The 105,097-nt window shown below is 43.2% G+C and carries 106 protein-coding genes, 2 tRNA genes and 5 pseudogenes; 45 read left to right on the top strand and 68 right to left on the bottom strand.

Going from position 1 to position 105,097, the window contains the following annotated elements; translation table 11 throughout:
- Nucleotides 1–705: 705 nt before the first annotated feature.
- Nucleotides 706–843: a hypothetical protein gene (locus tag C9889_RS10100; RefSeq protein WP_164999305.1), complete on the top strand. Its 138-nt coding sequence runs from the start codon at nt 706–708 to the stop codon at nt 841–843.
- 161 nt (nt 844–1,004) lie between these two features.
- Here C9889_RS10100 and C9889_RS06065 read toward each other — a convergent pair.
- Nucleotides 1,005–1,114, bottom strand: a tRNA-Met gene (locus tag C9889_RS06065).
- 441 nt (nt 1,115–1,555) lie between these two features.
- Between C9889_RS06065 and C9889_RS06060 the strand changes: the two genes are divergently transcribed.
- A complete protein-coding gene (locus C9889_RS06060) occupies nt 1,556–2,533 on the top strand; it encodes a hypothetical protein (RefSeq protein WP_129597979.1) in 978 nt (325 codons plus the stop codon).
- Nucleotides 2,520–2,801 (top strand): type II toxin-antitoxin system HicA family toxin, encoded by a 282-nt coding sequence (locus C9889_RS06055; protein ID WP_129597977.1) that lies wholly within the window; start codon nt 2,520–2,522, stop codon nt 2,799–2,801. The genes C9889_RS06060 and C9889_RS06055 overlap by 14 nt, the downstream gene beginning before the upstream one ends.
- Before the next feature lie 36 nt (nt 2,802–2,837).
- Here C9889_RS06055 and C9889_RS06050 read toward each other — a convergent pair whose 3' ends face one another.
- Nucleotides 2,838–3,125 carry a hypothetical protein gene (locus C9889_RS06050; RefSeq protein ID WP_129597975.1) on the bottom strand — a complete coding sequence of 96 codons (288 nt, stop codon included), beginning with the start codon at nt 3,123–3,125 and terminating at the stop codon, nt 2,838–2,840.
- A 328-nt stretch (nt 3,126–3,453) separates the two neighbouring features.
- Here C9889_RS06050 and C9889_RS06045 point away from each other — a divergent pair, with 328 nt between their 5' ends.
- Together C9889_RS06045 and C9889_RS06040 are read left to right on the top strand one after the other, a co-directional pair.
- Complete coding sequence (locus tag C9889_RS06045) at nt 3,454–3,738, top strand: AbrB/MazE/SpoVT family DNA-binding domain-containing protein (protein ID WP_129597973.1); 285 nt, start codon at nt 3,454–3,456, stop codon at nt 3,736–3,738.
- A gap of 12 nt (nt 3,739–3,750) precedes the next feature.
- Nucleotides 3,751–4,089 carry a type II toxin-antitoxin system PemK/MazF family toxin gene (locus tag C9889_RS06040; protein WP_129597971.1) on the top strand — a complete coding sequence of 113 codons (339 nt, stop codon included), beginning with the start codon at nt 3,751–3,753 and terminating at the stop codon, nt 4,087–4,089.
- A 92-nt stretch (nt 4,090–4,181) separates the two neighbouring features.
- Here the strand turns inward: C9889_RS06040 and C9889_RS06035 are convergent, their stop codons facing one another.
- Together C9889_RS06035 and C9889_RS06030 are read right to left on the bottom strand one after the other, a co-directional pair.
- Nucleotides 4,182–4,736 (bottom strand): hypothetical protein, encoded by a 555-nt coding sequence (locus C9889_RS06035; RefSeq protein WP_129597969.1) that lies wholly within the window; start codon nt 4,734–4,736, stop codon nt 4,182–4,184.
- Nucleotides 4,737–4,888: 152 nt separating this feature from the next.
- Nucleotides 4,889–6,064, bottom strand: coding sequence for an S-layer protein domain-containing protein (locus tag C9889_RS06030; RefSeq protein ID WP_129597967.1), 1,176 nt, complete (start codon nt 6,062–6,064; stop codon nt 4,889–4,891).
- A gap of 616 nt (nt 6,065–6,680) precedes the next feature.
- Here C9889_RS06030 and C9889_RS06025 point away from each other — a divergent pair.
- Nucleotides 6,681–7,454: an ATPase domain-containing protein gene (locus C9889_RS06025; RefSeq protein WP_129597965.1), complete on the top strand. Its 774-nt coding sequence runs from the start codon at nt 6,681–6,683 to the stop codon at nt 7,452–7,454.
- A gap of 207 nt (nt 7,455–7,661) precedes the next feature.
- Here C9889_RS06025 and C9889_RS06020 read toward each other — a convergent pair whose 3' ends face one another.
- The 21 genes and pseudogenes from C9889_RS06020 to C9889_RS05935 form a co-directional block, all read right to left on the bottom strand.
- The gene (locus tag C9889_RS06020; RefSeq protein WP_129597963.1) at nt 7,662–10,292 is read right to left on the bottom strand and encodes a cation-translocating P-type ATPase; all 2,631 of its coding nucleotides are present in this window, start codon (nt 10,290–10,292) and stop codon (nt 7,662–7,664) included.
- A 103-nt stretch (nt 10,293–10,395) separates the two neighbouring features.
- Entirely contained in the window at nt 10,396–11,574 is a 1,179-nt protein-coding gene (locus C9889_RS06015) for a cation:proton antiporter (protein ID WP_318531538.1), read from the bottom strand.
- The gene (locus C9889_RS06010) at nt 11,575–12,072 is read right to left on the bottom strand and encodes a CBS domain-containing protein (protein WP_129597961.1); all 498 of its coding nucleotides are present in this window, start codon (nt 12,070–12,072) and stop codon (nt 11,575–11,577) included. It lies immediately after the preceding gene.
- 56 nt (nt 12,073–12,128) lie between these two features.
- Complete coding sequence (locus C9889_RS06005) at nt 12,129–13,436, bottom strand: energy-coupling factor ABC transporter ATP-binding protein (protein ID WP_129597959.1); 1,308 nt, start codon at nt 13,434–13,436, stop codon at nt 12,129–12,131.
- A 21-nt stretch (nt 13,437–13,457) separates the two neighbouring features.
- A complete protein-coding gene (gene cbiQ, locus C9889_RS06000) occupies nt 13,458–14,222 on the bottom strand; it encodes a cobalt ECF transporter T component CbiQ (RefSeq protein WP_318531537.1) in 765 nt (254 codons plus the stop codon).
- 94 nt (nt 14,223–14,316) lie between these two features.
- On the bottom strand, nt 14,317–14,610 hold the full coding sequence (locus C9889_RS05995) for an energy-coupling factor ABC transporter substrate-binding protein (RefSeq protein WP_129597957.1): 294 nt from the start codon (nt 14,608–14,610) through the stop codon (nt 14,317–14,319).
- On the bottom strand, nt 14,607–15,302 hold the full coding sequence (locus C9889_RS05990; RefSeq protein ID WP_129597955.1) for an energy-coupling factor ABC transporter permease: 696 nt from the start codon (nt 15,300–15,302) through the stop codon (nt 14,607–14,609). The genes C9889_RS05995 and C9889_RS05990 overlap by 4 nt, the downstream gene beginning before the upstream one ends.
- Before the next feature lie 193 nt (nt 15,303–15,495).
- Entirely contained in the window at nt 15,496–16,077 is a 582-nt protein-coding gene (locus C9889_RS05985) for a cobalt-precorrin-7 (C(5))-methyltransferase (protein ID WP_129597953.1), read from the bottom strand.
- On the bottom strand, nt 16,074–17,093 hold the full coding sequence (locus C9889_RS05980; protein WP_129599455.1) for a cobalt-precorrin-5B (C(1))-methyltransferase: 1,020 nt from the start codon (nt 17,091–17,093) through the stop codon (nt 16,074–16,076). Before C9889_RS05980 ends, C9889_RS05985 begins: the two co-directional genes overlap by 4 nt.
- 37 nt (nt 17,094–17,130) lie before the next feature.
- On the bottom strand, nt 17,131–18,351 hold the full coding sequence (gene mutL / locus C9889_RS05975) for a DNA mismatch repair endonuclease MutL (RefSeq protein ID WP_318531536.1): 1,221 nt from the start codon (nt 18,349–18,351) through the stop codon (nt 17,131–17,133).
- Nucleotides 18,345–18,725, bottom strand: a complete 381-nt coding sequence (locus C9889_RS11205; RefSeq protein ID WP_318531591.1) for a DNA mismatch repair MutL family protein — start codon at nt 18,723–18,725, stop codon at nt 18,345–18,347. The genes mutL and C9889_RS11205 overlap by 7 nt, the downstream gene beginning before the upstream one ends.
- 17 nt (nt 18,726–18,742) lie before the next feature.
- Nucleotides 18,743–18,925: a hypothetical protein gene (locus C9889_RS11200; RefSeq protein ID WP_318531535.1), complete on the bottom strand. Its 183-nt coding sequence runs from the start codon at nt 18,923–18,925 to the stop codon at nt 18,743–18,745.
- The gene (gene mutS, locus C9889_RS05970; protein ID WP_129597951.1) at nt 18,925–21,570 is read right to left on the bottom strand and encodes a DNA mismatch repair protein MutS; all 2,646 of its coding nucleotides are present in this window, start codon (nt 21,568–21,570) and stop codon (nt 18,925–18,927) included. Before mutS ends, C9889_RS11200 begins: the two co-directional genes overlap by 1 nt.
- Before the next feature lie 37 nt (nt 21,571–21,607).
- Nucleotides 21,608–22,393: an ABC transporter permease gene (locus C9889_RS05965; protein WP_129597949.1), complete on the bottom strand. Its 786-nt coding sequence runs from the start codon at nt 22,391–22,393 to the stop codon at nt 21,608–21,610.
- Nucleotides 22,390–23,103, bottom strand: coding sequence for an ATP-binding cassette domain-containing protein (locus tag C9889_RS05960; RefSeq protein WP_263853984.1), 714 nt, complete (start codon nt 23,101–23,103; stop codon nt 22,390–22,392). Before C9889_RS05960 ends, C9889_RS05965 begins: the two co-directional genes overlap by 4 nt.
- On the bottom strand, nt 23,094–23,246 hold the full coding sequence (locus tag C9889_RS10785; RefSeq protein ID WP_263853983.1) for an ATP-binding cassette domain-containing protein: 153 nt from the start codon (nt 23,244–23,246) through the stop codon (nt 23,094–23,096). Before C9889_RS10785 ends, C9889_RS05960 begins: the two co-directional genes overlap by 10 nt.
- A gap of 94 nt (nt 23,247–23,340) precedes the next feature.
- Nucleotides 23,341–24,777: pseudogene (locus C9889_RS05955) on the bottom strand (TrkH family potassium uptake protein).
- A 9-nt stretch (nt 24,778–24,786) separates the two neighbouring features.
- Nucleotides 24,787–26,115: a Trk system potassium transporter TrkA gene (gene trkA / locus C9889_RS05950; protein WP_129597947.1), complete on the bottom strand. Its 1,329-nt coding sequence runs from the start codon at nt 26,113–26,115 to the stop codon at nt 24,787–24,789.
- A 186-nt stretch (nt 26,116–26,301) separates the two neighbouring features.
- Nucleotides 26,302–26,379 (bottom strand) — tRNA-Pro (locus C9889_RS05945).
- Nucleotides 26,380–26,413: 34 nt separating this feature from the next.
- Nucleotides 26,414–27,141: pseudogene (ribB, locus tag C9889_RS05940) on the bottom strand (3,4-dihydroxy-2-butanone-4-phosphate synthase).
- Between the two features lie 15 nt (nt 27,142–27,156).
- Nucleotides 27,157–27,819: a winged helix-turn-helix domain-containing protein/riboflavin kinase gene (locus C9889_RS05935; RefSeq protein ID WP_129597945.1), complete on the bottom strand. Its 663-nt coding sequence runs from the start codon at nt 27,817–27,819 to the stop codon at nt 27,157–27,159.
- 397 nt (nt 27,820–28,216) lie between these two features.
- On the opposite strand from C9889_RS05935, the gene C9889_RS05930 reads away from it, so the two are divergent.
- The 6 genes from C9889_RS05930 to C9889_RS05910 all read left to right on the top strand — a co-directional run bounded on the left by C9889_RS05930 (nt 28,217) and on the right by C9889_RS05910 (nt 33,747).
- Nucleotides 28,217–28,840 carry an ion transporter gene (locus tag C9889_RS05930; protein ID WP_225420012.1) on the top strand — a complete coding sequence of 208 codons (624 nt, stop codon included), beginning with the start codon at nt 28,217–28,219 and terminating at the stop codon, nt 28,838–28,840.
- The gene (locus C9889_RS11195) at nt 28,827–29,354 is read left to right on the top strand and encodes a hypothetical protein (RefSeq protein ID WP_318531534.1); all 528 of its coding nucleotides are present in this window, start codon (nt 28,827–28,829) and stop codon (nt 29,352–29,354) included. Before C9889_RS05930 ends, C9889_RS11195 begins: the two co-directional genes overlap by 14 nt.
- An 11-nt stretch (nt 29,355–29,365) precedes the next feature.
- A complete protein-coding gene (locus C9889_RS05925; RefSeq protein ID WP_318531533.1) occupies nt 29,366–30,820 on the top strand; it encodes a heavy metal translocating P-type ATPase in 1,455 nt (484 codons plus the stop codon).
- Between the two features lie 79 nt (nt 30,821–30,899).
- Nucleotides 30,900–31,793, top strand: coding sequence for a formylmethanofuran--tetrahydromethanopterin N-formyltransferase (gene fhcD / locus C9889_RS05920; RefSeq protein WP_129597943.1), 894 nt, complete (start codon nt 30,900–30,902; stop codon nt 31,791–31,793).
- A 36-nt stretch (nt 31,794–31,829) separates the two neighbouring features.
- Complete coding sequence (locus C9889_RS05915) at nt 31,830–32,318, top strand: PH domain-containing protein (RefSeq protein WP_129597941.1); 489 nt, start codon at nt 31,830–31,832, stop codon at nt 32,316–32,318.
- Nucleotides 32,311–33,747: a PH domain-containing protein gene (locus C9889_RS05910; protein WP_225420011.1), complete on the top strand. Its 1,437-nt coding sequence runs from the start codon at nt 32,311–32,313 to the stop codon at nt 33,745–33,747. The genes C9889_RS05915 and C9889_RS05910 overlap by 8 nt, the downstream gene beginning before the upstream one ends.
- Nucleotides 33,748–33,765: 18 nt before the next feature.
- Here the strand turns inward: C9889_RS05910 and C9889_RS05905 are convergent, their stop codons facing one another.
- From C9889_RS05905 to mfnA, 4 genes are all read right to left on the bottom strand, one after another.
- Nucleotides 33,766–35,106, bottom strand: a complete 1,341-nt coding sequence (locus C9889_RS05905) for a TraB/GumN family protein (protein ID WP_129597936.1) — start codon at nt 35,104–35,106, stop codon at nt 33,766–33,768.
- Between the two features lie 13 nt (nt 35,107–35,119).
- On the bottom strand, nt 35,120–35,932 hold the full coding sequence (locus tag C9889_RS05900) for a CBS domain-containing protein (RefSeq protein WP_318531532.1): 813 nt from the start codon (nt 35,930–35,932) through the stop codon (nt 35,120–35,122).
- 38 nt (nt 35,933–35,970) lie between these two features.
- Nucleotides 35,971–36,219 carry a zinc metalloprotease gene (locus C9889_RS11190; protein WP_318531531.1) on the bottom strand — a complete coding sequence of 83 codons (249 nt, stop codon included), beginning with the start codon at nt 36,217–36,219 and terminating at the stop codon, nt 35,971–35,973.
- 224 nt (nt 36,220–36,443) lie between these two features.
- On the bottom strand, nt 36,444–37,457 hold the full coding sequence (gene mfnA / locus C9889_RS05895; protein WP_263853982.1) for a tyrosine decarboxylase MfnA: 1,014 nt from the start codon (nt 37,455–37,457) through the stop codon (nt 36,444–36,446).
- A gap of 678 nt (nt 37,458–38,135) precedes the next feature.
- On the opposite strand from mfnA, the gene C9889_RS05890 reads away from it, so the two are divergent.
- From C9889_RS05890 to C9889_RS10445, 3 genes are all read left to right on the top strand, one after another.
- Complete coding sequence (locus C9889_RS05890; RefSeq protein ID WP_129597935.1) at nt 38,136–39,371, top strand: ORC1-type DNA replication protein; 1,236 nt, start codon at nt 38,136–38,138, stop codon at nt 39,369–39,371.
- Between the two features lie 225 nt (nt 39,372–39,596).
- Nucleotides 39,597–40,262 carry a thiamine pyrophosphate-binding protein gene (locus tag C9889_RS10450; RefSeq protein WP_225420010.1) on the top strand — a complete coding sequence of 222 codons (666 nt, stop codon included), beginning with the start codon at nt 39,597–39,599 and terminating at the stop codon, nt 40,260–40,262.
- Nucleotides 40,263–40,265: 3 nt separating this feature from the next.
- Nucleotides 40,266–41,309: a thiamine pyrophosphate-binding protein gene (locus tag C9889_RS10445; RefSeq protein WP_225420110.1), complete on the top strand. Its 1,044-nt coding sequence runs from the start codon at nt 40,266–40,268 to the stop codon at nt 41,307–41,309.
- 24 nt (nt 41,310–41,333) lie between these two features.
- Here C9889_RS10445 and C9889_RS05880 read toward each other — a convergent pair whose 3' ends face one another.
- Nucleotides 41,334–41,888: a signal peptidase I gene (locus C9889_RS05880; protein WP_129597933.1), complete on the bottom strand. Its 555-nt coding sequence runs from the start codon at nt 41,886–41,888 to the stop codon at nt 41,334–41,336.
- Between the two features lie 141 nt (nt 41,889–42,029).
- Between C9889_RS05880 and C9889_RS05875 the strand changes: the two genes are divergently transcribed.
- The 6 genes from C9889_RS05875 to C9889_RS05850 all read left to right on the top strand — a co-directional run bounded on the left by C9889_RS05875 (nt 42,030) and on the right by C9889_RS05850 (nt 48,862).
- The gene (locus C9889_RS05875) at nt 42,030–43,490 is read left to right on the top strand and encodes a DNA-directed DNA polymerase II small subunit (protein ID WP_129597931.1); all 1,461 of its coding nucleotides are present in this window, start codon (nt 42,030–42,032) and stop codon (nt 43,488–43,490) included.
- A 39-nt stretch (nt 43,491–43,529) separates the two neighbouring features.
- Entirely contained in the window at nt 43,530–44,462 is a 933-nt protein-coding gene (gene twy1 / locus C9889_RS05870; protein ID WP_129597929.1) for a 4-demethylwyosine synthase TYW1, read from the top strand.
- Nucleotides 44,463–44,568: 106 nt separating this feature from the next.
- Entirely contained in the window at nt 44,569–45,816 is a 1,248-nt protein-coding gene (prf1, locus tag C9889_RS05865) for a peptide chain release factor aRF-1 (protein WP_129597927.1), read from the top strand.
- A 9-nt stretch (nt 45,817–45,825) separates the two neighbouring features.
- Nucleotides 45,826–47,529 carry an arginine--tRNA ligase gene (gene argS / locus C9889_RS05860; protein ID WP_129597925.1) on the top strand — a complete coding sequence of 568 codons (1,704 nt, stop codon included), beginning with the start codon at nt 45,826–45,828 and terminating at the stop codon, nt 47,527–47,529.
- Nucleotides 47,530–47,534: 5 nt separating this feature from the next.
- Nucleotides 47,535–47,804 (top strand): DUF1294 domain-containing protein, encoded by a 270-nt coding sequence (locus tag C9889_RS05855; RefSeq protein ID WP_129597923.1) that lies wholly within the window; start codon nt 47,535–47,537, stop codon nt 47,802–47,804.
- Between the two features lie 287 nt (nt 47,805–48,091).
- The gene (locus C9889_RS05850) at nt 48,092–48,862 is read left to right on the top strand and encodes a hypothetical protein (protein WP_129597921.1); all 771 of its coding nucleotides are present in this window, start codon (nt 48,092–48,094) and stop codon (nt 48,860–48,862) included.
- Between the two features lie 365 nt (nt 48,863–49,227).
- Here the strand turns inward: C9889_RS05850 and mtaA are convergent, their stop codons facing one another.
- Entirely contained in the window at nt 49,228–50,247 is a 1,020-nt protein-coding gene (mtaA, locus tag C9889_RS05845) for a methylcobamide:CoM methyltransferase MtaA (protein ID WP_129597919.1), read from the bottom strand.
- Nucleotides 50,248–50,315: 68 nt separating this feature from the next.
- Here mtaA and C9889_RS05840 point away from each other — a divergent pair, with 68 nt between their 5' ends.
- Nucleotides 50,316–51,338, top strand: coding sequence for a methionine synthase (locus C9889_RS05840; protein ID WP_129597917.1), 1,023 nt, complete (start codon nt 50,316–50,318; stop codon nt 51,336–51,338).
- Here the strand turns inward: C9889_RS05840 and C9889_RS05835 are convergent.
- A complete protein-coding gene (locus C9889_RS05835) occupies nt 51,328–52,329 on the bottom strand; it encodes a stage II sporulation protein M (protein WP_164999304.1) in 1,002 nt (333 codons plus the stop codon). The genes C9889_RS05840 and C9889_RS05835 overlap by 11 nt on opposite strands.
- Before the next feature lie 133 nt (nt 52,330–52,462).
- Here C9889_RS05835 and C9889_RS05830 point away from each other — a divergent pair, with 133 nt between their 5' ends.
- Nucleotides 52,463–53,197 (top strand): RAD55 family ATPase, encoded by a 735-nt coding sequence (locus C9889_RS05830; RefSeq protein ID WP_129597913.1) that lies wholly within the window; start codon nt 52,463–52,465, stop codon nt 53,195–53,197.
- Here the strand turns inward: C9889_RS05830 and C9889_RS05825 are convergent, their stop codons facing one another.
- The 15 genes and pseudogenes from C9889_RS05825 to C9889_RS05770 all read right to left on the bottom strand — a co-directional run bounded on the left by C9889_RS05825 (nt 53,198) and on the right by C9889_RS05770 (nt 64,131).
- Nucleotides 53,198–54,238: an EF-Tu/IF-2/RF-3 family GTPase gene (locus tag C9889_RS05825; protein WP_129597911.1), complete on the bottom strand. Its 1,041-nt coding sequence runs from the start codon at nt 54,236–54,238 to the stop codon at nt 53,198–53,200.
- A gap of 47 nt (nt 54,239–54,285) precedes the next feature.
- A pseudogene (locus tag C9889_RS10780) lies at nt 54,286–54,886 on the bottom strand (RNA ligase).
- Nucleotides 54,775–55,449, bottom strand: coding sequence for an RNA ligase (locus tag C9889_RS10775; RefSeq protein ID WP_263853981.1), 675 nt, complete (start codon nt 55,447–55,449; stop codon nt 54,775–54,777). The pseudogene C9889_RS10780 and the gene C9889_RS10775 overlap by 112 nt, the downstream one beginning before the upstream one ends.
- A gap of 9 nt (nt 55,450–55,458) precedes the next feature.
- A complete protein-coding gene (locus tag C9889_RS05815) occupies nt 55,459–56,235 on the bottom strand; it encodes a CBS domain-containing protein (RefSeq protein WP_191985824.1) in 777 nt (258 codons plus the stop codon).
- A 28-nt stretch (nt 56,236–56,263) separates the two neighbouring features.
- Nucleotides 56,264–57,103 carry a CBS domain-containing protein gene (locus C9889_RS05810; RefSeq protein ID WP_129597907.1) on the bottom strand — a complete coding sequence of 280 codons (840 nt, stop codon included), beginning with the start codon at nt 57,101–57,103 and terminating at the stop codon, nt 56,264–56,266.
- Nucleotides 57,104–57,126: 23 nt separating this feature from the next.
- Nucleotides 57,127–58,137 carry a CBS domain-containing protein gene (locus C9889_RS05805; RefSeq protein WP_225420009.1) on the bottom strand — a complete coding sequence of 337 codons (1,011 nt, stop codon included), beginning with the start codon at nt 58,135–58,137 and terminating at the stop codon, nt 57,127–57,129.
- 46 nt (nt 58,138–58,183) lie between these two features.
- Nucleotides 58,184–58,696, bottom strand: a complete 513-nt coding sequence (locus C9889_RS05800) for a CBS domain-containing protein (protein ID WP_225420008.1) — start codon at nt 58,694–58,696, stop codon at nt 58,184–58,186.
- A gap of 12 nt (nt 58,697–58,708) precedes the next feature.
- Nucleotides 58,709–58,936 carry a CBS domain-containing protein gene (locus C9889_RS10440; RefSeq protein ID WP_225420007.1) on the bottom strand — a complete coding sequence of 76 codons (228 nt, stop codon included), beginning with the start codon at nt 58,934–58,936 and terminating at the stop codon, nt 58,709–58,711.
- A gap of 59 nt (nt 58,937–58,995) precedes the next feature.
- Entirely contained in the window at nt 58,996–59,598 is a 603-nt protein-coding gene (locus C9889_RS05795; protein ID WP_129597905.1) for a CBS domain-containing protein, read from the bottom strand.
- Between the two features lie 169 nt (nt 59,599–59,767).
- Nucleotides 59,768–59,881, bottom strand: coding sequence for a HAMP domain-containing histidine kinase (locus C9889_RS11475; protein ID WP_129599450.1), 114 nt, complete (start codon nt 59,879–59,881; stop codon nt 59,768–59,770).
- 58 nt (nt 59,882–59,939) lie between these two features.
- Nucleotides 59,940–61,181, bottom strand: a complete 1,242-nt coding sequence (locus C9889_RS05785) for a sensor histidine kinase (RefSeq protein WP_129597903.1) — start codon at nt 61,179–61,181, stop codon at nt 59,940–59,942.
- A 9-nt stretch (nt 61,182–61,190) separates the two neighbouring features.
- Complete coding sequence (locus tag C9889_RS05780; RefSeq protein WP_394342234.1) at nt 61,191–62,015, bottom strand: uroporphyrinogen decarboxylase family protein; 825 nt, start codon at nt 62,013–62,015, stop codon at nt 61,191–61,193.
- Complete coding sequence (locus C9889_RS11470) at nt 61,969–62,229, bottom strand: uroporphyrinogen decarboxylase family protein (protein WP_394342233.1); 261 nt, start codon at nt 62,227–62,229, stop codon at nt 61,969–61,971. The genes C9889_RS05780 and C9889_RS11470 overlap by 47 nt, the downstream gene beginning before the upstream one ends.
- 28 nt (nt 62,230–62,257) lie before the next feature.
- The gene (locus tag C9889_RS05775; protein WP_129597900.1) at nt 62,258–62,872 is read right to left on the bottom strand and encodes a cobalamin B12-binding domain-containing protein; all 615 of its coding nucleotides are present in this window, start codon (nt 62,870–62,872) and stop codon (nt 62,258–62,260) included.
- A 134-nt stretch (nt 62,873–63,006) separates the two neighbouring features.
- A complete protein-coding gene (locus tag C9889_RS05770; protein ID WP_129597898.1) occupies nt 63,007–64,131 on the bottom strand; it encodes an OB-fold nucleic acid binding domain-containing protein in 1,125 nt (374 codons plus the stop codon).
- 128 nt (nt 64,132–64,259) lie between these two features.
- Here C9889_RS05770 and C9889_RS05765 point away from each other — a divergent pair, with 128 nt between their 5' ends.
- The 3 genes from C9889_RS05765 (at nt 64,260) to C9889_RS05755 (ending at nt 67,307) form a co-directional block, all read left to right on the top strand.
- Complete coding sequence (locus tag C9889_RS05765; protein ID WP_129597896.1) at nt 64,260–64,883, top strand: RNA 2'-phosphotransferase; 624 nt, start codon at nt 64,260–64,262, stop codon at nt 64,881–64,883.
- Nucleotides 64,884–65,464: 581 nt separating this feature from the next.
- A complete protein-coding gene (gene dnaG, locus C9889_RS05760) occupies nt 65,465–66,784 on the top strand; it encodes a DNA primase DnaG (RefSeq protein ID WP_129597894.1) in 1,320 nt (439 codons plus the stop codon).
- Between the two features lie 58 nt (nt 66,785–66,842).
- Complete coding sequence (locus C9889_RS05755; protein ID WP_129597892.1) at nt 66,843–67,307, top strand: hypothetical protein; 465 nt, start codon at nt 66,843–66,845, stop codon at nt 67,305–67,307.
- A 318-nt stretch (nt 67,308–67,625) separates the two neighbouring features.
- Here C9889_RS05755 and C9889_RS05750 read toward each other — a convergent pair whose 3' ends face one another.
- Nucleotides 67,626–68,693, bottom strand: coding sequence for a formate--phosphoribosylaminoimidazolecarboxamide ligase (locus tag C9889_RS05750; RefSeq protein ID WP_129597889.1), 1,068 nt, complete (start codon nt 68,691–68,693; stop codon nt 67,626–67,628).
- A gap of 118 nt (nt 68,694–68,811) precedes the next feature.
- Here C9889_RS05750 and C9889_RS05745 point away from each other — a divergent pair, with 118 nt between their 5' ends.
- The 3 genes from C9889_RS05745 (at nt 68,812) to C9889_RS05735 (ending at nt 70,901) form a co-directional block, all read left to right on the top strand.
- On the top strand, nt 68,812–69,396 hold the full coding sequence (locus tag C9889_RS05745) for an ArsR/SmtB family transcription factor (RefSeq protein WP_129597887.1): 585 nt from the start codon (nt 68,812–68,814) through the stop codon (nt 69,394–69,396).
- A 127-nt stretch (nt 69,397–69,523) separates the two neighbouring features.
- Complete coding sequence (gene truA, locus C9889_RS05740) at nt 69,524–70,345, top strand: tRNA pseudouridine(38-40) synthase TruA (protein WP_129597885.1); 822 nt, start codon at nt 69,524–69,526, stop codon at nt 70,343–70,345.
- Between the two features lie 151 nt (nt 70,346–70,496).
- Nucleotides 70,497–70,901: a M48 metallopeptidase family protein gene (locus C9889_RS05735; RefSeq protein WP_129597883.1), complete on the top strand. Its 405-nt coding sequence runs from the start codon at nt 70,497–70,499 to the stop codon at nt 70,899–70,901.
- Here the strand turns inward: C9889_RS05735 and C9889_RS05730 are convergent.
- The 6 genes from C9889_RS05730 to C9889_RS05710 are packed head-to-tail and all read right to left on the bottom strand — an operon-like array spanning nt 70,895 to nt 74,952.
- Nucleotides 70,895–71,632 carry a TRM11 family SAM-dependent methyltransferase gene (locus C9889_RS05730; protein WP_318531530.1) on the bottom strand — a complete coding sequence of 246 codons (738 nt, stop codon included), beginning with the start codon at nt 71,630–71,632 and terminating at the stop codon, nt 70,895–70,897. The two genes, C9889_RS05735 and C9889_RS05730, sit on opposite strands and share 7 nt — an antisense overlap.
- 32 nt (nt 71,633–71,664) lie before the next feature.
- Nucleotides 71,665–71,931, bottom strand: a complete 267-nt coding sequence (locus C9889_RS11185; protein WP_318531529.1) for a hypothetical protein — start codon at nt 71,929–71,931, stop codon at nt 71,665–71,667.
- Between the two features lies 1 nt (nt 71,932).
- Nucleotides 71,933–72,220: a YunC family protein gene (locus tag C9889_RS05725; protein WP_129597881.1), complete on the bottom strand. Its 288-nt coding sequence runs from the start codon at nt 72,218–72,220 to the stop codon at nt 71,933–71,935.
- 13 nt (nt 72,221–72,233) lie between these two features.
- On the bottom strand, nt 72,234–72,875 hold the full coding sequence (locus tag C9889_RS05720) for a hypothetical protein (RefSeq protein ID WP_129597879.1): 642 nt from the start codon (nt 72,873–72,875) through the stop codon (nt 72,234–72,236).
- Nucleotides 72,856–73,746, bottom strand: coding sequence for a type II methionyl aminopeptidase (gene map, locus C9889_RS05715; RefSeq protein ID WP_129597877.1), 891 nt, complete (start codon nt 73,744–73,746; stop codon nt 72,856–72,858). Before map ends, C9889_RS05720 begins: the two co-directional genes overlap by 20 nt.
- 33 nt (nt 73,747–73,779) lie before the next feature.
- Nucleotides 73,780–74,952, bottom strand: a complete 1,173-nt coding sequence (locus tag C9889_RS05710; protein ID WP_129597875.1) for a M24 family metallopeptidase — start codon at nt 74,950–74,952, stop codon at nt 73,780–73,782.
- A gap of 378 nt (nt 74,953–75,330) precedes the next feature.
- On the opposite strand from C9889_RS05710, the gene C9889_RS05705 reads away from it, so the two are divergent.
- Nucleotides 75,331–79,800, top strand: coding sequence for a PKD domain-containing protein (locus tag C9889_RS05705; protein ID WP_129597872.1), 4,470 nt, complete (start codon nt 75,331–75,333; stop codon nt 79,798–79,800).
- Complete coding sequence (locus C9889_RS05700) at nt 79,722–80,399, top strand: PGF-pre-PGF domain-containing protein (RefSeq protein WP_225420109.1); 678 nt, start codon at nt 79,722–79,724, stop codon at nt 80,397–80,399. Before C9889_RS05705 ends, C9889_RS05700 begins: the two co-directional genes overlap by 79 nt.
- A gap of 200 nt (nt 80,400–80,599) precedes the next feature.
- Here the strand turns inward: C9889_RS05700 and C9889_RS10095 are convergent, their stop codons facing one another.
- The gene (locus C9889_RS10095; RefSeq protein WP_164999302.1) at nt 80,600–80,743 is read right to left on the bottom strand and encodes a hypothetical protein; all 144 of its coding nucleotides are present in this window, start codon (nt 80,741–80,743) and stop codon (nt 80,600–80,602) included.
- Between the two features lie 301 nt (nt 80,744–81,044).
- Here C9889_RS10095 and C9889_RS05695 point away from each other — a divergent pair, with 301 nt between their 5' ends.
- Both C9889_RS05695 and C9889_RS05690 read left to right on the top strand, forming a co-directional pair.
- Entirely contained in the window at nt 81,045–84,143 is a 3,099-nt protein-coding gene (locus tag C9889_RS05695; protein WP_129597869.1) for a NosD domain-containing protein, read from the top strand.
- 199 nt (nt 84,144–84,342) lie between these two features.
- The gene (locus C9889_RS05690; RefSeq protein WP_164999301.1) at nt 84,343–85,185 is read left to right on the top strand and encodes a PAS domain-containing protein; all 843 of its coding nucleotides are present in this window, start codon (nt 84,343–84,345) and stop codon (nt 85,183–85,185) included.
- 78 nt (nt 85,186–85,263) lie between these two features.
- On the opposite strand, the gene C9889_RS05685 is transcribed toward C9889_RS05690, so the two are convergent.
- From C9889_RS05685 to C9889_RS05675, 3 genes are all read right to left on the bottom strand, one after another.
- A complete protein-coding gene (locus C9889_RS05685) occupies nt 85,264–86,415 on the bottom strand; it encodes an RNA-guided endonuclease InsQ/TnpB family protein (RefSeq protein ID WP_129597865.1) in 1,152 nt (383 codons plus the stop codon).
- A gap of 106 nt (nt 86,416–86,521) precedes the next feature.
- Nucleotides 86,522–87,037, bottom strand: coding sequence for a permease (locus tag C9889_RS05680; protein WP_129597863.1), 516 nt, complete (start codon nt 87,035–87,037; stop codon nt 86,522–86,524).
- A gap of 2 nt (nt 87,038–87,039) precedes the next feature.
- Nucleotides 87,040–87,468 carry a hypothetical protein gene (locus C9889_RS05675; protein WP_129597862.1) on the bottom strand — a complete coding sequence of 143 codons (429 nt, stop codon included), beginning with the start codon at nt 87,466–87,468 and terminating at the stop codon, nt 87,040–87,042.
- A 275-nt stretch (nt 87,469–87,743) separates the two neighbouring features.
- Here C9889_RS05675 and hepT point away from each other — a divergent pair, with 275 nt between their 5' ends.
- From hepT to C9889_RS10770, 7 genes are all read left to right on the top strand, one after another.
- A complete protein-coding gene (gene hepT, locus C9889_RS05670; RefSeq protein ID WP_318531590.1) occupies nt 87,744–88,118 on the top strand; it encodes a type VII toxin-antitoxin system HepT family RNase toxin in 375 nt (124 codons plus the stop codon).
- A gap of 285 nt (nt 88,119–88,403) precedes the next feature.
- Nucleotides 88,404–89,624: a bifunctional sugar-1-phosphate nucleotidylyltransferase/acetyltransferase gene (glmU, locus tag C9889_RS05665; RefSeq protein WP_129597860.1), complete on the top strand. Its 1,221-nt coding sequence runs from the start codon at nt 88,404–88,406 to the stop codon at nt 89,622–89,624.
- Between the two features lie 9 nt (nt 89,625–89,633).
- Nucleotides 89,634–91,454 (top strand): glutamine--fructose-6-phosphate transaminase (isomerizing), encoded by a 1,821-nt coding sequence (gene glmS, locus C9889_RS05660; protein ID WP_129597858.1) that lies wholly within the window; start codon nt 89,634–89,636, stop codon nt 91,452–91,454.
- A gap of 13 nt (nt 91,455–91,467) precedes the next feature.
- Nucleotides 91,468–92,763: a phosphoglucosamine mutase gene (gene glmM / locus C9889_RS05655; RefSeq protein ID WP_129597856.1), complete on the top strand. Its 1,296-nt coding sequence runs from the start codon at nt 91,468–91,470 to the stop codon at nt 92,761–92,763.
- Entirely contained in the window at nt 92,760–93,950 is a 1,191-nt protein-coding gene (gene glmU / locus C9889_RS05650; RefSeq protein ID WP_129597854.1) for a bifunctional sugar-1-phosphate nucleotidylyltransferase/acetyltransferase, read from the top strand. Before glmM ends, glmU (C9889_RS05650) begins: the two co-directional genes overlap by 4 nt.
- 151 nt (nt 93,951–94,101) lie before the next feature.
- The gene (locus C9889_RS05645) at nt 94,102–94,314 is read left to right on the top strand and encodes a nucleotidyltransferase family protein (protein WP_129597852.1); all 213 of its coding nucleotides are present in this window, start codon (nt 94,102–94,104) and stop codon (nt 94,312–94,314) included.
- 14 nt (nt 94,315–94,328) lie between these two features.
- Nucleotides 94,329–94,451 (top strand): hypothetical protein, encoded by a 123-nt coding sequence (locus C9889_RS10770; RefSeq protein WP_263853979.1) that lies wholly within the window; start codon nt 94,329–94,331, stop codon nt 94,449–94,451.
- A gap of 126 nt (nt 94,452–94,577) precedes the next feature.
- Here the strand turns inward: C9889_RS10770 and C9889_RS05640 are convergent.
- The 8 genes and pseudogenes from C9889_RS05640 to C9889_RS05605 all read right to left on the bottom strand — a co-directional run bounded on the left by C9889_RS05640 (nt 94,578) and on the right by C9889_RS05605 (nt 100,028).
- A pseudogene (locus C9889_RS05640) lies at nt 94,578–96,022 on the bottom strand (TrkH family potassium uptake protein).
- A 144-nt stretch (nt 96,023–96,166) separates the two neighbouring features.
- Entirely contained in the window at nt 96,167–96,799 is a 633-nt protein-coding gene (locus C9889_RS05635; RefSeq protein ID WP_225420006.1) for a LysE family translocator, read from the bottom strand.
- Between the two features lie 47 nt (nt 96,800–96,846).
- Nucleotides 96,847–97,356, bottom strand: a complete 510-nt coding sequence (locus C9889_RS05630; protein WP_129597850.1) for a hypothetical protein — start codon at nt 97,354–97,356, stop codon at nt 96,847–96,849.
- A gap of 130 nt (nt 97,357–97,486) precedes the next feature.
- Nucleotides 97,487–97,621 (bottom strand): type II toxin-antitoxin system RelE family toxin, encoded by a 135-nt coding sequence (locus C9889_RS05625; RefSeq protein WP_263854017.1) that lies wholly within the window; start codon nt 97,619–97,621, stop codon nt 97,487–97,489.
- A 126-nt stretch (nt 97,622–97,747) separates the two neighbouring features.
- Nucleotides 97,748–97,987 carry a hypothetical protein gene (locus C9889_RS05620; RefSeq protein ID WP_129597848.1) on the bottom strand — a complete coding sequence of 80 codons (240 nt, stop codon included), beginning with the start codon at nt 97,985–97,987 and terminating at the stop codon, nt 97,748–97,750.
- Between the two features lie 393 nt (nt 97,988–98,380).
- The gene (locus C9889_RS05615; RefSeq protein WP_225420005.1) at nt 98,381–98,608 is read right to left on the bottom strand and encodes a type II toxin-antitoxin system HicA family toxin; all 228 of its coding nucleotides are present in this window, start codon (nt 98,606–98,608) and stop codon (nt 98,381–98,383) included.
- Nucleotides 98,592–98,798 carry a type II toxin-antitoxin system HicB family antitoxin gene (locus C9889_RS05610; RefSeq protein ID WP_129597846.1) on the bottom strand — a complete coding sequence of 69 codons (207 nt, stop codon included), beginning with the start codon at nt 98,796–98,798 and terminating at the stop codon, nt 98,592–98,594. The genes C9889_RS05615 and C9889_RS05610 overlap by 17 nt, the downstream gene beginning before the upstream one ends.
- 897 nt (nt 98,799–99,695) lie before the next feature.
- Nucleotides 99,696–100,028: a hypothetical protein gene (locus C9889_RS05605; protein WP_129597844.1), complete on the bottom strand. Its 333-nt coding sequence runs from the start codon at nt 100,026–100,028 to the stop codon at nt 99,696–99,698.
- A 405-nt stretch (nt 100,029–100,433) separates the two neighbouring features.
- Between C9889_RS05605 and tnpB the strand changes: the two are divergent.
- Nucleotides 100,434–101,546, top strand: a pseudogene (gene tnpB / locus C9889_RS05600) (IS200/IS605 family element RNA-guided endonuclease TnpB).
- 183 nt (nt 101,547–101,729) lie between these two features.
- Here tnpB and C9889_RS05595 read toward each other — a convergent pair.
- Nucleotides 101,730–102,023 carry a hypothetical protein gene (locus C9889_RS05595; protein ID WP_129597842.1) on the bottom strand — a complete coding sequence of 98 codons (294 nt, stop codon included), beginning with the start codon at nt 102,021–102,023 and terminating at the stop codon, nt 101,730–101,732.
- A gap of 316 nt (nt 102,024–102,339) precedes the next feature.
- Here C9889_RS05595 and C9889_RS05590 point away from each other — a divergent pair, with 316 nt between their 5' ends.
- The 4 genes from C9889_RS05590 to C9889_RS10090 all read left to right on the top strand — a co-directional run bounded on the left by C9889_RS05590 (nt 102,340) and on the right by C9889_RS10090 (nt 104,689).
- Nucleotides 102,340–103,608: an AAA family ATPase gene (locus C9889_RS05590; protein ID WP_164999300.1), complete on the top strand. Its 1,269-nt coding sequence runs from the start codon at nt 102,340–102,342 to the stop codon at nt 103,606–103,608.
- Nucleotides 103,605–103,958: an RloB family protein gene (locus C9889_RS10765; protein ID WP_129597838.1), complete on the top strand. Its 354-nt coding sequence runs from the start codon at nt 103,605–103,607 to the stop codon at nt 103,956–103,958. Before C9889_RS05590 ends, C9889_RS10765 begins: the two co-directional genes overlap by 4 nt.
- On the top strand, nt 103,930–104,247 hold the full coding sequence (locus C9889_RS10760) for an RloB domain-containing protein (RefSeq protein WP_129597836.1): 318 nt from the start codon (nt 103,930–103,932) through the stop codon (nt 104,245–104,247). Before C9889_RS10765 ends, C9889_RS10760 begins: the two co-directional genes overlap by 29 nt.
- 304 nt (nt 104,248–104,551) lie before the next feature.
- Nucleotides 104,552–104,689: a hypothetical protein gene (locus C9889_RS10090; RefSeq protein ID WP_164999299.1), complete on the top strand. Its 138-nt coding sequence runs from the start codon at nt 104,552–104,554 to the stop codon at nt 104,687–104,689.
- Nucleotides 104,690–104,808: 119 nt separating this feature from the next.
- On the opposite strand, the gene C9889_RS05575 is transcribed toward C9889_RS10090, so the two are convergent.
- A partial coding sequence (locus C9889_RS05575) for a zinc ribbon domain-containing protein (protein WP_164999298.1) occupies nt 104,809–105,097 on the bottom strand: 289 nt, incomplete at its 5' end.

The raw sequence follows: 105,097 nt of genomic DNA, 5'->3' as shown, positions 1-105,097 counted from the left end.
CCCTGCACAGTGAATTCTTAATACTAACGATCAGAATTCACCGAACTGCCATTGCGTGAGTCAGACAGAATTGTTATCTCCTGTCTCCATTGATATGAAGGTGATTATGTTTCCACACACGTATTGTGCGGGAACACATGAATATCGCTTTTGGTATATAAACATTTTGAAAGCAGGATTATTTAGGCATATTAATACCGTTGGATCAATATATTTTTATTAATATGTACAAAATATCAATAGAATATTTTAAAGTACCAGGGCAAACCCTTATATTATGCGACCTAAGGTAGATAGAGTTGTACAAACCCTATTTTTGAGTACTAATATCAATATGTCAAATTTAATTAACCTATTTTTGTATATTTGTTAAAACTATTAAATGTGTAGCAAGCAGGGCGGAAGTAAAAATATCTATCAAAATTTACGAGATTTCTGATTAACTCCTTCTTACCTAAACTAAACAATAAATTGGTGGAGAAGAAATTTCAGGAATCCCGAATTCTGGACACAGAGAAACGTATAGCAGAGGAAGATGTGATTGTAAATTCACATTGAAGTATATAACACCCTCAACGATAATTATTTGTAAAATAATAGGTTAGTTAGCTTTAAAGGCGTCTAAATACCAGATGTATTTGACAACAAAAAGCATTACACATATAATATTTATAGGACTCATAACCTTATAAGGAGAGGTATAACATGAAGCAGAGTGTATCTTATCCATATATGAAATGTAAAAATAAGAAGGAATCTGCTCTTACTACGGAAGAACAAAAACGCTTTGAGCAGAGCATGGAAAGAAATAGAGAACTAATGAGAAGACTTGAAAAATTATAAATCTCTCATATTCTTTTTGATCCATTTTTCTATCTTTTCAGAGATTGTACACAGAGAATTTCATTTGGTCCACTTACTAATTTTGGTTTTTACAAAAAACAGTGAACAAACAAAAATACATCCTGAGCAAACCTAAAATAAGTCTTACTTTTAAGAAAAGATGCCCGGAGCGTGACTCGAACACGCGGCCTCCAGATGTCTCAGGAGACATGGGAGCACCCAATCGTTTACCCTATGAGTCTGGCGCCCCAACCAACTAGGCTATCCGGGCCTGGTAGCACATACAGAAGGTAAAAGTGATATTAAAAAGTATCGATTAAAATCGAGTTGCACTGCAATAAGGGCGCCTATCGGCCATAAGTGTGATCAGGATTAAGGGGAACTTACATCCCGATGCTTCATTTTAAAATGAAACTCTTATTAAATCTGATTTGATGCGATTCAAAAGACACAGAAGTTTTACGCTTAAATTATAAAATTAGATGATTAAACATTTTCTCTGCCCGTCCCAATTTGATATTGCTATAGTTATCCTTTATAATGCAAGTATTTCCCAAAATGTATATTAACTTTAAAGTGTTACACCCAGTACAAGGGTAGAAAATTTAATATACTGATATCATATCCTTCCAAGTGGTACAATGGAAACTCCAAAAGATAAAGGTAAAATTCTCTATCTATAGATGGAGAAAAGAAGATTCCTGTACTGGATGTGGCTAATACAATCCAGAATCTTCAAAATATCATTTACAATCTTGGTGATTATTATTTTGAAAATACTTGTCGTGAAGGCGGAGATTTCCCACAGGATGTGAAAAAATACTGCACATTACTTTTTACTGATATTGAAATGGGTAGTGTACATGCTGACCTCCAAATAAGTAATGAGCAAACAGCTCTTGGAGAATGTGGAACAATCGGTGAAAGGTCTATAGTCGCTACCAACGAATTTCTTGAAGCTCTCTCTAAAAAAGATATTCCAAAAGAAGAATTGTACAATATTGTTAATGATCCTCATCGAGTAAACAAATTACTTAGAGAATTTTATGCAATGTGGCCAGATGAAAATTCCAAACGTACATTATCGATAGGATTCCAGGGCAATTCACAAATACAACTAAAGGGTTTTCGAAAAGAGAGTATAAAGAAACTTTTACACAAACCCATTGGAGATTATGAGAAGGAAATTTTTGGATGGATATCCGGGATAAATATTGGCCAGAGTAAGAAGATAACGGTTGAAAGTAATCAAGGGAAAATAAATTGCTATTTTGATCCTGAAATTAAAGATTGGGTGCAAGAGCATCTTGGAAAATTTGTAGTATTACGTGGAACAATGAAGCCGTTACATAAAGGAAACTTTGGATTGTTCATTGATAGTGAAGATTCGATAGAACAAACCTGTTACTATACTCTTGACAATATTTCTTATCCGGATAGAATTATGGAACTAAAGAATAAAATCCCCATTGAATTTACATTAGAAGATGAACTTTTTATTGGTTCCAACGATGAATTGGGTCTTTTTGCTATGAATGCAAGGATGAAAGATATTTTTAAAGAATTGGAAGAACAACTCTTCATATTATATCAGGAATATGTCCTGACTGATGATGAGTTATCTAAAAGTGGCCAACTACTGAGGGAGAAACTGATTTCAATTGTGGGGAACTCTCGTGGCCTCATATAAAGCAAAAACGATACAAAAAGTATTGTCCAAAAAAGGTTTTGAAGAAAGACGTAAAGGTCATCACATATTTTATGTTTATTATCTGGATGGCAAGAAGACCGGTAATAGAACATTCATAAGCCACGGGAGCAAAATGGAATATAATAGCAATCTTTTGAGTAAAATGGGCAAACAACTAAATCTTTCTAAGGAACAGTTATGTGATCTTATAGATTGTCCTATGACCAAAGAACAACTTCAACAGATTTACATCCAAAAAGAAAGGTAAGTCATTTATTTGGTCCAGCAAATATTCGAATCCGCTTCATAGTTTATACATACGTTTTTTGGGGACAACGAATGCGTTTTCAAGTGTTTTGATCACTTCGATCCTACCATCCGGATATTTCCTGACAATAGCATTACCCTGTTGGATTGTAATAGCCCTGCCATTTTTAAGAGCATCATTTGCTGCACGTGTTGTTGCCTTTCGTGCCATTTGTTCAATGTGTTCAGATTGCCTGTCATCTGACAGGCTATTACTACATGCTGATGTGCCGATTTGTTCACTGACGTTAGATTGAACATTTGGTGGTTCGGTTATTTTTGACATGTAAGTTCCTCATTGCTCTGGTATATTCTAATATATCGTTGAGCGCATAAGTAAGTTTGTTTTATTGAGTTTTCTGAAAAACCCTGTTGTTGACCGAATAAGTTTGTACCATTTCCGCTCCATCCTTAACATGAATCCCAGTGTGATTCTGGATAGACAAATCACAAAGGGGATGTGTTTTTCCAGATTGAAAATCTGGTACCATAAATTTATGTATTATTCCAGAGCAATACAGAGTAAGATAAAATTTTACCAAAGACTTTGTCTTACATAAACTCCAAAGGTAAATGAGAGATATCGTTATAAAAAATAAAAAGGAGAATTTGGAATGGACGCAATTATTGGATTCAAAGAAATGACAGTGTCCTCAAAAGGGCAAATTGTCATACCTAAGAATCTGCGAAACAGCACATTCCCGGAAGGCTCACATGCCGCAATTGTGGCATACTCGGATCATATAGAGATTCGCCCACTCTCATACGTATTGGAAAAATTAGAATGTGCTTTAACATCCGAGCCTTCGTTTGCCAAAGAGTGGGATACACCAGTGGAAGATCAAGCATGGGATAATCTGCTTGAACATGCCCTGGAAAATGAACATACCGAAACATGAGGTATTTTACCAATGGCAGGAACGGTCAGGAAGGGGGATGTGGTGGTTATACCATTTCCCTATACAGATATGTCGAAGTTAAAAACCCGACCAGTACTGGTAGTTGCCTGTCCAACAGGGACTAATGTGATTGTATGTCAAATTACAAGTCAAACGACACGCAATGACGAATATGCAATACAAGTGAACTCAAAGGATTTCGCAAAAGGATCATTACCATCATCCAGTCTTGTAAAAACTAACATGATAATGACTCTGGATGTGGATACAATTCTTGCAAAATCAGGAACACTGAGTTCAGAAAAGATGCGACAAGTCGAAGAGAAATTAGTTGAAGTATTTACTTCCTGACTACCTGTTATCTGCCCGGTAGCAATCATAGCAATAATCGATTAGATATTATTCAAATAAAAAAAAAGAAGATGGGAGAAAAACTCTCCCCATCAGTAACCTGTGGCCTGCGCAAATGTAAGCAGCAGGTTTGGATCAGAAGTAGTACCCCTGACCTGGATTACCATGCTGTCATTGTTCCAGACATAGGCATAGCGCGGCACATCCTCTCCGCCATCGGTCACATGCCAGATGATGCGTGTGGCGAAGTGGTCATTGAGGGAGTGCTCGGTGAACCTCTCTCCCTGTGCCATTGGATTGAATTCGTTTTTGTAGTCGTTGACCAGGGTTTGGGCAGCCTCCGTGTCAGTGCATTCAATGGCACTGACATGGACCTCCACACTATCCCCGTTTTTATAGATTCCCTGCGTGGCTTCAACTACTGTATCTTCACTGCCCACATCGTCCAGCACACTTCCAGAGTCCAGCTGGCGCTCACCTATCATCTCAAAACCTGCTGGCACTTCGTCAAGTGACACTGCATCTGAAACAGACCCGATTTCAGGATTATCGATTTCTTCACCTGTACCGCCTGTATCGGTACATCCCGACACTGCAAGCATTATCATTGTAATGGCCAAAAGCAATGCTACTATTCTCATTTTCATAAAAGATCCCTTTTCCAAAGCGGATGGATTGTAATCGAGATTAATATATTTAAAAGTAATCCGCAACGAGCAGATCAAAAAAGAATAAAACACAAACCAAAAAAAGAAAAGAGAAGTAGAAGGGATTAGTCCCTTCTATCATTCAAGTCTGCTTAGTTTCTCCTTACGAGGTAGGCAACTGCCAGAAGTCCAGCGATTGCGAAGACTGCTTCAAATCCAGGGATTCCTGCAGGTTCTTCTTCATCTTCTTCAGCAGGTTCCTCTTCGGTTACGTTCTCAGCAGGTTCCTCTTCGGTTACGTTCTCAGCAGGTTCCTCTTCGACAGGTTCCTCTTCGGTTACGTTCTCCTCAACAGGTTCCTCTTCGACAGGTTCCTCTTCGACAGGTTCCTCTTCGGCTTCGATGGTCTTTTCAGTGAACAGATACCAGAGGGTGGTCTTTTCAGTGAACAGATACCAGAGGGTTCCACCATCGTTTCCGAGAACCTTGAGTTCATCGGTGATGTCAAGGACTTCATCATCTGGGATATCGAGTTCTTCTGTGTTCTTCATTACGATTGGACCATCGACGGATGTTACAATAAGTTCACCGAATTCATCATCGACTTCGAGTACCAATGGATCTTCGGAAACCTGGAAGACACCTTCGATTACACAGAGACTGTCAACCTGTCCCTGGAATACTTCATCGATGTGGACCATGATGGTTGCAATGTCTTCATAGTCACCAACATCCTGTTCATAGAACCAGGTCTTGTTAGCGGTGGTTGCATCACCGGCAGTGTTTACGATCTTATCATCTACAAACTCACCGTCTTTGGTGAGTTCAAGCCAGACCTTGTTACCATCAACATCGATCTGCTGTGGTGTGATTGCGTAGCCGTTAGCAAGTTCAAGGGACTCACCTGTTCTCATGGTGTAACTGGTGTCATCATCCATGAGAATCTTGGAGAGAGTGTCAACTTCACCATCGACTGCGAAGTATTCCTCTGCAAAGAGACCTACCTTGGAATAGTCATAGAGAGCAGAGGTGGATGCATTTGCTGTGAATGCAAATTCTGGTTCCTGGCCAGTAACTGCTGCTGCTTCGTAAACAAGGTCTTCTTCTTCAGCGATAACTCCAGTGGACTGGTTAATAATCAGTGTTTCAGAAGAGTCATCTTCATCAATGTCATACCAGAAACCGGCAAAGTTCTGGGCATCCCATGTGAAATTATCGGTTGCAACTGCACCACGAATCTCAACAGTATCATCTGCAGCGCTTGCTACGCCAGCAAATACTGTCAAGACCATAAGGGCAGCCATTAAAGTTGCTATTAGTCTTTTCATAATTTTCCTCCGTTAGTTAATTTGTAGATATATGGTCAAGGTAAAGAGTGATTGATAAACAATAAAACGTACACATGTACGTTAAATCAACCTTTCATCGGTGAACATTACGCTCATTGACGAAAGGAAACTCATCACCCTCTTGATCCCGTCATATTGGTTTGCAACCCTCTAATAAGAAAATTGCTTATTAAATCTTTTGTGGTCTCGAGGGTCAAAAACGCCTTTTTTTACTGGTAAATATCGATGTATTTCACGGCATATGCCGAACATTTTTCGTTCGAATTAATAAAGGGACCGTTGAAAATACAACCGGTACTTGGCATATTGTCGACTTCAAACTTTGTGGATTACATTTTAAGTGGAGATTGCCCTGAAAGGGCTCGCCAAAATGGTTGATTTATTCGACAAAATGTGTATGCGATTTGCAGTATACTGCGGTTTCTAAAGACAGTTTCTAACTATACGGCACCTATATATAAATAAAACCACATTAATACATTTGATATACGGAGCATTAATTTCACAATGCCCCAAAATCCAATAGGATGAATAAATCACTATACATAAATTCATTAGGGGTACTACCCGACCTACATGAGGAAGGCGATTATGAATGTTTGATGGCGCAGAGAATATTTCCACTGAAGACGAAGGAAACAGGGTCAAGACCGGCATTCCCGGCTTTGACGAATTGTGCGGGGGAGGACTTGTACGTGACAGGAGTTATCTGGTATCCGGTACCTCAGGTGCCGGGAAAACCATATTCTCAACCCAGTACATCTACAACGGGATTACCCAGTACGGGGAAAACGGGATCATCGTGGCCACAGAGGAGCGCCCCGAACAGATCCGCGAGAATATGATGCGTTTTGGCTGGGACCTGCAGGCCCTGGAAGAAGAGAACAAACTCATAATAATCGATGCCTGTTCGACAAAGATCGGAATCCCCTCCCAGGAAAAATACGTGGATGTGCGCCCCTTCGACATTCGCTCAATGATGGACCAGATCATCGCCACACAGGAAGAGATCGATGCCAAACGGGCCCTGGTCGATTCAACGACATCCATCAGCTTCTATCTGCATGAAGCCTCCCGGATACGCGTGGAATTGCTCAAACTAAGCACAACTCTTGAAATAATCGGCCTGACATCCCTGATGACCTGTGAGGTAATCGACGAGAACCAACCCTCCCGGTTCGGTGTGGAAAACTTCGTCACCGATGGTACATTCTCCCTCTACTACGACATGCATGACAACGTCCGCACCCGCAGTGTCGAGATATACAAGATGCGCGGCTCAGACCACAGTAAAAAGGTCCACCCCTATGAGGTCACAAAAGAAGGCTTCGTAATCCACCCCCACGAAGAAGTCTATACTCACTTCTAAGCCCCGGCCCTTAAAGGTCGGGATACATTTCCACATTAAATACACCTGTAACTACAGGGTTGCCTCCAGACGGTCATGGGGCGCTTAAGGGTTGGATATCTCCACCTGTTCCTTTTGCCTTCACACGGGAAACATCTGTAATCCAGGATTGTTTGCCTACTCTATAAATATATTTACTTTATATTTTATCAACATATCCAGACCTGTTCATCCGTAATTCTTCCTGAACAGTAACCCCTTCAAAACTTCCACAAATCCCAGTGTAACTGCCGCAAAGCCAATGGGCAACAACCAGTCCTGCAAATTCAGGGGCTGCAGGTCAAATACAGCAGCCAGGAAAGGCACATACATAACCACCAGTGTCAGGAGCAGTGTGCTCAAAACGCCTGCAATGATCAATTTATTCCTGAAACCGGTTTTCAGCACAGATATCTCAAGGGAGCGGAAAGCAAACGGCACAAACAATATCATACTCACCACCGTAGCAAACGCGATTGTGCGTGCCTGTTCCAGGTCGGCAGTCGGGTCTGCAAGCAAAAAGGAAGCAAAACAGGCAAGTCCCATCACACCGGCCACAGAACCCACAAGTACAAGTTTCCTGCCGGCCAGAATTCCTTCACCCACAGGCCGGGGTCTGCGATGCATTACCTCCTCCCTTGCCGGATCAAGCCCCAGTGCAATTGAAGGCATGATCTCGCCGAACATATTGATAAAAAGGATCTGCAGGGCAAGCAGGGGAACCAGTTCATAACCCAGCAGGGAAATCCCCAGCATGATCAGTATAATCTCATTGAAATTGCGTGAGACCAGGTAACTTGTAAATTTCTCAATATTATCATAAATGGTCCGACCCCTTTTGACAGCCTCCACAATTGTAGCAAAATTATCATCCTGCAATACCATATCACTGGATTGGCGGGCCACATCTGTGCCCTTAAGTCCCATCGACACACCAATATCAGCCCTTTTAAGCGCAGGGGCATCATTCACCCCGTCCCCGGTCATGGCAACAACATGTCCCTCTGCCTGCAGGGCTTTAACGATCCTCAATTTCTGCTCTGGCATAACCCTGGCATACACATGGATATGCTCCGCGATCTTTGCAAAGGCTTCATCACTCAAGCCCGCCAGTTCGTCCCCCGTGATCGCCCCGTCAGCCAGTATACCATCGGGATCTGAAATACTATCAGGCTGCTCTACAGGGATTCCCAGTTTGTCAGAGATAGCCAGTGCGGTTTTTACATTATCCCCGGTAATCATCACCACTTTGATACCTGCCTGGTGACACAAACCGATAGCCTCGGTAACACCTTCCCTTACCGGATCGGTCATTGCCATCAGGCCCAGGAAGGTCATCCCCTCTTCCAGATCAGTTTCATCCCACTTATCCCCCACATCCTTGCGGGCAATTGCAATCACCCTGTAGGCTCCGGAGGCAAGCCTGCTGTTTTCCTCCAGAATGGTCTTCCTGGTGGTCCGGTCAAGTTGCACCCGCTCATTATCTTTAAGAATGTGATCACAACGCTCAAGCACAACCTCCACAGCCCCTTTGCTAAAGGAGATCGATCCCTGATTTTCCCGGTGAACTGTAGTCATCATTTTTCTATCAGAAGTGAAAAGGATCTCATGCAACCTTTCATGATCATCGGCAAACTTCTCCCTGCGGATACCCGCCTTTGAAGCAGCCGCCAGCAGGGCCAGTTCTGTGGGATCACCCACCACATCCTCTGAATTGCCGTTTTGATTCAGGGATGCATTGTTGCAAAGGGTTACCCCCTTCAACAGCAATTCCAGTGTGGAATCTTTGGGATTGAAATTATTCCCGTCAAGCACAAATTCCCCCTCAGCTCCATAACCCGAACCTGTAACCTCGAACAAGCCTTCCATGGTCCAAATCTTTTCAACCGTCATCTCATTACGCGTCAGGGTCCCGGTCTTATCCGTACATATCACCGAGGTCGAGCCCAGGGTTTCTACCGCAAGCATCTTGCGAATGATGGCGTTTTTGGCAGCCATGCGGCGCATCCCGTAGGCCAGAGTGATTGTCAGGGTCAGAGGAAGGCCTTCAGGCACCGCGGCCACTGCCAGTGCCAGGGCAATGATCAGCATCTCCTCCACAGGAGCACCGGCAAAAATACCCAGCCCCAGGGCCATCCCCGATGCCAGCAAGGCAACGAATGCCAGTTTTTTGGAAAATGCCGAGATCTCCCTTTGCAGGGGAGTTACTTCCTTTTCAGGCTGGATCAGGGAAGCGATCGACCCCAGTTCCGTATCCATACCCGTGGCCATCACCACAGCCCTGCATTTACCCCTGACAACCTGGGTTGCTGCATAAAGAGGCTCGTTCAGGTTTTTCTCCACAGGCAAACTTTCCCCGGTCAATGCGGATTCATCCACCTTAAGTTCCTGCAATTCAAAGACACAGGCATCTGCAGGTATACTGTCACCGGCTTCCAGTACCAGAATATCCCCTGTAACAACTTCCCGTGTCGCAACCTGGCGCAGGGTACCTTCACGTAAAACAGTGGTCTTTGGCCTCACAATCCCCTTGAGGGATTCCATGGCCTTTTCAGCCCGGTATTCCTGCACAAAACCCAGTAAGATTACAAAAATAATAAGCCCTAAAATCACCCAGAAATTTACCACTTCATCTATATACAGGGAAATCAGGGCCGCTGCAGCCAGCACCCATACAATAACATTACCCAGCTGGCCAATGAATATCTTAAGCGGGGTGGTTTTTTCCGTCTCTTCCAGCTCATTATACCCTTGCCTTTGGAGTCTGGCAGAAACTTCAGCTCTTCCAAGCCCTTCAGAATCTGCGATATTCTCGGGCAATTACATACAACCCTGCTCTGATAATTTCATAACCTGCCCAGCTCCCCCTTAACTTTGACACATACCTATTAAATCTTTATTGCAGTAAGATACAATTCAGGTCTCAACTCGCAGGCACAGAGGTGTTCTTCTGCTTGTCCTTTTGTATTGCGAACTTGAGTATAATAGGTGAGATAATAATAGAAACTACCACCATCAGGACCACGGCCGAAAAGATTTCTTCTCCTATAATTCCCATTTCCCTGCCAATGGAGATCACCACAAGTTCCACTCCCGCCCTGGGCATGACCCCTGAGCCAAATATGAAACTTTCATAGGAATCAAAACCAATAGCTCTGGCACCCACAAATCCCCCTATAAGTTTACCCAGCAGGGCCAGGACCACAACCAGAATGGTGAAAGAACCCAGGGTATTCAGGGCTTCCAGTTCCACAGCCATACCTATATGAGCAAAAAAGATAGGCACAAGTATACCATAAGCCAGACCCGATACCTTGCTCTGTATATCATTTATTTTTGCAACCGCTACATTGGAAAGCATCACACCCCCGATAAAGGCCCCAATGACCGCATCAAGCTCCATTATCTCTGCAAAATATGCCGAAAACAGGGCAATCAGGACCACCGCAGCGAATATGGATTCCTTTGAGTGCATCTTCTGCACATAATTGAAAATATAAGGGAAAACCCGGTAACCCAGTATCACCATGATCCCAACGAAAAACACCAGTTTTCCCAGCAGGAGCATAAACTGAGTGGCAGTAGGGAATGCATTGTACTTCCCTACAGTAACTACTATGGATAACAGGAAAATACCGATGATATCATCGAAGATTGCCGAGGTTAGCATCATGGAGCCGGGTTTACTGGACAGGTAACCCATATCAAGCAATGTTTTTACCACAACTCCTATACTGGTAGGACTGAAAGCCACGGCCAGAAAGAGGCTTTCCACAAAATCAAATCCGAAAAACCTGCCCAGTGCAAAACCTGCAATAAAGGCAGCAGCTATCTGGAAAAAAGTTGCCACAATTGCCTTTTTTGATGAAGCTTTCAGGTCTTCAATATGTACTTCCTTATACCCTGCGGTAAACAGAAGGAAAATAGCCCCCAGTTCCGCAACAGAAGCAATTGTTTCGGTTTCTTCCACAATCAACAGGCCAAGCAGCAAACCGGCAAGGATTTCTCCAAGAATACCGGGCATACCCACTCTTTCGGAAACCTCGGACAGCAACCTGGCCGCCAGTAAAATTACAAGGATCTGGAACAGAAACTCCATCATTCAACTCCTTAAACTGTAAATCGCCTGAATGACATCCGATTTACATACAATTCCCACCAGTTTTTTCTCATCAACCACACAAAAGTGCTCTACCTTGTGTTTTACCATTGTTTCTGCTATTTCACACAGGGTCGTGTCGGAAGTTATGGTTATGGGATGGGGTTTCATGATCCCGCGGGCTGATTGACTGAGGGACCTGACAGCCATAAGATGAGTATGGTCAAGCCGTGATACATGTCTTGTAAACAATAATTGGAGAATTATATTCTGATCGATTATCCCCAGTAGATCACCGTTTTCGTCTACAACCGGATAGGTGTGGAAATGTTCTTTATTGAACAGATCGAAGATTTTCTCTATAGGATCCTCACCTTTTATGGTGATCGGATCAGTTATCATTATATCCCTGACAAGAACCTCATTGCATTTCTCTTCAAGGTCTAACCCCTCCTCTTCTGAGAAAGCCTGTCTGCTACTGAACTCCCCTTCTGCGGTCATATACATCCCGTATGCAATATCTTCTTTCTTCCTACAAAAGATATTGCTTTAGAAAATCAATTCCCATTCAGGACCCTGACATTCAGGGCTATGCCACTTCTGTCAATATATTCATTGATCCTTTTCATCGAATGAGGGATCATACCCCCGCTTGTCAATATCATACACCTTTTGCCGCATAATGCCATCAGGATGGTGCGATCGATAACCCCGGTTGATATATCGACACATAACGAGTTTTTCTCAGCCATAAGTTTGCTCTTTTTACCCATGGCACCCACAATATCAATATTCTCTTTTTCCAGGAATCCGTCAAAACCAGCCGGATCGAACCTATCCATATCATAGATCAGAATTCCCCCGGCTTTTATACCATGCCTTGTAAGTTCCACAATCGCCCAGCCACCATCATGGATATGCAAAACACGGGCATTGACCGCTTCATAAGGACAGTGCAGCGCATATTCACCATGCAGTACACCCAGATTCAATATGTCGCCTTCCCGGGTTTCCGGAGGCACTTCCACCCACATCAATTCCGGTGGTTTGAGAGTATCCACGATTTCCGGCACGGTCCTGGGCTGCCTGTTGCCATGGGCAAGCCCGCGCCTTTCAATCTCCTTATATATATCAAAGGTCACCGGCCGTTTCAGGTGGGCCTGTCGCAGCAGTTCATCATCCTGAAATACTTCATCCGGAGTACCTTCCCCGATAACCTCCCCGTCCACCATGAAGAAAACATAATCCGCCCAGCTGTAGGCCAGATCAACATCATGGGTGGAAATGATCAGACTGGTACCCATATGATTGAGTTCGTGCAGTACATCCAGAAGTTCATCGGCCCCTACCGGGTCCAGGCTTGCCAGGGGCTCATCCAGTATGATAGCCTGGGGATCCATAGCCACGATTCCTGCAATAGCAACCCTCTTTTTCTGGCCGCCACTCAAATGATGCGGAGGTTTATCCTTAAGTCCGCTCAGGCCGAAATATTCCAGGGTCCCGTTTACCTTCTTTTCAATCTCTGCCTTGCTGTAGCCAAGATTGACCGGCCCAAACGCCACATCCTGGTAGACGGTAGGTGCAAATACCTGATCATCGGAATTCTGGAAAACAATACCAATGTTTTTTCTTATTTCCCTCAAGGACGCCTGATCGTAGGACAATTCCTTGCCATCATAAAATATCCTGCCCTCAGAAGGCTTGAGAGTACCGTTAAGCAACAAAAATAAGGTGGATTTACCCGATCCGTTTTTTCCTACAAAAGCAATTCTTTTGCCCTTTCTCAATTTGATGTCCACACCCTTGACAGCATGGGTCCCGTCAGGATAGGAATATTTCAGTCCGCGTGTTTCAAGTATTACCATAAACTAGCCTCCAGCATACCATTAGAAACGTACCATACCCCCACGATTGCAACCATGTAACCCAGACTCAATGCAACTTCTGAAAATTTCACCGGTCTTTTTTTCCTCAAAGATCATCATTTTCCCGTCATAACAGCGGGCATTCATTGCCACAAACGTTTTTTCTCCCTGCTCCCAGGACCTCAAAAAAAGAGTCGAACAGAGCATGGCCATGGAATGCAGGGATGTCCTCAGATCATGATAACCCAGCCTTACTGTCTGGGCATGCTTGATGCACCAGGCAACATCCAGAAACACAAAGATGTACCTGTACATCATCATTGACAGTTCAATGAAAGAATCAGGCAATCTCGTTTTTTTAAGTACCGAAAAAAGCTCCACCATGGGGGTTGTCAGTGCCAAAAAGAACAGGCAGCACATTCCCCCCAGGGTCCTGGAAAATACCAAAAAAGCCATTGACAGCCCCCCGGTATTCACACCCAGACGATAGTCCAGCACATTGAAACCAAAAAGTTCAGGTCCACCACCGAAAAAGAAAGCAATAATGATTACACTAAACACAACGAAAACTGCAGGCCCCATCAGGAGCTTCAGGTAGAATTTCGGAGGTACTCTCCCAAAAATAAGCGTTGCCAGCGACATACAGATGGCTATCGAAAAAGGCACAAGCGGAGCTTGTGAAGATATACCCATAAGAATCCCAAAGCCAACCACCCCAATTTTTAGCCAGTTATTGGTATAACGCAGGGGGCTGAGCAGTGCATAATCATCAAGCATCTTGGTCATAATAAAAATTTCCGTATATGAATTGTAGTGCGCAAAATTGATTTTTAGATATTAATATATGTCGTCAAAAAAAGGAAAGGAGGTTAAAGGCTAATCAGTCAGAGCGGCCTTTACCCTTATAGTAACCAAAGAAGTACCCTATCACAACTGCCCCAATGGCTGCCTGCAGTGCGAACAGGAGACTTTCAGTTTCCCCACCCGGAGGCTCAAACCCCAGATTGCCTACCCAGGGCTCATAACCACCCGTTACATCAGTGATCACTCCTTCGGCAGCACCGTCTGCACCCCCGAACTCAGAACCCGGGTTTGCAGCCATTCCGTAGAAAAAGGATGCCATAAAGAGTACAGCGATCACAGCAAATATTATCTCACCTTTGCCGATCTTCATGCAGAAATCCCCCTGAGCTTGTTAACAGTTTCCTGAGAGATTACTTTCAATTCCACAAGGGCATCGCTCTTGACCTGTATAATATACTTGAATATCAATGCAGTCAAAGCACCTTCCATTATAGCCAGTGGTACCTGAGTGGTGGCAAATATCGCCAAAAAGGCTTGGAGAGATCCCACAAACCCGCCGGCTTGCGACGGGAACGCCAGGGCAAGTTGGGTGGATGTTACTACATAGGTAATCCAATCCGCAAAGGTAGCCGCAAAGAAAACCACCACATAGAAATTGATATTGGCCTTCATACCTGCCTTATAGATTAAATATGCAGCTAGCGGACCAATAATACCCATTGAAGCCACATTTGCACCCAGGGTTGTCAAGCCGCCATGTGCCAGGAAAAGGGCCTGGTACAACAGTACGATTACACCCAGTACCGCTGTGACTGCCGGGCCGAACATTATGGCGGCCATTCCCGTTCCCGTGGGGTGGGACGAACTACCCGTTACAGAGGGTAACTTCAGGGAAGACAGGACGAATATGAACGCACCTGCTACTGCAAGTAAAGGCAGGAGATCTCGTCTTTCAGAGACCAGTTTGTTGAGACGATACATACCGAACATTATAACCGGAATAGAGAATACAAACCATAATTGCCACCAGGGGGAGGGCAGAAATCCTTCGAATATGTGCATATTATATCACTCCTAATTGCAACATTTTACAAGTAAACTTAACTAAACAACACGTTAGTTGATAGATTCCATAGAGAATTTATTGTATAAATATCTTGTTACTTAGTAAACCAAACTTGATTACAACACAAAACGAAGGTCTACCAGTTAGTTAATTTTTAAACAATAAAAATAAAACAAAATTGCTGGATTCTTATCTGACAACCAGCAGACAGTGAAGAGCTGATTGAGCCATCGGAGGATTGTCAACTGTGCCCTCAATTATACTTTCCTCAGGATAACCCAGTTTTTCACAGACGTATATTCTGGCCTGCACCCCCATTTCTACTAGAATTTCGGCAACTTCCACGGACCCGAAAGTCTCGGCAGGAAGCAGAAGGACATTCTTCCCCAGTTTGATTTCATTAACAAAAGCCTCTCTTGCAGGACGGGGATCCCTGCCATGAGCGGTAATTACTGCCAGACCGTTCATACTCGTTTTTGTCCTGGCACAGGCAACATGCATCGAGGATATACCCGGAATTATACTGTCCCCTTCTCCGGCAAACTTGCCCAGGCCGGAAAACATGGGATCTCCGGTGGAAAGCACTACAGCATCTTCGCCCAGCAGGTGCAGGTTCTTGTAATCCTTTATTTTCTTTGCCTCTCCCTTTATATAGGGACCGGCGAGCTCAAGAGATCGCGGAGAACCATACACCTCACCTGCATTTTCGATTGTCTCGATAGCCTGCTCTGTGAGCATTCCGGGCCCCACTCCCACACCCACAACTATCATTTCTTTTCCCCGCTATCCATAAGCACAGTACCGTCACGATCAACGATCACAACACGGGCACCCTTTGCCTTTTCCACGGTTTTTTCAAAGGCTCTGCGCAGGTGCTGCCCTTCAGGCTCCATTTCCACCATTTCGGCAACCGTAGCAAAACCCGTCCCTTCAAGTACATCCGGGTCACCCCATTTGATGATAAGGCCGGGCAGACCGCAAATGATGACATCACCTGTAGCAGCCTCGAGTGCTTCGGAAATGCGGCTGCCTGCAAGTACAACCGTGTAATCGGGAAACAGCATTGTGGAATAACGTATACCTATGCGACCGGTTGTGAGAACAACTTTATCAGAACACCGAATCAAATCTCCTTTCATTTCCCCGAGATGGTCATTCCAGGGTTCTACAAACCCCGTGGTACCCAGAATGGAAATGCCTTCCTCCACACCGATAGTAGAGTTTAGGGTCTGTCGTGCTATTTCTTCTCCTCTGGGCAGGGATATTTCCACTTCCGCACCCTTAAGACCCAGTTGTTCAACAGCTTCAAAAACGGCCATCTTAATCTGTTGCAGGGGTTTGGGATTGATAGCAGGATGCCCCTTTTTAGCCTGCAGGCCCCCGCGTGTCACTGTGCCTACACCCTCACCGGCATTAATTATAATTGAATCTGCTTCACGGGCATCCCCTACAAATTCAAGCCCCCGGGTTATATCGGACTCGTGGTCATTATTGACCTTGGTCACCATCGCATAACCCCTGTCCATTTCCTTCACATCAATAGATGCACGCAGGCCCACAGGAGTGGGTATGGAAACGGTCTTAACCTGCTCTTGCAGGGAAAGCACAGCCGCTTTGGCAGCCGCAGCCGCGGTTGTCCCGGTGGTATAACCTCTCTTGAGGACAGAACCATCACTTAAAACTACGAGCCTTCCGTTCTTTATACCCTCCACAAGTTCCTCACGTGGCATGGCTGCCTTGTCAAGCCACTCTTCGGGAATTTTGGATTTATTCACAGGATCAATCATTGTCATTTACTCCATCTGAAAAGTTATAAAATTAGCGTCATACACCCGTGCGCTTGAACAGCTTATCCAGTTCTGCTTTGCCCAGGGTTATCATTGTGGGTCTGCCATGGGGACATGTATAGGGATTCTCGGTCTTTTCAAGCTGATCCAGCAAATTTTGCATCTGTTCCATATTACAGGGTGCTCCTGCCTTAATGGCACTCCTGCAGGCCATTGTCTTGCATAACATATCTTCCATGCCCTTCTTCTCCTTTACCCTGCCCTGGGCAAAGAGGTCAGCCAGTAGATCGTACACAACCGAAGGGTCCTCTATCTTTCCCATCACAGTGGGAACGGTGGTTATCACATAGGTCTGCGTACCGAATTCTGACAGGGAAAATCCCAGGTCTTCCAGATAGGGAATGTATTCTTCGAGTAACACTTTTTCCCTGGTGGTCAGATCAACTGTCACAGGAGAGATCAGTTCCTGCCAGTCGTGTTTTACTTTCCTGGATATCTGTTCATACATTATCCGTTCATGTGCAGCATGCTGGTCTATCAGCAAAAGTCCCTCATCGGTCTCAGCCACTATATAGAGGTCATTGACCTGCCCCAGGATACGTGCATCTGACACACCCGATCCCACTCTTTCAGGTTGAGCTTTTTCTTCTGCCAGGGCCCTTTCTGAGCTTTTGAGCCGGCGCTGGGTATCTCTGGGAGGGGCAGTGTAATTAGAGGTATTTTCCCGGATAACAGGAGATTCAGAAGATATAGGTTCCCTTGATGTTGGTTTTTCAGGAGATGCCAGGGATGACTGCATGGTCATGGTGCGGGGCGGCTTTACCTCGGGTACCAGTTTCTCCTGTTTCAGCGCCTGCTCAACAGCCTCCGTGATGCCATCCATTATTTCATTCTCCCTGCTCAGCCTGACATAACGTTTTGCCGGATGGACATTGACATCCACCTCCTCCAGATTGATCTTCACATTAAGTACCGCGGCAGGATAGCGGCCTTTGGGAAGCATGGTATAATATCCCAGTCTCACGGCATTACTGATAGCAGGGGACGATATATTCCTTCCATTAATGAAAAAATAATTCATCTCACGGTTGCTGCGGTAATAACCCGGTTTTGAGATATAGCCCCACAGAGATAGCAGGTCATCCTTGTATTCCAGGGGTATCAGCTGTCTTGCAACATCTGCTCCCAGCACCTGTACCATCCTGTCGAATAGTCCACCTTGCCCACAACGCAGCACCACCTTGCCTTCATTTAGCAAAGTAAAGGCACCCCCGGGTTACCAAGGGCCTGCCGGGTTACAGTATCAGTTATATGGGAAAGTTCGGTCCTTTTGCTCTTGAGATACTTACGCCTGGCCGGTGTATTATAGAACAGGTCCCGTACCTCTACACGTGTGCCCACCGAAGATCCGGTCTCTGTTGCCTCCCCAACCAGACCTCCTTCAACCCCGATTTTTACAGCCGAAAGGCAATCCGCGGTTCTGCTGATAAGTTCTACTCTGGAAACCGCCGCAATAGAGGAGAGCGCCTCACCCCTGAAACCCAGGGTAATTATCCTGTGGAGGTCATCCTTGCTTTCGATCTTGCTTGTGGAATGCTTGGTAAAGGCCAGCGGAACTTCGTCCCGGCCTATCCCGCTGCCATCATCTATTACGGTGATGCTTTTTGATCCGGCCCCCCTATTTCCACTCGAATATCCGATGCTCCTGCATCCAGAGAGTTGTCTATCAACTCCTTGACAACGGAGGCGGGTCTTTCTATAACCTCTCCTGCAGCGATCTGGTTGATTGTGGCCTCATCAAGTAAATGGATATGCTCCGGCTTTTCCATCATCAACTCTCCTTCAGTTTTTTCTGTATAGCATGTAGCCTGTTCAACGCTTCCATTGGAGTAAGATTATTGATATCCAGGTCCCTTATTTCCTCTGCAACCGGATCAAAATCCTTCTCACCACTATTTTCCGGGTCTACCAGCAAAAGCTGGGTATACTTGGCACTACTCTTGCGTTTTCTGGAACCTTCACTTTCCCTGCTGATCACACTCTCACTTTCAATATCTTCCAGGATCGACTGCGCCCTCTTGGTCACTTTATGAGGAACCCCTGCAAGTCTGGCCACATGGATTCCATAACTTTTGTCAGTGGCACCGGGTACGATCTTGCGCAGGAAGACAAGATCATCTCCGTCCTCCTTGACCGCTATATGATAATTCTTAACCCTCTTGAGCGATTCAGCGATCTCGGTCAGCTGGTGATAATGGGTAGCAAAAAGGGAGCGTACACCCTGGCGGCCCTTGTTATGGATATACTCCACAACAGCCTTGGCTATGCTGTAACCGTCATAGGTACTGGTCCCCCTGCCGATCTCATCCAGCAGCACCAGGCTTTTCGGAGTGGAATTATTCAGGATATTGGCAAGTTCCACCATTTCCACCATGAAAGTACTCTGTCCGCTTGCCAGGTCATCAAAAGCCCCCACACGGGTGAATATCCTGTCCACGATACCCACCGATGCATGGGAAGCAGGTACAAAGGATCCCGCCTGGGCCATTATGACAATCAGGGCGACCTGTCTCATGTATGTGGATTTACCCGCCATATTGGGGCCCGTTATAAGGAGGAACTGCTCATCAGAACAATCCATTTCCACGTCATTGGGAACAAATCCTCCATCAACCGAATTTTCCACAACAGGATGCCTGCCTTCCCGTATCAGTACCCTACAGTCATCGGTAATGGAAGGACGCACATAATTATTGTTCACCGCAACCTCTGCCAGGGAGGCCAAAACGTCCAGCTCTCCCAGCAATACTGCCATCTCCTGCAACTGTTTCGAATGATTTGCTACCACCGAGATTACTTCATTGAACAGTTCATATTCCAGTGCCACCCTTTTCTCATCGGCAGACAGGATTTTGCCTTCCCAGTCCTTGAGCTGGGGGGTGTAAAATCGCTCGGCATTGGTCATTGTCTGTTTGCGAATGTAATCATCAGGCACATGGGGAATATTGGGTTTGGTGACCTCCAGATAGTAACCTATCACCTTGTTGTAGCCTACCTTAAGGGATTTGATCCCGGTCCTGTCCCTCTCCTTCTGCTGGAATGAGGCAATCCAGGATTTGGCATTACTGGAGGTTTCCTTCAGTTCATCCAGCTCCTCGCTGTAGCCGGGTTTGATCAGCCCGCCTTCCCGTACAGAAAGAGGTGGCTCCTCCACGATAGCCCGGTCAATCAGTTCGGTAAGAGTATCGATTTCCCTGAAATCTTCCATTCCCTGTACTATCCGGGCAAGCATTGTCTTATGCTCCCCCTCCAGGGTTTCCAGGAGAGAGGGCACAGATTGCAGGGATTTTTTGAGAGCAACAAGGTCCCTGGCATTGGAATTACCATAAACAACCCTGCCCACAAGCCTCTCCACATCCTTTACATAAGAGAGATGGGAGCGCACATCAAATCTCAACAGGGTGTTATCAGACAATTCCTCCACGGCATCCAGCCGTTTATTTATATGGGAGACATCAAGCAGGGGCTTGAGGATCCATTTCTGAAGCAGACGGCTTCCCATGGGCGTTTTGGTCTCATCCAGTACCTGGAGAATAGTAGTATCCCTTCCCTCCCCCCGGACATTTCTCACAACTTCCAGATTACGCAGTGTAATGGAATCCAGTATCATGAATTCGGAGGATGAATAGGTATGAAGGGACTGGACATGGTTTAATTCCCGCATCTGGGTTTCCAGGGCATATTCCAGGGCACAGCTGGCCGCCATTTTTGCAAAGGCAAGCCCGGCACAACCCATGCCTTCCAGGGTGGAGACACCCAGATGTTCACATAGATGCCTGTTTGCATAGTCCGGGTCTGTGGAAGCAGCATCAAATTCATTGGTGGAAAGCTTCAATTCTGCCAACCTGCTTTGCAATTCCTCATTTTCCCTTAACTGGGGAAGGACAATACATTCGGCAGGTCGCATTCGGGCCACCTCTCCCGCAATTCCGTCAAAGGGAGGTTGATCGTTGATCTGGGTAGTCAGGAATTCTCCTGTGGATACATCCAAAAAGGCCACACCAAAATCCTGACCCCTGCCGGCAATTGCCATCAGGTAATTGTTCGAGGGATCAGAAAGCATGGAAGGATCGATAACAGTCCCGGGGGTTACCACACGCACCACTCCCCGTTTGACAACTCCTTTAGCCTTTTTGGGATCTTCCAGCTGCTCACATACTGCTACCTTGTAGCCTTTCCTGACCAATCTGGGAAGATAATTATCCACCGCATGATAGGGAAATCCTGCCAGGGGCATTTTTTCCCCTTCTTTTCCCTTACCGCGGGTGGTGAGAGTTATATCAAGTTCCTGTGCGATGGTCTTTGCATCCTCCCCGAAGGATTCATAGAAATCCCCCATACGGAAGAATATCAGGGAATCGGGATGTTGCTCCTTGGCAGCATAATACTGTTGCATCGCAGGTGTAATCTTGCTCATTGGTAATCTATCCGGCAAACGTGTAATTCTTGGTCTATTACACTATAAGCCTCTTTTTCATAAGGTTTATTGACAGCAGGAAAACCAGCAGGGTTGCTCCAAGCATCCAGGCAATGTTCAGTAGCAGGGAAGCCTCTATTATACCACTCATCAAGGACCTGACAACGATCACTATATGTGCCAGGGGCAGGATTGCAAGGGCGATGGTTTGTACCGTCTCCGGGAGCAGGGATAGCGGGAAAAAGGTACCGCTGAACAGGAACATGGGGGTTATCAGCAGGATGGAAGGGTAGGTCAGGGAATTGATATTGGGAGTGATTGCCGTAAAACACATGGCAATACAGGAAAACATCAATCCTGCCAGAAAGGCAAAGGGGATTACCAGCAGGGAATGCGGATAGACAGCCAGGCCAAAAATTGACAGGATCGGCAGGATAATACTGGCATTGATCACACCCCGCGTCGCTCCCCAGAGTAGTTCCCCAGCTATGACTTCATCTATGTTCAGGGGAGTTGCAATAATGGCATCAAAGGTTTTCTGGTAATACATCCGCACATAGGAGCCGAAGGTACATTCATAAAAACCGGCAAACATCATGGAAACCGATATCAGGGCAGGGGCAATGAACTTTGTATAGGGTACACCTTCGATTTCATTGATGTAGTTACCCAATCCAAATCCCAGGGCAAACAGGTACAGGATAGGTTCCACCAGGGGCGGGAGGAAGTTCACCGTCAAGGTGGTCATGAATACATCCCGGTTGCGCATCCAGACTTTCAGGACACGCGGGGTAATATCAGGCAGGGCAAAATACGACATCATTCCCGCAACTTCCTCCCTGTAAGTTTAAGGAACACGTCCTCCAGTGTTGCAGCCCTTGCGGTAATCTTACCCAGCCTGCATTCACTAAAAAGATGTTCAGTAATGTCGTGAGGATCATTGGTATAAATCTGGACCATATCCCCTGCCTGTTCATACATTGCATTGCTTTTTTCAAGACAGGCTATCACTTCAGGGGTATTTTCAGCTTCTACTATATCCGTACCGATATACTCCTTTATTATCGATGACGGACTGCCTTCCACAAGAATATTGCCATAATCCATTATAACCAGCCTGTCACACAGCTGGGCGGCCTCTTCCAGGTAATGGGTGGTCATTACAATAGTAACTCCCTGTTTTTTGAGACTGCGCAGTTTATCCCACATTACATGCCTGGACTGTGGATCCAGGCCCACTGTGGGTTCATCCAGGATCAGTAACCGGGGTTCATTCACAAGCGCCCTGGCAAGAATAAGTCTCCTTTTCATGCCACCGGAGAGAAGATCGGTCATTGTATCCTTTTTTTCATTGAGCTGCACAAAATCCAGTAATTCATTAATCCTTTTTTCGGCTTTTCTTTTGGGTATATCAAAGTAACGTGAATATACATAGAGATTCTTGTAAACGGAAAAATCGATGTCCAGATTGTTTTCCTGAGGTACAACTCCCATTAAATTTTTGATTTTGCGCTGGTCACGTGTTACATCCATATCGAAGACTTTGAGACTGCTCCGCCGGGAGGAGACACACATTGTATAATCCGCATTGCAGTAGTCTTGCCGGCTCCGTTGGGTCCCAGAAAACCGAACAGTTCACCTTTATTTACTTCAAAACTGACATCATCAACAGCCACAAAGTTTCCAAAATTCTTGTGTAAATTTTTCGCAACGATTACAGGTTCAATAGGCCATCACCACATCATCCATAATAAAATGAAATAGGGTTTATTATATTTCATTTTTCCAGAAAGCAGAAGTTAGCATTACCATCACTGTAAATACTTCCAATCTGCCAATCCACATATTCAAAACAAGCAATAATTTACCCATAAAAGGCAACAAATCATAATTTGCCATCGGTCCGAAAAGATTGAAAGCCGGCCCAATGTTACCCAATGTTGCTATGGATGCACTCAATGAACTAAAAACATCCATTCCCATCATCGAAAGCAGACTTGAGCTTACGAAAAAAAGGATGAAATAAATTATAACAAAAGATACAATGGAATGCATTACATCGTCAGGTACTGCTTTTCCATTGAAACGAATAATACGCACAGCTTTCGGGTGAACAGCTTTGAAAAGTTCCCTGTTTGCATACCTTAAAAGAATAAGGATACGTACAATCTTAATTCCGCCCCCAGTCGAGCCGGCACATCCGCCAAAAAACATCACTATAAATAAAAGCATCCTGCCTGAATCTGGCCTTGATTAAAATCAACAGTTGCATAGCCGGTAGTTGTCAGAAGAGATAGTACCTGAAACACAGAATACCTGAAAGAAGTACCCAGATCATAAACCTGGTCTTTGAAAAGAAGAAGGGTAAGAATTGAAGTTGCAATTGCAACAATTAAAGTATAGAATTTGAATTCGTCATCTTTTAAAAGACTACCTTTATCCACATAGAACATTCTGTAATGCAGTGCAAAATTGCACCTGCAAGGAACATAAAGAAACATATTATACCTTCCACAACCGGACTGTTAAAAGCAGCTATGCTATCTCCATAAGGTGAAAAACCCCCACATGCCATGGTCGTAAAAGTGTGAGTGACAGCGTCATACAGGTTTAGTCCGGCAAGGTAGAGTGCTACACATTCTACAACGGAAATAGCCACATATACCATCCATAGGATCTTTGCGGTCTCTCTAATGCGAGGACGCAATTTGTCCTCCTGGGGACCAGGTACTTCAGCCCTGAACATTGCCGCCGCACACCCAATTTGGGCAGAATAGCTATAAAAAGCATAATTATACCCATTCCACCAAGCCACTGAATCATAGACCTCCATAATAAAAGACCCTTACTATAACTTTCAATATCCACCATCACTGTAGCTCCGGTAGTAGTAAAACCGGACATGGATTCAAAAAAAGCATTGATTGGAGTCATTCCTTCAAGAACAAAGGGTATTGCACCGAAAATTGCTGCTGCCAGCCACCCAAAAGCAACAATCATGAAACCTTCCTTAAGCTCCCAGTCTTCTTTTGCAGGCTCTATCCTGAAAGCAAAAACCGTACCTGCTATCATTGTTATCGTAAAAGCTATAGCGAATGTCTGGGGGGATTCACCATAATACATATCTACAAAAAGAGGGATGAGCATCAGTAATCCAAGAAGCCATAGTAAAGTGCCCAGAACACCCATTACAACTTTGAATTTCATGCAAATACCTCATTTGAACAGTTTTTCTACATCTGGAAGTACAGAAGGTATAGAAAATGCAAGAATATGATCTCCTTCTTTTACCTTGTAATTTCCACGGGGAACAATAGTTGAGTCGTCATTGATAACCATACTTGCAATTGAACCCTCCGGAAAGTTCACATTTTTGAGAAACTTGCCGTTTATTTTTGATTTTTTAGAAACTGTGTACTCCACAATTTCAGCCTTATCTCCTTCAATAGTTGTCAGGGCCTCTATTCCTGTACCCATCGTGAGTTTGAGTACTTCATTAATCGTTGCTTCCCTGGGACTTACAGCACGATCTACACCAACCATTTCAAATAAAGGTACATAATCAAAATGATCTGCTCTTACTATCACCTTCTTTGTACCCATTTGTTTGGCCAAAAGAGAGCAGAGCAAATTTTTTTCATCACTGTCTGTAACAGATATTACCACATCCATTTCCCCCACACCTTCCTCTTTGAGGAGACTAAGATCAGAACCATCCCCCCGAAGCACAAGAGTTTTTTTGAGGTGATCAGCTACCATTTCAGATCGCTGTCTGTCTTTTTCTATAATCTTTATTTTCATATCAGTCGTTTCAAGCAACTGTGCCAGATAAAGTCCAACGATTCCGCCACCAATAATCATAGCAGTATTTTTTTTGATCTTTCCAAAAAAAGAAGATATATTTTTCATTGCAGATTTTTCACCGATAATGACAATGTGATCTTCTGCACGGATAAGATCGTCACCATGGGGGATAATAATTTGTGAACCCCTGAAAAGGGCGCTTACAATACAGCAGTCAAATAAGCCTATATCACGGATGTGTTTATCTACAAGATGGCTGTCTTCTTTGACAACAAATTCCATCATTTTTATTTTTCCATCGGCAAATGACTCCGAATCAATCGCAGAAGGTATAGAAAGAATATCAGCAATCTCCGATGCAAGCGCGAGTTCAGGACATATCATTACATCGATACCAACCTGGGTACGTTTGGCTACCGGCCTGTCTATATAATCAGGATTACTGACCCGTGCCATGGTTTTAAAGGTCTTACTGGATTGCTTTATCAATTTAGTTGCCATACAGGCGACAATATTTATCTCATCATCACCTGTTAAAGCCAGAAGAAGATCGGCACCGATCAAAACTTTTTCAAGAATTGTAGCGTTTGCACCATTGCCCTTGATTACCTGAACGTCAAGTTCATCCGCTCTCTGGCAGGCATCTTCATCATCATCGATGACAACAATATCATTTTCCAGATACAATGATTTTGCTATATGATAGCCAACTTCCCCTGCACCTATAATGACAATTTTCATCCATATTCCCCATAAAATTATACTATATAAAACAAATTCATAATCCTACTATTAAGATCACTCTATTAATCTTTGTTAGTTTACCATCCTTCCTGTGTGGGTTTGGAACTCTGTAAGGATTAATATAGGGAAAAATGGACAAAGCCACAGAAATATCATTTAATATTTAAAAAAGGAGTTGATGTATGGTGGGACCGCGGAGATTTGAACTCCAGTCGCAAGACCCCCAGCCTTGCAGGATGGACCAGGCTACCCTACGGTCCCACGGGGACTGGTTCTAATAGGAACTTTCCCTATATCACTTTTTCTGCCGGGCTACCCATTCCTTATAGACTTTTGTGATCTGGGCACCTTCCAGGAAAACACATCCATGCAACTGGGCATAGGTCCTGGCATCCTCTTTTGAAAGGGCTTTACCGTTGGTATCATCCAGCATTTCACAGACTACCATGACAGGGGTTATACCGGCCATCTGTGCAAGAGCAACCGACAACTCGGTCTGACCCCGGCGGTTTCCACAAGCCCTTCAGCTGCCCGTAGCAATGCAACATGGCCCGGCGCACGGAACTCGTCTCCAAAAACAACGGCTTCACCGTTTCTGCCCTTTTCAGAAATTTCAGCCAGCTTGTTTATGGTCAGGGCCCGATCATTATCAGGAATGCCGGTACGGGTGCCTCTGTGATTGACCCAGATGGAAAAGGATGAACGACTATCATATGCCAGGTCACCGGCCTGCTCCACGGTATTACCAATCGCAGGCCATCTGCCTGCCCCTTCTGCCAGCAAATCCGCCATGAAGGGCAGACCCAGTGTTGTACAGACCTCATCGGCCAGTGCAGTGCATATCAACCCTCCACCATCGCGACGCATCCAGCGTACATCATCAGGAGTGATAGCTGAGGCGGCAATTACAAAATCCGTCTCCCCTTCCCGGCTGTCCGAATCAAATATAAATACCATTTCTCCCCTCTCAACTGCCTCAACACCCTTTTTCACTTCGGGATCTGAAAATTTTAAATTATCCATACTAGATACCTCCAATCAATAGTCAACGGTAACCTCAACCTCATCTCCGTCTTTCAGTTCCAGCTCCTCACGCAGCTTCACAGGGGATATTATTTCCAGCAGCTCATCCGGGTAATGGGTCCTGTCGGGAACGATAACCGCTGCCTTAATACCTTCAATTTTCACAGGGAAACAATGGCAGGCACCGAAGGTACGCTCCCCGCTGGTAAAACCGGAGATAGGGATGACAGCAGATTCTGCCAGTTTTTCCCTGATTTTCAGGCTAAGCTCATCCAGATGCACATTGAGAGTCCCTAGATAAGGAGCAAATCCGAGTTTGTCGCCGAACTGGCGCTGGTAGCCCTCCTGGCCGATATAGTAGTGACCTTCACCAAGCCCGCTTACAATATGCCCCCGCAGCTGAATCGGGTTTTTCTCAACGATATCGGTGAATATATGCCTGTAATCCTCGTATTCCTTTTTCAGCAATTGCCGGCCAGTCTCCGAGAGCAGCACTTCCTGGCCACCAGGCACAATACGCCTCTCAATATAACCTTCATCTTCCAGGGATTTGAGAATCCTGGCTGAAGTCTTGGAACTGGTTGCCATGTATTCGGCAAACTCAGCTGAGGATAGTTTAACCGGCTGGTTCAGTCCTCCCAGTAGGCCCAGTTCTTTCAGTGCTGGAATTAAATGCATATGAGATACACCTTCTCAAAATTGAGATGCATCTCATATCTGGCTGATCGTTAATAAATGTTCGGCCGACATCGGAGTAAATTATAACCATCGGGAAAACCATGAGAAGTTAGGGAGAGGAACATCCAGAGGATAGCCATGAAAAAATACAACCCATATGATAACAGGCCTTCTCATGCAGGCTGGAGAAGAGACCTGTATGATATAATCTTCGAGGCAGATACACCTACGGGAAAGGCCTTCGATATAGGATTAATATTAGCCATCCTCGGCAGTATAATCGTGGTAATGTTGGACAGTGTGCAATCCATAAGCACCGTCCATCACTATAGCCTTTACATGCTGGAATGGAATTTCACCATTCTGTTCACCATCGAATATATCCTGCGGCTTATTTGTGTCAGAGACAAAAAAAAGGTATGCTACCAGTTTTTTTGGTATAATAGATTTGCTGGCAATACTGCCTACTTACCTTATAGTGATCCTGCCCGGCGGACAATACCTTCTTGTGATACGTATCCTGAGACTGTTGCGGATATTCAGGATACTTAAGCTCGTGCAATATCTCTCGGAAACCGAACTTTTGCTCAGGGCCCTTAAGGAGAGTCAGCGCAAGATTACGATATTTTTGTTTACAATCCTGAATCTGGTCGTGATACTGGGTTCTGTGATGTATGTTGTTGAAAGCTCCAATCCACAATTTTCCAGTATACCCGAGAGTATTTTCTGGGGCATCGTTACCATAACAACAGTAGGTTACGGGGATATTATACCTGCAACATTCCTGGGAAAAACAATAGCTTCACTAATCATGATTATAGGCTATTCTATTATCGCAGTACCTACAGGTATTATCACACAATCCATAATCCAGGTTTCCAGAGAAGAAGATAATAAAAAAGTAATTGAACAAACTAAAGAAAATATGTTTTCAAAAAAATGTCCGGGTTGTGCTTTTCAGGGACATGACCTAGATGCTGCCTACTGTAAACGTTGCGGGGAGAGACTTGAGGAGGAGTAAAAATGAAGCAGGGGGTAATAATGGCCATTCGCATCACGCAATGATGCTGGAAGATTTCAGGAAACGCTTTTTCGTATCTGTAGTTTTTACCATACCGGTTTTATTTCTGTCACCTATAATTCGGCAGGGATTGGAAAGTGCAGGAGTGAGCCTGCCGACAATTGCAGGTGCCTCTTATCTGCTTTTTGCCTTTTCCACACTGATCTTCTTCTATGGCGGCAAACCCTTCCTTACAGAGCTGGTGAGTGAACTCAGATCCCGCCAGCCTGGCATGATGACACTGATTGCTGTTGCCATCAGCGTGACCTATATCTACAGCAGCCTTGTGGTTTTCGGACTTGCAGGCAAGTTCTTTTTCTGGGAACTGGCGACCCTTCTCGACATCATGCTCCTGGGCCACTGGATCGAGATGAGGTCTGTAATGGGAGCCTCCATGGCCCTTGAGGAACTGGCAAAACTCATGCCTTCAAAAGAGCCCATCGTCTGGGAAAGAATGGTGAGGGCGAGGATGTAGCCCTGAACGATTTGCAAAAAGGGGACAGGTTGCTGGTCAAACCGGGAGAAAAAATTCCTGCTGATGGCAGGGTGGCAAAGGGGCAATCTTCGGTCAATGAAGCAATGCTGTCCGGGGAAACCACACCGGTATCCAAAGAAAAAGATGATGAAGTGATTGGTGGTTCCATCAACGGGGAAGGGTCCCTGGAGATCATTATCGAAAAGACCGGTTCCGATTCCTTCCTCTCCCAGGTAATCGAACTTGTAAAACAGGCCCAGGAAAGTCGCTCCCGTGCACAGGACCTGGCCAACAGGGCCGCCCTGTGGCTGACTATCATAGCCTTAAGTGCAGGTGCTATAACACTGTTTGCCTGGGTTAATCTGGCAGGCTATGATTTTGCCTTTTCCCTGGAAAGAGCGGTTACAGTAATGGTAATCACATGTCCCCATGCCCTTGGCCTGGCAATTCCCCTTGTGATTGCAGTATCCTCTGCACTGGCCGCCAACAACGGGCTGCTAATCAAGGACAGGGCTGCCTTTGAGAAGGCACATGAGGTCGATGCGGTGGTTTTTGACAAGACCGGAACCCTGACAGAAGGAAAATTCGGTGTCACCGACATAATTCCCTTTGAGAATATATCAGAAGAAGAAATCCTGAAACTGGCTGCTTCAGTAGAAGCTGAATCGGAACATTCTATAGCCCGGGGGATTGTGGAATCAGCAAAGGAAAAATATCCTATAAAGGATTTCAACAGCATCCCCGGCAAGGGAGCGTACGCAACAGTTGAGGACAGGCAAATCACGGTTGCCAGTGGCTCCTATATAGCTGACCTGGGGTTCGAACCTGACGCAGCTGAAACCGAGGGGTTGACAACACAGGGTAAAACCGTTGTTTTCGTGGTTGAGGAGGATAGGTTAATCGGTGCCATAGCTCTCGCTGATATCATACGTCCTGAATCTAAACAGGCTATTGCAACCTTAAAGGAGAGAGGCATACGCTGCATGATGCTTACTGGAGATAATGGTAATGTAGCCCGCTGGGTTTCGGAAAGTATAGGCCTTGACGAATATTTTGCCGAAGTGCTCCCACAGGAAAAAGAAGGGAAGATCAGGGAAATCCAAGATAGAGGACTGCGTGTGGCAATGACTGGTGATGGTGTGAATGATGCGCCTGCCCTGGCCCGCGCCGACCTCGGTGTAGCCATCGGGGCCGGAACGGATGTGGCAGTGGAGACGGCGGATATTGTGCTTGTACGCAGCAACCCTCTTGATATGATAACTGTCCTGGACCTCTCGGCAAAGACCTATGGGAAAATGAAGCAGAACCTGTTCTGGGCCACAGGTTACAATGCCATTGCCATCCCACTTGCAGCAGGGGTGCTGGCAGGACAGGGAATCCTGCTGTCCCCGGCTGTGGGAGCGGTGCTTATGTCGCTGAGTACGGTTATAGTTGCAGTCAATGCAAAATTCCTCTCCCTTGAATGAGACAAAAAGCAATGTCGAAGATTATTTGTACTGCAAACAGTATCTCCCTTGTACCCTTAATTAAAGAGCAGGTGTCATTATGGAAATTAACGGAGTAGAAATCGAAGATACTTTTGCAGAAGCATTCCCGATAAAGATCGGAAGAGTACTGATCACAGCCGTGAACGAAAAATGGGCAAGGGTAGCTGCACAGGAAGCCACAGGTTTTGGTACCTCTGTCATTATGTGTCCCGCAGAAGGCGGTATCGAAAGAGTTGCCAGTCCTGATGAAACCCCGGATGGAAGACCTGGTGTTTACATCCAGCTCTGCACCTTTGGCTACAAGTCCCTGGAAGAACAGCTCCTGGAAAGACTGGGCCAGTGTGTATTGACCGCTCCCACAACAGCAATGTACAACGGTCTCCCGGATGCTGAAAAACAGTTTGACACCGGTTTCAAGCTCAAATTCTTCGCAGACGGTACAGAATCCGAAACAGAAGTTGGTGGCAGGAAAGCCTACAAGATCCCAATGATGGAAGGCGACTTCATCACCGAGCACTCCATGGGTGGAGTAAAAGGTGTAGCAGGTGGTAATTTCATTATCTTCGGAGACTGCCAGATGAGCGCCCTCAATGCCGCAGAGGCAGCAGTTGAAGCCATAGAAAAGGTCGAAGGCTCCATTACTCCATTCCCCGGTGGTATAGTGGCCAGCGGCTCCAAACCAGGTGCCAACAAGTACACTTTCCTCAAGGCAACAGCAAACGAGAAGTTCTGCCCCTCCATCAGGGACCAGATCGAGGATACCCAGATTCCCGAAGGTGTGGGAGCAGTTTACGAGATCGTTATCAACGGTGTCAGCGAAGAAGCAATTTCCAGCGCAATGTCAGCCGGTATAAAGGCATCCGTAAAGGTTCCGGGTATCAAAAAGATCTCTGCAGGCAACTATGGCGGAAACCTTGGCCCCTACAAATTCAATCTCCATGACCTCGTATGAGCCGGGGTCCTCTTTTTTTCTTTTTCGGATTCGGTAATGATGCTTGAAAGTGAACCCTCTGAGCGTATCGATTCACGTGCATTGAAATCCTGGTTTGTAAGCGGATTCTTGCTGGGTATTGTCGCCTTTTCAATTCCATTAGCATACATTTTTCTGATAGGTCCTGCATGGGATTTGCCACGGGATTGGGGCTGGATAGGTATAGCACTGGTGACAGTATTCACATTATGGTCGGCAATAATTGCACCACAACTCAGGATACGTTTCTGGCGCTATGAAATAAGAGAAAATGAAGTAGATATCCAGAACGGTATTTTCATTATCAGAAGAACTCTTATCCCTATGGTCAGGATACAGCATGTTGATACTGAACACGGCCCTGTGATGAGATTCTTCGGGCTGGCAACATTAAGGATCTCCACAGCTGCTACAGATCATTACATTCCCGCTTTATCAAGGGAAAAAGCTGCAGAGCTCATGGGAGAAATAGCAGCTCTTGCAAGAGTAAGTGATGAAGATGTCTGAATTTAAGCATCAGCATCCCTTCATGATAATCCTGGAGACGGTCAAAAGCATAATATATGCAATACCACCGGTGTTCTTCTTTGCATTATCAATAAGGGATGAATTGAGCAGTGTGGACATTCCTTTTCTGGCTGCTATCGCTTTGATCGCCACCCTCACGTATTCTACAGCAAAATGGTATCTTTTCACCTATCAGTATGAAAACGGCTACCTGCACATAAGAAAGGGATTGCTGTTTAAAAAGGAAAGATCAATCAAGAGAGAAAGAGTCCAGACGGTTAATGTAATCACAAATTTTATACAAAAACTTCTGGGTGTCACGAGTTTACATGTAAAAACAGCCGGCAGTACAGAAGCAGAACTATCACTCACTGCTGTAACCCTGCAGGAAAGCCAGAATATAAAGACCTATTTAGAAAATCATGCAACAAGCGGGTCCGGCAAAAATAATACAGAAGAATCAGAAACCGGAAATTCAAAAGTAGATACTGTAAATACTTACAATATCCCCCTATGGAACCTGCTTCTGGCAGGAGCCACTTCAGGAAGGTTCATGTTACTTTTTTCCCTTATAGCGGCTGGATTATCCCAGCTTTATCCATATATTCCTGAAAGTTATCTGGGATTCGTTCTTGAGCGGGTAATTCCTCAGAACAATATCAATATCAGTCTACTCCTGATACTAATATTTGGATTATTGCTGCTTTCATGGATTATATCAACCCTGGTATTTGCAGTCCAATACGCCAATTTTACCCTGCAACGCCGGGAAGATGATATCCGGATATCCTACGGCCTTATTGAACAGAAGGAATATAACCTGAATATGAAACGAATCCAGGCCCTGTCTGTAAAGGATAGTTTGCTGCGACAACCCCTTAGCCTGTGTTCGATCTATGCAGACGTTGCGGGGGGCAGCTCTGAAAAACAGGATTACGTGACTACATTATGTCCCCTGCTGAATTTAAGGGATTTGTCAAAATTCATGAACAACATGTTCCCCGAATACACTATTCCTGAAAATATGCAACCCCTGCCATTAAGGTCAAGGAAACGTTATATTATACGTTTACTGGTTCCATCTATTGTGATTGTTTTATTACTCCAGCTGGTTCCCTACGGATGGGTCTCCTTGCTGGCCCTCCCCCCTGTCTTCTTATTGGGACTTTCCCGCTACAATACAGGAGGAACTGCCATCCTGGAAAAACAATTAACACTCAGATTCCGCAATATCCACCGCTATCATGTATTCGTATTGAGAGACCATATCCAGACTATGCAGATAAGTTCCAACCCTTTCCAGCGCATGAGTGACCTGGACACAATCGGGATTTCCGTACTGTCATCAAGAGGCGGAAACCGGTTTGCACTCGCTGATGTTGACAGGGAGGAAAGTGGGAAAATCTGGAATTGGTTTTCCCGCAACTAAAGTTACCTATAATTTATTTTAAAGACCCAGCATGGCCAATCCTGACGAGAGGGAGCTACTTATAAGCTCCAGCGGATCCACCCCTGTAACCTGTATCATAACCCAGGCTCCTAGGAAAGTCCCTACCACACTTCCGATATTTGCCAGGGCTGCCACCAGAACTACTTTGAAAAACCTGTTTTGACGTGCCTCTGCAAAAGATTCTGTATCCATCATGGCTTTGAAATCATCGGTCGTGGGGTGGCGCTGTTTTGCTTCCACAAGACCTGCAAACCAGCCTGCAGCCATCATGGGATTCAAGGAAGTCAGCCAGGCTACACCAAAAGATGTCGCTATAGAATAGGGGTGTCCCCCTGCAATGGTTGCTCCTATAGCACTCAGGGTACCGTTTATGATAAACCACCAGCCAAAGGCTATCAACAGAAGTTCAATGGAAGTGCCTGAAAGGATTATCAACAGGAATGTTGCAAGTGCCAGAGCCACGATAGCGATACCAAAGACCTTCATCAAACTAAAACGTTTTTTGGGCAGGGTTACCAGCGAGGATAACGGTGGTATGGTCCTGGGGTTGGAGAGATATTTCTCGATACCACTCCTGTGACCCGCACCTACAACAGCCACTATATTCTTACCGCCACCTGCAGCAGTTCTTGCCAGACTGCCTGCAATGTAGGCATCCCTTTCATCGATAAGTACTTCTGCAGCATTGGGGGAGGTATGACGTAATTCCTCGATCAGGACTGTAACTGTATCCTGCTCGGTGATATTATCGATATCTAGCTCATCGCCGCCTCCAATTCCCAGAGCTGCGGCTATCAGGGTTCCTATCATTTTTGTTTTTTCGATCAAACCCATTTTTCCCCAGAAACGCTGGAGAGTTACCTGGATATCACGGTCTACAAGGGCAACAGCAGCCCCTATTTCCTCTGCTGCTTCAATAGCAGCTAACATTTCAGCACCGGGCTGTACTCCCATATCCTTGCCTATCCTTTTCTGGACATGGGCCAGTAGCATATGAACGAGGAAAAAATAGATCTTACCCTCTGCGAGCAGTTCCTTAACAGATATATCCGAGGTTTGGGTCTTACCCTTAAGGGCATCATAGCGGCCCTTGCACAGTTCAACAGCAACGACATCAGGTTGCTGGTTGTGAATAGTCTCCTTTACTTCACGGATACTTTTTTCCGAAACATGGGCCGTTCCCACCAGGCTTATCCTGGAAGGAACAGAAGCCACATTTTCAGAAGTGGAATCTGTTGAAAAGTCGTGTTCCCGAACTTCTGAAGAGCTGTTGGTGCTTTCATAGTTATAGCTCATGGTGTCCTGTCGGGAATCGGTAATATACGGGTCATTAGCCATTAAAATCCCTGTTTTACTCACTTAAAAGTGTCATTGTATGCATAAGGTCTGTTCTTGAAAGGATGCCGATAATCTCTCCATCTTCCATTACCACAAGACGGCCTACGTTATTATTGTTCAGGACCTTGAAGGCTTCAGATGCATTATCGGCAGGCGAGATAGTAACCACATCCCTTGTCATCACATCGGAAACAAGGGTACTTATCCTATCCACTTGCGCTACCTTATGTACATCCGTAAACGTAACAATGCCTTTTAAAACATTGTGCTGGATCACCGGATAACCCATGTGTTTGTGTTCAAACATGAATTGTACAAGTTCTTCCAGGTTCATCTCAGGGGATACTGAAATAACATCACTGCTCATCACGTCCTTTACCATGATATTCTCAAGGGTACGGGTAACAGCAGTGGAACGCTCCTCTCCTGAAGCTCCCATATAAATAAATACCGCAATCAACAAAAGCCAGGGATTCCAGGGATTGGAAAGAATACCCAACAGTGCCAGCAAAAAAGCAAAAAATTTCCCGACATTCGCTGCGTTACGGGTTGCCTGTATATAATTCATATGCCGGGCAAAAAATGCACGCAAAATCCGACCACCGTCCATAGGGAAAGCAGGAATCAAGTTGAATGCTCCCAATACAATATTGATGGAAGCAAGGATATAAACAATACGATAAAGTATGGTGGTAGAATAACCTGTAACCATCATATCTATCACAAAATTCAATCCAAACAGGATGCCACCTATCAAAAAACTTACAAATGGCCCTGCAAAAGCCATTTTTGCTTCCTGGTCGGGTTCACGGGGCATCTCTTCCATGGAAGATACACCACCTATCAAAAAAAGAGTGATGTTATCTATCTTAACCCCATACTTTTTGCAAAATAGGAATGGCCCAGCTCATGCAGGAGTACACAGGTAAAAAGGAGGATTGTTATCAAAAGGGACAGGCCGTAACCTAATAGAGCAGGCTGGACATCTGCAAATCCAACGGGTTCGGGTACACTTGAAAAAACAAATGCAAAGAGAAACAGTACAATAAGAAAAGTGATATGGATCAATATAGGGATACCCATTACACTACCGATTTTGAAAGAAGTTTTCATAACTGAACCTTTTTAAGTTCCTATTATTTAGTTATTTAGTTTTAGTGATGTGAATGAGTATCTGACGAATAATACTTTCACACCGCTTGGTTTTAAAATATATACCCCTGAAGACCTATTAGGAAATAGTCACGGATTCGATGGGCACACGTCTTTACAAGTTTCAAGGCTAGGTGCCATCGATCATCCCCTCAACCGTGATACCAGGCACCCTTTTATTTTTTTCAAGATTGGTTTACAACAGTATCCAGATCCGCAAGAAACATATCTATAATCTCATTATCCAGATGGGGCATAATAACCAATCTTAGTGCCTGTGGATTTTTCGTAAGAGAAACACGCCATCCAAAATCCTCGTAAAGTCTGTTTTGGATTTCAACTGGTGACTCTACATCCAGAGCCACGATATTCATAACAGGTTCTATCACCGGCCGGATTCCTATATTCCTGGCTCCTGCAACAAGCCTGTCAGTCATATCCATACATCGTTGTACGATGGTACCATAACCTTTTCTTCCAAGATGGCGCATAACTGCGTAAGTTGATACGACAGCTGCTCCACTACGGGTACCTGTCAGGGAATACTGACTGCTTATAGTAAGATAAGGTGTCTTTACAGCCAGATTGTCAAGATCAAGACTGTGGCGCAAAAGCAATCCTCCTGAAGGAATGGTACTTAGACCCATTTTATGGGGATCTATTGTAACAGAAGATACACCTGCAATTTCAAAATCAAATTTATATTTAGTTTTGAGAAAAGGCAGTACAAAACCCCCGAAAGCCGCATCTACATGGAAAGGTAAACCCTTTTCAATAGCTATACCAGAAAGAGTTTCAAGAGGATCTACCTGCCCAAACTCAGTAGTACCGGCTATACCCACCAATCCTACAGTATTGTTATCTATCAGGCAATTAACTGCATCCGTATCCACCTGCAAATTGTCAGAAAGAGTTGCTCTGCGTATCTCTATACCTGAAAGATCACCAACTTTATCAAAAGAAAAATGAGCTGAATCAGGAACAACAATGTTAGGATTTACAATTGATCTATTACGATTACGCATAGCTCTTACGGCCTGGATATTTGATTCAGTGCCTCCTGTACTGATATAACCACAGGCATCCGGAAGATGCAACATGGTACCCAGCATTTCCATGACCTGTTCTTCCAGTTCAAATGTTCCCTGAAAAAAGACCGGGGTCTCCCATATTAGCTTCGATGAAAGTGCAATGGGCATGCTATGCTATTTCATGAGGATAGGTACACATGGAACTCAGAACTTTCCTGTAATCACTATCCCTGTTTTTTTTTTGAGATAATTCCTTTAGAACTGAATCTCTTGTGATGCCATTGCTATACATGGGAATCCTTTTCCTAGAAGAGCTTTTTAATTATAATCGTTTTGAGTTATTTGATTTTCAGATTTTTAAATTTCAGGAATTACTAGAGGGGGACCCCATAGTTTCTATTGGAAACATAGTTCAATTTGAAAAAAGGAATTTTTGTTAAACAAAGTTTTATATACTAAAACCTCTCTACTTACACTGCTATATTTTTTCAACATATTAAAAATATGTATTTCATATTTTTTCCTTATCTCCAGTTGAAACCATAGGGTCTCTCCCCTTTATAAATGTTCCAAACGAAACAAAGGGGTCTACCTTTTTTGTCGATTTCAACATTTATAATATAAACCCTTTATATTTAATTAATTTCGTAAGTGCAGTTGAAACAAAGGGGTCTTTACCATAACTGTTAAGAATAGATACCTATATTTCCATTAGAGTACTAACAGAGGAAAATTACGTCCTTTTGCATATACTAAATATTGCTAAGAGGAGGTACCCGCTTTGGTTTCAATCTACTAAAAAAACGATTATACGGTATTGTCATATTACAAATAAAAGGTGTTTGGATGGATAATGGTTCACTTGATGGGTTATTTGAAGAGTTATTGGAGACAGAATCCCTTTTTAAGAATAAGGAAGTGTTGAGACCTGCGTATACACCGGAAAATCTTCCTCATCGTAGTAACCAGATAAATAATATTGCTACGGTACTGGTATCAGCTTTGAGGGGTGATACACCTTCTAACGTTCTTATTTATGGAAAAACAGGTACAGGTAAAACTGCTGTTGCTAGATATGTGGGTATTGAACTTGAAAGGAAAAGTGATCATCTCAATGTACAATGTAATGTGCTGTACATAAATTGCGAAGTAATAGATACACAGTACAGGTTACTGGCCAATCTTGCAAAACAATTCGGTGAAGATGTCCCTATGACAGGATGGCCTACAGATCAGGTCTTTTTCCGATTTAAAGAGGCAGTGGATTCCCGCAAACAGGTAATCATAATAATTCTTGATGAAATTGATAAATTGATAAAAAAAGGGGATGATGTCCTCTATAATCTTTCCCGGATGAATACGGATCTTAAAAATGCCCGGGTAAGCATGATAGGTATTTCCAATGATCTGAAATTCACTGAATTTCTGGATCCACGTGTGAAAAGTTCTCTGGGAGAGGAGGAAATTATCTTTCCCCCCTATGATGCTGAACAGATAAGTGATATTCTCAAGCAGCGTGCTGCTATTGCTTATAAGGAAAACAGTATGGATGATATGGTAATTCCTCTATGTTCTGCTTTTGCGGCACAGGAACACGGGGACGCACGGCGTGCTCTTGACCTGATGAGGGTTGCCGGGGAAATAGCCGAACGTGAGAAGAAGAATATTATCGAGGAAGAACACGTCAGGCAGGCCCAGGAAAAGATCGAAGTGGATCGTATAGTGGAAGTTATACGTACCCTTCCTACCCAATCCAAACTTGCGCTTTATAGTGTGATGTTGCTGCGCAATAATGGCCACCGTAATGTGACAACAGGTGAAGTGTATAATGTTTACAGGCAGTTATGTCGCAATGTTGATACCGATATCCTGACCCAGAGAAGGGTAACAGATCTCATATCAGAACTTGATATGCTGGGCATCCTTAATGCTATAGTCGTGAGCAAAGGCAGATATGGGCGTACCAAGGAAATCGTATTGAGTGTGCCTGTGGAAAGCACCAAGAAAGTATTGCTTGAAGATTATCGCCTCAATATGCTGGCCGATTTTAAACCGGTATTGACAGCCCAGATGCATCTTTAAACCGGAATAATTAAATATTAATTAAACTTCATTTCTATTAATGTTAACTACCACCACTAACTATGATTTTGGTGCAAAATGTGTAGTAATAGTGGTAGTGTCGTCAGCTTGAGCGAGAAGTGAAGAAATTATTCTGGCTCAAGTGCGCTGTTTTTTGGATTATATTATTCATGAATATATTTTGTATCTTGTGCCGGTTTAATTTCTTTTTAGGAAGTGTTGAAAATGAAAGAAATAAACGGGGCAGAGGTTTTAGTCAAAAGCCTAGAAGATCTTGGAATCAAACATATCTTTGGTTATACAGGTGCAGCCATTCTTCCGGTATTCCACGCCCTCCGGAAAAGTAGTATTGAGATTGTTATTAATTCAAACGAACAATCCGCAGCTTTCAGTGCGGCTGGTTATTCAAGGTCGGGAGAAGGTATCGGTGTAGCCATGGTTACTTCAGGTCCAGCTATCACAAATACTCTCACCAGTGTTGCAGATGCCTATGGTGATAGTATCCCTTTGCTTGTGTTTGCCGGCCAGGTACCGGAACATAAGATAGGCACAGATTCTTTCCAGCATATTAACGTAAAGGGTATTTTTGGAGATGCTGCTAAAAAAGTAATCCAGCTTTCAAATGATGATGATGTCGAATCAATAGTCAAGGATGCCTATTACTTTGCAAAATATGGAAAACCCGGTCCAGTGGTCATAGACTTCCCCCTTGACAAGCAGCAGAAAATGCATGAATACCGGGCAATAGATGTCACTATATTCGATCAAAGTTATCTTGATGATAGACATTTGAATGAAGCACAATGCAAGGCATTTTTCCAGCTGCTGGCAAATTCTAAGAAACCTTTGCTTTATCTGGGAGGAGGGCTGAATTCCAGAAAAGCAAGTTAGGCAATAAGGCAATTCAATGAGTATTTCAATATACCTTCGGTTAATACTTTGATGGCAAAAGGGGTTGTGGATGAAAGAAATCCCATAAATCTGGGAATGCTGGGGATGTTCGGTACACCTTATGCAAATATGATCATCCAGGAAAATGATTTTTTCTTTGCTATCGGGGTCAGGTGGGATGACAGGATTGCAGAAAAGGTAGGTTTTGGGATAGAAGCTGATATAGCCTATATAGATATAAATCCGGAAAAAATGCATCAGATAAAGATTGAACGTTTCCCGAAATTTACATTTATAGGGGATGGTGCTACAGCTCTTATGGATCTGCTGGATTATGCAAAAAAACACAATATAAAATTAGGGATTGCTCAGTGGAGACAACATGCCAGAGAACTTAAAAAATCCTGGCCACTGGATTATAACAGGACATCTGACCGGATACAATCTGCAGAAGTATTGGATATACTATCTGACTGTATCGATGAAAATGTTAAAATAACAACTGGTGTAGGCAACCATCAGATGCTTGCTGCACAATATCTGTCCATGCAGGTGCCAAACTCTTTCATGACTTCGGGCTCATTTGGCACAATGGGATTTGCTATACCTACTGCTATTGGGGTACACTATGCAAATCCCGATCATAAGATTATTGCAATAGATGGTGATGGTAGTTTCAGAATGAATATGGGGGAATTGCACACTATTGCATCTTTTGGTTTACCTATCAAGATATTGTTACTAAACAACAGAAGTGACGGTATGGTATTGAATCTGCAGGATATTGCATATGCAGGCATACGGACGGGAACTGAAAGACAGAAAGATGTAAATTTTGCAGCAATTGCACAATCTTTTGGTTTCAATTATACGGCACGGATAACTGAAAGAGAAGTACTGGAAGAGACAATAAATACCTTTTTAGAAGCAAAGGGCCCCTGTTTTTTGGAAATTCTCACAGACAGGGAAGAAGTACTCTATCCAAAGGTTCCTGCCGGAAGTGATTATAAAGATATGATCCTGGGGCTATATATTAAGCAGGTGTAACCTGTCTTTCTTTTTAGAAATATATCAGGACAATAGTAACCTTATATGTCCAATATAAGGAATCTTGTAACGGGCAACACCGATGATCCATTCTTCTTTTACAGGAGTAAGATAACTGATCTGGCCCTGCTGGTCATAGTAGCTATTTGTTTTCGTATTATCCCCTTTGGTTATGTAACCTTCATGTGGAGCTTCAGGTCCCCCTTCCCACATTTGTTCGCCTTCTTCAACAAAATACATGGCCCTGTGGATTACCGGGGTCACCCCTTTCTGCCCGTAGGGTCGGTATAAGATAACGTCTCCCTTTTTTTCAAATGAGATATAGTCCGCAGGTGCATTCCGGAGTGTTTCTATCTGCGTCCTGTCCAGATCTTCAATAAAGATTATGTCTCCCCTGTACATGTGGGGTTCCATACTTCCCGACTCCACCGCAACCATTGGGGTCCACATGCCAAAGAATAGCTGGGATAGGATGCCGATAACTGCAAGAATAGCCAGTACCGATAACCCGTCACGTGCGATTCCTACCCAAAAATTATCGCTGTTTTTAAAAGTATGAATTATTTCCCCGATTTCCATGAATATTTCTCCGAATTAACAAACCAAATTTGTCTGTAAGAACTTTAAACTTATTGGTTTATTCTTGATAAAAGAATGTTTACCAAAGTATTGTTATACAGGAAAATTCTTGTAACTACATTATCAATATAGAGGTCTGTAATGCAAGAAATGTCTCTTCTTTCCGATTTGCTTGAAGCAGGCTACCAGGTAAGTCCCCAAGCAGCCGAGCTTATAACTTCTCACAACAATCCCCGTGCCCTTATAAATCACATATTGGGGAGTGTGGATGATTCGGTATTTGTTATAGACGTTGAGGATATTGATTTCACGGGATTTGAAGAAGTAAGAGAAGCAGAGATTCCATGCAAAAAGGAACCTGTTGCAAATACAACTTCTGCAAATCCTATTTCTGTGCTTTGCGATATAACCGATTGTTCCACCTGTGTGGGGGAATACATGGAATTTGTACAGTATTTCCGCAACCGTTACAGCCGGCTGAGTGAGATGATCCGCGGCAGGGTCAATGCCAGACCCATGGAAAGCCTGAAAGGCAAAAGACGTGTTCCCGGGGATGAGATTTCCATAATCGGTATGGTATCTGAGATTAAAAATACATCCAATGGTCATCGTCTGGTACGTTTTGAAGACCCTACGGGTTCCTTCCAGGTCCTTTTCAGTATGAATGATAAGGATATTTATGAGGAATCTAACAAACTTGTCCTGGATGATGTGGTGGGGGTAAGTGGCAATCTCACCAATGACGGCAAACTCCTGATAGCCAAAAAACTTGTGTTTCCGGATCTGCCCAATATGGGTTTATCCAAAACCGGTAGCCAGGGGAAAGCCCTTTTCATTTCAGATGTGCATATAGGCAGCAATACCTTCCTGCAGGAGCAATGGGACGATTTCATGACTTTTGTCAAGAGGGAATCTGAAAACCCCGAGCTTAACAAAATAGCACAGCAATTACGCTATATTGTGGTTGCCGGTGATATTGTAGATGGGGTGGGTATTTATCCAGGACAGGAAAATGAGCTTACCATACCGGATATTTATGACCAGTATGAGGAAATTGCCCACTATTTCAACCAGATACCTTCTGATATTACAGTAGTTATCGGTCCTGGTAACCACGATGCTGTACGCCAGGCTGAACCCCAGCCCACATTCCCGGAGCGTATCAGGAAAATGTTTGATCCCAGGATAAAATTCGTGGGCAATCCTGCTCTGGTGGATCTGGATGGTGTGCTTGTGCTGATGTACCACGGCCGCTCTATAGATGATTTTGTGGCGAGTATACAGGGAATTTCCTACAGTGAACCTGAAAAAGCAATGCTGGAAATGGTAAAGCGTCGCCATCTATCCCCTACCTATGGCAGCAGGGTTTCTATAGCCCCGGAGAAGACTGACCATTTTGTTATCGATCACATCCCCGATATACTGCATTGTGGACATGTCCATACCGTAGGGGTGAAGCAGTACAGGGGCACCCTGCTCATTAATTCAGGAACATGGCAGGACCAGACCGAATTCCAGAAGCGGGTGAATGTGGTACCCGAACCTGCAAGGGTTCCGGTGGTTGATCTTGCCACTTTCCAGCCGACCATGCTGCAGTTTTGAACGTGCATTTTATATAATGCCAGTTAAGAGTTAGTCCGGATGGCTTCAGATTTATTACCTGATATTGATACATTAATAAAAAAACAGGGATACAGACTTGCAGGATCCCATTCAGCTGTCAAAACATGTCTGTGGATGAGAAGGGCTGTGCGTGAGGAAGGAGAATGTTATAAAGCCCGTTTTTATGGGATAGCTTCCCACAGATGTTTGCAGATGACTCCTACCCTGTGCTGTAACCAGCGCTGCCTGCACTGCTGGAGGCCGGTTGAGCTTGATGTCCCAACTCCCTCAAAATGGGATTCTCCAGTGGAAATAATGGGGTCTTCAATAGAGTGTCAGCGCAACCTCATTTCGGGTTTTGGAGGTTCGGCCTCAAGAGAATTGTGGCAACAGGCCAATGAACCCGCACATGTGGCTATCTCCCTATCCGGTGAACCTACCCTTTATCCTTATCTGGATGAACTGATCGAAGAATTTCGCAGCAGAGGCGTGAGTACCTTTGTGGTAACCAACGGCACTGTTGTCGAAATGATCAAACGCATTGAACCTTCCCAGCTCTACATGAGCCTGGATGCTCCTGACAGGCAGACCTACATGAAGGTTTGTTCTCCAAAGGATCCGTGTTTATGGGATAACATAAATGAATCCCTCAGTGTCCTTAAAGATAAAGAATGCAGGACTGCTATTCGTATTACTCTAATCAAGGGTGTGAATATGTTTGATGTGAAAGGTTATGCGGACCTTATCAGAAAGGCACAGCCTGATATTATTGAGGTAAAAGCCTATATGCATCTGGGTTTTTCCAGAAACCGGCTTGAAAGGGATGCCATGCCAGGCCATGAAGAAGTTCTTGATTTTGCAAATCAGCTTGGTTGTGAATTGGGCTATGAAGTTGGCGATCAGGTTGAAATAAGTCGTGTTGTCATGCTCTGTCGTGATGGAAAGTTTGTCGCTTCTAAATTGCCCGTTTGACGCACTGTCATAACTTATATTTATAATAATGGCTTATATGGTAAGCCTAGAGCATAGCGAATATCCCGACATTTTGATTAATTTCTGATTATGGAGTATCCTTACAATGGCCGAACAATCTGCTCATGAAAAATATGAATTCAAGAAAAAACTTGAATCCCTCCGAAATAAAAAGGGAAGGGGTACTGAACTCATATCCCTTTACATACCGCCTGACAAACAGCTGTCCGATGTGACCTCACAGCTTAAGACCGAACACAGTCAGGCTTCTAACATAAAATCCAAGGTCACAAAGACCAATGTACAGTCTGCAATTGATTCTCTACTTTCCCGTCTTAAATATCTTGAGATCCCGGAAAACGGTATCGTTTATTTTACTGGAGCTGTGGATGTAGGTGCGGACAAAACGAATATGGAAACCACGACCATAATCCCTCCCCAACCTCTTACCATCTACAAGTATCACTGCGACTCTGACTTTTTCCTCGAACCTCTTGAAGGAATGCTCAAGGAAGCCAAGACCTACGGTTTGCTTGTGCTTGACAGAAGGGAAGCTACAATTGGTTTACTTACAGGTAAACATATAGAACCCTATCGTAACCTTACCTCAACAGTGCCGGGTAAACAGAGAAAAGGTGGTCAGAGTGCACAGCGTTTCCAGCAGCTGAGGCTTATAGCGATACACGATTTCTACAAGCGTATAGGAAATGCGGCCAGTGAAATCTTCATGGCGGTTGACATGAAGGATTTTGAGGGAATATTGCTGGGTGGGCCTTCCCCGACCAAGGAAGAATTCCAATCAGGAGATTTCCTGCATCATGAGTTGCGAAGGAAAATACTGGGCCTCTTTGATGTGGCCTACACCGATGAATCAGGATTACAGGAACTTGTCAATGCTGCAAGTGACCGTCTGCAGGATCTGGACCTGATGGTGGAAAAGAACCTGATGCAAAAGTTTTTCAAGGAACTGGTATCCGATTCCGGAAAGGCTGCCTATGGTGAGGAAGTAGTGCGTCAGAACCTGATGATAGGGGCTGTGGAGACACTGCTGATATCCGAGGACCTGAGGTCTGAAAGAATAAAGATCAGGTGTACCACCGGGGATTATGAAGATAATATAACCCGGGAAAACCAACCGGACCAGGAAAATGTGGATGACTTTGGCAACTGTCCTAAATGCGGATCTTCCCTGGAAGTTGTTGAAAGGGTAGATATCGTGGATGAACTCTCGGAACTGAGTGATCAGATGGGAAGTGATGTGGCTTTCATATCAACTGATTTTGAGGAAGGCGGCCAGCTTCTCAATGCTTTTGGTGGCATTGTTGCGATTTTGCGGTATAATACAGGTATGTAAGGTGATTGTTTGTATCTTGAATTTGTTAACCAGGTAGTATCGGTACTGGAAAATGCCGTACAAAGAGCGGGTTTTGAACCGGTGGAGATAGTCCCCGAACCTTCCCAGCACGCAGATCTCTCTTCCAGGGTTGCTTTCAAGCTGGCCGCAGTTGCCAGGAAAAGTCCGGTGGAAGTAGCAAACCAGATCGTGGAAAATGTCCAGCTTCGGGAAAATTGTCTGATCGAAAGTATTGGGACTACCGGCCCCTACATCAATATCAAGGCCAGTAGAACCTATATTGACCGTACCTTTGAGACAGTCAGGAGCAAAAAGGAAGCTTTTGGCGGAGATTTTTATTCAGGAAAAATATTACTGGAACACACCTCGGCCAATCCCAATGGTCCCCTGCATGTGGGCCACATACGCAATTCCATAATAGGTGACACCCTGACCAAGATTCTGAGAAAAACCGGGTATGAGGTGGATGCCCAGTATTACGTCAATGATATGGGCAGGCAGATTGCCATAGTTTCCTGGGCCCTGGAACATTTCGAAATGGATCCCAGTCTCAAATCGGATCATGCAATTGCCAATGTATATATCAAGGCAAATGCCCGGCTTGAAGATGATCCCCAGAAGGTTGAACACATCGATAAATTGATGCAGCTGGTGGAATCCGGGGACGAGGAAGTCATAAAACGCTTTGATGATGCCGTGGACCTTGCTGTAAAAGGTATCCGCAGTACCTTGCTTCGTATGAATGTCCATCATGATTCTTTTGTTAATGAATCCGGTTTTGTCCGCTCGGGGGAAGTGTCGGATATCGTGGATAAAATCCGAAAAACCGGTCGCACCGATGTGGATGATGGAGCCCTTGTGGTGGATCTTTCCGATTACGGATTTGAAAAAACCCTTGTTGTGCAGCGCAGTGATGGCACTTCCCTTTATACTACAAGGGATCTTGCCTATCATGAATGGAAAGCCAGGCAGGCAGATCGGATAATTGATATTCTGGGAGCGGATCACAAACTTATCTCCGGCCAGCTCAAAGCCACCCTTAATGCTGTCGGGTTAAAGGAACCTGAGATTGTAATCTTTGAATTTGTATCCCTGCCCGAGGGTTCCATGAGTACCCGAAGGGGCCAGTTCATCACCGCTGATGAATTGCTGGACAAGGTTCAGGCAAGAGCCTTCGAGGAAGTTGAAAAACGCCGCCCAGAAATGTCACCTGAATTTATGAAAGAGGTTGCTGGTATGGTCGGTATCGGTGCTGTCAGGTATGATATAATCAAGGTTTCCCCGGAAAAATCCACGGTGTTTGACTGGAAAGCGGCCCTTGATTTTGAAAAACAGGGTGGGCCCTTTATACAATATTCCCATGCCCGTGCAAGCAGTATCCTCAAAAAGGCTGGTGAGGAAGGAATATGGGATCCCGCGTCAAAACCCAATGCTTCAGTACTGACCGATGAGTCCGAGGTTACCCTGATAAAACAAATTGCTTTGTTTGATAAAGTATTGAAACAGGCTGCAGACGATCTCAAACCTCACATAATCGCTATTTATGGCAGAGATCTGGCCGATGCTTTCAACCAGTTCTACCGGTTCTCCCCTGTGCTGGGTGCCGAGACTGAAGAACTCAGGGATGCCAGATTGGGTCTTGTGGACTGTGCCCGGATAGCGCTGGCCAATGTACTGGATACCCTGGGTATGGGCGCTCCAGAATCAATGTGACACCCATGTTTGTCCTCGAACAGCTGGTAGTGGCCTATATTGGCCTTGCCAGTCTTTTTTCATTTGGAATAATGGGAATTGATAAGAGAAAAGCTGTAAAGGGTACCTACCGCATATCGGAGAACTTCCTTTTCACCTGCGCCTTTGCAGGGGGCAGCGCGGGTATCCTGGCAGGCATGTACATCTTTAAGCATAAGGTTCGCCGCTGGAAGTTCAAACTGGGTATTCCTGCCATCCTTATTCTGGAGATATATCTTTATTTTATGTTTGCTTAATATTTTAAAAACTGAAATTTCTATCCGATTCAAAGTTACTGTCAATTTGTTTTCTAAGCATTCAAATTTTGATATCTGAAATTTTATGTTATTCAAACGGATAACATATATTAACCTTTTACTAGAGCATATATAACAGTAGTATTATTTTATAATGTGGGGTTCAGCTGTTCTCTGGAAGATTGAGTTGAACCCCAATTCGCCCATAGGCAAAACTATTGTTGATTTTAATAATTTTTAAAATTTACGTGATTTTGCCTCATGAGCACTAAATATGAGGTGAATATATGGAAACTAAAGGAACAAGAATTGCAGCAATTTTTGTGGCGATGCTGCTTATGAGTATATTTGCAGTTGTGCCTGCTATGGCTGATACAGACCAGAAAGTAAGGATGTCTATTGAATCTTCTTTCGAATTGGAACAAGGTTTAATAGATGCACTAAATTCTAATACTAAAGGAATATCAACGGAAGAGGTAATAGCAAATTATGTTGAAGCAAACAAGGACCAAATATCAATAAATCATCTTAAAAGGAAAACTAGTGTTTCAGATAATTCTAATTTCAAGACATATCAGCTAGAAGACGGATCATATATAACTTTTACAGATGGAGATTATTTTTTCATTAGTGGTATTGAAAAAAAATCAAATAATAAAGCATTAACTGAAAGTGCTACTTCAACAAAAAGTGTCTCATATACTCCTACTATTACAGGGTACAAGACACTCTATTCTTGGCTTGGCGTTAAAGTCTATACAATCTACACAAAAGGGTATTTTAGTTATGATGGTCAGACTGTAGATGCTCATTATATAGATTCGTGGTATGTAAGAGCTGCAGGTGCCACATCATTTTGGAAAGTCACTGATTGGGAAGAAGGTGGATATGAGTATAGCTCAGGCACTCGTTCAGATATTTACGGTAGAGGAAATTTCCAGTATGGAATATTCGTAAGTGATTATGGCATAGTTTTAAAAGAATTCTATGACAATCTTTACATAAAATGTGATCAAACTGGGGATTATTCAGTTATTTTTGAAGAAACCGCTCTTTAATAAAAAGAACCATTCAAGATGTATTTAGCGGCGCTTTTTGCAGCGCCGTGAAATCATTTTTAGTTAAATTTTTTATATGTTATTAAGGTATTTTAAGAAATATTTGCATATTGGGTTTGAATAAAGATCAAAAGGACTGGTTGATATGGAAAAAACATACAAAATTGTTACGGGCTTTATATTATTGCTTCTTGTAGTTTATACTTTCTTTTTGATATTGAATTATAGATAATGCGTATGGTGACAATAATTTATTATATCTTTGAAATGCGCATTCTATAATTAGCACTTGCTAAAAACAAAACCGTCTTTTTATATATTAAAAATTTTTCTATGACACAGATTGTAAATCTTGAAATTATAATTTATTCAAAATCATTCAGGTATTTGTCCCTTACCTGTTCCATTGCCCTTATGTTCACAACCGGGGTTTCAGGTGCAAGACCGCAACCCGGAGCCAGTATATCCACTCCCTCCTCCAGGCATTTGAATGCTTCCTCCTCAACCTCTTCTGGTGTGCTGTAAAGCAGGGTATTTGTCGTTGATATGTTCCCTATAAGGATGGTTCGTGAGCCGATCTGGGATTTTGCTTCAGCTACACTGACACTTTCTTCAATACCTATTCCTTCAAAACCACAGTTTGCCAGTGAGGAGAGGATGGATGTTGTATTACCGCACATATGCATAACAACCGGTCCTTCAATGGAATGGGTAAAATGCTGGTATGATGGTTTGATGAGGGTCTCGAATAACAGACAATCGAGCGTTTCCGGTCCGGCAACCGTATCATTCAGGCAGATTACATCAGCTCCGGCTTCAAAAAGTAATTCTGCATACCCTTCACAAATGCAGGTTGCTTCCCTGATATACATCTTGAAGGTTTCAGGTTTGAAAAGAGCCCATTTCAGGTAATTCTGTGCTCCTATGAGATGGTAGACCAATGTAGCCGGCCCTTCCATTCCTGCAATCAGTGGTACATCCGGTGCAAGTTTTTTCAATCTGCGGGTGGCTTCCAGTACCACCGGTATTCTTGCCCTTTCATAAAGGTCGGCAGGAACATCGGGTTTTTCCACTTTTTCGGCAAAGGGATGGGACATCACTTCGGGAGGCTTATTTATGGTTCCCAGGTCAACTTCACATCCAAGCGCTTCAGCAAGCACCGTCAGGCAGAAGGGGTAGCGTATTGCTTCCAGTCCCCCTATAGTATGTGCTGCCAGGGAGAGTTCTGCCATCTGAAATGCGCTGGAGTGAGCCTGTGGCCAGAATGCTCCGGTAGTTTCCATCAGACCGTTTGTGGCTGTCTGGGTCACCGATATTACAGGTATTAGTTCTTCTTCCTTTCCGGCTAGAACATTGAGTAAATTTTCTCTGAGTCCATATTGCATTTTGCTTCCCATTCTCCTACATTGAATATTGCGCAATTGTTATTAATGAAGCTTGCTCATTGGAAAGCATGACAGAACTGATTTTCGATGATATCGGCAGTTTCCCTCTTCAGGGAGGAATAAGTGCAGAGTGGTTAAGAGAAGCAATACCCGCACATGAACCTGCGGCTTTTGATGTCATCAAATCCACATTCCGGCAAAAACTGGATGCCGGTGTGGACGTTGCAACCTATCCTCAGTTTCAGGATATGAATAAGCAATTCCTTTCAATCCTCAATGATCCTGAATGCATAGAGGGTCCCTTTGACGTAAAGGCAAGTTGTGCGAAGATTATTGAACTTGAAGCGATTGAAAAAGCTGCAGAAGAATATCGAGCGGAAACCGGTACAAAACCCGATGTCCGTGTGTGTGTGACAGGGCCTCTGGAATTATACTTGCAGGAATTCGGTGGAACTTCCTATGATGATATACTGGAACTCCTTGGACAAAGCATTGACAAGTTTGTAACCAATGCAATAGATAACGCTTCCAATTTCAATGTGCGTACCGTGTCCATTGATGAGCCCAGTATTGGTATCAACCCGCAGGTTATGTTTGATGATGATGAGATCATAAATGCACTGGAAAAAGCCTCTGCAACCGCTTCCCGCAAGGGAGTGGACGTAGAGATCCACCTGCATTCCCCGCTGTACTACGAGCTTCCCTGTCGTACATCAGGTATCAATGTAATTGGTGTGGAATCAGCAGCCAGTCCCACCTATCTGGAACTTATTGATAAAAAAGTTCTCGAGGAAACAGATTCTTTCCTCAGGGCCGGTGTGGCACGAACGGATATTTTCAATCTTGTCGCCATTCTCAATGAAAAATATTCAACCAATGCCTGGCAGAAGCCTGCAATGCTCCAGGAACTGGTAACTGACATGGAAACTCCCTCTACAATCCTCAAGCGTCTGGAACATGCTTATGGAATATTCGGGGATCGGGTCAAATATGTCGGGCCGGATTGTGGTCTGGGCTCCTGGCCGACTCCGGAAATAGCTTCTACCCTGCTTGGTAATGTAGCAGAGGCTCTTGATACTTTCAGGAATTGAGTAGTGAGGATACAAAGGGTTCCACTATTGAAAGGGCCCGGGTAATTATGTCGGGTGTAACCTCTGTCTCTATGAAAGCAGTTATTAGAAGCAATAGTACAAACAATAAGTAAATCTTCCAGAATAAGGGGGAAAACAGGATTGTACCTGTATTCCTTTCTTCTGTTGCTATATCTGCCTCCAGGTCTGCTATATTATCGGAAACGAAAAGATGTTTGTCCCTTACAAGCCGGCAATTGGAATCTGCAATTACATACCCGATGGAAGTACTGACAAGGATGACTGGAATTTCGATTATCCCATGGGGCAGGATTGCGGATATGAAAAAAGTAACATTATAGACAACCCCACCCACAATTCCATTGATTCCGGCCAGATGGTAACCCGAAAAAGCTCCATTGAATAAGTGGAAAGCAAAAAGCATTCCCAGAATGGCCCCGTTGGCGGCTGCTACGAGGAGGGGAACTGAAAATGGCACTATTGCTGTAAGCAGCTGGAAATGATACCTGCTGTAGCCTGTATAATTCCACACTGAATTTTCTGCTGTTTGGGTATTAATGGACCGGAATCCAAAGAAACGCTCGGCAGGCCACTCCAGTACCCTGTAGATTGGATAGAGTCCTCTTTCCATTGCAATGGAGATTTTTGCATAATTGTGATGCTGCCTGCGGGATGTGATATCTTTCAGCAGGTAACGGTTTAAATAGACAAAAAGTGCAGTCCCTGCCGAAGCGGTAAGGGCAGCGAGGCTGTTAAACAGGAAGACCGACCAGGTAATACCCACATATACTGCACCCCGCTGGACTTTTGAAGTTGCTGCGGATGCGGCTCTATCAATAGTCTCATTTATAGTTACAGGTTCTGCCAGCATCGTCATGATTGCATAAGATGCCAGTGCCAGTAAAGCTGTTAATATGGCTGAATAGGTAAATATTTTCAGACACCACAGAAAAGCAGGCCATTTTATCAGGAAATTTGGTTTGGATGACATGTTGTGACCATTTTTGGGAATATTAACTATAACTTTAATATACCTCTGAAGTATAATATTCATTTAGTTTAATATAACCTGATGTTTGCATTAAATGCCTAGAAGGTTTTGCATATATTATTTGAGGGTAGTGATGAAGGCAGAGACTGGAATTGAAGGGCTTGATGAACTGATAGGAGGAGGTTTGCCACAGGGGCGGGTCTATCTATTGAATGGCTCGCCTGGAAGTGGTAAAACTACCTTTGGTATGCAGTATCTGACACACGGGGCGTCTTTTGGTGCTGCAGGTCTCTATGTCACATTGATGCAGAATTCCGAGCATATAGTAGCCGATATTTCTACTTACTCCCTCAACCTGCCGGCCCTGTTGAAAATGAAAAAAATATTCTTTGCAGACCTGGGTCCGGAAATGGAATATGGGTATATGGATGAACTAAAGGAAGTCATAACTCCAAAATCCGACATGAATCCCTATCCTGTGGAAGGAGAACCTCCCTCTGCCTCAACTGTTTTCAAGAAAATAGCTGCACATGTAGCGGCCAATGATATCAAAAGGGTTGTAGTGGATCCTCTCTCATCCATACGTTCCAATCAGGACGAATGTCTGGAAAAAATGGAAATGGCACGATTTGTGCGCAATCTACAGGCGCTGGGTTGCACAACCCTTCTTATAGACGATCATCCAACTCCGGTACGTGTATCTTCCGAGCATTTCGCTGCCGATGGTGTGATATTATTCCATAACCCGGCTTCAGATGATGAAGATCGCTCTCTCCAGATCATAAAAATGAGGGGTGTGCCTCATCCCATATCCAGACAGGCTTTCCGGTTCGGGGAAAAAGGCATCGAGGTACTCGGCAGAAGATAATTATTCTTTGATGAAGCCGTAACCTGTAAAACGCTGTTTTGCATCCAGGTTTGTGATTATGAATCTGTCCTGCTGTCTGTAGGCTATTTCATGGGAGCCGTTTAAATGAAGTGTGCATTGCTGACTGGCATTAACCTGCTCGGCTTCCGTTCCATCAATCTCGATTTTCTCAATACGCATGGGCGATGATTGCAGGCCTGTGAAAATATGGGGTACATCGGATATCCTGAGAGGAGAAGCAAAAGAGGAAAGGGTACATTCCAGTACGAGGGATTCAGCAACCTCTTCCTTTTCAGAAATAATGAAACCCCTTTCAATATCCTTTGACTGGACACCTTTAAGGGCAAGGCCGACCCTGGCGCCCGCAGGAGCACTTTTTACATCTTCATCATGCATCTGGATAGACCTTACTTCCAGAGGCTTGTCCGCAGGGTAGGCTGTCAATTTATCTTTTGCATTCACAGTACCCTGTTCCACAATTCCCAGTACCACACAGCCAATTCCCGTGACATTGAAGGACTGGTCAACAGTTATACGGACAGGTTTATCGTTGAGTTTTTCATATTCGGAATTGACCTGCCCGTCAAGCTCAAAGATCTTTTCCTTGATCTCATCCAGACCTTCGAAGGACTGGGTGGACAGGTTTACAAATTCCCAGCTTGCCAGAGTGGTCGGGGACAGGATTTTCTGTAAATTTTTCTGGAGTTCTTCCTGGGCGTAGGGGTATGAGGTATCCGCTTTGGTGAGCACGACAATCCCGTGCTTGTACTGCATGAGGTCCAGAGCCATGATACATTCCCCGGCAAAGGCATCAGGGCCTTGTGGTGGAATGCAGAGCAGGGCTATGTCGGAAAGTTGCAGGGCAGTGACAAGGGGTTTGACGGATTTGGGATAGCCGTTGGCATCGATTGTTGTCATCACCACATCGTTCTTGGCATAATCATACATGGTGATATCTGCAGCTGTGCTCTTTTTACCCAGTTTTGCCGCCAGGGAAGTCCTGCCGCTTCCCTCACTTCCGATAATTGCGATTTTAGTCATTGTTACACCTATGCACTAACAGGTGCTTGGTGCATAAATGTGTTACTTTACCAGAGGTTGCCTTCCCACATTGATTTGGTCTTGTCGGTGGTACTCTGGTTGAGTTTTTGCAGGTTAACCATAAGTTCTCCCCCTGAATACCCCACCCGGTCAAAAATAGCATCAATACCAAGCCGGCGGAAATATTCCTCAAATTCCTGCAGGGTTTGTGGATTCTGAAACCGCAGGGTAACCTCATCATAGAGTTTTTCACCGTTGCCAACCCTTCGGACAGATCGGCCATAGGAGAGATGATGCTTCTGCCAGTCTTAAGCATCGTTGATCCATTGTCTCTTCGTCCTCATCCCATTCCACGGTCTGGAAACCTTCCCTGACTACTCTGGAATACAGGTAATCCCGTCCCACCTCGTTGTAGAACTTGAAAGCATGTTCGAGATCGGCGCAATTACTCTGAGAACATGTATATTTGATAGGTGCCATGTCCATATCCAAATCCTTGATGACCACCCCTTCATGTCCCATCTCACCCAGTTTTTTTATAATTTGCATGATCTTTTCAGCAGCCTCTTTCCTTTCAAACTCTCCCAGGAAAGGAACCTGCTTAAAACCAAAGGAAGTGGCCAATTCTCTTCTTTGTCTGACAGGCAGGGGTTCACCAGTCTTTTTGTGGCGTATATCGAAAACAAAAAATCCAGTGTCTGTGTATCGTAGACCTTTTTGGAGACATAAGGATTTTCGGGTCCTGCCATTTCCCCGTGCACTACCAGGTCAGGGTATTGTCTGAAAAAAGAGGGGTCTAAAAGATAATTGACTTTTTCTGTGGAATAGGGACAGATATGCCCGCTGCGGGTGAAAGCGATAAGTTTCCCTGCGTTTTCAATTACACGGACATTATAGCCGTTCATTTTTTCTTCGACTATGAGTTTATCAATTTCTGAAAACTGGTTATTTATGGAAGGCTCAAGCAGCATCGCACGCTGTATTTTCGGGAAACCCAGGATTAAGTCCAGTTTTCCATCGCCCTTTTGCAGGAGCACACTTCCTCTTTCTATACCTGAGACGGAAGTTTCGAACCTGAAAAAATTCGTGTACTTTCCCCAGTTTCTTGATAGGAGTCTTTTTTCAAGCAGCCTTTCCAGTCTGGAGACTGACAGCCCTAAAAAGCGGGCTGTCTTTTCCATATCAAGTTCTGGTTTCTGCGAACCTTTCATCCTTTTCCTTCATTTTGCCAGGGTATCTACAAGGGTACGCCGGGTGATAAAGCCCGCGAAATCCTCCTCCAGGTTGAGTACCGGTACTCCACCGATATTGTTCTTGAGCATCATATCAACCACCTCGGCAACTGGTGTGTTGGTGTAGGCGGTCTTGGTACCCATTTTCATTATATCTTCGACAATCAGATTTTTGATCCTGGAATCCTGCTGGTTTCCGGATACAAGTTCCCGGAAGGCTTTCATCGCTTTGGCAATATCCTGTTCGGTAATTATGCCCAGCAGTTCACCGCTATCCATTACAGGGAACCTGCCCATATTGTTCTCGAGTATTATGTGCCTTACATGACTTACCCTGTCGGCCGGGTTGACGACTACAGGTTCCTTTATCATCATTTCACCGGCAAAACCATCGAAATACAGGTTTTGAAGAATTTCCTGAGGAGTAACCCAGCCCATTATATCCTCATTATCGGTGACTATCAGAACCCCGCCTTTCTTTTTCATCAGGGTAATGGCATCATCAAGATCGGTGTCTGGCAGAACTTTCACGAAATTATCCGATACAGCAGTGGCCACATGAAGGGAAGAGGCAGGTTTGGCCCCCTTCTTGCGGGTTCCCAGTTCTTTGGTAAGGTTCCTCATAGTCAGGACACCTACAAGCTGACCACTGTGAGTCACCAGCAGCCTTCTTGTATCGTTCTTTTCCATTATGTCCAGTGCATGAGAAATAGTGTCTGCTTTATCTACGCCTATTGGTTGTACCATTATGTCCTTTACCTGCATAATAAACATCTCCCGGGAATTTACCTGCTTAAGCAGCCCTTATTATATCGATTCTGCTCAAGATTCCTGTTATCTTTCCTTCCTTTTCGACAGGAAGGCCTGTACGATTGTTTTCTACCATTACTTTGGCTGCATCTGAGAGGTTATCTTCGATATTTACAACCCCGTCAAGTTCGACCATTATATCCTCTGCTACCAGAGGTACATCTTTTACATACCTGTATGTTCTTTCACCCGCGGGAGTGGATTTACGTGCCATTTTGATATTCTTTGACTGCATCTTACCTTCATTATCCTCCATGGCACTAAGAGCAATATCCCTGGTGGAGATCATACCGACAGTGTCCCCAACATCGTTTATCACTATTACTTTACTGACTCTGTGCTTTTCCATTTCATCTATTACATGGTTGATTGTATGATGGCGGTGCACCTCCACAGCGTCATCGGTAAGCACTTCGGAAATTTTAGTTGTTATGGCTTTATCTGCTACATAACGGACTACATCCCCGATTGTTACGATTCCCTGTAGCTTGTTCTTGAACACCGGCAGGTTGTTGATCTGATTTTCCAGCATCAGGTTAATGGCCTGGGATACGGATGCATCGGGATAAATAGTGATAACCGGTTCAGCAGTCATCACCATTTTTGCCGGGATCTTGTCAATGGGGCGCCGTCTCCACATTGGTTCTGCCTGTGCAAGGCGGCTGCTGATATCACTTTTTGTGATAATTCCCTTTATTTCATCCTCTTCAACAACTATCAAAGTACTGATCTTGTGACGAAACATCAGGTTCCTTGCGTGTGATACAGGTTCCTCTGTTCCAATCACATAGACCGGAGTACTCATTATATCCGATACATTCATTTTCCTATCCTCCGTAAGAAATTTTATTGTTTGTCTGCCAGTGCAAGCAGGATATCCCTTTCTGTCAGGATTCCCTCTAGATTACCATCTTTTATTACAGGAAGGCATCCGATTCCTTTTTCAAGCATAATTTCTGCTGCTTCGCCGAGATCAGCATCCGGTATTGTCCAGATAAGCTCATTATGCAAGAGGGAGCTAATCGGGCTGTCGAAAGCCTCATGGATGTTACCTGTGGTTAGTTTTTCAAAAGCTTCCCCGGTTCCCAGATAACTGAGTATGTCGGAAGATGTAACGACTCCGACAAGTATATTGTCCCTGACAATAGGAACTCTTTTGAACTCATTTTCAACCATTGTCCTGGCAACATCCCAAATCGAGGTAGCTGCATCCGCAGTTTTGACATTTCTGGTCTGCCATTTTTCGACCTTTTTCCCGGTCAGCACTCCTTCTATAAAGGTAAGGAAATCCCTTTCTGTACAGATTGCTTCCAGATGACCATCATTGTCCACTAAGGGCACGCATCCAATATGTTTGTCTATCATCAACTCAAAGGCCTTTTCAATATGCGCATCGTTCCTCAAACTGTGGACATTATGCTCCATTATGTAGCGCACCTGTGCATTTATAGCTGAAAGCAGGTTACCTTTGAATTTTTTCTCCACGAAAAGGCTTCTTTCTCCTCCCCCCAGCAGGTCCATTATATCCACTGAAGTGATTATTCCTTCAAGTTTTGATGTCCCTGCATTGACAATAGGCATATGCTTGAAATGCATCTTGCTCATTTTTTTAATGATATCTATTATGGAAGTAGTGGGATTTGCGGAAATTACATCTTTTGTTGCAACGGCCAGCATACTTCCCTCATGCTGGGCTATATGAGCCTTGAAGTTGACATTCCCCCTATCCATTGTACTCTCCATACTGTAGGCCTTTGGATCCTTGCTGATATCTGTCCCTCCTGGATTACCGGCATTTTTTTGTCTGGAACTCATTTTATCCTCTTTTTGAATACGTGTTTTATCCTTTGAATTCACCTATACCACCCGGTATAATGTGTTATATCATCTATACAAAGCCTACTTATTCGGTATAGGCCCTGAGCAGGTCGCTTCTGTCTACAATGCCTACAGGTTTGTCTTCAACAGCCACTGTTAATCTGCCGATATCATAATGCAGGATTTTTTCTGTACATTCTTTAACGGATGTATCCTGTTTGATGCTGTAGGCAGGTGTTGACATTACTTTCTCAACTGGCTGATTATGTATGCTGCCGTCTTTTTCCCTGACTCCTATACGTGCAAACCCCGATTTTATCAGGTCTCTCCTGGTAACCATGCCCATCAGTTTATTTTTCTTTGAGACCACCGGAAGGCCTGTATAATCATTTTCAAGCATAGCAGACCAGATTTCCCCGATGTTATCTTTCGGTGTGCATGTGGTGACAGGAGAGGTCATGATCTCCCTGACTGATTTTGATAAATCCCGCTTCACCATTTTGCCAAGAAGATCGGTATTGCTTACAATTCCTGCCAGGTTTTGTTCAATGGAACTTTTAACCACGGGACATCTTTCAAGTTTTGCTTCCAGTAGCAAGGAAGCGGCCCTCTAAATATCAGTCTCAGGTGTTATCTGTGGGACCGGGTTCACAAAACCGGCAACAGTGACATTTGATTTTGTGGATGCCACTTTTAAAATATCCTGATCAGTGATCATTCCCGAAACCTTCCCATTGTCGTTCACAACAGGAATTCCCCTTAGAAAATGATCTCTCATCAACTGGCGAGCATGGGTCACAGTGTCACTTTCGTGTAGATATACTGCGTCCCCTGACATAGTTTCATTTATCTGCGTGCAAAAATCCCCCTTATTTGCGGCGTTGGTTTGATGGTTTTTTAGTCGTAGTATCCTTCTTCTTCCTTGCAGTCTTCACAAAGGGCCAGCCCGTTTATGTTTGTGAGTTCATCTACATACGAACCACAACGCTGGCATATTCCTCTTTCCAGATAGCTCTCTTCAGGAATCCCTGTTTCCCGGTTCATTTCAATGAGGTTCTCTAAAATAGTATTGAGACCCGGAGAAATTGTAAGGATGTCTCTATCTGTAATAATACCAACAATATCTTCCCCCTTATTGACTGCAAGTCTACGTATATTCGACTTTACCATCAGCCTGGATGCTTCTATAACGTTAGTAGAAGCCTCTACCATTATAATCGGAGATGACATGATCTCTGTTGCCGGGACAGAGCTGGGTGTTTGGTCCTGTTTTACCACCTTGCCAACAATATCACGCTCTGTGATTATGCCAATAGGTTTATTTTCCCTGCTTATTATGACGCTGCCGGTACCTTTAGCCATCATTTCCCTGGCAACCTCAAAAATGTTCCAGGTAGCATCTAAGCTCACAACATTGTGGGACATAAGATCCCCCACAGGTATTTGACTCTCGATTCCCCCATAAGACGAGTCTTCGCTGTTATGCTCCTGCACGACCATTGCATCACACTCCTATATAGAATATTTCTGTTTATGCCTTATATAGATGTTCATTTTGCATTGAAAAGAAATTTTCTGGGAAAATGATGGAGTACTAGTTATGAAAAATAAGCATGCATGAAGGTGAATATCACCAAATATTATTTATATTAGGTTTGTTGAGGAAAAATCATTTTGTAGAGGGTATATCAAGGATGAACTTTGCTCCATGTGGTGTGTTATCCTTTACTTCAATTTGGCCTCCATATCTTTCTATAACCTTTTTTGAAATATACAGACCCAGTCCAGAATTGCTATCCCCTCCCTAAGTAAATCCTTCCTTGAAGATTTTGGTCTTTATTTCATCGGGGATTCCTGTGCCGTTTATCCTCTATGGAAATATGACAATACTTCCCGGAAGGTGCCATTTTTATCCTCATTTTATTGGCTTTACCATGAGCAATTGCATTTTTTATTATATTTTCAAAAACGGAAGATAAGGCGTTATCTGCCAGAACCTTGCAATGGCCATCAATGGAAATATCCATTTCAATATCTGTACCTGCAATTTTTTCTATTATTTCCTTCACTTCATAACAGTCAAGGTCTTTCCCGGTACCAATAAGGTTTTCAAGTCCTTTCATGTCATTGATTTTTTCAAAACTGCGGTCAACAGCTTTTTTGGAAATCTGGATGTATTTTGGATTAGGCCTGGCTTCATTCATCTCCAGGGACATTTTAATAGCGCCCAGGTTATTAGCCAGGTCATGACGCAAGATCTTGTTAATTACTTGCAGCATATCGTTTGCATCGGCAAGCAAATTATGTGACTTCACCAGTTCATTCTGCCTGGCAATATTCTCCAGCATTAGTGTAAGTACAGTGCGAATGCTCAATGTTAAATTCAGGAATTCATGTAAGCGACTCGGGTAGGCTATATTTTCCAGAACAAATATCCCTTCATCCCCGTCCTTTAAACTTAACCTGAAACAGAAACTCTTTTTTGAGGGGGCTATTTTGTAATATTCTTTGCTTTTAAGAAAAGCTACAATTTCCTTTTTCTGGAAATCAGTAAGATGTATGCCACTTTGTGCTTTTGTGTTATGTGCCTCAAAATAACACAGGTTTTCGGGCAGGCACATCATTGCAAAGAATTCTTTTGTATGATTTATAATATCCTCTTTCCGTTCATATGAGGATAAAGTATAAACTGAATCCATTGCTATTAAGTAAGAGGCAAGCTGTTCTTCGAGCTTCTGATTTTCTGTTTCTTTTTGCTTAAGCATTAATTCCATAAGTTTTGCATTGAGGATATGCAAATAAGCGGATTTATCGCCGTCCTGACATTCTTCAGCCTTTATGTGGTATATTTCATTATTACATATGTCCAGTACTTGGGGCAAAGATCCTTCATTGGCAGATGTAATTATATACAGAGTACCATGGCTTTCTAGCAGTTCTTGCTGTGATTCAGGGGCTAAGTTCCTGAAATCCTGCATATTAAGTATGGATGCGTCTTTTACCATCTTTTTATTGGAAGTGAGCCACTCACCATGGACATAGAGGTCATTTGAAAGCAACAGTATAGGGGTTTTCAATTCCATATTTCTCAGTTATTTTTCCAGTGGGTAATTACCATATTTTTTCACAGCATTTGTGATGCTGAGAAGTGTTTCATGCGAGACATCCCATACCATTTCCCCGTGATTATCTGAAAGAATATATCCGCCACCGTCACCTGCTTTCTGTATGGCTTCCCTCACTTTATTTTCTGTTTGTTCAGCTGTCCAGTGCCTCATTTCAATAGCATTGAGATTGCCCAGCAGGGAGGTTTTTCCCCTGCACCTGTCTTTTAGCTCGGCCAGGTCCTCCATTGCACTTACACCCAGTGCAGCAGCCCCTGTATCCTGAAGGTCTTCAAGGATTGGCATACTGCGTCCGGAAGCCAGATGTGTGGCCACAGCACCATTGATATTGCTGATTGTATCTTTTGCAACCTTATATCCTGTTTCGAGGAATGTTTCCCTGGGCACTATGGTTGGGGATGAAACCGGATCAAAGTAACAAATTGCCGTAGCACCGGCTTCAAGCTGTGAGTTGGCCCATTCTGTACAGAACTGCTTGTTCACTTCCATTAATTCCCAGAACTTTTCTCTGTCCTCATACATCAGGTCAAAATACCTGTCAAAACCCATTTGCATGACAGGTAAAGAAAACGGGGACATCACAACCCCTATAATAGGGATCTCTTCGCCTTTTTCCCTGTAGAGAATATTGATGGCCTTACGTACCTCATCAAATCCTTTGTATCCCATTACATCAGGAACTTCCAGCTCATCGATTTGTTCGAATGATTCGATTATGGGTTTGCCTGCATTGGGTGGCCCATCATCATAGAATACGGTTGAACCGCCCAGCCTGGGTTTCAAGAGAGGCATAAAAGAAAGGATAGAAGCAGTCATGCCCATAGGTTTCCTGCATTTTAAGCTGTGCCCGGGCAACGTTTTCCCCATTTGAAAAGTATTCCTCTGGATGCATATTCAATAACTGTGCACCATGTCCCGTAAGCAGAAGGAAATAAGGAACCCTGTCAGGTTCTTCGTGACCAAGAGTTGTAAGTACACGTTCCATAGGTGTCATTGCGTTTTTCATTGGTGCACCTTCTCTTTATACTGGTCAATCAGTTTGTATACGTCAGAGGAAGTCCTTGCCATGTGATCAGCCCCAACTTCCCTGTACAACATATCGTCAAACAAAAAGGGGCACCCCCGGCAATAACCTTCGTTTTCAGTCCCCTTTTATCCATACGTTTTTTGAGTTCCCTGATCTTCAGGGCAATATTAAGCATCAGGGTTGATGTGAGGAGCAGATCGATACCATCCTCATTGAGTTTCTCAACGAGCTGGTCGGGGTCCATGTTATCGTATTCTTTAATTGAATGTCCCGTTGATCGCAGCATTGAAGTAACAACCTTTTTACCCAGCATGTGATAATCACCAAGTGTAGTTATGGCTATTTTCGGGTAATCAATTCTTTCAGGACTTGCGGCAGGCAAAATCTCGTTGATAAGTTGTTCTGCAATCCTGCCTGCCATGTAATTCTGGGAAAGGGCAATTTCCCCTGTATCCCAGGCGGTTCCGATTCTTGTAAGGGCAGGAGACACAATTTCATCGATTACCTGAAAAGTATCATTTTCCGAAAGGGCGCCTTCAAGTATCTGTTTAGCATGCACTCGATCAAATTTAAGTAATGCATTTTCAAAATCAAGAGATTTATCTTTGTGTAAATAACTCATTATAACTGCCCTGATATATTATAATCAATATTTTATAATAGATGTATTAAAAGTTGTCGTATAACAGTGTGCATGAGTAAAAAAAAGTCCACAGCCTTAAGCCGTGGAAAAATTGGAAGACAAAACTCACTTTTTCAGTCAACAATCACTTTACTTCGTCCTCCGGCATTGAGCTCCACTTCCTCATTGAAACCGGATTTAGCAAAAGCATCGATTATCTTAATCGGTGTATCTATATCGACTTTGTCCACAAGCTCGGCCTTTTCATCCCAGAGAGCAATCCTGATCCTGCCCGTTTCATCGGAGACATATATATTGGAAACCTTCCCTTCACTGCCGTTGCTGCGGGTAAATTCCTTGAGGTCTCCCATACCGGAAACTGCTCCTTTGATTGAATAGGGCTGGCCGGGGATTATGTCGGCAATTGGGGTATAATCTTCTTCGAACTCCACTTCCCTGTCGGTTTTGCGCAGACTGCTGTGGTTGCCCACCTGTATCTCTACTTCCTGGCTGTAGTTGTTAAGCCGGGCATAACCATTGATTATTTCCACGCTATCCCCTGTTTCAAGCTTATCTGCAAGTTCGGTACGCCCATCCCACAGGGTAATCCGGATCTTGCCGGTTTCATCCCCTATTGTAATGTTGCGTACCCGTCCTTCAGAACCATCGCGTTTCTGGAAAGTGCGCACATCCGATACATCCAGGACCATTCCAACGACATTTACATCAGAATCCCCGTCCTTTATGTCCGAGATACCTGAGAGGTTTATATTTGCCTCGACATTTTCCTCACTTTCAGAAATGCCTCCACCTCTGCCGATATTAACTTCAATTCCTGAATAACCTTCTTTGGCGTAGCCACTGATATTGTAACTCTTACCGGCACTGATATCACCGGTCTTTAAAAGGTCTGCAAGATCATCCCAGAGGGTTACCCTGATCGAACCGGTTTCATCCGCCACTATAATATTTCCAACCCTGCCTGTGGTGCCGTCGTCACGGCTGAATTCCTTTGGTTCAAAAACAGAAACGGCCTTTCCTGTGAAATTCACGTTGGATGATGCCTCATTTATGTCTGCAATCTTGATCGTCTCAACGCCCGCCTCCGTAGCACCGAGGTTATGTGCTACCAGCAGGGCGGCTGTCTGGACATCACAGAGGTTATGCATCTCCTCTATTTTTTCCTCTACCTTTGCTTCAAATTCTTCCCTGGAAATTATGCCTTCCAGTTTTTCATATACTGTATCGATATCGTCCATCAGCACACCTGCAATCTTTGATAATAATGAATAGTTAGTCTTCATTGCAGGGCGAATGTGATAAACCTAACGAAACCTGTCATTCCGATAATATAATTAACCATAAGTTCCATCCTTTTCCTGATATCATGATCCGAAAGTGTGGAGAACACGGCTATTTCCGTGGTGAGGAATGCCCCCAATGCGGGGAAAGAGGTAAATTTATGCTCGATGATGAGCATGAGATGAGACTGGGGCGTTTCGTTTCCGGTGTCCTCAGGCATTTTCCGGATGATGTAGGGCTTGATATGGATGCCCAGGGGTGGATCGAGCTTGATGCTTTTTGTGAGGCAATGAAAAAACGGTATAAGTGGGCAGGCAAGCTGCGTCTGGTGTCCCTTGTGGAATCTGATCCAAAACAGAGATATGAAATTGATGACTCTTTCATACGTGCCCGCTATGGTCATTCTATAGATGTGGATCTTGATTATCCCCTGTATGATTCTGATGTACTCTATTATGGGGTCAGTCAGGAAGAGGTTGATATGCTTCTGGAAAATGGTATCAAACCTTACAGGCAGACCTATATTCATCTGAGTAATACCAGCCAGCGTGCAAGGCAGGCGGCTTCGGTGCATACCGATAATCCGGTGATACTTGAGATAGATGCAGCCAGTGCTGCAAAAGATGGATACGAGTTCCTCTGTGCCAACGACGAGATAGTACTCAGCAAAGAAGTTTTACCTGAATATATAGAAGTTGTAGATGAATAAACGATCCCTCGTTAAATGGCAAAAGACCAACAGCAGACCCCCATATTTCCACTGGAGACACATCTACATTTTTCTTTTAGTCTGATCTTTTTGTTCTTTGGTAAGTACCATAAAGTTCTTAAAGGACAAAATCCAACTAGAATTGGTCATTAAAAATATATGATCATTATTAACATTATCAAATTTCATTAGGTGTTATGATCTAATGAATAATCAGCCAATGCAGATAAATTTGGATCATTACGATTGGCTACCAACATGGGTGGCCAATGATCAATAAAACGGAAGCATTATCAGATTTCATCACTCATAGAAGCATATATTTCCGATAGGGTCGGTTATATAACATTGGATAATTTAGATTAGATCCAATCACACAAGCAAAATTGAACTTAAACAAGTTAGTTCACAGTCTTATGTGTTCATTCGGACTGTTGGTACAACATTGTCCGTGGGGGACAAAAGCATAGAGCCGGCATTATCCGGGCTTGATGTGGTGACTTCTGGAAATATTGATTCTGTTTTTCTTTGTTCTGATCGCGATTTTACTGCATTCTCTAAGAATAAGGAGTGAATCAACAATGCAAAGTACTGATACAACAAAGTATATCATTCATTCAAAAATCAATGCTGACGGGGTGATAGAACGCCCTGATATCGTAGGAGCTATCTTCGGACAGACCGAAGGTTTGCTGGGGTCTGATCTTGATCTGCGTGATCTCCAGAAGACCGGCAGGATCGGCAGGATCGAGGTCGTTGTAAGCACCAAGGGTGGAAAGACCAAGGGCAACATACACATTCCTTCCAGTCTGGACAGGATCGAGACATCAATCCTCGCAGCATCCCTGGAAACCATTGACAGGGTAGGTCCCTGTTCTGCGAATATCGAAGTTAGCAATATAGAGGATGTGCGTGCGACCAAACGCAAACACATAGTTGAAAGGGCCAAGTTCATTCTCACAGGTATGTTCGATGCCAACCTGCCCGAATCCCAGGAAATCGCTGACGAAGTACGTCAATCCGTACGTGTCGAAGAGATGCAGTTCTTTGGCAAGAATAAGAATATCCCCTGCGGTCCCAATGTACTTGATTCCGATGCCATTGTAGTTGTAGAAGGACGTGCCGATGTCCTGAACCTGCTGCGTTATGGTATCAAGAATGCCATCTGTGTGGGTGGTACGAATGTGCCTCCTGAGGTTGCAGAACTTACCCGGAAAAAGACCGTAACCGCATTTACCGATGGTGACAGGGGAGGCAAGCTTATTATCAAGGAACTGCTGCAGGTAGCAGATATCGATTATGTGGCCCGTGCCCCGGATGGTAAAACGGTTGAGGACCTTGTACAGCGGGAAATCATACGTGCCCTCCGCCAGAAAGTACCGGTAGAACAGGCCATGGAAGCCTATTCTATCGATCAACCTGCTGAAAAAGCCAAACCCTCCACCCCGTCAGGTCCTAAAAAGGGTGGCCGTATCGCCAGGGTTCCAAAACGTGAGAAAAGGGTCAAACCTGATCGTGCCAGGAATCCCGCTGCCAAAATGAAAAAGATTTCAGAGCCACCTATTAAAAAAGAAAAGCCTAAACCTTCCAAGTCAAAGCCTGCAACATCGCAAAATCCCGTTCTGAAACGTTTAAGTCCTCATTCGGAATCGCTTGCAGGTACCCTTGGAGCACGCCTGCTTGACCAGGATGATAAGGTTGTCAATGAAACACCTGTACGTGACCTTGTGAATACGTTGAAGAATTCAGAAGAGAATGTGAAAAGTGTGGTATTTGACGGTGTTGTTACCCAGCGTATACTGGACATAGCATCCAACAAAGGGATCGATACCCTGATGGGTGTGAAAAAGGGCAATATAACCAAAAGTCCTGCAAACGTAAAGGTTTACACGTCTGCCTGATCCATGTGCCGTAAATTATATCAATATTTCATACCTCTCCTTTGCAGGAGGAAATATCGTGCAGAGGAGAGGCCTGCTTTTTTTGTTATTGATTTTAGTACTGTTTACCTCTGGCTGTTCTGACATAGGGGACACGGTGAATGATGTTAATGAAACCATGGCTCAGGGCAAGGAAGATGTTGAGTACCTGAAATGGATGAAGGGTTCACTCGATGTCATTCATTCCGATTATGCCGATATCAAACAGTCTCTTGAAGTCCAGGACATGGTAACACTGGAAAGAGCTGCTGGCAATCTTACTACTCACTGCAGGGAATCCAAAGAAACAATGCAATCTTTCAGTCCATCTCCAAGCCTGCAACCTGTGACAGAGAGGTACAGTCAAATTCTCAATCAATCCTGCAGTCTGGGTACTTTTCTGGAAGAAAATGCAGCCACTCTTAATTTTACAAATGAAACAACCCTGCAGAGAGTTGAGAAAAATATGGCTTTTGTAAATGATTCGTTAATTCTCAACAATTGAAAGTCAAACTTGATTGTAATATGGAGTAGTTGCCATCTTTGGACATTCAAAAACATAACGAAAAATAAGAAACTATATATATTATAGATTATTTGAGGGGAATAGTTGAGGAATACTGCGAAAATACCCCCAAACTCCCCCAATTGAGTATTGCAGTACTGATCCTCCAAAACTCATCCCCCCATCATCGAGTATTCCTCAACAACCCCCTCCTTTTTGGTCTTCTTTTTTCTTTTTCAAAGCTTAGCATGGCTATTGGTACATAATTAATAAAAAATCAAAAAAAAGAAAGACTGGATTATTGTCTTCCTGAGTTTTTCAGGAAAGGATTACTTCCAGATTCTCCTGCTCTGCTGCAAGTTTGACTTCCTGGGAAATACGTTTGCCCGTGGATAATCCTTCTTCTATGAAATCGGAATATGGTGAACCATTGGTGTATATATTGGTCCCTGCTACTATCCTGGCTGAAATCTCGAAGACCTTGATCTCAAGCTGGTCTGTAAAAACCGTTTCCAGACAGAAGGATCCGATCATGCCGCCAAACAGTTCGAGGGATTCTTCTACAACCTGTTCCCCGAGGGAAAATATCTTGGGCATCAGGGATTCTCTGGCTACCAGGGGGATATTGCCGGTAACAACATAGGTCGGCTGCACACTTGCTTTTTCCAGTTCTTTAGGAGAACCCAGGCGGAATATCTCATCGGCATTGGATTCGACACGCCTGTCCATGCTCAGCAGTTCAAGTGTTCCTTTACTGAGGTTGTATCCTTCTTGCTTGAGGGGTGAATAGAAATAGTGTAGATAATAGCGTGTGCCTACAATGAACTCCTGGACAGTGTACTTCTCACTTTCATCGATATTTTCCAGAAATTCCTCATAGTTCTTGGCAATGAAGAAACCACGTCCTCCTTTGGCGCCGTGATATTTTACCATTACAGGACCGTGGATGTCCTCGGGTTCTACAAGCCGGGGCATGTGGATCCCTGCTCCCTCCAGCCATTCCCGCTCTTTTGTGCGGTCTGATTCCCAATTGAGTACAGCACGGTTACCAAAGCTGGGCACTTCAAGATCAAGGAATTTATCGGCACCCATGTATTCCACAAAGGAGCCATGTGGTATTATTATGGCGTTTTTCTGCCTCAAAAGGGGGGCGATATCGGGAATATTCTTGTAACTGTCAACGGAAATGAACTCATCGGGTTTGGCCAAGGGAAAGGCATCATAAAAGCGCGGAGGCTCACCTATGCAAATTCCGATTGTTTTTAACCCCTCTTTCCTGGCTCCATGGAATATCTGAAGGCTGGAATGAGAACATACCGTTGCAATCGCCAGGTCATCGGTATTGTAGTCTTTCAGGATGTCGGAAATTTGCTTTTTCGTGATCATGATATCGCCTTAAAAGTTACATCACATTGTCGGAAGTAATATTTAAATTTAAGGATTACTACAAAACGTTCCGCACATTACACTAAATTTATTAGTTTATTGATTGATACTCCTTTGTATGGAAAACGATGACAATACGGAAAAAGTATTGGTTTTACCTTTAAATGAAGATTCACGTAAAATCACCCAGACCCTTTCCAATGAGAAATCCCTGAAGATCCTGGAATTACTCGCAAGACAGCCCATGTCTGCAACTTCGATAGCCGAAGAGCTTGATATGCCCCTTACCACTATCAAGTATAATCTGGATGGCTTGCTGGAAAGCGAACTCATACAGGTAAAGGAGACCAAATGGAGTCGCAAGGGCAGGGAGATCAAGATATATGAACCCATGCAAAAAATGATCGTGGTGGTCCCGGGTAGCAGCAAAACCGATCGCTCCAGTATCCTCGGTATGCTGCGCAAATATGTGGCAATGGCAGGAGCGGCTCTATTTGCAGCACTGGGTATTGAATATCTCAGGGATTTTGAACCTCTGGGCCAGACCACGCCACCGGTTGCCCCTGCGGTGATGTCTGAGATGCGGCTGGCAATACCAGCAATGATACGGCCCTTTTTGCTGGCGGAGCTCCCACAAACGCAACCACAGAAGCTGCCAGGGCAGCCGGTGAATCGGCAGGTGCAGCAGATGCCAGCAGTCTGATATCTGTGGATTTCCTCTCCCATATAGGCGTGTGGTTCTTCTTCGGATGCCTGTTTATAATAGCAGTACTTGCGTTGTGGGAAATTTATAATAGGAGAAAGGTGTAATTGGGCACAAGTGATCCTTTATGAGAGTTGCTCTCAAAATCGCTTATATTGGCTCTTCATATCGTGGTTCTCAGGTCCAACCCGGAGTATCCACCGTGGAAGGGACACTTTTTGAAGCCCTGCAGTCCCTTGAGATTATCGAGGATCCTTCCTCTGCCAGGTTTGTAAGTGCCGGGCGTACGGATACCGGAGTGCATGCCATGGGACAGGTGGTGGCTTTTGATACTGATAAACCCAACCTGGCCATTCCCAGGGTGATAAATTCCAAACTACCGGGGGATATATGGGCGTGGTCCCGTGCTGAAGTTGACAGTGATTTTCATCCCAGAAGATATGCCAGAAATCGTACCTATCGCTACATAACACCTGCAATGGATGCCGATATTTCAAAAATAAGAGCCGCTTGCAGTATCCTTGAAGGCAGTCATGATTTTGCTAATTTTTGTTTCAGGGATAACGGGCGCAGTACCATTCGCAGCATCGAAAAGATCGATGTGAGACTTGCCGGGAACCTGCTCAGAATCGACATCACGGCCAACAGTTTCCTGTGGAAAATGATTCGCAAGATTGTAACTGTCCTGTTGCTTGTGGGCAGTGGTGCCAGGGATCTGGAATGGCTGGAAAACATGCTGGATCCTGTTTCCTATGAAGAGGGTATCAAACCTGCAAAACCCTATGGGCTAATCCTGACAGATGTGAATTATGGCGATTCAGTCCAGTGGTTTGATGACGGTTACTCCATGCGTCGCTCCCGTGAAAGAATAGAGGAATATCTTGTTTATCATCAGGTGCTAGCCGAGGTAATGGACCAGTTTTTGCCAAAAGAACAAAAGGCTGAATGATGCAGTTACATATCAGGGATGCTGTAATAGATTATGAGATAGTTCACCGTCCCGTCAAATACGGGAGGCTGGAGTTTAGGGACGGAATGTTGCGGGTAATAGTTCCCGAGGGATATGGTAATACTGCAGCCTTTATCGAGAAAAATACAGACTGGATTTACAACAAACATTTGCATTTGCAGCGGGTGATTGCTCTAGCCGGGGAAAAGAGACTGGAAAAAAGCGCGTTGAGCCTCACTTTCATAGTTTGGTGGAAAATATTGTACAAAGGCTGCAACGTGAACTGGAAGTAGAGGTAAGGGATTTAACTTTCAGGAAAATGAAGAGGAAATGGGCCAGCTGCAGCAGTAACAAAAAACTTGTTTTCAACCGGCACATGATGTATCTGCCGGATAATCTGATAGAATTTATTGTGTATCACGAGCTACTTCATCTTATCGAGTTTAAGCACAATAAGAGATTCTGGAACCTGGTAGAAGCCAGATATCCTCAACGACAAAAGTATGACCTGGAACTTGCAGCATACTGGCATCTAATTAAAAGGACATTTCACTGATTATTTTTTTGCAAAATTGTGATATTGCGGGTCAGGCTTCTGTGTATTTTCTGGCTGTACTGTTTTAATATGGTGAATCCCACATCCAGTGCGATTCTGTTAATCTCCATCTCCGAGACGATCACTGCTTTACTGGCGGGTTTGAGGACCCTGTACATTTCTGCGAAAGATTCTTCGTATAAATGCCGGATGGATTCTGCCTTGATCATGGCAGACCTGCCATAGGGTGGATCGGTGATCACTGAATCAATACAGCTGTTTTTGAGGGGTAATTTACAGGCATCTCCCTGCAGCAGGTTATAACCCCCGCCGAAATATTCCAGATTTAGTTTTGCTCCCTGTATGATCTCATTGCGTGCTTCCAGACCGATTACCTCTGAACCCAGCATGGCCGCTTCCACAAGTATGCCGCCGGTACCGCAGAACGGATCCAGCAGTCTGGTATCCTTGTTTACCCCTGCAAGGTTTACCAGCGCCCGGGCTGTAATGGGCATGAGTACTCCGGGATAGAAAAAGGGTTTCTTGTGGGGTGCACGTGCATGGAAGGCCTTGCGGTCTATGGATGCAATGACAGAGCCACACACGCATTTTTCAGTCAGTATGAGCCTCAGGGTAACATCGGGTTGGTTGAGATTGGCCCTGTATCCCTTCCTGAAAACAGCTCCGCCTACCCTCTGTTCCAGGTAGGAGCCTTCCTCGCTGGTATGGTGATTGACCTTCCGGACACGCACTACAAAGGTCTGGCCTGCAGAAAGATGGGGTTTTATGTCGCAGTTTTCTGCACTGGAATGATGGTTTCGGGTTCATTATTGCAGATGAAAGCAACCCGCAGGATATGATGGCCCATGGCCAGTTTGCCGGCGATTTTTTCCAACCTGATTTCGGCATCCGGCTCTTCAAGTTCCACCACAAGACAGTGATCATAATGCTGCGTGTATACCGGATTGAGACCTTCGGTAGCCAGACAGGCCAGAGCCTCGTCTGCAGCGATTTCTTCATGGTCTCCGGAAAGCTCAAAAGCGTAGCGCATATCAGAACATCTTTTCAAGGGCCTGTCTGCCGGTCATACCTTCCTCAATTCCAATGTCAAGGGCCTTTTTGCTCACAGATTTCAGAGATGCCTGCAGTACATCTTCAAAACTGTCCACACCGCTTACCACAGCAGCCAAATCTCCCAGCTTGTCTGCAGTTTCCATATTGAGATAGCCACACATTACATAACCCATGTCGGCTTTGATCAGGAGCAAGGAAGCGTTTTCAAATTCCCATTTGAGACCCTGTGCTGTACCATTTTCCAGTTCGATCTGTTCTATTATCATTTTGCTCACCCGGTTATTCAAGATAAAGGGAAAAATATGATGTATTCCCTATATTGCCCCTCACAAAAGTAGTATTTTTGCCTTCTGAAACAGTAACATTCTCCATTCCTGCTGTGGAATTTATCTCCACTGTATCGGCAAGTTCGATTACCACTTCAGACTGATTCTGTCCCCTGAAGGTAAAGTTCGTGCCGGAATTGAGAACTGGAGTATCAAAAATATAGTCGACACTGTAACTGTTTTCTATCCTGTCTGTTTTGTTGATGTCACCCAGTGTTTCAAATCCCATTTGTGCTGCGATATCGGTCACCTGGATATTCTCGGAGGAACCATTGATCTGTACATCCATCTCCTCTTCCAGTTCTCCTTTGAGGTAATTGCGCACTTTGACATCCATTTTCAATACTTCCCAGGCGTTGACAAGCCCGCTGCCGTCTCCCAGCTGTGAATCAATGTAATCTCTGTAAAGAATGGCGGAGGAATTTGTGTAACTTTCGTTGTAATTCCATTCCATGCTGTCGTTTTTGAGTATTATGTGATTGCTCCAGGTCATCTGGGCGGATGCGGGCATAATCAGGATAAATAGTACAAGCAGGATATGTATTGCAACCACAAGTTTACGCAAAACGGACACCTCAGCGAGTAGTGATCTCACACCCATCTTCAGTGACAATCAAAGTGTGTTCGGCCTGGGATACCATTCCTCCGCCCACCTCTTTCAGTACAGGGAAGGAAGTGATGATTTCAGCCTTTTCAAGTTGCATCAGGGCAAGTTCGATCTTGGGAGAGGTCAGCCATCTTTTGGCAAAGGGTAAGGTGCTGTACTCTTTCAGTTCCTTGAGAAGTTTGCGGGCTGCAGGCATGCGTATGGGCTTTTTCTGTATGAACTGGTAAATTTCCGTGAAGCTGCCATCTGAGATCTTACCCACACCATCTGTCGCAAAGGGCTCGATGGCTATGATATCGCCTGCCTGAAGTTGCGTTCCCTCTCCGATATGGCGATTGGGAATGCTTGGCGGGGTATGTGCCTGATAACGTGCAAGGCCGTGGCCCGTGAGATTTGCAACCGGTTTGAATCCCTTGTCACGGATTGTGTCCTCGATAACCGCTCCGATTTCTGCAGTATTCACACCGTTTTTGACAGTATCTATGGCTGCATCCAGTGCTTCTCTGGAAGCATCTGCCAGATCCTTATTTCCTGAAAGGTCAACGGTCAGGGCGGCATCGGCAATATAGCCATCCACATGTACTCCCATATCCAGTTTGACTATGTCCTTGCCAAAAACTTCCGTATCTCCTGCCATCGGGGTCGCATGGGCGGCTTCGTCATTACGTGAAAGATTGCAGGGGAAAGCGGGTTTGCCTCCAAGTTCCATTGTACGTTGTTCCACAAACTCGGCTACATCCAGCAGCTTTGCTCCTACCTTGATTTTATCCGCGGCTTCCCCGCGTACCTGTGACAGAATCTTACCGGCGGTTAGATACTTATCGAGAATATCCTCGATTTCCTGAACTTTATCCTGCATGCTCATCACCTGTTATGATTCTGGAGATAATAGTTATAGTACAAATTCCTTTTCAAAAGTGTTCAGGTTCTCATAACCATGTTCTGTTATCAGGACCAGGTCTTCCAGGCGTATCCCGCCGATCTGTGGGTAGTAGAGCCCCGGTTCAATGGTAATGATATTACCCGCCTGCAGGGGTATCTCCCTTAGACCGATGGAAGGTGCTTCATGCACTTCCAGTCCGACACCGTGCCCTGTGGAATGGATGTATCCTTCTCCCTTCTCAGCATCTGTGGAATATCCTCTTTCTTCGAACACGTCACAGACCGCCTGATGCACATCATTTGCTGCAACACCGGGTTTAAGCATTCCCAAAGCCTTTTCCTGGGCTGCAAGTACTGCATCGTACATCTGCTGTAATTGTTCTGTAGTTTCTCCCCTGGTTACGGTACGGGTCATGTCGCCGCAGTAGTGATGCAGTTTATGCTGCGGGAAGATGTCGATCACAATGGGCTCGTTTGCCAGCAGCTGTCCATCACCATGCCAGTGCGGATCGGCTGCACCCTTGCCACAGGCCACAATGGTTCCATGGGCCCGGCAATCATGATCAAGCAGGCAGTATTCAATAATCCTGCGTACCCTGGACGCTGTCAGGGGCTGGTCTTCAAGGAAGAGCTTATTGTCATCGATCTCAGCGGTCCTGATGGCTTCAATGGCTGCCTGCATTGCCTCTTCGTTGGCCTGCTGGACCTGCCTGATGAGATTGACCTCTCCCTTTTCCTTGACCTCACGCAATTTTCTTAAGGGGCTCTGGATTGGATTGACGGTAAAGCCCATCTCCTTGAGCACCTGGGCTGTATAAACGGGAAAATCCCGGGGTACTGCCACATGTCTTACTCCTTCCTTCTGCAGTAACTGCCCGATACATTCTCCGTAGGCCCTGCCCGGGTCGGCTGTTTCCTTGAGACGTTTTTTGTAATCGCAGAAACTCAAAGGCACGATCTCCTCTATCCTGCTTTCCTTCTGAGCCCTGCCCTTTTCCATATCCGATATCAGCATAATGTCCCTGGCATTGCGGGTCTGGATATAACAGAAAGGGTCTCCTGCCAGGAATTTCGTGGCAAAATACATATCGGCATTGGAAGAATCGGCAACAAGGAGGTAGGCTTCACATCGATTTTTTGCAAGGGCTGCAGTAACGTCCGGGAAATTGTTTGTCTGCTTCATGTACTGAAATTTGTACTGATGTTACATAAGGGTATCAGCGGTGAATAATTAAATCGTTATAGAAGTTGTATTTGAACAAGAATTGCTCATTATTTATTAAAATCATCATATTACTTATTTAATTTTCATAAATTGTACAAACGCAAATACAGTTATTATATACAAGATTTCTTAATGTACTATTAATGGTTATTTTTATATATTATTATACTTAATTTTATTATACAAATAAATCAAAAAACGTAGGGCAACTTGGATTCTCATAAGAATTTACCTGTGATGAAAATGAAATATAATCAAAATCAAATAAGAAAAAGTGGTTCACTATCAATTTTAGTAACAATATCAATATTAGTAAGTATTTCATTTTTTTCTGGAATGGCCATGGCTGACAGCGGAGAAGACACTTCTATAGGAGGTGTAAGAGCTGTTGAGAAAGATGGATGCATGTTCCTGGGCAGTGATTTTATAGAAGTTGGTATTTTGCCTAATGGTGGCTTTGGAGCAGATGTCACGCCTCCAGCTAATTTTTTTGGAGTGAGTCGTGGTGAAATTGGTTTATATTCAGATGTAGATGGCTTTTACAATGACACTTACGACTACCGTTATGATTATTTCCTTCCCGGGACTCCAGAAGAACGTTGGTCCGTGGGATTTGTGAATGATGGAAGTGTGAATCAGGCTTCTAATGGTCGTTCTGCAGGTACTGCAATTTCAACAACAATTACGAATATTACCGATAGCGAGGCAGGGAGAGTGGCAGTAGATAGTATTTTCAAGGACAAACTGGTCATCAACCAAACTTATGAACTCAAGCCCACGGAAAGATTCCTGAAAGTAAATGTTACCCTAACAAATGCTGGCTCCGATATGATGGAAAATGTACGCTATCAGCGCTCATTCGATCCGGATAATGGACATGATGTAATCGGTGTTTACATTACTAATAATACGATAGTCAACCAGCAGGGTACAAGTAATAAGGCAATCGTAAAAGCTGAACTCCGAGATGCTGACCTCAGTACAGAATTAGGTCAGATATCGAGCATACCCATATTCTATTACACTCAGGATGAGGATGCTAGGGTTTCCAGCGGTAATAGTAGTAGTGGCTTAACACCAATCAATCCTCCTTATGGAGAACTTGATTGGGATTCCGCACCATCGGAAGGTTATAGTGTAGAGGCTGACACCTACATTGCAGTGACATTTAACAAAAGTGCTCTTGCACCTGGTGAATCGGTGAATTATACATTTTACATCGGCCTGACCACAGACATTGACGAAACAATTTCAGATGTTGAAGAAGATGCAGGCAATCCTGATCCCGCTCCTCCTAAATTCAATTCTACACCAGAGGCCTTTTTCATTAATAATGATGGAACCAGTCGGGATGTAAATACGAATTTCACTTTTGGCTATAGCGGGGCAAACATCAGTCTCAGTACACAACTGGATAACAGTTCAGTAACAGCAGTAACTGCGAACTTTTCGAATATACCGGGTGAATCTGCCGGACAAGTTCCTTTCGAATATCAGGGTGAGGGCGTTTTCACTCTTCTCAATTATACGCTTCCTGATTCAGAACCGGGAATATATTACATCACCATTCTGGCAAATTCTTCCGGCCAGATGAATTCTACAACATGCCCTATAATGTTAGACTTCAACCCGAAAACAGACATTGCTGGGCTGGGAAATCCAAACACGACTGACTGGACCATAACCAATGATCTTACCAATGTAAGCAATCTGACTTTTGAAGCAAATGATAGTAATGGTAACGTAATTGGAAGTCTGGAATTCACGGAAAACGTAAATTTATGTGATATTGGATTTGCACAGAAATTGCAGCAATTCGGGGAATATATAAATTTCGCCACAGCGCAAACAACCCTGGATTCTGCCAACCTGGGCAGATTGAATGTTTCCAGTAACCTTACAATGCGAGGTCTTGAATCCTTTGACAACCAACCTGGAATATTGCTCAATGGTCAGCCGATCCTACAAACAGGGCAAGTAGCCAGTGATACTGTATCAGGTCTTCAATGGGATGCAGATAATGGTGTGCTAACTTTCAGTACAGAACACTGGTCCACTTATACCGCGGACGGTGAAGTGCCAGAAGTAATTCCTAACTCACCTATTGAAGGAGTAGTTGGACCCGGAGATTTGCTTGAACTGAATGTTTCTGTAAGCGACACATCTAGTGTATCTTCTGTAGTTGTCAATGTCTCCAGCATAAATAACACAATAGATGAAGCCATTTTAAGCAATAACAATGGCTATTGGACTAACAATTCTGTTGTTGCTGATGCTGCAATTGATGGTCAGTATTATCTGAACATCAATGCAACAGATGCTGTCGGAAATTCCAACAGTAGCGTGAACTGTTCAGTAATTATGGATTCTGTCCCTCCTGAAATAGAAATCTCTGGCAATTTCACTCAATGGCAGAATTCCAGTGCACTCATTGATGTGAATCTCAATGATGACAACGAAATTGCAAAAGTAAGATGGGATAGCGGAAATCATGAAGCAAGTCATTTTGAAACAAGTGGTAATGAGCTTTCTTCTCCCTACGATTTCACAGTAACAAGCAATGGGTCATACACAGTATATGCACAAGATGCTGCAGGTAATGAGAACATAAGTTTGGTTCAGGTTTCCAAAATAGATACTACTGATGCAATCATTAATTTTGGAACCAACGGCAACAGTACTTATTCTGCAAATCACAGCACCACAGTAAGTGCAAGTGATTCGCTTTCAGGTATCGAAAAACTCGAGTATTCCTGGACCCAAACAGAAGAATCTGCAGGTAGCTGGTATGAGTTTACTAATGGTGATACTTTAAGTAAGGAAGGAGTCGATGGAGACTGGTATTTGCACATCAGAGCTACCGACATCGCCGGTAACATCAACCACTCGGTATCCAATGTATTCAATTTTGATAGTAATCCTCCTGTGATCAATGCTGTTGAATTTCCTGTAAACACCAATACAGGCGAGATTGTTGGTATTGGATTCAATGTGACTGATCACATTGGAATTACCAGTACCGATTTCAACATTTCAACTAACGATACTGCTGAACTTACAGAGAATGGTAACTGGTACAACTATACTCTTAATGTCCCGGTTGATTCAGTTATCGACATTGACTTTAATGCCACTTTCTCTGACGCTGCAGGCAATTTCAATGCAACTGATGACATTTCCGTAAATGTCACAGATAATATCGATCCTGTAATTCAAACTACGGTTTATGAAGAAAATGTCAATACAGGTCAGACTGTCGTTATTGGATTCAATGTAAATGATAACATTGGAATTACCAGTACTGGTTTCAACATTTCAACTAACGATACTGCTGAACTTACAAAAGACGGTAACTGGTACAACTATACTCTGACTGTACCTGAAGATTCAGTTGTCGACATTGACTTTAATGCCACTTTCTCTGACGCTGCAGGCAATTCCAATGCAAGCAGTGACAAGACAATAAATGTCACAGATAATATTGCTCCAGTAATTCAGGATATCGTTTATGAAGAAAATGTCAATACAGGTGACGTTGTTGGTATTGGATTCAATGTAAATGATAACATTGGAATTACCAGTACCAGTTTCAACATTTCAACTAACGATACTGCCGAACTCGCAAAAGACGGTAACTGGTACAACTATACTCTGACTGTACCTGAAGATTCAGTAGATGACATTGTGTTCAATGCCACTTTCTCTGACGCTGCAGGCAATTTCAATGCAACTGATGACATTTCCGTAAATGTCTCTGACAACATCAAACCATCCTACAACTGGTTTAATAAGGTGGAATCTGCCAACACTGGAGACAACATAACCATTAAACTCAATGCCACAGATAACATTGGAGTTGAAACACACATCATCACTGTAGACGGTGAAGAATACCAGATGGTCAATGAGTCTGGAAATTATACACACAACATCTCCATCCCAGCAAGTGATTCTGGTACACTTGTAAGTTCGATAACATACAATTGTACCTTTGTTGATGGTGAAGGCAACATGAACAGTACTGGAAACACTGTGGTCGATGTCTCCATCCTGCCGATTGCCGATTTCTCGGCCAACGTGACAAGGGGTAATACACCATTGAGTGTGGAATTTACCGATAATTCTTCAGGTCTTGTTGAGGAATGGAACTGGGACTTTGGCGATGGCAATACTTCCACCGACCAGAACACTTCACATGTATTTGGTTCGGGCAACTTCAATGTAAATCTTACCGTGAATAATAGTAACGGGACTTCCAGCAAAGAACTCAATATCAGGGCTGCCGAGGAACCGGTTTATGTAGTGTCTCCGAAAGAAACAGAACTTTTATCAACATATGGAGACGAGAAGAATTTCAGTATCAACAGTACACTGTCTTCCAGTTATGAATGGTTCATTGATGGTACACCACTAAATGGTTCAGGAGTAACATTGCACAATAACAATACCAATGATTCTGTCCACCTGTCTTATTGCAATGTGAATACCAGCCAGTACATCGATCAGGATGACTTTTTCATGGATGTGTACAATATCTCGGCACACGTCAGCAATGAGAGTATTGGCAGAACTGACGTAATTTCCTGGCAGTGGACTGTAACAAATTCATCAGCAAACAAAGGAGATGAAATTGATCATCTGATCAATACAACACCTGAGGTAAATACATCTGGTAATGAATCACATGTACGTTCAATACCAGTAATGAGACATCCGAGAAGACTGGAATTGAATGTAGCATCAACACGGTTTCGTTCAATACAAGCAATGAAACCGATGGTATTCAGATCAAGATTGAGGTGCTAAATACGTCTGCACTCAATGAATCTGAGATTGATTTCGCAAAAGAATCAATATATCAGTATATGGATATCAGTTTCAACAATGAGAGCCTGGTAAATGAGGGTAGTAATAACAGAAGTATCGAGTTTAAGGTTCACAATGAAGTAAATGGCGGATCCCTGCTGATAGATACTGTTTGGTTGAGACATAAGGAAACTTCAGAATGGAAAGCTTACAAACCCGAATTTGTAAAAGATGATGACACCTATTCGTATTTCATAGTAAGGGATATACCGGGATTCTCACCCTATGCTGTGTCAGCTGACTATAAGTATGATTCAGCAACCGAATCAGATGATGGTCTTCCTGCATATCTTAAATTGAAGATGTTTAAAGAGCAAATGGAAGATTCCACTGAAGATGATGAAGTTGTGGATGTTGAAAAACCACAATCAGAAGATACGGTTTCTTCACAACAACCAGATAGCACAGACATAACAGAAGATACCAATAAGGAGGATACAACTACTGCAGATGGAGACAATAATCTGGCAGTAATGGGTATCGGGCTATTAGGATTGATAGTCATATTACTCATAATCTTCAAAAGGAAGGAAAAATAAAACCATTGGGATTTGGCTGTTGGCCCTGATTATTTTCAGGGTCATTTCTATTTTTTAAATATATTAAGAAGTAACTATTTTTTGAAATACAGTCAATTTAAAGTTGTAGGATATTTTAAAAAAGAGCTCCCTTTACAGGGAGCTTTAACAATCCAAAACACAGGAAGGAGGTTGTAGAAAGGCCATTTTAGATTTTTCCCTCACCCCCGGTTGTACCCGTGGCCCGAATAGAGCCGATACATCCTGTTGCGACGTACTTTACCGTTATTGTCCAAAATGGCTGAAAAGACAATTGCCGGATCAATATTTTTTCCATGTTTGTATAGCAGCACTTTTTCTATCATTTATTTATCCCCACTTCTTGAGGTTTTAACCCTGAAGAGTAGATTGGCGGGGAGATATTTATACTGCTGGAATTGGGCTACATATGTTAGGGGTTGGGTAAGGATGGTTGCAGATTTCCCCATCATTACAGGCATCCATGAATGCCGATATAGAATTTTTGTGTGATTTCTAGACAAAGCATGTTTTGCATAGGATAGATATTATTATATAATTTAAGTCTTAAATATTAATAATATGAACTATTAGCCCCTCTTTAATCCCGGGCTTGCATAATTCAAATCAAAACAGCAAGGTGTTCAGATGAAAATCCCCCTAATTCTTCTGATTTTAACCATTTTGATGGTTGGTACAGCAGGTGCGAGTACAATAAATGTGACTGATGTAGACGGAGAGAATAATTATACAACAATTCAATATGCAGTAAATAATGCAAGTAGTGGTGACACAATTCTTGTTTATCCGGGTACATACGGAGAGAATGAGGACGATACTTCGTTTTTTGAGACGGGTTTCGAAGTTGATAAAAAATTGAATATAACTTCGGTAGGCGGTGCTTCTGTTACCAATATCACTTCAGATTTTAAGTATGTTTTAGTTATAAATTATGATGATGTGACAATTAATGGTTTCAATGTGAGTGGTACTGTGGGTGGTAATACTGCGGGAATTTATTTGCACGCAGCAAACCATTGCAATTTAACCAACAATACTGTTTCAAATATTATGACCAGCGCGGGGATTTATCTGGATAATTCTGAAAACAACACTATAAGTAATAATATTGCTTTTGGTAATAACATTGGTATTTGGTTAAGAGGTAGTTCCAACAATAACAATTTGACAGGAAACGATGTATCAGACAATCCCGGATTTGGAATTTATTTGCAATATTCAAGTAATGAAAATAAATTGATTGATAACACCATTTCATACAACAGAGATAATGGAATATATATGAGTGGAGATTGTGACAATAACACTATTGTAGGGAACACTATAGAAAACAATGGTAATCCATATGATGGTACAGATTATTATGGAATCCATCTGAATGATTGCAACAATACCAATTTAACTAGTAACACAATTTCAGACAATCATAGGGGTATTTTATTAGATGCTTGCATCAATACCAACTTGACTAGTAACACAATTTCAGACAATGATGAATATGGTATCTGGGCTACTAATATCGGCAATACCAATTTAATTAGTAACAATACTATCGCCGGTAACGGTTATTCTGGTGTGTATTTGCAGGATTGTTATTATCTATCTTTAGCTGGTAATACAATTTCAGGCAATGGTGAGGATAGTGGTAATGGCTATGGAATTGATTTGGAGGATTCCAATTATAACCAAATCTTCAACAATTATTTAAACAATTCTGAAAACGTTGATATTGACTACCCATATCTTAATGATTTTGATAATGAATGGAACACCACAAAAACCACCGGTCCCAATATAATAGGTGGTCCTTATATAGGAGGTAACTTCTGGGCAACCCCGGATGGCACCGGTTTCAGTCAGTTAAACACAGATTCTGATGGGGATGGATTCTGTGACTCTACTAAAACCATAAATACGAATAATAATGACTCTCTCCCTCTTGTAATGCCGCCTCCCCTTAATTTCACAGAATCCCCGGCTGTCTTTTTCATCAATAATGATGGCAATAACAGGTCTGTGAATACAAATTTTACCTTTGCTTACAGTGGAAAGAATATCAGTTTGTGGACGAAACTGGATAATGAGTCTGATGCCAGCGTAGTTGCAGATTTTTCTGAAATAAACGAAAGCTTTGATGATATTCCATTTGAATATCAGGGCGATGGTGTATTCGTTCTTCTGAACCATTCGATACCGGATGCTGATGCTGGTGTTTATAATATTTTCATTACTGCTACAAAGGGTATAATGACAAACAATACCGTCTGTCCTGTAATGCTGAATTTCAACCCACAATCAAGCATAGATGTTCTTAATTCAAATACTACAGATTGGACTACTATCGAAGATCCTACCAATGTCAGTAACCTGACCTTTGGGGCAAGTGACAGCAATGGTAATGTACTTGGAAGTCTGGAATTCACAGAAACTGTAAATCTCTGTGACATTGAATTTGCCCAGCGGCTGCAACAATTCGGGGAATATATAAATTTCACCACAGCACAGACCTCCCTGGATTCTGCAAACCTGAGCAGGTTGAATAATTCAACCAGTCTTACAATGTATGGCCTTGGATCCTTCGACAACCAGCCGGGCATACTGCTCGATGGCCAGCCAATCCTGGAAGCAGGAAATACCTCCAGTGACTCGGTTTCAGGGCTTGAATGGGATGCAGAAAATGGTACACTGACTTTCAGTGTGAATCACTGGTCAACATATATTGCTGATGGTGAAGTTCCCGAAGTCACTGCTATTTCTCCAAAGGAGAAAAGTGTAAAAGTTGGAGATACTCTTGAACTGAACGTTTCGGTAAAAGACGCCTCTGGCATTTCCTCTGTGGTGGTCAATGTCTCCAGTATAAATGATACAGTAGATGAAGCGGTTCTTACCAATGTCAGTGGCTACTGGGTAAACAATTCCATTATGGTTGATACAGATGCTGAAGACACATATTACCTGAATATAAACGCCACTGATGTTCTGGGTAATTATAACAACACAGTCAACCTGTCCGTGATCATGGATGATACTGTCAAAGCAGATGACGATGAAGAGAGCAGTTCCGGTGGACGCTCTTCAGTAGGTCCAAGTATGCCCCCTGAAGATGTCGAAGGTACAGATTCCGGAATTAAACGTGTGCTTGCTGGATCGAATGTGAAATATGATTTCTCAGATGGAGAAGGACCTGTACTTGGAATCAGTTTTGATGCAAAGGATGACAAAGGCACAGTTGTAGCAAAGGTGCAGGTACTGAAAGATAAACTCGATGATGTGGATGATCCAACCGGCAATCCCTACAAGGTCATGAGTATCACTGTAGGTAGTGAAGGTACTATCTCAGATGAAAATGCCGACAATATCCTGATTGAATTTAAGGTTAGCAAAGAATGGATTGAGGAGAACAATATCGATCCTTCCACAATCCGTATGACCAGATTCCATGACGGAGAATGGCAGGACCTTCCGAGCGATTCAGTTGGAGAAGATGACGAATACTTCTACTTCAACGCTGAAACACCCGGGTTTTCTATATTCAGCATTGTTGGCGATAAGGTGAAAGAAGAGGCAGTTGAGGAAGAACCTGCTACCGAACAACAGCCTCCTGCCGAAGAAGTAGAAGAACCTGCATCTGAAACCGAAGACGAAAGTGCTCAGACACCCGGATTTACCGCCATGTTTGCAGTGGCACTGATTGCAGGTGCAGCACTGATAATGAGGAGGGACTAAAAGTCTTGAAAATGAGCGGAATCACTCGCCCAGAATCTTTTTTTTAAGTTGGTGGTTTTTCTGCAAACCCAGCAACTTTATAAATCACAATAATCATAAAAAAATCATCACCGATTAAAAAGGATATAAATGCAGTTCTAACAACCACATTATTATATGTTATTTTTTGAGCCTTTGTATCCTTTTTTCAGATATGGTATTGGGCTGGTTTGTTTCTGATATTAGGCTATATAGCCTGCTGCAAACCTATAAAGGATGGTTCTTTGTTCTTGTAACTGGCCTTTCATTTTTATTTTACGTAATACCCCAGATCAATGAGATAAACAACTCCTACGAACAGGCCTTGAAAGCCAAAGAGGACTACAGGTCCATCTTTGATACCGCTGCAAATCTGATTACCTCTGTCGATGCGGAGGGCATAATTGTTGACTGCAACAATCAGGTCCAAAATTTCCTAGGCTACAAAAGAGAGGAAATCATAGGTTACTCAATGGCAAAGATAATTCATCCTGATTATCTGGATAAAGCTTCCCAATCCCTTCAGCAAATCCTTGAAACCGGTTATTCCTACGATAAAGAATACAAGATGGTCAGAAAGGATGGCACTTTTATTGATGTCATAATAAATTCCTCTGGTATGAATAAAACCAATGGAAATTATGAAAGAACGATATGTATTATCAATGATATCACCGAACGTAAAACGAGTGAAAAAAGGATTGAGTACCTGACTTCGGTGTTAAAATCCATACGCAATGTAAACCAGCTTATCGTAACAGAAAACGACAAATTTAAACTTGTACAGGGTATCTGTGCTAGTCTTACAGAATCCCATAGTTTTTACAGTGTATGGATCTGCCTGATGGACCACAATCAAAATCCAATCATGATTGAGGATTGTGGCGGGGATAGTAAATTTTCAATCCTTTCATCAAAAATGAAAAATGGTGAGATCCCTGATTACATCAGGACAGTTTTAGAAACAAATGAGCTGCTTTTTGTAGACGACCCCTATCAGGGCAATATACCAATCATGCACTAGCAAAGGAAAATACAAAATCAGTACACCTGCTTTCTAAACGTCAACTACCCCCCTTACGACAAGGCGCTTGAATGTCAATTAAGCATTCGTCTGGGTGGCTGACAAGCACCCCTGAGATTCCAGGATATACCTGTAATCCCGTGTTTTGTGTTCAATATTCATTGCACCGATTAGGTCTGCATTATTCTCATAACCACATTTTTCACATCTGAATGATAATCTGTTACGATTATTCTTAGATATGTGCTTACACCGAATACATGTTTGAGAAGTATAAGAGGGATCAACATAATGTGTAATTATGCCTGCTTCTCTTGCTTTGTATTCAATGAACGCTTGTAATTGGCGAAAAGCCCAACTACTGTGGTTATGTCTTCTCTTTTTAGAAACTTTGGAATGCGTGGTTTCACGTATTCCTGTTAAGTCTTCCAGACCTATTACAGATACACCTTTTTCAGTTGCGAACTTCACAATTTCTTTTGAGATTGTATGGTTTACATCTCGCATAAGACGTTTCTCTTTACCTGCAATATGTTTCAACATACGTTTTGCAGATGAAGTTCCCTTCGATTGTAAACGTGCTCGCATTGACTTGTACTGGTTGCGAAGATTCTTAATTTCACCACCAGCAAAAAAACTACATTTCTTGTCAGTGGTGGAAGCAACAGCAAGATAGTTCATACCAACATCAATTCCCATAAAGGTAGATGCATCTGTCAATTCTTTATCAGGGATTTCTTTCTCTACACACAGATGGAAATAATAATCTCCATCCCTGTGTTTTACGACTTTGGATGCCTGATATTTCCATAAACCATCAAAATACTGTTTTGCGTGATCATAATTCAAAATGGAATAAGATTTTCTTCCATTAATAGTGGTTATTTTGACTGTGTCTTCACTAACAGTAAAATCCCTTTTGTAAGAAAAGGTCATCGAAGACGGTGAAAATCGTACCTTTTGCCATTTCGACTTTTTCAGTTTATACAATGTTTTGTAACACCCTGTAACCTGTCTTGGAATGTTGCAACTCATCTGGGATTTTAATTTTAATGTTTCACGAAGATAGGAGTAAACTTCCTTCTGTAATTTCATTGCTGGAATTGGTTTACCTTTGTCAAAAACGATTTCAGAAGCATAGTTCATTCCATCTGAATATTTCTTCATAGTTTCCACTAAATCGTTATCAGGATTTGCTATTTTCAGGATAACTGTTTTAGTGAGAAACATACAATAGTATGTTCACTTACTTATTATAAAAAATTGCTTTTGTGAAATATCAGGCGCATTCCTCTCCTACCTTACGGAAGGAGACTGCTGCTCTAAAAGTTGAAAATCAATTGTCTTTTCTTTTGTATAAGTTAGATTTGGATTCATCATCCACTACCAGTTCTGTAAGATAGCCTACAATAACCGATGTCAGAATAATGTATACTGTAAGTATTAGAGTGTAGATAAACCCGAAATAATATATCATTATAGGAAGTAGAGGAAGTTTTACAGAACGATTGTAAAGGAAAGTGCCCATGAAAGATGTTCTCATTCCCTTTTCTCTGAGATCTGAAAGCAGAGGATACCATACATAAATGGGGCCGCTACTTAAGATTCCCGCTACGATCGAAAATACCCATCCTTTCATTCCGGCCTCCTTGCCCAGATGTTTCTTGATCTTATCAGGCTTGAGAAAGAGGTTAAAAAAGAATATGAAGACAAATACCAGTGCAAGGATTGGAATTACTTGTAAAAGGATTGAGTAGTTTTCCAGCATGGAATCGTGGAAAAGGACGGGAGATGTAAAATAAACCACCAGGTAGATTGCAATCATAAATCCAACAAAATAATATTGTCTCACGGTTACAGTTCTCCTACTATTCCTAAAGTAATTACTGTTAATATGGCTACAAGAAAAGATACAATAAAGCAGATGATGTTCCTGGCGAGGGCAAATTTCTTTCCAAGAATATCCATCTCAGCTGGCAAACTAATAATTCCTACAGTAACCCAGCTCAACAGGAAGGCTGTAACAGCAAAAAGAGATACCCCTTGTTTGATAAGTTCGCCCCCAATTATATAACTTGTAATCGGATTCCCTGCAGCAATACTGCCGATGAGACTACCTATAAAAGGATCAATCAGAATATTGCCGGTAAAGATTGTAGAATAAAGGGATTCAGGAACTGCAGTTTTGAGAAGACTAATCGCCATTATGACTCCCACAACCACAGGCAAACTTTGATTTAAAGCATTGAGGGTCTTTTTTGCACTTTTTCCAATATGGTTCATGGATACCTCATCTTTTTATGGCCTTTATTTTGAATTAATGACCAATGTGTTCATCATTTTTTTATAGTTAAAGTGTGCACAATCTATCGGAAATATCAATCCCAGTCTGATTAATTGGGATGGTTTGCTGACACAGATACGAACTCTTTTTTAATAAACCAATCTCCCTCTTTTGATTTATCATGTAATACCTAGAATAGCACAAGTAAAACTTACAGGGGCAGTGGAAAATGAATGAGGTTATGTATTCGAAACTGGAATTACTGGCAGAATAGATCGAAATCCTCAAAGGCTATCAGGATTGCAGTCTCGATGACATCAATCAGGACCACACCCTTAGAGGAGCAGTGGAAAGGTATCTTGAGGTATCTCTTGAATGCATGATAGATGTAGGGGAGATGATAATTTCCCGACAATCACTGAAAAAACCCGAATCCTATAAAGAAATTCTTATCATTCTGGGTGACAATGGAATTTTGCCCCAGGATTTTTCCAGGAAAATCTCTCCTGCTGCAGATTTTAGAGGCGAACTTCTGCACATGTATGCCGACATTGATATGGATAAAGTGTATCTTTCTTTGCAAAACCATCCAGGTGATCTGGAGAAGTTTGCACGCTATATTACCCTTTATCTTGAAAAAACGGATTGAATTCTTGGGCCATCCACTCATTATGTCAGATAGTTTATTCATTTGATTAGCAGGCAAATATGTGTTAATTACTTTCTCTTTTACTGAGACGATGTCCATATCCCCTATTATTCCTCATAATATACCATTCAGTAATATACTACCCAGTAATATACTGTATAGTATACTTTTCAATTGGAAAGACTCACTTTCATGACAAATTAGAACGAAGTCCATGATTTCCTTCAGGGACAATCCACTTCCCAAAGATAACCTATAAATTCTTTCACGTTTCATGTTAGTTCCATGAAAGCCATCGTTCTTGCCGCAGGGGAAGGTGTCAGATGTACACCTCTCACAAACACCCGTTCAAAGGTCATGTTACCGGTAGCCAATCGTCCGATTCTGGAATACGTTATATCCGCGCTTGTGGATAACGGGATCGAGGAGGTAGTGCTGGTTGTGGGTTATGAGAAGGAGAAGGTGATGGACTATTTTGGAGACGGGAATGATTTCGGGGCAAGGATTACTTATGTGGCCCAGACTTCACAATTGGGTACGGCTCATGCGATAAGTCAGGCCATCCCTGCACTGGGGGAGGATAATGGATATTTCCTGGTACTCAATGGGGATAACATCATCGAAAAAGAGACTATCAGTAAACTGATCGCAGATCATGCAGGGGATGCCACCGTACTAACCACTCCCCGGGAGAAGGTATGTGGATATGGAGTGGTCATGAGTGCTGCGGGAAAGGTAAAAGGCATTTTTGAAAAACCCAAACGCCAGATAAGTCATATGATAAATACCGGTATCTATGCTTTTAACCGGGATATTATTGCAGAGATAGAGAATACCGAGATCTCCGGGAGAGGGGAATATGAAATTACCCATACCCTGCAGAATATGGTGAAAGGAGACAGGGATGTCAGGGTCACTGTAACTAAGAACCTGTGGATGGATTCGGTGTATGCCTGGGATCTGCTTGATACCAATGCCAGGTTACTGGCAAGTTGTGAATCTGCTATCGAGGATACTTCCATAATTGATGATACCGCTACCCTGATAGGGAATGTGGAGATCGGGGGAAATACGGTCATCAGGGCCGGGTCCTATATCGTAGGACCGGTAAAGATCGGGGATAACTGTGATATCGGGCCCCAGGTGACGGTTCTGCCTTCCACCAGTATAGGGAATAATGTATCGCTGGGCCCCTATACCTATATCCAGAACAGTATCCTGATGGATAATGTACGTGTGGATTCCCACAGCCATGTCTCTGAAAGTATTTTAGGGTTTAACTGTAATTTAGGTCCCTACTCCATCTGTGAAGTGGACAATGATGTGAATATCGAGATCGAGAATGAGCTTGTGCCTGTGGAAAAGAGCGGCGTGGTTATCGGGGACGGCTGTAAATTTGGTTCAAGGACCCTTACTGAAGCAGGCACCCTTGTGGGCAATAACTGTACCGTGAGATCAGGTACAACTGTGAATAGACATCTGCCTGCAAATTCCACAGTACTGTGAGGGGATATTATGTGCGGGATTGTAGGATATGTGGGAAAGACCGATGCATCATCGGTGATTATGGATTGCCTGCGCCGGCTGGAGTACAGGGGTTATGATTCTGCCGGGTTGAGTATCTTAAACGGTGATCTGCAGACGTACAAGACTGCCGGCAGAATCGGTGAACTGGATAAAGTGCTGCCTGCAGAGATCGAAGGTAATATTGGGATCGGGCATACACGCTGGGCCACACACGGGATACCCAATGATGTCAATGCTCATCCGCACCGTTCTTCGGATATCGTGGTCGTACACAACGGGATTATTGAGAATTACCTCAAATTGCAGGAATGGCTGGAAGCTGAAGGTTATGAATTTGTATCCGATACCGATACCGAGGTAATTGCCCATCTGGTGCATTTTTACAGTAATTCCCTGGACCTGTTCGAGGCGGTACGCAAAAGCATGACAGTGCTGGAAGGCTCCTATGCGATCGTGGTCATGAGTAAGAATAATCCGGATCTCCTTATCGCTGCCAGGAAGGACAGTCCCCTGATAGTGGGTCTGGGGGAGAATGAATTTTTCACATCCTCTGACGCGACGGCTTTTGTGGCTCATACCCGCAATGTGGTATTTGTGGATGACCGGGAGCTCGTGAAACTGACTCCTGAGAAGGTGGAGTTCTATGATATGGAAGGCCAATTGCTGGAAAAGCAGGTTTCCACGATCGACTGGGATGTGGAGGCGGCAGAAAAGAGTGGGTATGCACATTTCATGCTCAAAGAGATCCATGAGCAGACCCGTTCCCTCCAGAAGACCTTTGCCGGCAAGTTATCAGAACTGGAAGGCAATGTTCAATTACCTGAACTCAACCTTACAGATGAACAGATCAGAAATATTGGCAGGGTGGAGATAATTGCCTGTGGCACGTCCTGGAATGCCGGGTTGTTTGGCAAATACCTGCTTGAAGGACTGGCCGGCATACATACCGATGTCAGTGCAGCCTCGGAGTTTCGATACCGGGACCCGGTGATGGATTGCAATACCCTTACAATTGCAATCACTCAGTCCGGAGAGACGGCCGATACGCTGGCTGCAATCAGGAATGTGGCACAGTATGAATCAAGTACCATCGCGATAACCAATGTGGTGGGCAGCACCATTACCCGGGAGGCCGAAAATGTAGTGTATACCCATGCCGGCCCTGAGATCGGAGTGGCTGCGACCAAGACGTTTACGGCTCAATTAATAGCGCTGTATCTGCTGGCTGTACATCTGGGCAGGCGCAGGAATTATCTTTTGCCGGATGAAGCAAAGGCTATCATCAAAAATCTCAAGGAACTACCCGGTAATGTGCAGCAGGTATTGAACCAGAGGGATGTTATACGCAGGCATGCAGCAAAGTATGCGGCCAACCGGGATTATTATTTCATTGGCAGGGGACTTAATTATCCGGCGGCACTGGAAGCGGCTTTGAAACTCAAGGAAATATCCTATATCCATGCGGAAGGGTATGCTGCCGGAGAACTGAAACACGGACCCCTGGCCCTGCTGGAAAACGGCATGCCCGTGGTGGCGATCGTCACAAAGGGGCGAACCTATGAAAAAATGCTGAGTAATATCAAGGAAGTCAAGGCACGTGGAGCTGAAGTGATTGCAGTGGCCGATGCCGGGGATCGGGAGATAGGCAAGTATGCCGATATTGTAATCCCGGTACCTGCTACCAATCCCCTGCTATCACCTGTCCTGTCCTCGGTGGCTTTGCAGCTGCTTGCCTATTATACCGCCCTGGAAAAGGGTTGTGAGATCGATAAACCGCGCAACCTGGCCAAAAGTGTGACTGTGGAATGAAGGAGTGTGTATTTTGAAACTTTTCGGATCATCGGGAATCAGGGGGCCGGCCAATAAGGTAATCGGTCCCGAACTGGCATTGAATGTGGGCATGGCCGTGGGTACAGTTGCCGATTCGATTGTGATCGGTAAGGATCCCCGTATCGCTGCGGATATGATCGAGCAGGCATTGATTGCAGGGCTGTCTGCCACCGGCTGTGAAGTGACCCTGGGAGGATTGATGAGTACGCCCACTCTGGCTTTTGCCACCGCGGATTATGATTGCGGGATTATGATAACGGCTTCACATAACCCTGCAGAAGATGTGGGGATCAAGTTATGGAATCCCGATGGTATGGCTTTTGATTCGCAGCAGCAAGAACGGATTGAACATATTATTGAGAATAACGAGTATGCAACCGTTATCTGGAATGAAGTGGGGGCTGTGAAGTACGGGGAAGGTTTTGTTGAGCGGCATTGCAATAAGATCTTGAGCAAGATGCAATCTTCTAACAAACGTGTGGTTGTGGATTGTGGGTGCGGGGCCGGGAGTACGATTACTCCTTATCTACTCCGGAAACTGGGTTGCGAGGTTATTACATTGAACTGCCAGCCGGACGGTTATTTCCCGGCACGCAGTCCCGAACCCGTGGAAAAAAACCTGGGTCAACTTATCAAGGCGGTGGTGGCGTTTGAGGCGGATATCGGGATTGCGCATGACGGGGATGCGGATCGGATGATGGTTGTGGATGAGCAGGGTAATTTTGTCTCGGGAGATGAATTGCTAGCCCTGTTTGCCCTGCAGGACAAACAGGAAAAAGTAGTGGTGCCTGTGGATACTTCCATGATAGTGGATGATGCGCTAGGGGATACCGAGGTGCTGCGCTGCAGGGTTGGGGATGTATACGTGGCAGAACAGATCAAGGCTTCAGGGGCTTATTTTGGAGGCGAGCCTTCAGGCAGCTGGATTTTCCCGGACGTATCGTATTGTCCCGACGGTATCTATGCAGCAGCCCGGATTGTGAATTTGATCGCAGACAGCCCGTTATCAAAGATGGTTGCGGATCTGCCTCATTATCCCACCCGCAGGGGTACGATCGAATGTCCTGAGGACAGGAAGGAAGAGGCGATGCAGCAGATCAAGCAATCTCTGGAAATGATGGGAGATGTTACTACCATTGATGGAATTCGGGTGGATCTGGAGGATGGCTGGGTGCTTGTGCGGCCGTCTGGTACCGAATCCAAGATCCGGATCACTGCTGAGGCCAGGAAGGATGTGGATGAGTTGTTTGATAGAGTTGGAAGTATTGCAAGGGGTGCAATACAGTGAAAGCGGTTATTCTGGCAGCGGGGCAGGGTACAAGAATGCGTCCTTTAACGGACAGGCGACCCAAGGTAATGCTGCCCATCGGGAACAAACCCATACTGGAACATATCATTGATGAGGCTGTGGCTGCCGGTATCCGGGAATTTGTGATAGTTACCGGTTATATGGAAAATTCTATCCGGGACTATTTCGGGGACGGTTCGCAGAAAAATGTGAGTATCGATTACGTTCTCCAGGAAGAACAGAACGGGACGGGACATGCAATCGGCTGTGCTGAAGAGTATGTGGATGACAGTTTCCTTGTGCTTAACGGGGATATGCTGATAAGTTCTGTCCAGATTAAAAATTTGATCGACAGGGATGAAGATGCGGTATTGACAGTTAAGGAAGTGGAAGATCCCTGTAATTTTGGAGTTATTTGTACTGCCGGGGAAAAAGTGACCCGGATTGTGGAAAAACCCGAAAAGCCTCCGACCAATCTGGCCAATGCGGGAATCTATCTGTTCCCACAGGCAATCTTTGATTATATCCGTAAAACTCCTGAATCACCTCGCGGGGAGATCGAGATCACGGATTCCATACAGATGCTGATCGATGCAGGGGCCAGTGTGGGTTATGAAGTGTTCAGGGACGAATGGATAGATATCGGCAGACCCTGGGATCTGCTTGCTGCCAACAAGCATGTGTTGGACGGGCTTACCGGCAATATTGAGGCAGAAGTGGAACCCAATGCTACCTTAAAGGGTGAAGTGGTTGTGGGGGAAGGTACGGTTATCCGCAACGGTGCCTACATCATCGGGCCGGTGGTTATTGGAAAGAACTGCGATATAGGACCGAACTGTTTTATCCGGCCGTCCACTGCCATAGGGGATAATGTGCGTATCGGCAATGCAGTGGAGATCAAGAATTGCGTGGTAATGGATGGAACCAATATCGGACACCTGAGTTATGTGGGCGATAGCGTGATTGGCCGGGATTGTAATTTTGGAGCCGGGACCAAGGTTGCCAATCTCCGACATGACGGGCGCACTATCCGGGTCATGGTCAAGGGGAAAAAGGTTGATTCAGGTAGGCGTAAACTCGGAGTGATCATGGGGGATGATGTGCATACCGGCATCAATACCTGTATCAATGTGGGTTGTGTGCTTAAAACGGGCAGGTGTACGGGACTGGGAGAAGTGGTGAAGTAAGCGATCAAAAAGTAGTTGAATCTGACTACTTTTTTTGAGATATGTAGGCTTTCTCAAGGCTGTGAGAACTATAGATCAAAATACCTTTCCGTGATGAAGAAAAGTAGTTGACAAAATATATCTATTATAGTAACTTAAATATTGAGTGAACATGGAAGTCAAAGAAAATTCTCATGGAATAAACGATCCATTTGAACTTGCACAAGCTCTGGACCTTGAAAGGAATGTGGGTGAACAACTCATAACATTTTGTCGACGTAACGATATTGCTTTTCTGGGTATTTTTGGCTCCTTTTCCAGGGGAGAACAAATCAAAGGTAGCGATATTGACTTTCTTGTTAGATTTTCTGAAAAGAAAGTTTGATTGATCACATAAGAATGGAAGAAGAACTGGAATATTTGTTCGGGATAAAAGTTGATTTGGTTACTGAAAGATCATTGAGTGCTTATATTATTCCTCATGTTCAGGAAAATTTGCAGAAATTGTATCTTGAAGGATAATTCCATTGTTTCTGCATTTTTTGAAGAGTACCCTCAATCTCCTCCATCATCGTCTCCCAGATAGTAACCACCATGCAGGTCTGGCTGATGATACTTATCTGAAGTGAGCTTTCTTCCCCGCTTTTTTTAGTGTCTCCAGAAAGCAGGCGTTAAAAGCACTATTACTGTAAACACTTCCAGCCTCCCGATCCACATATTTGCAGTAAGGATCAGCATCCCGGGGTCCGGAAGATTTCCGAAATTCGCCATGGGTCCCACAAGCCCAAGTCCCGGTCCCACATTCCCCAGGGTTGCGATCGAAGACGTGAGAGTGGTGACAAAATCCACTCCCATCAGGGAAAGGAGTGTTGCACTTGTGATAAAGATCATGAAATATATGATCAAAAAAGAAACAATGGCATGCATGATATTTTCGGGGACTCTTCTATTATTGAACCGTATGGGTTTGATCGCTTTTGTATGAACTGTTCTGAAAAGTACATTGTCTGCATATTTCATCATAAGCAAAACACGTACTACTTTAATTCCGCCTGATGTAGAACCTGCACATCCTCCAATAAACATCAGTAAAAACAGGATAAAACGGGAGGAGTCCGGCCACATGTTAAAATCCACAGTAGCATAACCCGTGGTTGTCAGTATGGATACAACATGGAAGATGCTGTATCTGAAAGAATCTGTAAATGCGTATACTTCACCTCTGGTGAGGGTATATGCCAGTACCACGGTTGCAAGCAAAATGATTAAAAGGTAGAACCTGAACTCTTCATCTTTAATCAGACTTGTCCTGTCAGAAAAGATAGTTTTGTAATGCAGGGCAATGTTGGCTCCGCCAAGAATCATGAAAATTAAGAAGATACCTTCTACCATGGGGCTATTAAAAGCTGCTATACTGTCTGAATATGTCGAAAACCCTGCACATGATATGGAGGTGAAGGTATGGGTTATGGCATCATAAGCGTTCAATCCTGCGAAATACAGCAAGATAAATTCGAGAATTGACAACCCAATATAAACAAACCAGAGCAGAGTTGCCGTTTCCCTGATCCTGGGGCGCAGTTGTTCTTCTTTCAAACCGGGTACTTCTGCACGAAACATCTGCCTGCCCGCAACCCCGAGTTTTGGCAGGATCACTATGAATAGAACAATGATACCCATTCCACCCACCCACTGGGTCATTGCCCTCCAGAACAGGAGCTTTTACTATAACTTTCAATATCTGCAAGAGCGGTAGCACCGGTTGCAGTTACTCCTGACATGGCTTCAAAAAGGGCATTGATCGGGGGTGTACCTTCAAATATATAGGGCATTGAAGAAAAGATGGCAGCGGTAAGCCAGCCCAGGGCTACGATCATGAAACCTTCTCTCATGTTCCATTCGCCCTTTTCCTCTGTGAGCAACAGCGAAAAAATGAATGCAATCAGGAGGGTGATTGTCAGGGAAAGGGAAAATGGAAAAAGATGTTCGCCGTAGTAAACGGCTACCATGAATGGGATTATCATTAAAATACCAATGATCCACAGGATTGAACCGATGGCGCCAAGAACTACATTAATCCTTAATCCACTCATGTTTGACAGTACACCTTAAATTTAGTCTTCCTCTATGCTAATAATTATTTGCCTATATAATAAACGCTGTAATGGTTGTTTTGGTGGAATCTATAATATAGAGCAGCAGTCCCGAATTTATGGAAGGGATAAAATTTTAGCGATTCAGATATGCAATCCCAGCAGTTCCATTCCCTGTTGTATGAAAAACAAGGCAAAGAGGAGATACAGGATTCCCAGACTTCGAAACAGCTGAAGATAATACTTGCTTTTCAAAAAATTCCTGCTTTTGCCTACAAACAGGGCAATCACAATTTTTGAACCTACAAGCAATGCATAGAATCCGATAACAAACATTATCTGTGCGAGCCTGTCAACCTCAACAGCCCTGAAGAGAATGGGCCCTCCGATTGCAATCCAGAACAGGTAGGGATGGGGATTCAGGAAATTTGCCAGTATGCCTTTTTTCAGGGATTCCTTCTTCAGGTTACTTACTTCGATATTGATATTTTTGGTCTTCAGGGAAGCAATGCCCAGCTGCATCAGGTAGAGTGCTCCTGCCAGGCTGATAAGGGCGATCACCGAATTTTGCTGCTGGAAATGCATTAGTATGTAAATTACAGCTGATACTATCAGCAAGTCTGTTATGAGGGGAGAAACAGCAACCTTGAAACCTTCTTTTGACCCGTGTTGCAGGCTTTCGGATATTGTTATGGCCATCAGCGGACCCGGAGAAATACCTGCAGCAAAACCGAGAAGGATCCCTGTTACCAGGAATTCTGCAATTTCATACATCATTCTCTCTTCTTAGCTTTGGGAGGAGTCCATTTACCGGCGTGAAAATTTCAGTGCAGTTTGATAGTTTCAGTCTGTTCTGCGACTGTTACTTCAAATTCATCTGCGGGAATGGCCCTGGTAGGAAAGGTTTCTTCAAACCTGCCGTTCTCAACCTTTATGGTCCGGCTGGCAGCGACCGTGAGATCCACCTGAGACTGGCCTTCTGCGGCATTACCTTCGATGCGGATATCATATTTGCCTGAAGGTACATCGGATTCGCGGATTTGCGCCACACCGTCTGAAGCCCTTGCACGTCTGGTCATCCAGAACAATATCTTAACCCTGACCTTCAGGTTCTTCACGTTTTCGGCTCTCACCGTTAAACGATTGGGCCTTTCTGGTACTTCTGTGTCGGGCATACGACATTTGTATTTTCCACCTTTCACCGGCACGGTCCTGGTAAAGGTCATTGCTATATCCACTGATTCTGCAGAGGATGTGCCGCGTATAGTAACGTCATCTCCTGGCCTGGGTTCTGAGGGTATGATCTCGAAATCCCTGTTCTCTGGATTATTCATCGTACTAAAAAATGGCTGGTAGTCCTTTATGTGTCTTTCTGATTGCCGGTTACATTATCTTATAATCATTATTTTTGTAACCATTATTTTTCCAGGTGTGTGATGCAGGTCGTGTGTTCTATTTGGAAATTCACCTGTCGTAGGCATCGTCATGATGAGAGAATCGTACCAGTGTTACTGTTTCTTCTACTGTATCCACTCCAAAAATCAATACAAAACTGCTCATGACATGAACCCTATAATATCCGGTAAGATCGTTACGCAGTGGCTTGTATCGAGTAGGGTTATCAAGAATTTCTGTAATTTTCTTTTCGAGAATGATCTTTCCTGGTCAGTTTTTTTATATCTTTCTGGCAGGCGGGTAATATGTATAGGGAGTGGCCCACTTTCATCACCTGAATATGTCGGCTACATCATTGACCTTTACACGGGAACTTTTATCTTCGGATTTAATCCTATCAACGACCTCTTCCTTGACGGGCAATTCGTCAACGGGATGCCAGTCGATAGATTCACAAAAGGAGGCATCAGATTTGGAGATGGTATTGTTTCTGATATAGGTTTCAAAGATCTTGCGTTTGCGTATCTCCTTTTTGAGGTCGTCCGGTAGGGCTACGGTGTACCGCTTCATGAAATCACCATTGCATATTTATTGAGATGATATATATCAACATCTCCATTATTGTGAGCAAAAAACCACTTCCAATCTATCCCACAAAACCTTTTCAGACGTGAAAAGAACGCTTATTTTGAAATATTTGTCAGGAACGGCTGTAAACAATCGTTTGCTGCAAAAATCATCTCAAATTTGCAATATATGAAAGAGATTATTCGCAATAATTCTACATGATACAATCTTCAACAAGCATTTTCGACTCTGCGTTTTCCCCTTTACAGGCATATCCATGCCTTCCATACTCTACTATCATCTACGATGCGTAGCATCCGTATGCATGTACACATAGCAGTAAAAATATTATGTTTTTAGGAAAAAACAAGTACTGTATCTATGTGAGATGATTTGTTACTTAAGGCTCATAACAAATAATTCGAGAGAAACATCCGATTGTTTGAGGATGCTTTTCAGAGTTCCTTTTTTAAGTGGATTGTGCAAAGGTACTGTTACAGTATTCTCTCCACGTTGTAAAAATACATGGCTGGCCCTTTGCCTGACAACCACAAATCCCATCTTAACCAAAGTTTTGATTACCTTCTGGCCGGAAATAACCGGTAATTCAGACACTTGCAACATCAACCTTTGTGATTTCACCAAGTACTCTGGCCTGCTCTTCGGTGACCTCAAGCACAAGCTGGATTGCCTCCTTTATATTCTCGAGGGCTGCTTTTCGAGTATCGCCTTCACTGATAGCAGCAGGAAGTTCGAGGCAATGTGCTGTGTATCCGCCTTCTTCTGCATCTGTAAGTACGACTGTGTATTGCATATCTGTTAATTTTGTCGTGCTTGTATATTAAGTTTCATTTCGTTGGAGCGGCTAACACTAAAAAACAGAAAGAAATTCAGGATAAATAGTCGACACTTTCCGGTAGTGTCGGGGGTGCATGTACTCTCATCTTTTCTTTTTTTGCTGTCATTATCCGGCTATATCCAACAACTTTTCACATCTGCGTACAGGTACTGTCTTCTGTATTCTGCCCGACATTACGGATATCTGCGACCCTGCAATGTCGCACATCTCATGTCAGGAGGCGGATTTGTTAAACGGGCCGCATCAACTTTTCCGGTACTTTTGGCTCAGGATTATTTCACAGGCAAGAGTTCTATTCTGTATATACACAAAATATTATAATATACGGCTAAATTTAACTGCGTTTAATCGAGAAAATCTGCCCGGTATGCGGGAATACGTTTGAAGTGGACGAAAAACTGGCTGACAGGAAATTGTACTGTACTCTGAGGTGTTGTTTGCAGGGCTGATGGGGATCGGGGCCGGAGAAGGTTGGTGTGCAGGCTTTATTTAATTCTGGGGAGTTGTAGTATTACTTAAGTGGGTCTTGTCTGATATTTTTTCTGAAATTTTGAATCCAAATAATTATATTACATATGGATTTAGTCCAATCAGGCCTGATCAAACCATGAATACAAACACAATAATTCACCCATCTTCCAGAATATACGGCTCCTCCACAGTGGGCAGAGGTCCCTATTTACTGTAAAATACAACCTCCGGCTCCCGGAAGTGCAATCCTGGTGAAGATCAGGGGTGAACTACTATTTTGTCCGAAAAATCGATTTGACCGATAATTCACATCGCTGACCGAAAAATAATTCAAAATGATATTTTCATATCATCAGTATCAATTTTATGAAACAGGATAAATTAAGATTCAAGTTTCGAAAAAAGATATGTAACAACCCAGCGTGGTAACTGATTTTCAGTTTTTATCAGAATAGTTCCATCAATATCTTTTTCTGCAATTAAGACAGCTGAACCTTCAGTTGAATTGTCGAATACATATGCTCTTCTGCATAGCTTTGATGCGTCATATAAAAAATTATTAGATTTTATATATCGATCTATTATTTTCTGGTCAGGAACACTATGCTCTCCTTTCTCAGTACGTTCTTTCACTCGATCTTGATTAATTGTAATATCTGATGTACTTACAAAATAAAGATATAGGCTCCAACCTTTTTGCTTAGCTCGTTCCATGAATTCAAGTTTAGATTCATGTGAAAATACTGTTTCAAATGAAAATAAATTGATATCTGACTCAACTAGCTGATCTCTAATGAAATCTGCTACCAGTGAACCAACATATGGATTGTTTAGATCATTGATAAGACAATTGTTTCCAAATTTGATATCTTCAATGTCAATATTACTTTTTGGAAATAGGGTTGATCTTAAAAGATGGTCTTTGAATTCGGATATATTTGTTTGTATCCCAAATTTTCCAAAATCAATAGTGTCTGTGATATTGAGTTTGTCAGGATCAATATGGAATTGTTTATCTTAAACAGCAGAAGACTCCTTCCGCAAGGTAGGAGATGAATGCGTCTTTTTTGTTGTTTTGACGCAAAGCATAAATAATGTTAAATACATAAGTGGATATACATGTTAAAAGCCTACAAATATAGAATGTATCCTACAAAACAACAAGAAGAAATGTTCAGCAAACATTTCGGATGTGTGAGGGTAATCTATAATTGGGCGTTAGAACAGAAAATTAAAACTTATGAACAAGATGGAAAATCGGTATCCAGATTCACATTAAATAAAATGATTCCAACATTGTATGATGAAATGGAATGGTTGAAAGAGGTGAATTCACAATCTTTACGAGGGGCTACTCTTAATCTGGATAATGCATTTACCAGATTTTTTAGGGAAAAAAAAGGGTTTTCCTAAATTTAAATCAAAAAAAAATCCAGTACAATCATTTTCTGTTCCACAACATTATGAAGTAGATTTTGATAATGATAAAGTGAAATTACCTAAAATCGGTTGGATAAAAACAAAGTGCATCGATGTTTTGAAGGTAACTTGAAAACTGCAACAATATCGAAAATACCATCTGGTAAATATTTCATTAGTATTCTTGTAGATGATGGTAAAGATTTACCTGCCAAACAAAAGTTTGATGTAAATAGTACGGTTGGTATTGATGTTGGAATTAAGGATTTTGCCATCATGTCTAACGGTGAAAAAATAGATAATCCCAAGCATCTTAATAATTCAATAAAACGTTTGAAAGTATTACAAAAGCGTCTCTCACGAAAACAAAGAGGTTCAAACAATAGAGATAAAGCAAGACAGCAGATAGCAAAACTTCATGAGAAAATAGCAAATCAGAGAAATGATTTTCAGCATAAATTAACTTCCAGATTAATTAGCGAAAACCAAGCGATTGCACTGGAAACATTAAACGTATCTGGAATGTTGAAAAATCATAAACTTGCACAATCCATTAGTGATGTATCATGGAGTTCTTTTGTAACCAAATTGGAATATAAAGCAGAATGGTACGGCAAAAGCATATTGAGAATTGGACAATTTGAACCATCTACTAAAATATGCAATGTATGTGGGTATCATAACAAAAGCATTACACTTGCAAACCGTAAATGGCAATGTCCTGATTGTGGTATGTCCCATGACAGAGATGTCAATGCTGCAATCAACATTAAGAAGTTTGCCTTAAATAAACAGAATTTGATAGGTATTTGAAGCACCGTAGGAACTACGGGAAGAGCCTGTGGACTTGTTTCCGTTGGGAAAAAGAATGAAGCAGGAAGCACCATGCGTAAGCGTGGTGTGGTTCACTCAGTAACCAGGGCTTATCTTCAGTAAATTGTTTGACCAGAGTAGATTTGCCTGATCCATTTGGACCCGCGATTATTCGAATCCGTTTCATATCTTATAAACACGTTTTTTTGGGGTTACAAATGCATTTTCAAGTGTTTTTAGCACTTCAATCCTACCATCTGGATGTTTCCTGACAATAGCATTACCCTGTTGGATTGTAATAGATCTGCCATTTTCGAGAGCATCCTTTGCTGCACGGGTTGTTGCCTTCCGTGCCATTTCTTCAAGGCGTTTAGATTGTTCATCCCGTGGCAAATCTGCGAAGTCTTTACATGTTGGTGCACCGATTTGTCCATCAAAGATAGAATGAACAGTTGGTAGTTTGCTTGTTTTTGACATGTAATTTCCTCATTGCTTTGGTATACTCAAATATGTCGTTAGGCGTATAAATAAATTGGTTTTTACGTGTGTCGACTTTCTTCTGCAGTCTCGGGGGTGGCTGTGAATTGTATAATTATTAATTCTGTTGTGTTTTTGTATTAAGTTCCATTCTCATACATTATTGCACGCAATACATTTATAAGATTGCACGCAAATTTCAGTTTATATTTGCACATAAAATGCAAAATATCCTCTAAAATCAATCAGATCGCCTTTTTCTCATTAATAGGATGGAAAAATGTTAATAGATTTCAGTATAGAAAATTTCCTGTCTATGAAAGATGAAGTATTATTCAGTATGCTTGCTTCGAGTGACAATTCCCATGAATATAATTTAATATCAGATAAGAAGACACTGAAAAAAGACAGGTTACTAAGATCAGCTGTTATTTACGGGGCAAATGCTTCAGGAAAAAGTAATGTGATTCATGCTCTGAATTATACCCGTAACCTGATTCTTAATTCTTCTAAAAATGTACCCGGGGAAAAGATTCCTTTTTACCCCTTTAAACTTGACAGTGAACAGTTTTCAAAACCCTGTAAAATAAAAGTTGATTTCATAGAGGATGGGGTCCGATATAATTACGGAGTCTCGTTAAATGCTGAAAAAGTAATTGATGAATATTTGTATTATTATCCAAAGGGTACTAAATCAATTATTTTTGAAAGAAGTAATACAAACGACTACAAATTTACAAAAGATAAAGGAAAACAGAGGTCAATAGCGGATCGTACGCTTGAAAATGTACTTTATTTTTCTAATTCTGCCCAGCAGAATTATGAGAAAACAAAAATACCTTTCATGTGGTTTTCAAGAAAGTTACAAATGATAAGTTCTGAGAGAATGCCACGTGAAATAACAGTTGAAATTATGCAGGAAAATGAAGGTATAGAGGATTGGGTTATAGATCTGCTCTATTTGGCAGATTTCGGTATAAGTAATTTAGATGCAACGATAAAAAAAGTGGATGTCGATGAATTACCAGACCATCTTAAATCCTTTATTAAATATGAAACTGCAAAAGAACAAGAAGAAGGCAGCAAAAAAGAAGAAAAGAATAGTATTCCTGAGATAAAGAAGGCAGATGTTAAGTTTTACCATAATGGCAGGGATAAAACAGGAAATCCTATAACTGTGCCATTTGAATACGATGATGAATCAGAAGGTACGAAAAGATTTTTTTCATTAATCGGGCCATTTACAGAATCCTTAAAGAAAGGATATGTTCTGTTGGTGGATGAGTTAGAGAGTAAATTACATCCATTACTTTGTGAAGCTTTACTATCTTTATTTAATAACCCGGAGATTAACAGGAATGGTGCACAACTAATTTTTACCAGTCATAATACTCATTTCTTAGATGTTGATCTACTTAGAAGAGACCAGATATGGTTTACGGAAAAGAATGAAGGCGGTGTTACAGACCTGTATTCACTTCTCGAATATAATCCGAGGAAAAATGCAAATATTGATAAAGGTTATCTTAATGGTAAGTATGGAGCACTTCCATTCATAGGTAATCTTGAGGGTCTGTTAAAATGAGTCCCAGAAATCGTAAAAAAGGAAACAGAAAAACAAACTCTATTATGTTGCTTGTCTGTGAGGGTGAAAAAACAGAACGTCTGTATTTTGAAAATTTCAGGGAAAAGGGTGCCTACCTGACAATTAAAACGATGTCTTCACAGGACAAAGATGCAAAAGGTGTTGTTGAATACGCTATAGAGAGAATGAGGCATGACGGGTATAATCCCCAAAATGACGGAGAATATGTCTATTGTGTGTTTGATTGTGATAATCAGGACAAAACAGTAACCAATAAAGAGTTGCGTGAAGCAATAGAAAAAGCAAACAAAAATGGCATAAATATATGTTTTTCAAATCCTTTTTTTTAAACTCTGGTTCCTATTACATTTTGAAAGAGTTACCGAAAGACAGGTGAAAGAAAGAATATATCAGAGACTGGATAAATATATGACAAAATATTCCAAAAGTAAAAATTACTATGAATTGCTCTGTGAAAATATGGAAGATGCAATTCAAAACTCCAAAAAACTGGTCAAAATGCACAATGACAATGGAATAAACATTGTCAGCACAGAAAGTAATCCCTGTACGCAGGTACACGAAGTAATCGATAGAATTGACAAAATAAAAAAAGAAAACCGCAAAAAGCGCTGGTAATTATCTTTTTTGCAGTCCCGGGGTTTTCATAACCTATGCATGTGATGCTGTGGGGATAGATCCCACCACCTATTATGACTGGATGAGAAGGTCAATGTGAACCAGGAGGTATCCCGCACGCAGGTAAATCCTGCCAAAATCGCCAATTCGCCGGAGGTGCTGGAGAAGGCCAACGCGCTGTCCGGAGAACTGAATACGTTATGCGAGGAGGACAAGGACTGATCTTCTTGCAGGAGGTGGCTTTCTGAGGACGATAATCCATACCACCGTGGACAGGAATACTCTTTTGGTAATCCACAGGGTGATGAAGGAGAGGGAGTGCAGGAAAAGTGCAGCGGTTGACCATATTGTTGGAGAGTATGAGAAACGCAAACGCAAAGGTCAGGTCGATGAGGTTGCGGAGAGGGTGGTTGGGAAACTTGCGGATATGGGAGGGGGATGAGTTAGTCAGACAAGAGCATTAGACATTTGTATTCTATTTGCACAAGTGAACTACCCCTCCCTAATTAGCGTGTCAAAGACACGTTAATTTGAGGAAGCGGCTTCCGGCGAGTGTTTACTTCATCTCGATATCATTCCGTTAGGAATAATTCCGATCAATAAACCTGTTTGTCGCAGATTATCAACTGTTTGTTGATAGCTCGTCCACAGAGCATTATGTTTGAGATACCTCAATAAAATGTTTACTGAACTATTTGAATCTCTATCCAGAATATTTCCACATACACTACATTCATATGTTCGATCCCCGAGTGGTATATTCTTGATAGTTCCGCAAACACAACATTTTTTTGAAGTATATGATTCATCAATTCTTATTGTTCTCTTACCCGACTTTTCAGCCTTATAG

The sequence above is a fragment of the Methanohalophilus profundi genome (assembly GCF_004137855.1).
In the GTDB taxonomy this organism is placed as follows: domain Archaea; phylum Halobacteriota; class Methanosarcinia; order Methanosarcinales; family Methanosarcinaceae; genus Methanohalophilus; species Methanohalophilus profundi.
This window is presented reverse-complemented; position numbering and strand designations above follow the sequence as displayed.

Coding starts and splice junctions, on each gene's coding strand:
- C9889_RS10100 (WP_164999305.1), top strand. CDS start 706: ATGAAGCAGAGTGTATCTTATCCATATATGAAATGTAAAAATAAGAAG.
- C9889_RS06050 (WP_129597975.1), bottom strand. CDS start 3,125: ATGTCAAAAATAACCGAACCACCAAATGTTCAATCTAACGTCAGTGAA.
- C9889_RS06045 (WP_129597973.1), top strand. CDS start 3,454: ATGGACGCAATTATTGGATTCAAAGAAATGACAGTGTCCTCAAAAGGG.
- C9889_RS06040 (WP_129597971.1), top strand. CDS start 3,751: ATGGCAGGAACGGTCAGGAAGGGGGATGTGGTGGTTATACCATTTCCC.
- C9889_RS06035 (WP_129597969.1), bottom strand. CDS start 4,736: ATGAAAATGAGAATAGTAGCATTGCTTTTGGCCATTACAATGATAATG.
- C9889_RS06030 (WP_129597967.1), bottom strand. CDS start 6,064: ATGAAAAGACTAATAGCAACTTTAATGGCTGCCCTTATGGTCTTGACA.
- C9889_RS06025 (WP_129597965.1), top strand. CDS start 6,681: ATGTTTGATGGCGCAGAGAATATTTCCACTGAAGACGAAGGAAACAGG.
- C9889_RS06015 (WP_318531538.1), bottom strand. CDS start 11,574: ATGATGGAGTTTCTGTTCCAGATCCTTGTAATTTTACTGGCGGCCAGG.
- C9889_RS06010 (WP_129597961.1), bottom strand. CDS start 12,072: ATGACCGCAGAAGGGGAGTTCAGTAGCAGACAGGCTTTCTCAGAAGAG.
- C9889_RS06005 (WP_129597959.1), bottom strand. CDS start 13,436: ATGGTAATACTTGAAACACGCGGACTGAAATATTCCTATCCTGACGGG.
- cbiQ (WP_318531537.1), bottom strand. CDS start 14,222: ATGACCAAGATGCTTGATGATTATGCACTGCTCAGCCCCCTGCGTTAT.
- C9889_RS05995 (WP_129597957.1), bottom strand. CDS start 14,610: ATGAAGATCGGCAAAGGTGAGATAATATTTGCTGTGATCGCTGTACTC.
- C9889_RS05990 (WP_129597955.1), bottom strand. CDS start 15,302: ATGCACATATTCGAAGGATTTCTGCCCTCCCCCTGGTGGCAATTATGG.
- C9889_RS05985 (WP_129597953.1), bottom strand. CDS start 16,077: ATGATAGTTGTGGGTGTGGGAGTGGGGCCCGGAATGCTCACAGAGCAG.
- C9889_RS05980 (WP_129599455.1), bottom strand. CDS start 17,093: ATGATTGATCCTGTGAATAAATCCAAAATTCCCGAAGAGTGGCTTGAC.
- C9889_RS11200 (WP_318531535.1), bottom strand. CDS start 18,925: ATGATGGAAAAGCCGGAGCATATCCATTTACTTGATGAGGCCACAATC.
- mutS (WP_129597951.1), bottom strand. CDS start 21,570: ATGAGCAAGATTACACCTGCGATGCAACAGTATTATGCTGCCAAGGAG.
- C9889_RS05965 (WP_129597949.1), bottom strand. CDS start 22,393: ATGATGTCGTATTTTGCCCTGCCTGATATTACCCCGCGTGTCCTGAAA.
- C9889_RS05960 (WP_263853984.1), bottom strand. CDS start 23,103: ATGGATGTAACACGTGACCAGCGCAAAATCAAAAATTTAATGGGAGTT.
- trkA (WP_129597947.1), bottom strand. CDS start 26,115: ATGAAAATTGTCATTATAGGTGCAGGGGAAGTTGGCTATCATATAGCA.
- C9889_RS05935 (WP_129597945.1), bottom strand. CDS start 27,819: ATGCATTTAATTCCAGCACTGAAAGAACTGGGCCTACTGGGAGGACTG.
- fhcD (WP_129597943.1), top strand. CDS start 30,900: ATGGAAATTAACGGAGTAGAAATCGAAGATACTTTTGCAGAAGCATTC.
- C9889_RS05915 (WP_129597941.1), top strand. CDS start 31,830: ATGATGCTTGAAAGTGAACCCTCTGAGCGTATCGATTCACGTGCATTG.
- C9889_RS05910 (WP_225420011.1), top strand. CDS start 32,311: ATGTCTGAATTTAAGCATCAGCATCCCTTCATGATAATCCTGGAGACG.
- C9889_RS05905 (WP_129597936.1), bottom strand. CDS start 35,106: ATGGCTAATGACCCGTATATTACCGATTCCCGACAGGACACCATGAGC.
- C9889_RS05900 (WP_318531532.1), bottom strand. CDS start 35,932: ATGGAAGAGATGCCCCGTGAACCCGACCAGGAAGCAAAAATGGCTTTT.
- C9889_RS11190 (WP_318531531.1), bottom strand. CDS start 36,219: ATGAAAACTTCTTTCAAAATCGGTAGTGTAATGGGTATCCCTATATTG.
- mfnA (WP_263853982.1), bottom strand. CDS start 37,457: ATGCCCATTGCACTTTCATCGAAGCTAATATGGGAGACCCCGGTCTTT.
- C9889_RS05890 (WP_129597935.1), top strand. CDS start 38,136: ATGGATAATGGTTCACTTGATGGGTTATTTGAAGAGTTATTGGAGACA.
- C9889_RS10450 (WP_225420010.1), top strand. CDS start 39,597: ATGAAAGAAATAAACGGGGCAGAGGTTTTAGTCAAAAGCCTAGAAGAT.
- C9889_RS05880 (WP_129597933.1), bottom strand. CDS start 41,888: ATGGAAATCGGGGAAATAATTCATACTTTTAAAAACAGCGATAATTTT.
- C9889_RS05875 (WP_129597931.1), top strand. CDS start 42,030: ATGCAAGAAATGTCTCTTCTTTCCGATTTGCTTGAAGCAGGCTACCAG.
- twy1 (WP_129597929.1), top strand. CDS start 43,530: ATGGCTTCAGATTTATTACCTGATATTGATACATTAATAAAAAAACAG.
- prf1 (WP_129597927.1), top strand. CDS start 44,569: ATGGCCGAACAATCTGCTCATGAAAAATATGAATTCAAGAAAAAACTT.
- C9889_RS05855 (WP_129597923.1), top strand. CDS start 47,535: ATGTTTGTCCTCGAACAGCTGGTAGTGGCCTATATTGGCCTTGCCAGT.
- C9889_RS05850 (WP_129597921.1), top strand. CDS start 48,092: ATGGAAACTAAAGGAACAAGAATTGCAGCAATTTTTGTGGCGATGCTG.
- mtaA (WP_129597919.1), bottom strand. CDS start 50,247: ATGCAATATGGACTCAGAGAAAATTTACTCAATGTTCTAGCCGGAAAG.
- C9889_RS05840 (WP_129597917.1), top strand. CDS start 50,316: ATGACAGAACTGATTTTCGATGATATCGGCAGTTTCCCTCTTCAGGGA.
- C9889_RS05835 (WP_164999304.1), bottom strand. CDS start 52,329: ATGTCATCCAAACCAAATTTCCTGATAAAATGGCCTGCTTTTCTGTGG.
- C9889_RS05830 (WP_129597913.1), top strand. CDS start 52,463: ATGAAGGCAGAGACTGGAATTGAAGGGCTTGATGAACTGATAGGAGGA.
- C9889_RS05825 (WP_129597911.1), bottom strand. CDS start 54,238: ATGACTAAAATCGCAATTATCGGAAGTGAGGGAAGCGGCAGGACTTCC.
- C9889_RS10775 (WP_263853981.1), bottom strand. CDS start 55,449: ATGAAAGGTTCGCAGAAACCAGAACTTGATATGGAAAAGACAGCCCGC.
- C9889_RS05815 (WP_191985824.1), bottom strand. CDS start 56,235: ATGCAGGTAAAGGACATAATGGTACAACCAATAGGCGTAGATAAAGCA.
- C9889_RS05810 (WP_129597907.1), bottom strand. CDS start 57,103: ATGAATGTATCGGATATAATGAGTACTCCGGTCTATGTGATTGGAACA.
- C9889_RS10440 (WP_225420007.1), bottom strand. CDS start 58,936: ATGTCAGGGGACGCAGTATATCTACACGAAAGTGACACTGTGACCCAT.
- C9889_RS05795 (WP_129597905.1), bottom strand. CDS start 59,598: ATGGTCGTGCAGGAGCATAACAGCGAAGACTCGTCTTATGGGGGAATC.
- C9889_RS05785 (WP_129597903.1), bottom strand. CDS start 61,181: ATGGAATTGAAAACCCCTATACTGTTGCTTTCAAATGACCTCTATGTC.
- C9889_RS05780 (WP_394342234.1), bottom strand. CDS start 62,015: ATGCCTCTCTTGAAACCCAGGCTGGGCGGTTCAACCGTATTCTATGAT.
- C9889_RS11470 (WP_394342233.1), bottom strand. CDS start 62,229: ATGAAAAACGCAATGACACCTATGGAACGTGTACTTACAACTCTTGGT.
- C9889_RS05775 (WP_129597900.1), bottom strand. CDS start 62,872: ATGAGTTATTTACACAAAGATAAATCTCTTGATTTTGAAAATGCATTA.
- C9889_RS05770 (WP_129597898.1), bottom strand. CDS start 64,131: ATGGACGATATCGATACAGTATATGAAAAACTGGAAGGCATAATTTCC.
- C9889_RS05765 (WP_129597896.1), top strand. CDS start 64,260: ATGATCCGAAAGTGTGGAGAACACGGCTATTTCCGTGGTGAGGAATGC.
- dnaG (WP_129597894.1), top strand. CDS start 65,465: ATGCAAAGTACTGATACAACAAAGTATATCATTCATTCAAAAATCAAT.
- C9889_RS05750 (WP_129597889.1), bottom strand. CDS start 68,693: ATGATCACGAAAAAGCAAATTTCCGACATCCTGAAAGACTACAATACC.
- C9889_RS05745 (WP_129597887.1), top strand. CDS start 68,812: ATGGAAAACGATGACAATACGGAAAAAGTATTGGTTTTACCTTTAAAT.
- truA (WP_129597885.1), top strand. CDS start 69,524: ATGAGAGTTGCTCTCAAAATCGCTTATATTGGCTCTTCATATCGTGGT.
- C9889_RS11185 (WP_318531529.1), bottom strand. CDS start 71,931: ATGCGCTACGCTTTTGAGCTTTCCGGAGACCATGAAGAAATCGCTGCA.
- C9889_RS05725 (WP_129597881.1), bottom strand. CDS start 72,220: ATGATAATAGAACAGATCGAACTGGAAAATGGTACAGCACAGGGTCTC.
- map (WP_129597877.1), bottom strand. CDS start 73,746: ATGCAGGATAAAGTTCAGGAAATCGAGGATATTCTCGATAAGTATCTA.
- C9889_RS05710 (WP_129597875.1), bottom strand. CDS start 74,952: ATGAAGCAGACAAACAATTTCCCGGACGTTACTGCAGCCCTTGCAAAA.
- C9889_RS05705 (WP_129597872.1), top strand. CDS start 75,331: ATGGCCATGGCTGACAGCGGAGAAGACACTTCTATAGGAGGTGTAAGA.
- C9889_RS10095 (WP_164999302.1), bottom strand. CDS start 80,743: ATGATAGAAAAAGTGCTGCTATACAAACATGGAAAAAATATTGATCCG.
- C9889_RS05695 (WP_129597869.1), top strand. CDS start 81,045: ATGAAAATCCCCCTAATTCTTCTGATTTTAACCATTTTGATGGTTGGT.
- C9889_RS05685 (WP_129597865.1), bottom strand. CDS start 86,415: ATGTTTCTCACTAAAACAGTTATCCTGAAAATAGCAAATCCTGATAAC.
- C9889_RS05675 (WP_129597862.1), bottom strand. CDS start 87,468: ATGAACCATATTGGAAAAAGTGCAAAAAAGACCCTCAATGCTTTAAAT.
- glmU (WP_129597860.1), top strand. CDS start 88,404: ATGAAAGCCATCGTTCTTGCCGCAGGGGAAGGTGTCAGATGTACACCT.
- glmS (WP_129597858.1), top strand. CDS start 89,634: ATGTGCGGGATTGTAGGATATGTGGGAAAGACCGATGCATCATCGGTG.
- C9889_RS05645 (WP_129597852.1), top strand. CDS start 94,102: ATGGAAGTCAAAGAAAATTCTCATGGAATAAACGATCCATTTGAACTT.
- C9889_RS10770 (WP_263853979.1), top strand. CDS start 94,329: ATGGAAGAAGAACTGGAATATTTGTTCGGGATAAAAGTTGATTTGGTT.
- C9889_RS05635 (WP_225420006.1), bottom strand. CDS start 96,799: ATGATGTATGAAATTGCAGAATTCCTGGTAACAGGGATCCTTCTCGGT.
- C9889_RS05630 (WP_129597850.1), bottom strand. CDS start 97,356: ATGAATAATCCAGAGAACAGGGATTTCGAGATCATACCCTCAGAACCC.
- C9889_RS05620 (WP_129597848.1), bottom strand. CDS start 97,987: ATGAAGCGGTACACCGTAGCCCTACCGGACGACCTCAAAAAGGAGATA.
- C9889_RS05615 (WP_225420005.1), bottom strand. CDS start 98,608: ATGTTGCAAGTGTCTGAATTACCGGTTATTTCCGGCCAGAAGGTAATC.
- C9889_RS05610 (WP_129597846.1), bottom strand. CDS start 98,798: ATGCAATACACAGTCGTACTTACAGATGCAGAAGAAGGCGGATACACA.
- C9889_RS05605 (WP_129597844.1), bottom strand. CDS start 100,028: ATGGAACGAGCTAAGCAAAAAGGTTGGAGCCTATATCTTTATTTTGTA.
- C9889_RS05595 (WP_129597842.1), bottom strand. CDS start 102,023: ATGTCAAAAACAAGCAAACTACCAACTGTTCATTCTATCTTTGATGGA.
- C9889_RS05590 (WP_164999300.1), top strand. CDS start 102,340: ATGAAAGATGAAGTATTATTCAGTATGCTTGCTTCGAGTGACAATTCC.
- C9889_RS10765 (WP_129597838.1), top strand. CDS start 103,605: ATGAGTCCCAGAAATCGTAAAAAAGGAAACAGAAAAACAAACTCTATT.
- C9889_RS10090 (WP_164999299.1), top strand. CDS start 104,552: ATGAAGGAGAGGGAGTGCAGGAAAAGTGCAGCGGTTGACCATATTGTT.